Genomic DNA, 112,646 nt, shown 5'->3' with positions numbered 1-112,646 from the left:
CCGCTGCTCGGGCGCGGCGGACGACACCGCCCGCACGACGGCGCCCGACGTGGACCGCCACCAGTCGACGAGCCCGGCGGGGTCCTCGAACGCCGCCGCCGCGCGCACCACGAACGCCGCGTGCGCGGCACCACCGTCGCCTTCTGAGGGCCGCCACGGGTGCCAGTACGTCACCTCGTCCACGTCGGCCGGGGCCGACGTCGGCGAGGCCAGCGCGATCAGCGCGCGCTGGGCGTCGAGCAGCTGGTGGTAGAGCAGCTCCCGCAGGTCCCACGCCGCCGCGCGCGTCGGGCGCCGGAAGCCACTCTCGTCGACGTCCGAGACCGCCGACGTGATCGCGCCGTACACCTCACCGAGCAGTGTCATGGGGCCGATGGTCTCGCGATCAGCAGCTCGCCTGCGGCACGCTCGACCCCAGCGGGATGCACTGGGTGGTCCGGACGGGGGTGCCCCGGGACTTGATCCGCCACGAGTCGACGCGGGTGTCGTAGCCGGGTACGGCGAGGGTCACGGTGAGCGTCCGTCCGGGCTTGAGCTGCTTGGCCGCCGAGCCCAGCAGGGTCATCAGGTCGACCGGCTTGGTCAGGCTGCCGTGCGTGGTCACCGGATCGAAGCAGCCGGCGCCGCCACAGGAGACCGTGACCAGGCCGCGGTAGTCGATGGTCGAGCCGTGCGCGGCGGCGTACTCCGGCAGCGTCTGGAACGGCACCTTGCCCACGGTCAGACCGGTCAGCCGCGGCGCGTGGCCCTTCCGCGGCGTCCAGGTGGGCTTGACCTTGGTCGGGACGGTCGTGGCCTGCTGGTTGAGGCCCCACGGCGGGTTCGCGTTCACGATGCGGCCGTCGGCGCAGTTCACGTGCACGTCGGGCCAGCTGGAGCCGGCCCCGTGCGCCGTCAGCGTGTAGGCGCCCGGCGGCAGCTCGGTCCACGCGACCCCGCCGTCCTTGGACGTCTCGGTCACGGACTTGTCGGGGATCACGTTCTCGTTGAAGTACGTCTGCGTGCCGGCCTGCGGGGAGATCGACGCGGTCACGCCCGCGACCCCGTGCGCTCCCCAGCTGATGAAGTCCTGGTAGCTCACCCCGCGGACCTGCTTTGTGCTCACCGTGCTGACGACCACGCACTGCGCGGGATAGCCCGCGTCGTTCTTGTCGATCCCGAGCACCAGCGCGAGCAGGCCCATCACCTGCAGGGTCGGCGTCTGGAAGTTGACGTTGACCAGGTCCTGGCCGTCGGTGGTGAAGGTCTGCAGGTAGATCGTGCCGTAGCCGTCCTTGGTGATGTACGGCGTCACCTGGGCGCCGTCGGGGACGTCAAGGGTGTAGGTACCGTCGTCGGCGACCGTGGTGGTGAGCGACGGGTCCTCCAGGACGTGCACGACCGCGCCGCCCAACAGGTTCTTCACGGTGTTGAACTCGTACGCCGTGCCGCTGATCGTCACCGTCCCCTCGTCGGCGGTCGCTGTCGAGGTGCCGACGAACGGCATCATGGCCATCCCGAGAGCGAGTGCGGTGAGCGCCGCAGCGCGAGGACGTGACATGGATCGGGACCCTAGTGGCGTGGCGGTGGTGCGTGGCCGGATATCGCAGATTCCCGTCGGAAAACCGCGTGTCCGATGTCGGCGGCCGTCCCTAGGCTGATCCGGTGACGAGCACGACGACACCGACCGCCCCCGCCGCGACCCCGGGGGCCGGCGCGCCCGCGCCCTGGCTACCGGTGACGGCCGTGGCCGTCACGCTGGTCTTCTGGGCCTCGGCGTTCGTCGCGATCCGTCACCTCGGACATGACTTCTCCCCCGGCGCGCTCTCCCTGGGCCGGCTGCTGGTCGGTGCGCTCTGCCTGGGCGTCGTGGCGCTCAGTCGCGGGCTCCCCCGGCCGACCGGCCGGGAGTGGGCCTCGATCGTCGCGATCGGCGTGCTGTGGTTCGGGGTCTACAACGTCGCCCTCAACGAGGGCGAGCACCGCATCGACGCCGGCACGGCCGCGATGCTGATCCAGGTCTCCCCGGTGCTGATCGCGTTCCTGGCCGCGGCGTTCCTCAGCGAGCGGTTCACGCTCTACCTCGGCGTCGGCCTGGCGCTCGCGTTCGGCGGCGTCGGCCTGATCAGCCTCGCGAGCTCCGAGGGCGGCGGCAACGACGTCGTCGGCGTGCTGCTGTGCCTGTTGGCCGCCGTCGTCTACTCCATCAGCCTGATCCTGCAGAAGCCGCTGGTCGCCCGGCTGCCCGCGATCCACGTCACCTGGCTGGCATGCACCGTCGGGGCGATCGCCTGCCTGCCGTTCCTCGGCCAGCTCATCGACGAGGCCGGCGACGCGCCCACCTCCTCGCTGCTGTGGGTGGCCTACCTCGGCGCGTTCCCGACCGCGATCGCGTTCACCACCTACGCGTTCGCCCTGCGCCACATGTCCGCGAGCAGCCTGGGCGTCACGACCTACCTGGTCCCGCCGATCACGATCGTGATGGGCCTGGTGTTCCTCGACGAGACGCCGGCCGCGATGGCGTACGTCGGCGGGGCGCTCGCGCTGGTGGGCGTGGCGGTCGCGCGACGCAAGCCGCGCACGATCGCTGAGGAGGTCTCACCGCCGGCCTGACCGCCGGCCGGGCATCGAGATGCCCCCGATCGGGAACGACCGGCCATGAGCTCCTCCACGCAGGGCCCGGTGGCGCGCTACACGGCGCTGGCGCGGCTGCTGGTCCGGCACCGGCGTACCGACCTCCTGACGGGGCTGGGGTTCGACGGGTTCCCCCGCGACGACGACGCACCCGAGGGCGACGAGGAGCTCGCGGAGCGGTTCGCCGCCGACCTGGAGGAGCTCGGGCCGACGTTCATCAAGCTCGGCCAGCTCCTCTCCACCCGGTTCGACCTCCTGCCCCCGGCGTACACCACGGCGCTGAGCCGGCTCCAGGACGACGCGGAGCCGGTCGACTTCGAGACCGTGCGGGAGGTGGTGGAGGCCGAGCTGGGCGGCGACGTGAAGGACCTGTTCGGCTCCTTCGACCGGGAGCCGGTCGGGGCGGCGTCGCTGGGCCAGGTGCACTTCGCGACGCTGCGCAACGGGCGGGAGGTCGCGGTCAAGGTGCAGCGGCCGGGCATCCGCGACCAGGCGCGTGAGGACATGGAGACGCTCGCCCGGCTGGCCGGGCTCGCGGACCGGCACACCGACGTCGGACGGCACTTCGGGTTCGAGCGGTTGCTGGCGCAGTTCCGGCGCTCGCTCAGCGGCGAGCTGGACTACCGCCGCGAGGCGCGCAACCTGCAGCGCTTCCACGAGCTCACCGCGGAGTACGACCTGCTCCTGGTCCCGGCGCCTGTGCCGGAGCTCTCCACCTCGCGCGTGCTGACGATGGACCGCGTCGACGGCCGCAAGGTGACCGACGTGGGGCCGTTGGGGCTGCTCGACCTCGACGCCCGGCCGATGGTGGAGCAGCTGTTCAACTGCTACCTCGACGCGATGCTGCGGCACGGCTTCCTGCACGCGGACCCTCACCCGGGCAACGTGTTGATCACCGACGACGGACGGCTCGCGCTGCTCGACCTCGGCATGGTGACCTCGATCGCGCCGCGGCTGCGCGACCAGGTCATCAAGCTGCTGGTGGCGCTCGGGGACGGTGACGGCGACGAGGCGGCTGCCGTGCTCGCGGGGCTCGGGCACCCGCTGCCGGACTTCGACGCGGCGGCGTTCCGCTCCGACGTGGGCCACCTGGTCTCCGAGGCGACCAGCGCCGGACCCGACGTACAGGCCGGCTCGACGCTGGTACAGCTGAGCCAGGTCTCGGGCCGGCACGGGCTGCGTCCCCCGGCCGAGATGTCGATGGTCGGCAAGGCGCTGCTGAACCTCGACCACACGACGCTGCACCTCGACCCCGACTTCGACCCCGCGGCCGCGGTGCGCGACAGCCTGGCGACCCTGCTGCGCAGCGGACTCTCGATCAGCGCAGCCGGGGTGATGAGCGCGGCCCTGGAGGCCAAGGAGTTCACCGCGAACCTGCCGCGACGCGGCAACCGCATCCTCGACGCGCTCGCCGAGGGCGAGCTGAGCATCCGGGTGCACGCCATCGACGAGGAGCGGCTGCACACCGTGCTGCACCGGGTCGCGAACCGGCTCACGCTGGGCATCGTGATCGCCGCGACCGTGCTGGGCGCTGCCCTGATGATGCGGGTGCAGACCGACCACCGGGTGCTCGGCTATCCCACGGTCGCGATGGCGTTCTTCGTGTTCGCCGTGCTCGGCGGTGTCGCGCTCGCCGTGTGGGTGCTGCTCACCGACCGGCGGGTGGCCCGGGAGCGACGCCAGGACCCGGGCAGCTGATCCGACCACGTCGAGTCGTGAGTTCTGACGGTTGAGTCGGGACTTCCGACTCGACGTGTCACCGACGATCTCGCCGCCGGCACGAGCCTGCACAACCTGCCATGCTGAGCTGCATGGATGTCGTCGCGACCGTGCTGGTGGCCCTGGTCGCCGCGCTGCACCTGTACTTCCTGGTGCTCGAGATGGTCCTGTGGACCAAGCCCGCGGGTCGCCAGGCGTTCGGCCTGGAGGCCGAGTTCGCCGAGGCGACGAAGACGCTCGCGGCCAACCAGGGGCTCTACAACGGCTTCCTGGTCGCCGGCCTCGGCTGGGCGGCGATCGCGCAGCGACTGGACCTCGGGGTCTTCTTCCTCGCCTGCGTCATCGTCGCAGGAGTGTTCGGAGCGGTGACGGTCAGCATGCGGATCCTGCTGGTGCAGGCCGTTCCCGCGCTCCTCGCCCTGGTCGCGGTCCTGACCGCCTGGTGACGCCTGGCGTCGATCCGGGAGCTCCGTACGTCGAGTCGTGAGGTCTGGAGCTGTCCGCACCCCCGACTCGATCGTCAGAACCACCGACTCAACGATCAGTTGTCACGACTCGACGTGGGTGGGGGGATCGTCGTCGGACTCCAGCCAGCCGCGGAACGCCTCGAGGTTGTGGGTGGGCTCCCCGCGCAGCGTGCGCCACTCCCACTCCTTGCGGATCGAGGAGCCGAACCCGAGCTCGAGGATCGTGTTGAACGACTCGTCGGCGTAGGTGAGCACCGACCCGAGCAGCCGGTCCAGCTCCTCGGCGGTGACCGCGCTCAGCGGGAGCCGGCCGTCGAGGTAGATGTCGCCCAACCGGTCGAGCGCGAAGGAGACGCCGTACATCCGCAGGTTGCGCTGCAGCAGCCAGCGGTAGACGCCCTCGTGGTTCTCGTCGGGGTTGCGGCACACGAACGCGTGCACGCCGAGCGCGTGGGTGCCGACGTCGAGGCGTACGGCGGTCTGCAGCTTCTTCTCCCCGGGCAGCGAGAACGAGAAGACGCCCTCGGAGACCTCCTCGGCCTCGAGGTCGTTGGCCGCGAGGTAGTCGCGGACGGCCTGTCGGGGGTCCAGTCCGTCGCTTGGGCTCACACCGTCTCCCGGATCGCGACGCGGGCCCGCTCGTAGACCTCGAGCGTCTGCTTCGCGGTGTGCTCCCACGAGAACAGCTGGGCCTGCTCGAGGGCCCCCCGCGCCAGGCGGGCACGCAACGCGTCGTCCTCGACGACGCTGCGCAGGGCCCGCGCCCAGGCCCCCGGTTCGTGGCCGTCGACGAGCAGCCCGCTGCGGCCGTCGCGGACCACGGTCGTCAGCCCGCCCACCGCCGCGGCGACGACCGGGGTGCCGGTGGCCTGGGCCTCGGCGGCGACCAGCCCGAAGGACTCGTTGTACGACGGCACCGCCACCAGGGTCGCGGCCGCGCACCACCGCGCCAGCTCCTGCTGGGACACCGGGGGCACGAACCGGACCACGCCGTCGGGCCCGTCGAGCCCGAGCTCCCCGGCCAGCTGGGCCAGAGACTCGGGGTGGTCGAGGCCGCTGCCCGAGGGGCCGCCGACGATCGGGACGACCAGTCGTGACCGCAGGTGCGGGGCCTGGGCGAGCAGCTCGGCGACCGCCCGCAGCAGCACGTCGGGGGCCTTCAGCGGCTGGATCCGTCCGGCGAACAGCAGCACCGACGCGTCCACCGGCAGACCGAGACCGGTCCGCGCCGCGGCCTGGTCCGCGGGCCGGAACAGCTCCAGGTCGACACCGGGGTGGACGACCTCGACCCGGCCCGGGTCGGCGTCGTACAGGTTGATCAGCTGCTTGGCCTCGAGGTCGGTGTTGGCCACCAACATGTCGGCGGCCTCGACGACCTGCTCCTCACCGATGATCCGGGCGGCGGGCTCGGGGGTGTCGCCCTCGGCGAGGGCGTCGTTCTTGACCTTCGCCATCGTGTGCATCGAGTGCACCAGCGGCACGCCCCACCGGTCGCGAGCCAGGGCGCCGACCTGCCCGGAGAGCCAGTAGTGGGAGTGCACGACGTCGTAGTGCCCGACCGGCTGGGCGGCCTCGGCTCGCAGCACCTCGCGGGCGAACACACAGAGCTGACCGGGCAGCTCGGCCTTCGTGAGCCCCTCGAACGGGCCGGCGTGGATGTGCCGCACCGTGACGCCGTCAGAGGCCTCGACCACGGGGGCGAGGGACGAGCTGGTGGCGCGCGTGAAGATGTCGACCGCGATGCCCTGCGCGGCCAGCCGCTTGGACAGCTCGATCACGTAGACGTTCATCCCACCGGCGTCGCCGGTGCCGGGCTGGTCGAGGGGCGAGGTGTGCAGGCTGACCATCGCCACACGCCGGATCGGTTCCACAGCCACCTCTTGCTCGTCGGGTCCAACCGGGGTGAACACTCACCGGCCCGGTTTGATTCCCCTCAGCAGGTGCCCGGAGCGGTCACCGGGCATGCGAGCCGCGGTTGCGCCGCGCCGGAGGGGCCGAGTGGCTCGGCTCGACCGAGTCCGTACGACGGCCGCCACGTGCCAGCGCCACGAGCGACACGACCAGCATCAGCGCCCCGAAGACCGCGTCCACCGCCACCGCGTTGCCGCCGACGCGCACCATCTGGAGCACCGATCCCACGAGGATCGCGAAGCACACCGACACCAGCACTCGAAGCCAGGTCGCGCTGCGGCTCACCAGGCTGGCGCCGGCGCTCAGGACGGCGATCGTCAGCAGCGCCACCCCCGCCCAGGTGAGGGCGTCGACGAGCGCGCCGCCGGCGTCGACCCGGTCGGCGACGTACGCCGCCAGCCAGCACAGGCCCCCGAGCGCCCCGGCTACTGCAGCAGGCACACGCATGCCTGACCCCTTCCGACGACAGGCCAGTGTGCCATCGCGGCGGGATCGTCCACCACAATGGCCCGGTGACCAGTTCTCGCACCGCCGTCGTCACCGGAGCCAGCAGCGGCATCGGTGCCGCCACCGCCCGCCGCCTGGCCGCGGAGGGATTCCACGTGTTCTGCGCCGCCCGTCGACGCGACCGGATCGAGGCCCTCGCCGCCGAGATCGGGGGTACGCCGGTCGAGTGCGACGTGACCTCCCAGGCGTCCGTGGCCGCGCTTGCCGACGTGGTCGGCGAGCGCCTCGACGTACTCGTCAACAACGCCGGCGGCGCGTTCGGATCCGCCCCGGTCGCGGCGGCGGACACCGAGGACTGGCGCCACATGTACGAGGTCAACGTGATCGGCCTGATGCAGGTCACCCGCGCGCTGCTGCCCGCCCTGGTCGCCAGCGGCGCCGGAGCGATCCTCAACGTCGGCTCGACCGCGGGCCGGATCGCCTATGAGGGCGGCGGGGGCTACACCGCGGCCAAGCACGGCACCCAGGTCGTCACCGAGACGCTGCGGCTGGAGCTGTGGGACCAGCCGGTGCGCGTGATGGAGATCGCGCCCGGGATGGTCAAGACCGACGAGTTCGCGCTGGTGCGCTTCGGCGGTGACCAGGCCCGGGCCGACGCGGTGTACGCCGGCGTCGCCGAGCCGCTCAGCGCCGAGGACGTCGCCGACGCCATCGGCTGGATGGTCACCCGCCCGGCGCACGTCAACATCGACGAGCTGGTCATCAAGCCCCGCGCCCAGGCCGCCCAGCACAAGATCCACCGCCAGGGCTGAGCCCGCGTCTGGCGTGTCGCCTTCGACGCGACTCCGCGGTGTCCACAGGCCACAGCTCGGGGCAGTTCGGCTCCCTCTGCTCGATCCAGTCGTGACCTCCGGCATGCCGCCCCGAACCGCCCCGCCCGGTGGCCGCCTCAGCCCCCCACGAGCACCGGCCGCGCGGTCACCACCCGCAACGGCTCCGCCGCACCCGGGATCGTCACCGTTCCGTCCACATGCCGCCACCCACCGGCCCCGACCCGGAAGTCCGCCGCATACGTCGTGTCCACACTCACTGCCACCCGCCCCTTGGACACGTATCGGTGCGTGATCTCCAGATCCGGATACGCCGACCCCGCCGAGCTCGTCTGCTCCGAGGTCCCATCCCCATAACACCACACAAACGACTCCGGCCAGATCCGCAGCTGCACCCGCTGCCCCAACAGGTGCACCACCCGCGTGAACCCACCCTGCTCGGTGTAGAAGTTCGTCTCGAAGTTCACCAGGGTCCGCCCACCCGGCGGCTGCACCACCAACTCCGACGCCGGCAACGGAACCCGCCGAAACGCCGCCAACACCAACCCCGGCGTCACCACCGGCGGAGCCGCCACCGCATCCTCCGGACAGTTGCTGCGGAGGTCGAGCATGTTGCCATCTGGAGTCTGGAACCACGTGTAGACCATCACCGTGCCGTCGTCGCAGGTCGCCGGCTCCGCACAGGTTTCCAGGCCGCCAAGTTCACACTTCACCTGCTGGTGCCAGGAGCCCGGTATCTCCGCTGCCGGAGAGGAATCCGACGCAGATTGCGAACTGCCGTCCAGTGCCTCCTGACCAGAGACGGTGAAGGCCGTATCCGCCGGCGCGACTGGGTCCGCAGAGGCCACCGTTGAAGCGGCTGTCAGGGCAAGCAGAGCCGCGGCCGCAGTGGCCGGGAGCCGGATCACTTCTTGCTCCAATAGGTCATCGTCCAGCCGCCGTGCGCGGACCTGATGACAGCGCGCATGTGACTGCGACCGGCTGGGAAGACGCGATCATCCTTCGTCCCCGGGTAATCGACCACTTGTCGGGTCGTAGAGAGAGCGAACTCGACGATCGCCTCCGTACCGCCATTCTTGATGAACCCAACCTCGACGCCCGAGACCCGTCCCGTTCCGCCGGAGATCACCCCATGAGCCGTGAACACGTTCTTAAGGCCATCGATGCCACCCTGGCAGGCGACGCACTTCGATGACGAGATGTCCCTCAATCCCTCCACGTCCCCCGTCGCCTGGGCGTAGTTGACCATCTCCCAGTAGAACTTCACGAACGCCTCAGCTGAGGCCGCATCGGTGCCTTGCGCAGCGGCCGGCATCGTGGGCTCGACCGGGCCCGACACGGGAGTAGTCGACGGCGAGGTCGGCACCGACGGGGTGGGGTCGGCGAACTTGGGCTGGGGGTCACTGCCGGAGCACGCGCCGAGCGCGAGCACCGACGCGAGCACCGATGTGGTGAGGGCCGTCCGAGACCGGTTCACGGACACGATCATTCCCCGCGGACGACGGATGTGAAACCGGCGTACCGCCATCTGTGGAGAGTCTGACAGGATCGGCCCATGCAGACGATCGGACTCGTCGGCGGCATGAGCTGGGAGAGCAGCGCCGCCTACTACGAGGCACTCAACCAGGGCGTCGAGAAGCGGGTCGGCGGGCTGTCCTCGGCCAAGACCGTGCTGGCGTCGGTGGACTTCGCCGAGGTCACCGCCCTGCAGGAGCAGGAGCGCTGGGACGACGTCGCGGAGATCCTGGCCGGGGCCGCCCGCGGGGTGGAGGCGGCCGGGGCGGACTTCCTGGTGCTGTGCACGACGACGTTCCACCGGGTGGCCGACCAGGTGGCCGACGCCGTCGACATTCCGCTGCTGCACCTCGCCGACGTCGTCGCCGACGCGTGCAAGGCGGAGCGGCTGGACTCGGTCGGGTTCCTCGGGACGACGTTCGCGATGTCCCGGTCCTTCTTCACCGACCGGGTCGCCGCCCACGGGCTGGCCGTCCACGTCCCCGACCCGAAGCACCACGAGATGCTCAACCGGGTCATCTACGACGAGCTGGTGCACGGCAAGGTGCTCGACACCTCGCGGCGTGCGGTCGTCGAGCTCATCGACGAGCTGTGGGACGCCGGCGCGGGCGGGGTGATCCTCGGCTGCACCGAGCTCGAGCTGCTGGTGCACCAGGCCGACGCCGACATCCCGGTGTTCCCCTGCACCACGCTGCACGTGGCCGCCGCGCTCGACCGCGCCCTGGCCTGACGGAGGCGCGTCAGCGGCTCCGTCGTTGGTGGTCGAGCGAGCCGCGCGACTGAGGCACGAAGTCGCGACCGGCGTGTCGAGACCCATCGCCGCAGGGGATCACTGCTCCAGCACCAGCTCCACCAGCCGGGCGAGCTCGGGGGTGAGGTGCTGCTCGGGCACGTCGCCGCAGGAGCCACAGAGGTCGAACGAGTACACATAGCGGTCCGGGTGGGGGTCTCCGGAGCGCACCGCAGCCAGGTCGACCCGGTCGACGAGCGAGGCCACCTCGGGCACCCGTGGGTCGGCGCCGTCGAGATCGAGCTCGCCGGAGGCCCGCAGGCCCGCGAAGCCGCCGGTACGCCGCACCCTCACCCGCCGGGACCCGCCCGTGCCCTCCGCGGATCCCGGGCGACCAGCCGTCCCCGACACACCCACCTGGTCCCAGGCGGACCGCACGGCCTCGGCGTGGGCGCCGGCGGCCGCGACCGTCGCCGCGGCGAACCCCGCGAAGTCGGTGTCCGGCCCGACCGCCCCACCGGTGAGGGCGGCGTACCAGACCCGTCCCGCGCCGTCCCACGTCGAGCCGCCGATCGCCGTGGCGGCGAGCTGGAAGGCCCGGTTGGGGATGCCTGAGTTGAGGTGCACCCCACCGTTGTCGTCGGCGGTGTCGACGTAGTCGCTCATCTGGCCGACCTGCGGGTCGCGGCCCAGCGCGGGGTCGTCGTACGCCGTACCGGGCGCGGCCATGTCGCGCAGCGCCCGCGCGTGCACGCCGGGGACGAAGATCCCCTCCCCGATCAGCCAGTCGGCCTCGGCGGCGGTCTGGCCGAGCAGCCGCTGCTTGAGACAGGCCGCGAACACGTCGGACACCGACTCGTTCAGCGCCCCCGACTGCCCCTGGTAGCGCAGCCCCGCGGTGTGCTCGGTGACCGCGTGCGTGAGCTCGTGCCCGAGCACGTCCACCGGCCGGGTGAACCGCCCGAACACCTTCCCGTCGCCGTCGCCGAACACCAGCTGGGTGCCGTCCCAGAACGCGTTGTCGTAGTCACGGCCGTAGTGCACGGTGAGGCTGACCGGCGCACCCTCACCGTCGTACGACGACCGCCCGTAGACCTCCTCGAACAGCGCGAGCACCCCCGTGATGCCGGTGGCCGCCTCGTCGACCGCCGGGTCACCGGCCTCGGGCGCCCCGGCCGACCGGACCGCGCGGCCGGGCAGGGTCGTGGAGTTGCCCGCGGTGTGCACCGTCCACGGAGGACCGCCGGCCGGGAGGACCGATCGTCGCTCGCCGAGGGGGGTCGTGCGGGCGCTGCGGAGCTGCTCGTCGACGAGCAGGCTCTCGGGCGCGACCAGGCGCAGGAGGTACGGCGGCACGAAGCGGCACGTCATGCCCTCCAGGGTGTCACCCCGCGGTGCGGTCCACCAGCACGCTGTAGCCGAACACCATCGGGCTGGACCCGAACCGCACGAACACCGACGACATCGCCGAGACGCCCGGCGTGGACCGCAACGTCCAGGCGTAGGTGCACGACGGCGTCACCGGCATCGTCACCGAGGTGGTGAAGTCGAGGTCGTTGGAGATCGTCACGGTCGTGACGCCGCTAGGCGCAGCCACGCCGAGGAGCACGCCGGGGTCGGTGACCCGGGTCGCGCCCGCGTTGACCGTCACGCCGATCGCACCGAGGCAGGCACTCGCACCGCCCCCGCCGCCCCCACCGCCGGCGACCGTGACCCCGGGCGAGGCCACGGCGCCCTTGCCGTAGCCGTTGGCGACGACCACGAGGCACCGCAGGCTGGCGCCCGCGTCGGCGGCGACCACGTCGTACGTCGCGCTCGCGGCGCCGGCCACGTCCTTGCCGTTGCGCTGCCACCGGTAGGTCGTCACCAGCTCCGGGATGCCCGACCAGGTGCCGGGGTCGCAGGTGAGGGTCTGGCCGGTGGCCGCCGTGCCGGTCACGACGGGCGCGGTGATGTTGGTGGGCGCATGCCCGGACGGGCCTGCGATGGAGGTCGCGGCCGAGACCGCCTGCGCGCTCCCCTGGGCGTTCGTCGCGACCACCGTGCAGGTCAGCGAGGCACCGACGTCCTCGGAGAGCACGGTGTACGCCGGCCAGGTGGCCAGCGCGATCGCGGTGCCGTTGCGCTTCCACACGTAGGCGTAGCCGAGCCCCGAGCCCGACCAGGCGCCCGGCAGGCAGGTGAGGACCTCGCCGGGGCTGGCCGCCCCGGAGACGATCGGCGCCACGAGGTTGGCCGGCCCGTCGGTGCTCACGCTCACCGGTGCCGAGGCCTGAGCGGCGTTGCCGGCGGCGTTGCTCGCGGTCACCAGGCAGGTCAGTGCGTGACCGGCGTCGGCGGCGACCACGGCGTACGTCGCTCCGACGGCGCCCGCGATCGCGATGCCGTCACGACGCCAGAGGTAGCTGTAGGCGTAGGGACTGCCCGCCCAGCTGCCGACGCCGCAGCCGAGTGTCTGGCCGACCACGGGGCTCCCGGTGATCGTGGGCAGCGACAGGTTCACCGGGCCGGAGCTGGGGGTTCCGGGGATCGAGACGGCCGCGGACGTCTGCTGCGAGCTGCCGGCCGCGTTGGAGGCGGTCACGGTGCACGACAGCGTCCGGCCGGTGTCGGCGGCACTCACGAGGTACGTCGCGCCCGTGGCTCCGGCGATCACGCCGCCGTCGCGCCGCCACTGGTAGGCGTAGCCGAACGGGTTGCCCGACCAGGTGCCCGCGCCACAGGTCAGGGTCTGGCCGACACCGAGCGTGCCGAGGACTGCCGGGGCGGTGAGGTTCACGGGCCCGGCGGCCCCGATGACGACGGCGGCCGAGGCCTGCTGGGCGCTGCCCGCACTGTTGCTCGCGGTCACCACGCAGGTCAGCGCCGACCCGCTGTCGGCAGCCGACACCAGGTACGTCGCGCCCGTGGCGCCGGAGATCAGGCCGCCGTCACGGCGCCACTGGTAGGCGTAGGTGGTGGCGGCGCCGCTGCCGCTGCCGAGCGGGCCTCCGCCGCCGCCGCCCGACCAGCTGCCGGTGCTGCAGGTCAGGGTCTGGCCGACGGCCGGCGTGCCGGAGACCACCGGAGGCGACAGGTTCGTCGGCGCGCCGCCCCCACCGGAACCGGCCACCGTCACCGGGTCGCTGTAGGCCCAGTCGCTCGTCCCCGCGTCGTTCGTGGCACGCACCCGGCAGCCGATCTGGGTGCCGGCGTCCGCCGTGGTCAGGAGGTACGACGAGCCGGTGGCTCCGCCGATGACGCCGCCGTTGCGCAGCCAGGCGCGCTCCCACGTCGACGGCGAGCCCGACCAGGACCCGGTCGAGCAGGTCAGCTGGGCGCCCACTTGGCCGGTCCCGCTGACCACGGGAGGGGAGGTGTTGGAGGGAGCGTCGCCGTCGCCGCCACCGTCGCCGCCACCGTTGCCGCCGGCCCCGGGCCGGACGTCCTTGGCCCAGTAGGTGTAGCCGCTGGTGTTCCACCGCTGCGCCCGGCCGTTGCCGGTGTCGGCGATGAACAGGTCACCGGAGAGCGAGCCGCCGTCCTGGTCGTGCTGGGCGAGCGCGGTCGGGTTGCTGAGCCGCCCGGCCTCACGGCCGGCCCGGGGCGGGTGCCCGAGCGTGCGGTAGAGCGAGAAGTCGTGGTTGGTGTCGGCCAGGTAGACCGCGTTGTTGGCCATGTCGGTCACGACCAGCTGGCCCCACTTGTCGACGGCGATGCCGCCGGGCTCGGGCCGGCTGCCGCCGCCGGGCCGCGGCAGCGTGAACGTCTGCGCCGGCTTGGAGGAGCTCCGCAGCGAGGAGGCCTTGTAGCCGAGGACCTGGCCGCGGTCGGGCACCGCGACGTACAACATCGCCGGCCGGCCGGCCTGCGCGACGCCGTAGGTGATGCCGCGCGGGAAGTCGGCGCCGGGCAGGTCGACGGTCGCCTCGAGGTCGCCGTTGCGGGCATAGACCGAGACGCTGTCGTCACACCGGTTGGCGACGTAGATGCGGCCGCTGTTGACGGTGATGCCGCCGTAGCGTTGCGGGGGCGCGCTCGCGTCGCACTCGCGCACCGGCTGGTGGTCGTAGTGGGCGATCAGCCGCCCGGCCGAGCTGAGCAGCGACATGCCGCTCTCGTAGTCGACCCAGATGTCGTCGCCCGCGGTGACGAAGACGCCGTCGACGGCCTCGTCCTGGTCGAGCGCGATGCCGGGCCTGGCCTTGCCGCTGACCGAGATCCGCTGCAGGACGCCGCCGGTCGCGAACCCGACGTACGACGTGCCGCTGGAGCTCACGCCGATCGCGGTCGGGCTGTCCGCGGTCGCGGCGTACGCCGTCTCGGCGGTCGCCAAGGACGCGGACCCGAGCCCCGCGACGATCATGGCCAGGCCGACGATGCGGCCCAGGGGGGCGTAGCCGCGCACACCCCGACCCTATGCGGGAGCGCGCTCGCGACGGCCCCTCGCCACGAGCGGACTGGACCGGCGGGCTAGTCCTGTCTCAGCCGGCGGGGGCGCGGTCGGGCGGGAACCCGCCGGTGGCGACCGGACCCCACGAGTCGACGCTGATCCGGATCAGCGACTTGCCCTGACGGCGCATGGCCTCGCGGTACTCCTCCCAGTCGGGGTGCTCGCCCGCGATGCAGCGGTAGTACTCGACCAGCCCGTCCTCCGCCTCCGGCGAGGGCATGTCGAGCACCTCCGCGGTGCCGTCGACCTGCACCCAGGCGTCGTCCCACTCATCGGAGAGCACCAGCACGGTGGCGGCCGGGTTGCGGCGCAGGTTCACGGCCTTGGCGCGGTCGGGGTACGTCGAGATCACCACGTGCCCGTCGGCGTCGACGCCCCCGGAGACCGGCGAGAGCTGCGGGCGCCCGTCCGCGCGGGTGGTGACGAGCACCAGGTGGTGGCGGGTGCGGACGAACTCCAGCAGCGCGTCGCGGCTGACGCGGTTGTTCGTGGCGATCTTGGGCATGGGGTCCACGGTAGCCGGGGCGCGAGTTTCGTCGGCCGGCCGACAAAGCTCGTGCTGGGACGACAAAGCTTCGTCGTCCAGGCTCGAGTTTCGTCCGCCGGCTGACGAAACTGGAAGAGGCCTGCCGGACGCCCAGATCGCCGATGTGGGCGGGTACGGCGGCCGCGACTAGACTCGACGAGGCCCTCCGTGGGCCCGCAAGCCTCAGCGCGGCCGCCGCGCTCCCCCATCGAACGGACGCCGTACCTCCATGTCTGACGCCAGCACCCGCACCGCCCGCACCGACCTCCGCAACGTGGCGATCGTCGCCCACGTCGACCACGGCAAGACCACGCTCGTCGACGCGATGCTCCGCCAGGGCGGCGCGTTCACCGCGCACCAGGCCGAGGGCGTGGCCGAGCGCGTGATGGACTCCGGTGACCTCGAGCGCGAGAAGGGCATCACGATCCTCGCGAAGAACACCGCGATCCACTACGCGGGCCCCGCGGGTGGCGGCAAGCCGATGACGATCAACATCATCGACACCCCCGGCCACGCCGACTTCGGTGGCGAGGTCGAGCGCGGGCTGTCGATGGTCGACGGCATCGTGCTGCTGGTCGACGCCTCGGAGGGCCCGCTGCCGCAGACCCGGTTCGTGCTGCGCAAGGCGCTGAACGCCGACATGCCGGTCGTGCTCGTCGTCAACAAGGTCGACCGTGGCGACGCCCGGATCTCCGAGGTGGTCGACGAGACCTACGAGCTGTTCATGGACCTGCTCGACGAGAGCCACGGCCAGGACGCGCTGGACTTCCCGGTCGTCTACGCCTCGGCAAAGGCCGGCCGGGCCTCGCTGACGATGCCGGAGAATGCCGGGCTCCCCGACTCCCCCGACCTCGAGCCGCTGTTCAAGACGATCCTCGAGACGATCCCGGCTCCGACGTACACCGAGGACGCGCCGCTGCAGGCGCACGTCACCAACCTGGACGCCTCGCCGTTCCTCGGCCGCCTCGCGCTCGTGCGGGTGCACGAGGGCACGCTGCGCAAGGGCCAGCAGGTCGCGTGGATGAAGCGCGACGGCACCGTCAAGAACGTCAAGATCACCGAGCTGCTCGTCACCGAGGGCCTCGAGCGCAAGGCCGGCGAGTCCGCCGGCCCGGGCGACATCGTCGCGATCGCGGGCATTCCGGAGATCACGATCGGCGAGACCCTGGCCGACGTCGACAACCCCGTCGCGCTGCCGCTCATCCACGTCGACGAGCCCGCGATCTCGATGACGATCGGCACCAACACCTCCCCGCTGGTCGGCAAGGGCGGCAAGGGCCACAAGGTCACCGCGCGCCTGGTCAAGGACCGCCTCGACGCCGAGCTGGTCGGCAACGTGTCCCTGCGGGTCCTCCCGACCGAGCGCCCCGACGCCTGGGAGGTCCAGGGCCGCGGCGAGCTGGCGCTGGCGATCCTGGTGGAGCAGATGCGCCGCGAGGGCTTCGAGCTCACCGTGGGCAAGCCGCAGGTGGTCACCCGGGAGATCAACGGCAAGGTCCACGAGCCCGTGGAGCGGCTGACGATCGACGCACCCGAGGAGTACCTCGGCACGATCACCGAGCTGCTCGCCTCGCGCAAGGGCCGCATGGAGCAGATGACCAACCACGGCACCGGCTGGGTCCGCATGGAGTTCCTGGTGCCCGCCCGCGGGCTGATCGGGTTCCGCACCGAGTTCCTCACCGACACCCGCGGCACCGGCATCGCCCACCACATCTCCGAGGGCTACGAGCCGTGGGCCGGCGAGATCAAGTCGCGCCAGAACGGCTCGCTGGTCGCGGACCGCCCGGGCGCGGCCACGGCGTACGCGATGACGAACCTGCAGGAGCGCGGCGTGATGTTCGTCGACCCCACCACCGAGGTCTACGAGGGCATGATCGTCGGGGAGAACTCCCGCGCCGACGACATGGACGTCAACATCACCAAGGAGAAGCAGCAGACCAACATCCGGTCCGCCACCTCCGACAACTTCGAGAAGCTGGTGCCGCCGCGCAAGCTCTCCCTCGAGCAGTGCCTGGAGTTCTGCCGCGAGGACGAGTGCGTCGAGGTCACCCCCGAGACCGTCCGCATCCGCAAGGTCGTGCTCGACCAGAACGACCGGGCTAAGACCGCGAGCCGAGCGCGTAAAGCCGCCAAGTGACCCCCCTCGTGGTCACCAGGCGGCCCGGAGCAAGCCTGGGGTCACTTGGCGGCTTTCTGCGAGGCGAGCGGTCGCGCGACGAAGGAGCGCCGACCGCGAGCCGGGCGCGCAAGGCGAGCAAGTAGCCCCAGCGGCCTGCGGGTCTTGTGCCGCAGGCCGGTTCATGCACCGTGCTCAGGCACACGACCCGATGGCGCCGAGCGCGGCGACCGGGCAGTAACATCGGCCCGCGTGACCACCACCCCGTCTTCAGCAGAGCGCACCAGCCACCCCACCTATGACCAGCTCGTCGACCTGCCGGTGTACGCCGAGCAGCCGGTGCCCGTGGCGTTCGAGGACGTCAACGGCCACCTGAACGTCCGCCACTACACCGGCATCGCGAGCGAGGGTCTCGACGAGTCGTTGGTGCCGCTGGGGATCCCGCAGAACTGGCCGGCCCAGGGGCACGCCTGCTTCTCGGCCGAGCACCACCTGACGTACCTCTCCGAGCTGCGCACCGGTGACCGGATGTCGTGCCGGGTGCGGCTGCTGGGGCGCTCCGAGCGGGCCGCGCACGTGCTGGTGTACCTCCTGGACGACACCCACCAGGAGGTCAGCTACGTGATGGAGGAGATCTTCCTCCACATCTCGATGGAGACCCGCCGCACCGCCCCGTGGCCCGAGGACGTGGCCGCCAACCTGGACGAGCGGATCGCCGAGGACGCGAAGCTGCCGTGGGCGCCGTCGGTCTCCGGGTGCCTGGCGCTGCGCTGACCGGACGCTGACCCAGCCCTGGGCCGGTGCTCGCCAGCCGCCGAGCCGGTTCAGCCGCCGACCAGCAGCCGCTCGCGCTGGGCGCTGAGCTCGGCGACCCGGGTGTCGAGGTCGCGCTGCTGGCCGGCCAGGCGGGTGCGGATCTCGTGCACCACCCCGGCGGCCTCGTCGGTGCGCCGGGCGGCCTCGGTGATCCGGTTCTTCACCGACCAGTCGGTGAAGATGTTGTCGAACCACACGTCGAACGCCTGGGTGAGGCCGTCGACCGACAGACCCCGCACCACGGCGGTCATGCCGACGTCGGCCAGCTCGACCGAGAGCCGGCGCAGCGCCTGGTCGGCCCCGTGCAGCAGCCGCTGGGCCTGGTCCATCCGGTCGTACTTGACCATGTCGGTGATCAGACCGCCGCCGAAGAACGTGTCGTACGTCGCCCAACTGCCGGCCGAGCCGAGCACCTCGCGTGCCTGCGCCAGCGCCGCGGCGGCGTGCTCCCCCGCGGCGACCGCCTCCCGCACCTCCTTCGCCTGGGCGGCGGTCGTGGCCAGGTCGCCGGCGATCCGGGCGAGCTCGTCGCCCGCGGTGCCGCCGACCTCGGTCAGCAGCCGCTCCTTCTCGGCCATCGCCCGCTCCCGCCGCGCGTGCACGTCACCCAGGGCGGCCAGCTCGGCCTCGGCCCGGCGTACCTCGTCGTGGGTGCTGACGAGCCACGCGTCCGCGCGGGCCGCGGTGTACTCCGCCGCCTGTCGCTCGGCCTCCTCGCGGTCGAGGTCGGTGTCGCGGCTGCCCTTGAGCGTGGCCCAGATGCGGGTGGGGCTGAACGACTCCAGCGCCCGCACGTCCTTCGTCTCGGTCGCGAGCTGCTCGTGGGCGCGCACCGCGGCCTCGCGAGCCGAGTCCTCCGAGGCCCGGGCCCGCTGCAGCCGGGCACTCACCCGCGCATGCTCGGCCACGGCCTCGAGGGCCGCCTCCAGCTCGTCGTGTACCTGCCTGGCCCGATCCTCGGTGGTCACCCAGCCACCTTAGGGTGGTCGCCGTGACGACCTCCGACGCTGCCCGCCTGCTCGAGCTCGTGCGGCACGCCGCCGAGGGGACGCCGTACGTCGTCCGCGAGACCGACGAGGGCTTCGACGTGGCCCTGAACCTCGACGCGAGGTGGTCCGGCACCCTGCGCAAGGAGGGGGTGCGCACGACCAGCATCCACCACGTGTCGTTCCCCGGGCCGGGGACCTACTCGGTGACCGACGACGTGCGGGAGATCGACTGGCAGGCCGGGATGGCCCGGGTCGCCGCCCGCGGCTCGCGGACGACCGGCCGGGTGCGCGAGAAGGGCTTCGAGAAGACCTACGTGTTCGACCGGCGCACCTTCCGGTTCCGCCAGGTCTCCGGCCAGAGCTTCGACACCGGCCAGGGACGCAGGCTCATCGACACCGCGGCGACCGAGCTGGGCCTGCGCGCGAAGCGCTCCCGCTCGGAGGTGGTGGGCATCGTGGTGGCCTCGGTCGCCGCACTCGGCGCGCTGGTCACGGTGGTCACGCTGCTCATCGGCGCGCTGCTGGGCTGGTTCTCCTAGCACCGGCGCTGCGAGGATCCCCCGCATGCTCCTCGACGTGCAGCTCGACGCCCGCCCCGACCTGGCCGCCGAGCGCGCCCGCGAGCTGGCGGGCACGGGAGTCGCGGGCCTGTTCACGTTCGAGGGCCCCCACGACGTGTTCCTTCCGCTCGCGGTGGCCGCGGGGGCGGTCGAGACCGACCTGATGACGAACGTCGCCATCGCGATCCCGCGCAGCCCGATGCACCTGGCGCACACGGCGTACGACCTGCAGCTGCTCTCGCGCGGGCGGTTCCGGCTCGGCCTGGGGTCGCAGATCCGCCCACACATCGAGCGCCGGTACGGCGCGACCTGGAGCCGGCCGGCGGCGCGGATGCGCGAGACGGTGCTGGCGGTCAAGGCGATCCTCGGCTCCTGGCAGGACGGGACGCCGCTGGACTTCCGCGGCGAGTTCACCCAGCACACGCTGATGCCGCCGACGTTCGTGCCCGGCCCCAACCCGTACGGCGTCCCGCCGGTGCTGCTCGGCGCGCTGGGGCCGGTGATGACCCGCACCGCCGCCGAGGTCGCGGACGGCCTGCTGGTGATGCCGTTCCACAGCCACCGGCACTTCCGCGAGCGGACCCTGCCCGCCGTCGACGCGGGCCTGTCCGCCGCCGGCCGCTCCCGGGAGGACCTGGCGATCCTGCCGCAGGCGATCGTCGCGATGGGCCGCACCGACGCCGAGCTGGCCGCCGCGACCGCCGGCGTGCGGGGGCTGCTGGCGTTCTACGGGTCGACACCGGCGTACCTGCCCGTGCTCGAGGTCGAGGGGTGGGCCGAGGTCCAGCCCGAGCTCAATCGGCTCTCCAAGCAGGGCGATTGGGCGGCGATGGTGGGCCTCGTCACCGACGAGATGCTGGAGACGCTCGCGGTCCGCGGCACTCCCGAGGAGTGCGCGGCCGAGGTCGGGCGCCGGTTCGGCGACGTCGCGGAGCGGGTGTGCTGCTACTTCCCCGGCTACGACGCGCCGCTGGACCAGGTCGCCGACCTCGCCTCCGCACTGGCCGGAGTCAGTGCCTGATCATCCGCACGATGCGGGCGTTGAAGACCACGAAGCGGACCAGCTGCGTCGGCAGCGAGCGCCGGCGGCGCAGGGTGCGCGCGGTCGGCAGCGGCGCCCCGCTGAGGTCCGCGACGGGCTGCGGCTCGGCGGTGGGGCCGATGGGGACGGTGGGCTCGGTCATCGCGGTCACTCCGGGATCAGCTGCCAGCCCGGGCGGGCCTTGGCCTTGTAGAGGAACAGGTGGTGGAGCATCAGCTTCACCCAGTGGCCGCTGAGGCCGATCTCGCCGCGCGTGCCCGACAGGTCGCGGCCGGTGGGGTAGCGGTCGAAGTCGGGGACGACGGGGTTCATCGTCATCGACGCGGCCGAGCCGTCGCGCACTCCGGCGCCGGCCGACGCCACGCAGGCGGCGCCCATCTCGGCCATCGACGCCTCGTGCGGTCGGGCGGTGGGCCCGTGCTTGACGCGGTCCGCGATCGTGAGCGCCACGGTCTTGCCCATCACGCCCGACGGCATGCCGGTACGCGGCGGTGACGGGGTGATCACCGTGCCGTTCGCACTCGTCCGGGGCTGGGAGATCTGGTGCGGCGGCGCGAAGGCGATGCCGACGGCGAAGAGGTTGTCGTAGCCCGGCGCCAGGTAGGTGCGGGGCCAGTCCGCGGCCCGCCACGCGGCGTACGGCTTGGGCGTGTAGTCGGCGTCGACCTTCATGAACCCGCTCGGCGCGAACAGCTCGCTGGTGATGTCGGCGCCGGTGCGGTCGAACGCCTGGAGCTGGACCCCTCCGAACGGGGGCAGCAGCATCGCGAAGTCGAACCCGAGCTGGTGGTGGAGCCCGTCGAGGGTCTCGTAGTGGACCACGCCGTCGGTGACCCGCTCGACGTGCGCGCCGAGGATGGCCTCGACGCCCCGCTCGCGGAACAGCGAGGCGGTCCAGAGCTCGCTGGTGGTCTGGAAGCCCTGCTCCTCGAACGTCATGCCGTCGACCCCGAAGTCGCCGAGCTGGGCCTCGTTGGAGAGGTAGACGAGCCGGGCGAGGTCGCGGACACCGGCCGCGCGCAGCTCGTGGTCGACGTTGAAGACGTACTCGAACGCGGCACCCTCACAGGTGCAGGTGCCGTGGCCCATGCCGACCACCAGGGTCTGGGGCTTCCCGGCGCGCAGCAGCTCGATCACGCCGGCCAGCCGCTCGGCGGCCTCGATCGCGTGGTCGGCCGTGCACACCGAGACCGTGTGGTGCTCGGGCCCGAGGCCCTCGGTCGCCTCGAACCGCAGCCGCGGGCCGGTGGCGTTGATCAGGTAGTCGTAGCGGATCCGCTGCTCTTCACCGGCGCTGCCCGGGGCGGTCGAGACGATGTCGACGGCACCCCGCGGGTCCTGGTCGTCGCCCTGCGGCCGGATGGCCACCGCCTTGGCCTGCCGGAACGCGATGCCCTTGCGCTGGTAGACCGGCGCCAGCGGAAACACGACATCCGCCTTGGCCATCTTGCCGACCCCGACCCAGATGTTGGAGGGGATCCAGTTCCAGTTGGAGTTCGGGGAGACCACCGTGACGGTGTGGGTCTTGCCGAGGTTGCGCCTTCCGAGCAACCGGGAGAGGTGCAGTGCTGCGGTGTGGCCGGAGATTCCGGCCCCCAGGATGACGACGTCCGCCATGGAGTCCCTGCCTTTCAGGCGCTCGTGAGCTGCGCACAAGATACCCTGGGGGGTATGTCTCGCCAAGCAAGCCAAGGCTTGCCGAACCCGGGAGCGACCCCTCAGGTGTGGGAGATCCGGCGCCGGTGCGCCGGCGAGTTCGCCTGGATCGCGATGCCGGCGAAGCCGACCACGAGCAGCAGGACCGTCGCCTTGGCGAGGTACTCGGGCAGGACGCCGGAGACCGCGAACGACAGGGCGTGCAGGATCAGCGCGAACGGGACCCAGCGCGGCGTCGTACCGGCCCGCAGCAGGGCGATGCCGAGCAGCAGCTCGCCCAAGTAGAGCCCGACGATCCAGGTGTAGAGGAACACCGCCAGGCCGGCCTCGTTGGCGATGTCGTCGATGTTCTGGTCGCGGATCGCGTCGGTGATCACCAGCGACCGGAAGAACGCCATCAGCATCGCGAAGCCGGCGGTGCCGATGAACCCGATCTCGAGCACGATCCCGCTGATCATGCCGAGCCTCCAGCCACGGTGCTCGAACATCGTGAGGATCGCCGGCAGCCCCAGGGTGAGGCAGATCGAGGCGATGAAGAGGATCACCGCCACGGTGAGCCACTGGCCACCCTGGTCCTGGACGATGCGCAGCGAGTCGGAGCCGTTGTCGGAGGTCGGGAGCAGGAAACCACCCAGGCCCAGGGCCAACGCCCCGGTCAGCAGCAGCGCGGCCGAGACCGGCACCCAGTCCATCCTCACGGCGACACCGTAGGACCTGGGGCCGCTCCCCACAGGCGAACGCCCGCGCCGGTCGCTTCCGATCAGGTCACGATCGCGGCGACCCGCTCCACCTGGCTGATCTCGGAGCTGGTGGGGATCAGCTGCACCTCGTCGGCGCCCAGGTCGGCGACCTGCTGGAGCACGTCGCGCAGCTGGGCCGGCGTGCCGGCGAAGCCGGCGGTGGGCGCGAGCGCGTCGACGTACGCGGTCGGGATCCAGTTCATGTAGTGGCGCAGGTGACGGTGGACCTGGTCACGCGCCGACCCGCTGCTGCCGGGGCCGTCGTCGAGCGCGAACCAGAACGACGTGGTCAACCGCGGCTCGGGCCGCCCGGCCTCGCGCCAGGCCTCGCGCGTCAACGTGAAGATCCGCTCCATCGCAGCGAGGTCGAGGTCGAGCGACATGCCGGCCAGCCCGTCGGCCCAGTGCGACGCGCTGCGGATCGTGCGGGGGCCGAGGGTGCCGACCAGCAGCTCGGGGCCACCGGTCTGCACCGGCGGCGGCCCGACGGGGCGTACGGCGTCCACGACCCGCTCGCCCGCCCAGACCTGCCGCATCGTCGCCACCCGGTCGGCCATCCCCGCCATCGTGCGGGACGCGAGGTCGGCGTCGGCCGCGCGGTAGTCCTCCTCGCGACCACCGACCCCCAGCCCCACCGTCAGGCGGCCACCACAGAGCCGGTCCCCCGTGGCCAGCGCCTTCGCGAGCGGAACGGTCGCGTGCAGCTGCGGCACCACCACGGTCGTCACCACGCGGGCCCGCGAGGTCCAGGCCGCGACCGCCCCGAGCAGGGTCAGCGCGTCGGGGTTGTCGAAGGCCATCCGCTCCCCGAAGCACACCGAGGAGAACGGGCCCTCGTCGATCGCGCGCGCCCAGGTCTCGAGGGTGCCGGTCTCGGCCCACAGGTCGGGCTCCATGACCGGCAGCGTCATCCCGACGTCCATCGGCCACTGCCTCTCTGCCGGAGGGATAGTCCCCGACGTCTGCGGGGCGGATCGGGTCCGGGGACCCCGCGAACGTCAGGGACTATCCCAGGTGAAGCACTAGCGGATCCGGAACGAGTGGTCGCTGATGTCGAAGAAGTAGTTGCCGACCGCCTCGATCTTCAGCCACGCGTGCCCGGTCTTGGTGCGGGGGAACCGCACCGTGGCCCGGCCGTCGTTGGCGGAGGTCCCGAGCACCTTGTTCCAGGTGCGGCCGTTGTCGGTCGACAGCACGAACCGGACCCGGGAGGCCATCCAGCGGGTGCCGTTGACCTCCCACCGGACGACGTGCTTGGTCCCGCCGTCGACGGCACCGCCCTTGCGGAACGAGGAGACGAGGAACGGTCCGGCGTTGCCGGCGACCCGAAGCGTCACGTCGTCGTGCCCCACGCCTCCGCCGCCCGCGACGCTGTCGCGCGCGGTGAGCCGGAAGTGCATCGCACCCGCGTGCTTGGCGTACGTCGCGGTCGGCAGGAACTCGGAGAAGCAGTTCACGATGCGCAGGGGCACGATCACGTACTTGTCCGGGTCGTTCGGCGGGGCCGCCGGGCACGCACCGGTGCGCGCGTTGGTGTTGCCCGCCAGGATCTGGGTCAGGTCGGGGAACGTCCGGGTCCGGGTGCCGGCCGTGGCGTGGTTCTCCCCAGGGGCCGGGCTCTGGGAGGCGTCCTCGTCCGAGACGTCGGCAGCCGTGCCGAACACCCGGAACAGGGGACCCCACGGCTTGACGTTGTCGACCAGGGCCGTGCCGTCGTGGCCGGCGGCGTCGTCGTTCTGCTCCCACAGGTAGGTCAGGTCGTCGCCGTCGGCGTCGGTCGCACTGCCGGTGAGGGTGAACGGCGTCCGCGCGGGGATCGTCTTGTCCGCGGGCGCCGAGACGACCGGGGCGTGGTTGGTGGTGGTGACCTGCTCGAAGCCCTGGTTGCCGGGGGTGCCGCCCTTGGCGGTCTCGCCGACGTGGGCGGTCGCGCCCACGGCGTCCACCACCAGCGCGTCCATGTCCCGGCGGTCGCTGCCGGTGGTGTACGGGTCGGCGTCGGACGCGAAGATCACCTCGAAGCCACCGTCACCGGCGGGGGTCAGCGCGGCGGGGTAGCCCGCGTCACCGGGATAGACGTAGCCGGCGTACGGGTCGTAGCCCCAGCCCGCGACCGTGACGTCCTCGCCGGTGAGGGTCTCCACGGCGTGCTCGATGTTGGCGGCGTTGTAGGCGGTCGGCCCGACACCTCCACGGATGAGCGTGAACGTCTGCGCCGCGCCGGGGTAGCCGATGGTGATCGAGTCGCTGCCGTCGAAGCCCTCGAGCGAGACGTCCTGCACCTCGACCGGGTCGGCGGCCGGCGTCCCGGTGTACGCCCCGATCTCGGTGATCGAGCGCTGGGAGAAGTACGGGTCGCTGTGCAGCTGCAGGTTGTCCTGGCGGCAGATGCCGGCGTACGCCATCACCGAGGAGCCCGACCCCGGCTCGACCCCGGTGGAGCCGTTGCGGTTGCCGCCCGAGCAGTTGTGCTGGGTGCCGTTGAAGGTGTGGTTGCCGCCGAACTGGTGGCCCATCTCGTGGGCGACGTAGTCGACCGCGTAGTAGTCGCCCACCGGCTGCGGGATGCCGGTGCAGCCCTGGCCCTTCTCGACGCTGCCGACGACACCGAGCCCGGCGATGCCGCCGCCGTCGGTGCCGAGCGCGATGTGGCCGATGTCGTAGTTGCTCGCGCCGATCAGCTGGCCGAGCACCGTCTGCGTGCGGACCAGCGTGCCGCCGTCACAGAAGGCGATCTGGCCCTGGACGTAGCCGTTGTCGACCGTGGAGTCGGGCGCGGGCACCGAGGCGAAGCAGGGGTTGGCGCCACACGGGCCGTTGGGGCCGGTCGCCTTCTCGTTGGTGTCGAAGTTCAGGGAGTCGGTGCCGTCGACGAGGATCATCTTGATCGCGAGGTCGTCGTTGTAGAGCTGGTTGACGCGGTTGAGCAGCGTCACCTTCGCGGCGGTGACGTTCTCGCTGCCGAAGTAGGCGGCGTACGTCGGGTCCGAGACCAGCGCGAGCCGAAAGACCCGCTGGGTGACGGTGCCACCGTCGGCCAGGGCCGCCTGCCGGCGGCTCGCGACGCGGTCGACGCCGGGCGCCTCGCGCTCGACGAACTGCTGCTCGGGCCGCGGCAGGCTGTCGCCGTAGTAGCTCAGGTGGGTCACGGTGCCGCGCCCCGTGGTGGCCGGGTCGACGTACCACGCGCGGCCGGTGCCGGAGCGCACGGAGGCGTGGAAGCCGAGCGGGGTGACGTCCATGACGACGCTCGTGCCGGGGTGGTCGAGCGAGACCCCGGCCCAGGTCGCGATCTCCGGGTGCGCGGCGGCGAGTCCGGGCTCCATCAGCTGGGTGCGCTGGACGGCGAACCGCTCGGTCCCACCCGTCGGGGTCGGCACCGGGAAGACGGTGGAGCCGCTCGATCCGACAGCCGGAGCGCTGCGGAGCGCCTTGCGCACCTGCGTCGTGTCGATGCGCACCGCGGTGTAGTGGTCCGGACGAACGTCGGCCCGCGGACCCGTGGGCGTGAAGTCCGCCAGCGTGCGGTACATCGTGTGGTCGTCAGCAGCCTCGGCCGACGTCCAGGCCAACGGCAGCACGGCGGCGGCCAGAGCCAGGGCGAAGAGCGCGGCGACGAACCGGAACGGTCGCGGCATGGAGTCTCCCTCGTCGAACCCGCGACCCGGAGTCAGGTGCGGTGCTCGCAGCCTAGGGGGCGACTCCGACGGGGCCTAGCACCACCTCGCGGGTCAGGTCAGCCAGCGGGCGAGCAGGGTGCCCTCGGCCTCGAGGAGCAGGTGCAGTCGCAGCGGTACGTCGACGGGTGGGCCCTGGGTGATCCGAGGGTGCTCACCGGCCACCAACCGCGGCACGACGGTCGTGCAGAGCTCGTCGGCGGCCCCGCTCGCGAGCAGGTCGCGCAGCAGGTGCGGCCCGCCCTCGGAGAGGACGTGACCCCAGCCGCGGTCGGCGAGCACCTGCTTGAGGAGCGGCAGGTCGACGCGGTGTGAACCGAGCACCAGCACGTTCTCGGCGCCGAGTCGCTCGCGCACGGGATCGAGGTCCTCGGCCGCGCCGCAGGTGGCGAGCAGGACCGAGCCCCGGGGCGCGTCGCGCAGCGTGTCGGGCACCTGGCCGCGGCGACTGACCACCACCAGTGGCTTGCCGGCCGGCCCGTAGCCCTCCGCCCGGACGGTCCCCGCACCGACGACGATCGCGTCGGCCATCGCGCGGAGCTGGTCGAAGACCTGCTTGTCGGCGGCGTTGTTGATCGACCCACTGGTGCCGCTCTCGCCGGTGGCGGCACCGTCGACCGTGCTGACCATGTTGACCCGCAGCCACGGCGTGCCAGGCACGGCGTAGAGCTCGGCCAGGTCGTCGGTGTCGGGTCCCACGAGGACTCTCATCGCCAGCGCCCCTCCCACCTCATCACCCAGTACTGCACGCCGAACGGGTCGTCGTCGTAGTCCACCCGGCAGGTCGCAGCGTCGAGCTCGACGTCCTCGGCCAGCCGGGCCAGGCTCTCGGTGTCGGCCCAGAGCTCGGCTGCGAGGTCGTGGTCGAGCCCGGACAGGTCGCCGGCGCGGAGCCGCTCCCCCAGCCGCCGGTCGAACTCCTCGGCCCGCGGATCGAGGTGGCCGGGCGCCTTCTCGGTGCGCTTGGCGCTGCCGTTCGCGACGACGAGCATCCCGGCGCGACGATCCAGGTCGAGCTCGACTCCGGCCTCCGCGGCGAGATGGCGGGCGATCCGGAGGCCCTGGAACGACCCATGGACACCGAACCCGTCACCCAGCCAGCGCACCGCCTCGGCGCACGCCGCCCGCAGCTCGGCGACCGGGTCGTCGAGGCCGGCGTACTCCGGCAGCAGCGCGAGCACGCCCGGCACCAGCACGACTCTCACTGCAGCCCCCGGATGGCGCGCTTGGGCGGCCGCCGGCCGGCGATGGTGGCGACCATGTCGACGGTCTGGCGGGTCTCGACGACCTCGTGCACGCGGTAGATGCGCGCCCCGGCGAGCGCGCAGATCGCGGTGGCGGCGAGGGTGCCGGTGAGGCGTTCACCGACGGGTACGTCGAGGGTCTCGCCGACGAAGTCCTTGTTGGACAGCGACACCAGCACCGGGTAGCCGGTGGCGACCATCTCGCCGAGGCGGCGGGTGACCTCGAGGGAGTGGAAGGTGTTCTTGCCGAAGTCGTGGGCTGGGTCGATGACCACTGACGCCGGGTGGACGCCGGCGGCGATCGCCCGCTCGGCGTAGGCGACGGTGTCGTGAATGGCGGCGGCCACCACGTCGTCGTACTCGATGCGGTAGGGGCGGGTGCGGGGAGTGACGCCGCCGGTGTGGGTGCAGATGATCGCGGCGCCTGCCTCGGCGGCCGCGTCCACGAGCTCGGGGTCGGCGCCACCCCAGGCGTCGTTGAGCACGTCGGCGCCCGCGGCGCAGACCGCGCGGCCCACCTCGGCGCGCCAGGTGTCGACCGAGATCACCAGCTCGGGGAACGCCTCGCGCACGCGGGCCACGAAGTCGACGACGCGTGCCTTCTCCTCGGCGGCGCCGATCTCGACCCCGGGCGCGGCCTTGATGCCGCCGATGTCGACGATCTCGGCGCCCTGGGCGGCGACCAGCGCGACCCGCTCGAACGCCTTGTCCTCGGCCCAGGTGGCGCCCTTGTCGTAGAACGAGTCGGGCGTGCGGTTGACGATCGCCATCATCAGCGTGGCCTCGTCGGTGAACGGGTGGCGGCCCAGCTGCAGTGTCATCCGACGCTCACCGCCGGCGGCCGCTCGTGGGTGCCCTCGCCGGTGCCGACCCGCGACAGCGCGGCGGCCAGGATCTGGGTCGACATGCCGGACAGGTCGCGCAGCGACTGGTGCCGGTGGGCGCGGGTGCCGAGGTCGACCTGCGCGATCGCGTCGAGCCCGCGGGTGCGCACGGTGTCGATCAGGGCGGCGAGCTCCACGGCGTACCCGCTCGGGACGTCGAGCTGCTCGAACAGCGTCCGGCGTACGGCCCACTCACCAGCCAGCGGCTGGTGCAGCCCGGCGAGCTCGGGGAACAGCAGCCGGATCAGGGGGCGGGCGACCAGCTCGGTGACTCGGCCGCCCTCGAACGGGACGGCCGCGTCGCCGGAGAGCATCGGTCGCTCGTAGAAGCCCTTGACCAGCGCGACCTCGGGGCGAGTCAGCAACGGGCCCAGCAGTCCGGGCACGAAGTGGGTGTCCCAGTCGAGCAGGTCGGCGTCCATGAACACCAGCACGTCGCCGGTGGTGACGAACAGCGACTTCCACATCGCCTCGCCCTTGCCGGGGACGCTGCCGAGGTCGGGCCGGATCTCGCCCGCGCGGTGCACCACAGCCCCCGCATCGGTGGCCACGTCGTAGGTGTCGTCGGTGGAGTCGGAGTCGATGACCACGATCTCGTCGAGCAGCGCGACGGTGTCCACCAGCGCCTCGCGCACCCGCGTGACGACGTCCCCGACCGTCGCGGCCTCGTTGCGGGCCGGCACCACGAGGCTCACCGTGTGGGCCGCCTTGGCGGCCATCAGGTCCTCGATGGTCCAGTCGTCCCAGTGGTGGGTGTTGCTCTCGCCCCAGGCCGACACGCGGTCGAGCGTAGCGAGCGACCCTGAACGTCGGCGATCCGTCACCATTCGGTCACGATGTGATGTTCAATCAGCCATGTCCACCTCACAGGGGTCACAGGGGGAGCCACGGCGGAGTCGCGGTCGTCCGCGCACGCCCGGGGCTGAGAAGCGCATCATCGACGCCGCCCTGGAGGAGTACGGCGAGCACGGCTGGTCCGGCTTCACCATGGACGGCGTCGCCCGCCGGGCCGGGGTCGGCAAGTCCACCGTCTACCTGCGCTGGCAGGACAAGGACGCGCTGCTGACCGACGCCGTCAGCAGCCACAGCGGCACCCTCGGTGACGTGGACACCGGGACGCTCCACGGTGACCTGCGCGCACTGGCGGTCAACCTGTTCCGCCACTACCGCGAGCCCGCCGGCTGGGCCGCGCTGCGCGTCGTCGTCGACACCGCCGGCGCCCCGCAGCGCCTGGGCGGGTTCGTGGAGGCGGTGACCGACGTCCAGGTCGGCTGGATCGAGCAGATCGCCGGCCGCGCGGCCGAGCGTGGCGAGCTCGCGGCCGGCCAACCCGCGATCACGATCGGGCAGTGCGTCTACGGGTCGGTGATCGTGCAGACCCTCACCCGCCGCCTCGAAGGTCAGTCGCTCACCGACGACGAGATCGACGCCCGCGCCACGGCCCTGGTCTCCCTGGTGCTGCAGGGCGCCGGCTCCTGAACGACCGTCACGCTCGGGGTCCCTCTCCACAGCCGCGCAACGACTCTGCTTCGCGATCGGGGTCTGCGGGCAGACCGACCCCATGGCTTGGACTTACATCATCGAGTGCGCCGACGGCACCTTCTACGTCGGCAGCACGATCGACCTCGATCGCCGCATCAGCCAGCACAACCTCGGGTTGGGTTCGACCTACACGAGACTGAAGCGCCGGCGGCCGGTGCGACTGGTCTGGGCCGCGTTCTATGACCGGGTCGAAGACGCGTACGACTTCGAGAAGCAGATCCAGGGCTGGGGACGCGCGAAACGCATCGCCCTGATCGAGGGCCGGCTCGACGACCTACCCGCCCTCTCCCGCGGCCGCTCCCGCCGGCACCGCGATCACCCTTGACCAAGCACCCCCACCCCGGCCGCCGGTGATCGAGCAGCGAAGGCCCCCGGGCCTGAGCGCCCGTCGAGATCCCCGCAGCCAACCCACCCACCACCACCCGTGCACTCACCGCCCTGCCAACCCCGCGGGGGTCTCGACGACGCTCGCTAGCGCTCGCTGCTCGACCAACCGCGCGGCGCCGTTGATCGAGCAGCGAAGGCCCCCCGGGCCTGAGCGCCCGTCGAGATCCCCGCAGCCAACCCACCCACGACGACCCGTGCACTCACCGCCCTGCCCTCCCCGCGGGGGTCTCGACGACGCTCGCTGGCGCTCGCTGCTCGACCTACGGTGCACCCAGGAAGCGGCGTACGGCGGCGGTGAGGGCCCGGGCATAGGTGGCACGGCCGGCGCGGGTGGTCATCCGGTGGGCGTCGCGGGGGTTGCGCATGTTGCCGAGCTCGACCATCACCGTGGGGATGTCGGAGAGGTTCAAGGTGCCGAGGTCGGAGCGGAAGTCCAGCCCGTCGCCGCCGGCGATGTAGTTGGCGACCGGCACCCCGCGGGCGCGCAGCGCGGCGCGGGTGTCGAGCGCGAGCCGCTTGGAGGAGCGGTAGATGTCGTGGGTCCACGGCCGCCGGTCGGTCGGGGCGATCACGTGGAAGCCGTGGGCGCCGGCGGCGTACGAGCCGTCACCGTGCAGGCTGATCTTGAGGTCGGCCGCGACCTGGTTGCCGGCGCGGCCGCGGTCGTCGACGCAGGGACCCCAGCGGTCCTGCCGGTTGGTGGTGCGGGTGAGGCGTACGTGAGCACCGAGCCGCTCGAGCCGGGCCTGCAGCAGCTGCGTCACCTGCCAGGCGAACGTCGCCTCCGGGTAGCCGCCGTTCGTCGCGGTGCCGGTGGTGTTGCACGGCTTGCGGAACCCACCCGCGGGCACGAGCCGGTTGATCTGGCGCGGGAAGTTGTGGTTGCCGAGCTGGTGTCCGGGGTCGAGCACCACCACGCGGCCCGCGAGCGGCCCGGCGGTCCGGGCGGACGCCTCGGGCATGTCCGCGCGCTCGGCGTACGCCGGCTCGGCGAGCGTCCCGAGCAGGAGCACCGCCACCAGCAGACCGACCAGCCGCATCACTCGTAACCCAGGATCTCCTGGCGCTTCGCACCCCACGCCAGCGCGGAGGCGATCGCGTCGTCGAGCGAGAGCTCGGTGCGCCAGTCGAGCAGCGAGCGGGAGCGGTCGACGTTGGCGAACGCGCCCACGGCGTCACCCGGACGCGGCGGCGCCTCGGTGATCGGCACCTCGGACCCGAAGACCGTCTCGAAGGAGCGGACCAGCTCGCGCACGGTCACCCCCGACCCGGTGCCGACGTTGATGACCACGCTGGACGCGCCGGCCTCCTCGATCACCTGGTCGAAGCGCTCGACGGCGCGCACGTGGGCGCGGGCGAGGTCCCAGACGTGGATGTAGTCGCGGATGCCCGTCCCGTCGCGGGTGGGGTGCTCGGTGCCGGTGATCGTGAAGGAGTCCTTCTGGCCGCGCGCGGCCATCACCAGCTGGCCCAGGACGTGCGAGGGCTCCTTGGCGTAGATGCCGGACTCGAGGTCGGGGTCGGAGCCGATCGGGTTGAAGTAGCGCAGGATGATCGCGCGCAGGTCGGTCGCGGCCGACATGTCCTGGAGGATCTCCTCCATCATCCGCTTGGTCCGGGCGTACGGCGAGGTCGGCTCGAGCCGGTCGCCCTCGGAGACCTCGAAGTCGTCCTTGAGCGCATAGATCGACGCCGAGGACGAGAACAGCACCCGGCCCTTGCCCAGCGCGTTGAGCTCGTCGAACAGGTCGAGCGACTTGGCGACGTTGTCGCGGTAGTACTCGTAGGGCTTCTCGACCGACTCGGGCACCACGATGCGCGCGGCCATGTGGATGGTGGCGTCGATGTCGGGGTGCTCCTCGAACACCCGGCGGAGCAGCGACCGGTCGGCGATGTCGCCCTCGTAGAAGATGCGGTCGCGCACGAACGCCAGCGGCCCGGTGAGCAGCGAGTCCAGGATGACCGGGGTGTGGCCGGCCTCCTCGAGGGCCTTGGCGGTGGTCGAGCCGATGTAGCCGGCGCCGCCGGTGACGAGAACCTTCATGCCTCCCACCCTAGCCAGACCGCACTGGTCTGGACCGGTGCTCCCTCGGGCTCAAGGCGCTGTCATCGAGGCCGATGAACCACGTGTGAGTCTGCCAGCGCCAGAGTCCTGCCGCCCCGTGTCCCTGCCCGGGTCGAGCCTGGTCTCCCCGTTCGAGGCCTGGTGTGACAGCGTCGGCCTGCACCCCGAGGACTGGCGCGCCTGGCCGCTGTACGAGGCGACTCTGACCGAGGCGATCCTGAACGAGGCGAAGCTGAACGAGAACGGCAGCTCGCAAGTCGCCTGACCGCCCCTGCGCCGCAAAGCGGTCTGGACCGGGCGGGCCGAGGCTCAAGCGGGGACGCCTAGCGCCGATACACCCGGTATGACCAGGCCCATGCCGGAGTCGTGGCGGCGCACCGACCACGTCGTACCGGACCCGCTGACCGCGACCGCGTCGTGGTCCGAGGTCATCGAGCTGCACCCCGACGGCTGGCGCGCGAGAGCGCTCGCCGGCGCCTGGATGCCGGACGACCCGGTCGCCTGACGGTCACCTGCTCTGCCCAGCCGCCTGGGGTAGTCCCTGACGTTCGCGGGGCCGGGAGCGGTCCCACACCCCGCAAACGTCAGGGACTATCGAGAAGGATCAGCAGCCCAGGTCGCGCGAGACCCGGCGGTGGGCGTCCCAGATCTCCTGGGGCAGCCCGTGGAACTGGGCGAGGTGGTCGGTGCGGAAGCCCATCTCCTGGCGCCAGCGGTCGACGTCGATGGAGAGGATCCGTGCGGCGTCCTCGGGCGGCAGGTGGACGCCGGAGAGGTGCAGCTCCTCCTCGGTGGGCAGGATGCCGACCGGCGAGGGTACGCCGGTGACGGAGCCCTCGTGGAGGTGCACCAGCCACAGCAGCGCGCGCAGGTTCTCGCGGTAGCCGGGCCACAGGAAGTGGCCGTCCTCGGGGTCGCGCTGGAACCAGTTGACGTGCGCGAAGATCGGCTGCTCGCTCGCGCGGCCGATGACGTCGAGCCAGTGCGCGGCGTACCGCGCTTCGGGGTAGGACATGAACGGCCGCATCGACATCGGGTCGTAGCGCAGCTGCCCATCCACCCCGTCGGCGGCGAACGTCGCCTCCGCGCCGAGCGTGAGCCCGTCATAGACGCCTTCGGCGAGGTCGGTGATCGCGCGGATCAGCGGCTCGCGGTCGCGGGTGCGGCCACCGAAGATGATCGCGTCGATCGGCACGCCGCGCGGCTCCTCGAAGTCCGCGGCGACGTTGGGCACGTTGGCGAGGGTGGTGGTGAAGCGGCTGTTGGGGTGCGCCCAGGGGTCGCCGGCCTGCTCGGGGGTGCGCGCCGCGATCGGCTCGCCCTTCCAGTCCAGCCAGCCCGCGAGGTCCGAGGGCGGCGCCGGCGTGCGGCCCTCCCACCAGACCTCGTGGGTGAGCTCGTTGTAGGCCACGTTGGTGAAGATCGCGCCGGTGCCGGGACGCACGGAGTCGAGCGCGGTCGGGTTCGTCAGCTCGTTGGTGTCCTTGGCGACGCCGAAGACGCCGTACTCCGGGTTCATGCCGTAGAGCCGCCCGTCGTCGGGGTCGATCCACAGCCAGGTGATGTCGTCGCCGTAGAACTCCACGCGGTAGCGGTCGCCCAGCGCCTCGGGCGCCAGCGTCATCGCGAGGTTGGTCTTGCCCGAGGCGCTCGGGAAGCCGCCGGCCACGTGGTAGCGCTTGCCGGTCTCGTTGTCGACGATGCCGAGCAGCATGAACTGCTCGGCCAGGAACTCCCCGGACGCCCAGCCGTCGTACGCCGCCTGCCGCAGGCCGTGGGCGATCTTGCCGAGCAGTGCGTTGCCGCCGTACGACGACCCGAAGTGCAGGATGGTCCGCTCGTCGGCCACGGTCACGAAGTAGCGCTGGTCGGCGGGCGTGCCCTGGCCGAGCGTCTCGAGGTCACCGGTGACGTGGACCGCGCGCACGAAGCTGTCGGGGTCGTGCAGGTCGTTGATGTGGTGCACGCCGACCCGGGACATCCGGATCATGTGCAGCGCGACCGTGCGGCTGTCGGTCAGCTCGACGCCGGCGGCGAACCGCTCCATCGGCGAGCCGGGAGGTGCCATCAGGTACGGCACGACGTACATGGTCTTGCCGGCGGAGGCGCCGCGCATCAGGCCCTCGAGCAGCGGCTTCATCTCCGAGGACGGGCGCCAGTTGTTGTAGGTGCCCCGGTCCTCGGGGTTGCTGGTGGCGACGATCGTGCGCTCCTCGGAGCGGGCGGTGTCCTTGTAGAAGCTGCGTGAGTAGTAGCAGCCCTCGCCGACCGGCAGCAGCTCGCCGGCCTCCAGCGCCTCCTGGATCAGCCGCGCGTCGTCGTCCTCGTCGACGACCTCGACCCGGGCGGCGCCGGTGAGTGCTGCCCAGTGGCGCACGTACTCGCGCACCTGGGAGTTCTTCAGCCCCGCCTCGTCCAGCACGTTCTCCAGCTCGATCGCCTCGTCAGCCACGCCAGCCACCCGATCCTCACCTTGTCCTTGACAATTGCCATGCTCTCGCATCCCGGTTGTTACCGGAAGGTACACGAATTGAAGATGTTCTCAAGTTGTGTAACCTTCATGTGAGACGACTCCAGGGAGGGAGACGACACCCATGGGGGTTCCGCTGTACCAGGCCAAGGCCGAGCTCTTCAAGACCCTCGGCCACCCGGCCCGCATCCGCATCCTCGAGCTGCTGTCCGAGCGCGACCACGCCGTGCACGAGCTGCTCGAGAAGATCGAGATCGAGCCGAGCAACCTCTCCCAGCAGCTCGCGGTGCTGCGCCGTACGTCGATGGTCACCTCCCACCGCGCCGGCAGCGAGGTCGTCTACTCGGTGAGCGTCCCCGAGGTCCGCGACCTCCTGCTGGCCGCCCGCACCATCCTGTCCGGACTGATCGCGGTCCAGGGCGAGCTCGGCACCGAGCTCGCCGGCACTCCCTCGTGAGCGCCACGACGTCCACCCACAGCCGGGTCCGCGAGCTCCTCCCCCACGCCACCGACTGGCGTCCCTTCCACCTGGGCGCCGACCTGACCGCCGGCCTGATGGTCGGGCTGGTCGCGCTGCCGCTCGCGCTCGGCTTCGGTGCGAGCTCGGGCCTGGGCGCCGGCGCCGGCCTCGTCACCGCGATCGTCGCGGGTGCGGTCGCGGCCGTGTTCGGCGGCAGCCGGGTGCAGGTCAGCGGCCCGACCGGCGCGATGACCGTCGTACTCGTCCCCATCGTCGCGAGCCACGGCGCCGACGGCGTGCTGGTCGTCGGCCTGATGGCCGGCGTCGTGCTGCTTGTGCTGGGGTACGTCGGAGCCGGGCGGTTCATCCGCTACGTGCCGGTGCCGGTGGTCGAGGGCTTCACACTCGGCATCGCCGCGATCATCGCGCTGCAGCAGCTGCCGGCCGCGCTCGGCGTGCACGCCGAGGGCGAGGGGGTCCTCGCACAGGCGTTCCACGCGATCACGACCTGGGCCGAGCACCCGGAATGGGGCCCGATCGGCATCGCGGCCGGGGTCGGCGCCGGGGTGCTGCTGATGGTCCGGCTGCGGCCGGGACTGCCGTGGTCGCTGATCGCCGTGGTGGTCGCGACCGTCCTCAACTCGGCCGCCGGCGTGGGCGCGGCCCACATCGGCGACATCCCCTCGGGACTGCCGCTGCCGCACCTGCCGACGGTGCCGGTGGGCGACCTCGGCGGGCTGGTGCTGCCGGCCGTCGCGGTCGCCGCCCTGGCCGCCCTCGAGAGCCTGCTCTCGGCCACCGTCGCCGACGGCATGAGCGTCGGGCGCCGCCACCACCCCGACCGCGAGCTGGTCGGGCAGGGCCTGGCCAACCTCGTGACGCCACTGTTCGGCGGCATCCCCGCCACCGCGGCCATCGCACGTACGGCGGTCAACGTCCGCTCGGGCGCCACCTCGCGACTGGCCGCTCTCGCGCACAGCGTGGTGCTGCTCGTGGTGGTGCTGGCCGCGTCGCGCAGGGTCGGGGAGATCCCGCTGGCCGCGCTGGCCGGAGTGCTGGTCGCCACGGCCGTCCAGATGGTGCGGGTCTCCAGCGTCGCGGCGCTGCTGCGCTCGACGCGTGGCGACGCCGCCGTGCTCGCCGTGACCGCGGTCGCCACCGTCGCCGTCGACCTGGTCACCGCGGTGATCGTCGGGCTGGTGGTCGCGGGGTTCTTCGCGCTGCGCCAGACCGCGCTGGCCGCCCGCATGGACGAGGTGCCGCTGGACGACTCCGAGCACGCCGACGAGGAGCGCAGCCTGCTCGACCAGCACATCGTGGCCTACCGGATGGAGGGGCCGCTGTTCTTCGCGGCCGCCCACGACTTCCTGCTCGAGCTCTCGCAGGTCAGCGACGTGCGGGTGGTGGTGCTGCGGATGTCGCGGGTCTCGACGATCGACGCCACCGGCGCCTCGGTGCTGGCCGACACGATCGCCCGGCTCGAGGGCCGCGGCATCAGCGTGCTGCTCTCCGGGCTGGACCCGCGACACGAGCGGGTGCTGCGCGAGCTCGGCGTGCACGACCAGCTCGCCCACGACGAGCACGCGTTCGCGACCACCCCCGAGGCGATCGCGCACGCCCGGATGCACGTCGCCCGGGCCCAGCACGCGCACCAGGCCCACCCCGCCTGAGGCCCCGGGACGGATGGTCCCTGACGATCGAGGGCCTGCAAGCGATCCCATCCCCCACGAACGTCAGGGACTATCCCCACCGACCATCACCGGTGGTCGAGCAGCCCCAGCAGACAGGTGCCGTAGCCGCTGTTGAGCTGACGCTTGGCGGCCAGCCGGAGGCCCTCGTCGGAGATGAAGCCCATCCGCCAGGCGACCTCCTCGGGTGACCCGACCATCACGCCCTGCCGGCTCTCGACCGCGCGCACGTAGTCGCTGGCGTCGTTGAGGGCGTCGAACGTGCCGGTGTCGAGCCACGCCGCCCCGCGCGGCAGCACCTCGACGATCAGCCGGCCCTCCTCCAGGTAGGTCCGGTTGAGGTCGGTGATCTCGAGCTCGCCGCGCGCCGAGGGTCGCAGCGTCCGCGCCCGCGCCACCACGTCGGAGCTGTAGAAGTACAGCCCGGGGACGGCGTAGGAGCTGCGCGGGTGCGCCGGCTTCTCCTCCAGCGAGAGCGCACGACCGTCCTGGTCGAACTCCACGACGCCGTACGCCGTGGGGTCGGCGACCCGGTAGGCGAAGACGGCCGCGCCGTCTAGGTCGTCGAAGCGCTGCAGTCGGGTGCCGAGGCCCTCCCCGTGGAAGATGTTGTCGCCGAGCACCAGCGCCACCCGGTCGTCGCCGATGTGCTCGGCGCCGATCACGAACGCCTGGGCGAGCCCCTCGGGGGCGGGCTGGACGGCGTAGTCGATCGCGACGCCGAGGTCGCCCCCGTCGCCGAGCAGCCGCTCGAACTGGCCGACCTCGTGCGGGGTGGCGATCAGCAGGATGTCGCGGATGCCGGCGAGCATCAGCGTCGACAGCGGGTAGTAGACCATCGGCTTGTCGTAGACGGGCAGCAGCTGCTTGCTGAGCCCGTGGGTGATCGGGTGCAGGCGGGAGCCGGTGCCACCGGCCAGGATGATTCCCCGCATGGCCCGACCGTAGGCACCGCCGCCGGGGGCGCCCCGGGGGCCGCCGCGGCTTCCCCAAGATCGAGTACCGCCCTCGGATGCGCCCGGCAGCACGGCCCGGCCCGCCTAGCGTCACCGACGTGCGACGCATCCTCGTGACCGGGGGCGCCGGCTTCGTCGGCGCCAACTTCGTGCGCCACGTGGTGATGACCACCGACGCCGAGGTGACCGTGCTGGACAAGCTCACCTATGCGGCCAGCCCGGTCGCGCTGCTGGGCTACCCGACCGGGCGGGTCCGGCTGGTCGTCGGAGACGTCACCAACGAGACGATCGTGCGTCCACTGGTCGCCGGCCACGACACGGTGGTGCACTTCGCCGCCGAGTCGCACAACGACAACTCCCTGCGCGACCCCTCGCCGTTCGTGCGGACCAACCTGCTCGGCACCTTCACGGTCCTCGAGGCGGTCCGCCGCTCGGACGCGCGCCTGCACCACGTCTCGACCGACGAGGTGTACGGCGACCTCGCGATCGACGACCCGCAGCGGTTCACCGAGGCCTCGGCGTACGACCCCTCGAGCCCCTACTCCGCCACCAAGGCCGGCTCGGACCTGCTGGTGCGGGCGTGGGTGCGCAGCTTCGGGGTGCGGGCGACGATCTCGAGCTGCTCGAACAACTACGGCCCGTGGCAGCACGTGGAGAAGTTCATCCCCCGGCAGATCACGAACCTGATCGACGGCGGACGCCCCAAGGTGTACGGCGCGGGCCTCAACGTGCGCGACTGGATCCACACCGACGACCACGCCTCGGCCGTGCTCCGCATCCTCGAGCGTGGCCGGATCGGCGAGACCTACCTGATCGGTGCCGACGGGGAGCACACCAACCTCGAGGTGGTGCGGATGCTGCTGCGGCTGTTCGGCCGGCCCGAGGACGACCTCGACCACGTCGCCGACCGGGCCGGGCACGACGTGCGCTACGCGATCGACTCGACCAAGCTGCGCACCGAGCTCGGCTGGGCCCCGGCGTTCGTGGACTTCGAGGCCGGCCTGGCCGCGACCGTGGAGTGGTACCGAGCCCACGAGGACTGGTGGCGTCCCGGAAAGCGCGTGGTCGAGGCCGTCTACGCCACGACGGGCCAGTGAAGGTCGCCGTCATGGGGCCGTGGGCTGACCGGACGCCGATCCCGGGACTGCTGGTCCTGCGGCTGCCGGTGCACGTCGACGGGCGCGGCTGGTTCGAGGAGAGCTGGCAGCGTGAGCGGATGGTCGCTCTCGGGGTGCCCGACTTCGGGCCGGTGCAGGCCAACGTCGCCTTCAACGCCCGCCGCGGGGTCACCCGGGGCATCCACGCGGAGCCCTGGGACAAGCTGGTCACGGTCGCGGCGGGCGCGGCGTTCGGCGCGTGGGTCGACCTCCGCGCGGGCCCGACGTACGGCGTCACCGTGCACCTCGAGCTCCCTCCCGGGACCGCGGTGTTCGTGCCGCGCGGGGTCGGCAACGCCTACCAGGCGCTCGAGGACGCCACGGTCTACACCTACCTGGTCAACGACCACTGGCGGGCGGGCGTGACCTATCCGGCGGTCGACCTGGGCGACCCGGCGCTCGCGATCCCGTGGCCGGTCCCGCTGGCCGAGGCCGAGATCTCCGCCCGCGACCGGGCCAACCCGCGCCTGGCGCACGTGACGCCCCTGCCGCGTCGGCGGGTGCTGATCACCGGTGCGCGAGGACAGCTGGGTCGCGCTCTCGCCGCGGAGCTCGGCGGCGATCCGGCGGACCTCGTGGACCTGGTCGACGTCGAGCGGTTGGACCTCACCGATGCGGGCGCCGTGGCGGCGTGGCCCTGGGAGGACTACGACACGGTCGTCAACGCGGCCGCCTACACCTCGGTCGACGGAGCGGAGACGCCGCGGGGCCGGCGCACCTGCTGGGCGGTGAACGCCCACGCCCCGGCCGTGCTCGCGAGGCTGGCGGCGGAGCACCGGTTCACGCTGGTGCACTACTCCACCGACTACGTCTTCGACGGGACCGTCGGGGTGCACGACGAGGCCGAGACCCCCTCGCCACTGGGGGTCTACGGGCAGGCGAAGGCCGCCGGCGACCTGGCGGTCTCGGGGGCGCCGGCGCACTACCTGCTGCGCACGTCGTGGCTGGTGGGCGAGGGGCCGAACTTCGTCCGCACCATGCAGCGCCTTGCGTCCCAGGGGGCCAGCCCGGAGGTGGTCGACGACCAGGTCGGGCGGCTGACCTTCGCCCACGAGCTGGCCCGCGCCACCCGGCACCTGCTCGCCTCGCGCGCGGCGTACGGCACCTACAACGTGACCAACGCGGGCCCGGCGATGTCGTGGGCGGAGGTCGCCTGGGAGGTGTTCCGGCACTGCGGGCGCGACCCGATCGACATCCGGCCGATCAGCACCGCGGCCTACGCGGCACGAGCCGGGGGTACGGCGCCCCGGCCGCCCAGCAGCGTGCTGAGCCTCGACAAGCTGCGCGCCAGCGGGTACTCCCCCGCCGACGCCCTGATCGAGCTGCGCCGCTACCTGCGCACCGAGCGCTGGATGGCCCGCGGGCCGGCGACCCTCACCACGCCCGGGCCGCCCACCGCTGGTCGTCGAGCTCACCGGCCGCCCGGCTGAAGGCGCGCAGCGCCGCGAGCGCCCCGGCCGACTCCTCGGGTGACATCCGGGCGAGGACGCGTCGTACGTCGGCGCGACGCGCCCGGGTGACCTCGTCGACCAGGGTCCGGCCCTCCTCGGTGAGCCGCACCCGCACCACCCGGCCGTCGGAGGTCGACCGGCGCCGCGCGAGCAGCCCGAGACGCTCGAGGCGGTCGCAGTGCCGGCTGGCGTTGGACTGGTTGACGCCGAGGTGCTCGGCGATGTCGCCGACGGTCCGCTCCCCCGCGGTCGCCACGAGGACCAGCACCCGGAACTGCGGGACCGTCACCTCGGTCGGCGCCACGCCGACGGAGTGCACGGCCAGGCCGACCAGCGCCCGGCTGGCGGTCACGAACGCGGCGGCGAGCTCGTCGGCGGGATCCATCCCCGCACGATATATGCGCTAGCGCATGAATCGGCGGATGTCGGGGCACTGGTCATTCGTGACCTCTCCCACGAGCGAGACCGACCGCACGCACGACGTCTGGGGCGAGCGCACGCCCCACGGGCGCGGAACGCCCTGGCCCACCCGGGTCGACCTCCATCTCGAGGACGGCCTCAGCGAGGACCAGGTCGACGCCTGGGTGTCCTCGGCCTGCCTGCTGTGCAGCAACGGCTGCGGCTGCGACATCGCGGTCAAGGACGGTCGCATGGTCGGGGTCCGCGGGCGTGCCACCGATCGGGTCAACCACGGCCGGCTGGGGCCCAAGGGCCTCTACGGCAGCACGCCGTGGTCGCACTCCCCCGACCGGCTGACCCGGCCGCTGGTCCGTGAGAACGGCGAGCTGGTCGAGACCGACTGGGAGACCGCGATGGGCCGCATCGTGGCCCGCTCCCAACAGCTGCTCGAGGAGCAGGGGCCGCTCAGCCACGGGTTCTACACCAGCGGCCAGCTGTTCCTCGAGGAGTACTACACCCAGGCGGTGATCGGGAAAGCCGGCCTCGGCACCCCACACATGGACGGCAACACCCGGCTGTGCACCGCGACCGCGGCGGCCGCGCTCAAGGAGTCGTTCGGCGCCGACGGCCAGCCGGGCTCGTACGACGACATCGAGCACTGCGACGCATTGTTCCTCTACGGCCACAACATGGCCGAGACCCAGACCGTGCTGTGGGCGCGGATCCTCGATCGCACCCGCGGCGACGACCCACCTCGAGTGGTCTGCGTCGACCCCCGCCGCACGGCCGTGGCCGCCGAGGCCGAGCGCACCGGCGGGGTCCATCTCGCACCGCGCGTGGGCACCAACCTCGCGCTGATGAACGCGCTGACCCGAGAGCTGCTCGAGCACGACGAGTGGATCGACCACGCGTGGGTGGAGGCGCACACCCTCGGGCTGGACGACCTGCGCGCCGCGGTGGCGCCGTACACCCCCGACGAGGCGGCACGCATCTGCGGCGTCGACCCCGACGACGTACGCCGGGCGGCGCGGATCTTCGGGGAGTCCGAGGCGGTGCTCTCGACAGTGCTGCAGGGGTTCTACCAGTCCCACCAGGCCACGGCGTCGGCCGTCGCGGTCGACAACCTGCACCTCCTGCGCGGCATGCTCGGCCGCCCTGGTGCGGGGATCCTGCAGATGAACGGCCAGCCGACCGCGCAGAACAACCGCGAGACCGGGGCGGACGGCGACCTGACCGGGTTCCGCAACTGGGACAACGCCACCCACGTGCAGGAGCTCGCCGACCTGTGGCGCGTGGACCCGATGACGATCCCGCACTGGGCGCCGCCCACGCACGCGATGCAGATCTTCTCCTACGCCGAGGCCGGCACGATCGGGCTGCTGTGGATCTCCGCGACCAACCCGGCGGTGTCGATGCCCGAGTCGGAGCGGATCAAGCGGATCTTGGCCGGCGACCAGTGCTTCGTGGTCGTGCAGGACCTGTTCCTCACCGAGACCGCGCGGCTCGCCGACGTGGTGCTGCCGGCGGCCGGCTGGGGCGAGAAGACCGGCTGCTTCACCAACGTCGACCGCACCGTCCACCTCTCCGAGAAGGCGGTCGATCCGCCGGGCGAGGCGCGCAGCGACCTCGACATCTTCGTGATGTACGCCGACGCCATGGGTTTCACCGACCAGGACGGTGGTCCGCTGGTCAAGTGGCGCACCCCCGAGGAGGCCTTCGAGGCGTGGGTCGAGGCCAGCAAGGGCCGGCCCTGCGACTACACCGGCATCACCTATGACCTGCTCCGCGGGCCGACGGGGGTCCAGTGGCCGCTGGGCACCGAGCGGCTGTACGCCGACGGGGTGTTCCCCACCGACACCGACCGCTGCGAGACCTACGGCCACGACCTGGTGACCGGCGGGTCGGTCACGGAGCAGGAGCACCGCGCCCAGGCCCCTGCGGGCCGGGCGTTCCTCAAGGGGGCGGCGTACTCACCCCCGCACGAGGAGCCCAGCGAGGAGTACCCGTTCCGGCTCACCACCGGTCGCACGGTCTCGCAGTTCCACACCCGCACCAAGACCGGCCGCTCCCGGCCGCTGGACGCGATGGCGCCGCATGCGTGGGTGGAGCTCGCGGCGGCCGACTCCGCCCGGCTCGGTGTGGCGGACGGCGAGATGGTGCGGCTGGAGTCGCCGCGCGGCGCGATCGAGGTGCCGGTGCGCGTCACCGAGGTGACCGAGGGTGCGGTGTTCGTGCCGTTCCACTACGGCGACCATCCCGCCAACGAGCTGACGATGACCGTGTGGGACCCGGTCTCCAAGCAGCCGACGTTCAAGACCGCCGCGTGCCGGGTCACCCGGCTCGGCACCCGAGAGGAGAGCTGAGATGCCGCACCTGGCGACGTACGTCGGCCTGGCCGACCACAGCGAGCAGACCCTGGCCGACTCGTTCCGGGCGGTCGCCGAGGGTCACGCCCACGTGGCGGACGTGTTCCACCTGTGCCACACGCTGGCCGGCTGGAGCGACGCCCACCGCGAGGCGCTGGCGCCGGTGGTGGAGCGCTACGGCGAGCAGGACCTCGAGGAGCCCGAGCGGCTGCACGCCGCCGGGCTCGCCCAGGCCCGCGAGGGCGAGGTCGGGCTGCTGCGCGACCTGCAGGACCTGCACGTGCTGGCCAGCATGGTGCAGACCACGTGGATGGTGATCGCCCAGGGCGCGCAGGGGTTGCGCGACCGTGAGCTGCTCGACGTCGCTCACTCCTGCAGCGCGGAGACGGCGCGGCAGATCTCCTGGCTCGACACCCGGCTCAAGGTGGCCGCCCCCCAGGCCCTGATCGTGGCGCCGTGAGCGGCGACATGCGGGCACTGACCGTGCGGCCCCTCAAGCGCGGGTCGCTGGCCGTCGAGACGGTTCCCGAGCCCGAGCCGGCCGAGGACGAGCTGCTCGTCGAGGGCATGGCGATCGGGGTGTGCGGCACCGACAAGGAGATCGTGCTCGGCGACTACGGCTGGGCGCCGCCCGACCGCGACCGGCTGGTGCTCGGGCACGAGTCGCTGGGCCGGGTGCTCCGGGCACCGGCCGGCAGCGACTTCGCCGCCGGCGACCTGGTGGCCGGCGTGGTCCGTCGCCCCGACCCGGTGCCGTGCGGGGCGTGCGCCCACGACGAGTGGGACATGTGCCGCAACGGCCGCTACACCGAGCGCGGCATCAAGGAGCTCGACGGTTACGGCAGCGAGCGGTGGACGGTGCCGGAGCGGTACGCCGTGCAGGTCGCCGGCCACCTGGGGCTGGCCGGGGTGCTGATGGAGCCGACCAGCGTGGTCGCCAAGGCCTGGGAGCAGGTGCAGCGGGTCGGCGAGCGGGCGTGGTTCGAGCCCCAGCGGGTGCTGGTCACCGGCGCCGGGCCGATCGGGCTGCTCGCGGCGATGATCGGGGTGCAGCGCGGGCTGGACGTGCACGTGCTCGACCGGGTCACCGACGGCCCCAAGCCAGGGCTGATCCGCGACCTGGGGGCGACGTACCACCACACGAGCGTCGCGGAGGTCGCGAAGTCCGCCCGGCCCGACGTGGTGCTGGAGGCCACCGGGGTCGGGTCGCTGGTCTTCGACGCGATGGAGGCGACCCGGCCCTACGGGATCGTCTGCCTGACCGGCGTGTCCTCGACCGGCCGCAGCCTCTCGGTGGACGCCGGCGGCCTCAACCGCGAGATCGTGCTGGAGAACGACGCGGTGGTGGGGTCGGTCAACGCCAACCTGCGCCACTACCGCGCGGCCGCCGACGCGCTGGCCGCCGCCGACCTGGACTGGCTGGAGCGGCTGATCACCCGCCGGGTGCCGCTGGAGCGGGCCACCGAGGCGTTCGAGGCCGCTGACGAGGATGTGAAGGTCGTCATCACGCTGGGCTGATTGCTGGGCTGATTGCTGGGCTGACCGCGCCGACTGACCCGCACTGGCACAATCCGGGCATGCCCACCGCGCTCATCACCGGGATCACCGGTCAGGACGGCCTCTACCTGGCGGAGTTCCTGCTCACCAAGGGGTACGACGTCCACGGCGTGATCCGCGGGCAGAACAACCCCAAGCGCGACCTGGTGGAGCGGCTGCTGCCCGACGTGCAGCTGCACAACGGCGACCTGACCGACATGTCGAGCCTGATCCGGGCACTGCGTGACTCCCAGCCCGACGAGGTCTACAACCTCGGGGCGGTGTCGTTCGTGGCCTACTCGTGGGAGAACGCCCAGCTGACCACCGACGTGACCGCCAAGGGCGTGCTGAACATGCTCGAGGCGGTGCGGCTGCACACCGGCGACCAGCCGGCGGGCATCCGGTTCTACCAGGCGTCCAGCTCGGAGATGTTCGGCAAGGTGCAGGAGGTCCCGCAGCACGAGCGCACCCTGCTGTGGCCGCGCTCGCCGTACGGCGTGAGCAAGGTGTTCGGGCACTACATGACGATCAACTACCGCGAGTCCTACGGCATGCACGCCTCCTCGGGGATCCTGTTCAACCACGAGTCGCCGCGCCGGGGACCGGAGTTCGTGACCCGCAAGATCAGCGAGGCGGTCGCCCGGATCAAGCTGGGGCTGCAGGAGGAGCTGGTGCTGGGCAACCTGGACGCCGAGCGCGACTGGGGCTTCGCCGGGGACTACGTCGAGGCGATGTGGCTGATGCTGCAGCAGCCGGTGGCCGACGACTACGTGATCGCGACCGGTGAGGCGCACTCGATCCGCGACTTCCTGGACGCGGCGTTCGGGCACGTCGGGGTCGAGGACTGGACGCCGTACGTGCGTCAGGACCCGCGGTTCATGCGGCCCGCGGAGGTCGACCACCTGATCGGCGACGCCAGCAAGGCCCGTGAGGTGCTGGGCTGGAAGCCGAAGGTGTCGTTCCACGAGCTGGTCGCGCTGATGGTCGACGCCGACCTCGCCGCCACCCAGCAGGGTTGGTAGATGACCCGCGCGTTCGTCACCGGGATCAGCGGCCAGGACGGCCGCTATCTCGCCGAGCAGCTGCTGGGCGAGGGCACCGAGGTGCACGCGCTGGCCCACGAGCTGGAGCCGTTGCCGGACCTGCCCGGCGTCGAGCTGCACCGCGGCGACCTGACCGCGGTCGACCGGGTCCGGACGCTGATGCTCGACCTGGCGCCCGACGAGGTCTACAACCTGGCGGCGATGAGCTCGGTGGCGCGGTCCTGGGACGAGCCGGACCTGACCGCCCGGGTCAACGGCCTGGCGGCCGCCGGGCTGCTGGAGTCGGCGCTGCAGGTGCAGGACGAGGCCGGCCGGCCGGTGCGGTTCGTGCAGGCCTCGAGCGCGGAGATCTTCGGCCAGCCCGACCACTCCCCGCAGGACGAGTCGACGCCAGTGCGCCCGGTGAACCCGTACGGCGCGGCCAAGGCCTACGCCCACCTGATGGTCGACGTCTATCGCCGCCGCGAGCTGCATGCGGTGAGCGCGATCCTCTACAACCACGAGTCCCCGCGCCGGCCACCCGAGTTCGTGACCCGCAAGATCACCTCCACCGTCGCCGCGATCGCCCACGGCCGGGCCGACCGGCTGGCGCTGGGCAACCTCGACGCCCGCCGCGACTGGGGCTGGGCGCCCGACTACGTCGACGCGATGGTCCGCGCCGTACGCGCCGACGTCGCGCGCGACTACGTCGTGGCCACAGGGGTCTCCCGCTCGGTGCGCGACTTCGTGGCCGCCGCGTTCGCCCGCGCCGGCATCACCGACTGGGAGCCGCTGGTCACGGTGGACCCGGAGTTCGTCCGCCCCGCCGACCCCACCGAGCTCGTCGGCGACGCCACCCTGGCCCGCACCGAGCTCGGCTGGTCACCCACCGTCGAGTTCGACGAGATCGTCGGCCGGATGGTCGACGCCGACCTCGCGAGCGGTGGTTGAGGAGGAACGCAACGGTCCCCAAGCCACCGTCAAGGCCCGGTGGTTGAGGTGCGACGAGCGCTAGCGAGGAGCCTCGAAACCACCAACAGCGCCCGGTGGTTGAGGTGCGACGAGCGCAAGCGAGGAGCCTCGAAACCACCAACAGCGCCCGGTGGTTGAGGTGCGACGAGCGCAAGCGAGGAGCCTCGAAACCACCAACAGCGCCCCGGTGGTTGAGGAGGTTGCTCTGGCAACCGTCTCGAAACCACCGTGAACGCCCGGTGGTTGAGGTGCGACGAGCGCTAGCGAGGAGCCTCGAAACCACCCCAACGAACGACGCTCAGCTGAGCCGCGACTCCGTGTCGTGGGAGGAAGTGTCCGGCAGATACACCGCACACGCCTCGTGCAGCGCCTTGCGGACGTCATCGGGGTCGCCGTGCCGGGTCAGGTCGTGCACGTCGGCGGCGGCGATCGGCGGCACGGGCACGTGCGAGACCAGCGGGTGCCGGGGACGTACGTCGCGCGGCTCGCCGTCGCCGAAGAGCTCCTCGTGGAGCTTCTCGCCCTCGCGCAGCCCGGTGAACTCGATGCGCACCGGCGTGCCGGACTGCTCGATGAGCTGCTTGGCCATGTCGACGATCCGCACCGGCTCACCCATGTCGAGCACGAGCGCCTCGCCCGGGCCGCCGATCGCGGCAGCCTGGATCACCAGCTGGCAGGCCTCCTCGATCGTCATGAAGAACCGGCTGACCTCCGGGTCGGTCACGGTGATCGGCCCGCCGTTGGCGATCTGCCGGGCGAAGGAGGAGAGCACCGACCCGCGGCTGCCGAGCACGTTGCCGAAGCGCACCGAGAGGTAGGTGCCGTCGGCGTGCTGGGCCTGCGCGGCGGTGATGCACTCGGCGACGCGCTTGCTGTAGCCCAGCACACTGGAGGGGTTGGCGGCCTTGTCGGTGGAGATGTTCACGAACTTGTCGACGCCGACCAGGTCGGCGGCCTCGAGCACGGTGCGGGTGCCGATCACGTTGGTCTTCACGGCCTCGGCGGGGTACTGCTCGAGCATCGGCAGGTGCTTGAGCGCGGCGGCGTGGAACACGACGTCGGGCCGCCGCTTGAGGAACACCGCGCGGACGGCCGCCTCGTCACGGATGTCGCAGAGGATCACGTCGTCGGAGTCGAGCAGCGCCCGGCCGTGGATGGAGAGCTGTACGCCGTGCAGCGCGGACTCGTCGCGGTCGAGCATCATCAGCTCGGCGGGGTTGAAGCGGTGGATCTGCCGGCACAGCTCGGACCCGATCGACCCACCGGCGCCGGTGACGAGCACCTTCCGGCCGGTGAGGTAGTCGGCGATCGCGCCGATGTCGGTGTCGAGCTGGTTGCGGCCCAGCACGTCGGTGATGTTGATGTCGCGCAGGTCGCGGATGCCGACGTTGTCGGTGAGCAGCTGAGTGGTCGAGGGGAGCACCTTGACGGCCACCTGGGCGTCGAGCGCGGCGAGTCGCAGCCGGTTGACGGCCTCGGCGCTGGCACTGGGGATCGCGATCACGACCATGGTCGCGCCGGTGCGCGTGACCTGCTTCTCCAGGTCGGCGGCGGGCCCGAGCACGGGCACGCCACGCAGCCGTCGATGCCGCTTGTAGGGGTCGTCGTCGAGCAGCCCGACGGGCAGGTACTGGTGCAGCGGATCGCGCTGCATCGAGGCGATCAGCTCGCGCCCGGCCTCACCCGCGCCGATGACCAGGGTGCGCTGGGTGTCGTCGCCGACTCCGGTGCGCTCGTCGCGCTCCTGGAGCGTGCGCCACGTGGCTCGCGCCCACGCAGCCAGCACCAAGGTGGCCAGCGTCGCACCCGCCGGGATGCTGCGCGGCACCCACTGGGTGATCAGGTTGACCAGGAAGACGCCGCCCCCGACCCCGCCCATCAGCAGGCCGAGCAGCACCATCTCCTCGAGGCTGGCCGTCCGCGCCCGGCCCTGGTGGAGCCGGAACGGCGTCGCCAGCAGGACGTAGAGGAGGGCCGTGACCGCGCCGACGACCATCACCTCGGTCCACGGGACGCTCGAGGCGTCGCTGTCGAGGCGCAGCCAGGCGAACGCGGCGTAGCTCAGCAGCCACGCGCACACGTCGAACCCGATGGCCAACGGCGCGCGTCGGCGTCTCAGCTGTGCGACCACGTCGCTCACGTCGATCTCCCCCGGAACTGTCGGCAGCGGTCCGCACCGGCGAACAGTTGGGAGGCCCGCGCCAGGATCGGTCCCGACTTGTCCCGATGGCCTAGCCCGGACCTCGCCCTCCCCGGCGAGGTCGTCGCCCACGCTAGCCCCAATCGCGGTGCCGGGGGGACGAATCTCTCGATCCGGGTCACTCCGCCACCGTGCCGGGTATCGGCGCGGCAACCGGCCGACGACCGTTAGTGTTGCGGGCACGGCGTCCGGCATGGGGCTGACGCGCGAACGAGAGTGGACGAGAGTGGAGCTCAAGGACTACTGGTCGGCGATCCGTCACCGGTGGCGGGTCGTCGTCCTGATCGTGTCCCTGTCGCTCGGTGCCGCCGCGCTGCTGACCTGGCAGGCCACCCCGCTGTACTCCTCGACGTCGAGCATCTTCGTCTCCACCAACCCCGGGGACACCGCGGACGCCTACCAGGGCAACCTGTTCGCGACCCAGCGGGTAGCGTCGTACGCAGAGCTCGTCGGCAAGCACAAGCTGGCCGAGCAGGTGGCCAACGATCTCGGCACCGGCATGGACCCCGCGGTGCTGCAGGCGGAGGTCTCGACCTCCGTCAACCCCGACACCGTGATCCTCGAGATCACGGCCACCGACCCCGACCCCGTGGTCGCCCGCGACATCGCCCAGGCCTACGCCAACGCGCTGAGCGACGAGGTGGCCTCGCTCGAGACGCCGGACGGCAAGACCGACGCGCTCGTGCACGCCTCGATCGTCGACAACGCCCGGGTGTCCAGCTCGCCGGTCAGCCCGCAGCCGGTTCGCAACATGGGCCTTGCGCTGGTGCTGGGCCTGCTGCTGGGCGTGGGAGCCGCGGTGCTCCGCGAGCTGCTGGACACCTCGCTGTCGTCGGCCGAGGACATCGCCGAGGTGACCTCGGCTCCCGTCTTGGGCCGCATCAACGCCGACAGCGCGGCCGTGCGCCGGCCCCCGGGCGAGGTGCTCAGCGACGCGACCCCGTGGTCAGAGGCGTTCCGGGTGCTGCGCACCAACATGCAGTACGTCGAGGTCGACCACGACCAGAAGGTCTTCGTGGTCACCAGCTCCCTTCCGGGTGAGGGCAAGACGACGACGGCCACCAACCTGGCAATCACGCTGGCGATGGCCAAGCAGCGGGTCGTGCTGGTCGAGTGCGACCTGCGCCGGCCACTGATCGCCGCGCGGCTGGGCCTCGACGACAGCGTCGGCACGACCAGCGTGCTGATCGGCAAGGTGCACCTGCGTGACGCGATGCAGCAGTACGCCGACACCGGCCTGTGGGTCCTCTCGAGCGGCCCGATCCCGCCGAACCCGTCCGAGCTGCTGCAGTCCAACGCCATGGAGAAGCTGATCGGTGAGCTGCGCGACGACTTCGACATCGTGATCCTGGACGCCCCGCCGCTGCTGCCGGTCACCGACGCGGCCCTGCTGGCGGCTCAGGCCGACGGTGCCTTGGTGGTCCTTCGCCACGGCAAGACCACCCGCGACCAGCTCAGCCACGCGATCGAGCGCATCGAGGCCGTCGGCGGCAAGGCCGTCGGCGTCGTGGTCAACCTCGCGCCCTCGATCAAGAAGGGCCGCGGCTACGGATACGGCTATGGCTACGGGTACGGCTACTACGGCTACGCCAGCCGTCCCGCCCCGATGAACGACCCCTCCGGCATCCGCGGCGCCAACAAGCGCCGCGGCCGCCGCGCCAACAAGCCCTGACGCAGCTACACGGTGGTTGAGGTGCGAGCGAAGCGAGCCTCGAAACCACAAGGCGGTTCGACACGGTGGTTGAGGAGGAGCGCAGCGCAACCTCCCGGTCCAGCGACCGACTTCGCTGCCCTATCGAGGCGTGGGCGAGGAGCGCGGCTGCATCGCGCGAGCGCGCATTCCGTGCCAAATGAGCCGTGGGTGCGTTGCGCCCCTCGGCTCCCTTGTGCGGGCTGGTGCGGCGAGGGCCGCGTCGCTGACAAGCAAGATGCCCTCGATGTCCGTGTCGAGACCCATCCACCCGGCGACCTCGGGATCGTGCGCTGGCGCCGTCACGGTCACCACCTCCGATGGGAGTGTCAGACATGAGGGCCCCTGCGATGCCGCGGGCCACCGAACGTCCCTACAAATGGGGAGTGCGGCTACCCACCGGTGATGCAGAGCAGCGGGACAGTTGGTCGAAGCCGAAGACACTCGGGTCGACCCGCTACCTCCTGCCTGGCACGAGGTGCGATCTCACGCTCGCCCCGCACGTCGGCAACCCGGCTGTCGAGACTGCTCAGAGCCGAGAGTCGACCAGCCGTCCCACGGTCTCGAGGACAACACCGGCACGGCCGTAGTCGTCCTGGAGCCGCACGATGTCGTCCTCGCCGGTGTAGCGCCCACGCTGCACCTCGATGACGACCAGCGGCGTGGGGTGCTCGTTGATGAGCCGGTGGGCAGCGCCCAGCGGCACGTCGACGGTCTCGCCCGGACCAGCCGAACGCTTGATGCCATCGAGGACGTACGTCGCGGTCCCGCTGACAACCACCCAGTGCTCGGAGCGGTAGGCGTGGGTCTGGTACGACAGCCGCTGGCGCGGCTTCACGATGAGCCGCTTGACCTTGTAGCCCTCGCCCTCGTCGAGAATCTCCCAGGATCCCCACGGACGCATGTCCGACATCCCCATGACTACCCCCCAGTCGTCGATCGGTGAGACAACGCTAGGGCGCCGGAGACCCCCGGGGCCCCCGAAGGCCCGAACTTGCGCCAATCTGGAGGTTGAACCCCTCAAGTGGGGATTAGCGCCGCCGGGTCAAGGAAGAAAGTGCCGGGCGGACATCCGCGAGGTACACGAGCGCCGCCACCGTGAACGCCAGGCTGATCAGCCCGAGCGTGCCGCCGAGGACCAGCTGCACAGCCACTCCAAGGCCCAGGATGATCGTCCATGCCGGCTTGGTGAGCTTGTTGGCCGCGTCGTACGCCGCAGCCGAGTACATCAGGCTGTTGACGAACGCGAAGATCTTCACCACCAGGAGCGCGAGCTCAACCAGCAACATGAGGTTGGCCTCGGCCTCGAGCACGTGCAGCACGCCGCCAGCCTACGCGAGGACTAGGTCTGCGACAGGACAAGCGCCACCTGCGCAGAAAGCCCGAGGTGAGGAGGCTCGCGAAGGCAGGGCCGTGACGGGAACGCGACGGTCAACCAAGGGGTGTTGTTCACGCGAACCGCGGCCGACACCCCCCTTCTCGTCGTACCGTGTTGCGGTGCTCCGACGGGTCCTACGAATGATTTGGCTTGCGGCGAAGTACCGCGACCCCGCTTGGGTCAGTCGCGGCGACACCGGTTGGGTGAACCGCTATCGCGGCGGGATTGTCATCACCCCCGAGCTTCGAGGTGCGCCGATCGGGTTACTCGAGGCCAAGATGCGTGAGTACTTTTTCAAGGGCTATGAGCCCCAAGCGGGCGATTGCGTCGTAGAACTCGGCGCCGAGTACGGCACCGAGACGCTCTTCCTCTCGCGGCTGGTTGGCGACTCTGGTCGGGTGATCGCGGTCGAAGCGCATCCAAAGACCTGTGCAGGACTGCGCGAAATGGTGCTTCGGAATGGCCTGCGCAACGTCACCGTTGTACACGCAGCGATCGGCGAGGTATCGGGAACCACCACGATCACCGACGGCGCGGCCGTCTCCAACACGGTCGGTCAGGGCGAGATCCGGATCCCTGCTCTCACGCTAGCCGAACTGATGGAACACGAGAACGTTGGCACGATCGACATGCTCAAGGTCAATATCGAGGGGGCAGAGCGAGCCCTTCTGAGATCTATGACGCCAGAGGATGCCCAGCGGATTCGCCATGCGATCGTCAGTTGCCACGACTTCCGCGCCGATTTGGGTCAAGGTGACTTCTACCGGACCGGCACCGACGTCGACCGCGACCTGAGACGTCTCGGATTCTCGGTTCGTCGCCCCTCAGGAGACATCCCGAACTGGGCACGTGACTACCGGTACGCGGATCATGCGTCGGCGTAGCATCAGGCCCATGTTCATCGAGTTCGAGGACACCGACCGGAGTTGGCCGGGCGGGACGGGGTCCGCAGGTAACGCGGCCCGCGACAGGCCGCCGCCCCGCCGCGCTGCCTCGGCGCCGCTCGAGTGAGCGAGCACGGCGTTCGATCTCTCCGACGTGGGATGTCAGAACTGCTGGCAGGAAACCTTGTCTACACAGCGAGCCAGTTCGGAATGCTCGTCGCAGTCGCTCAGTTCTCGGACGTAGTCGAGGTCGGCCGATACGCGCTTGCCCTCGCGATTGCGGCACCCGTGTTTGTACTCTCGGGCCTCAAGTTGCGCCAAGTCCAGATCACCGACGCGGAAGGGCAGGGTCGGCCCGAGGACTACTTCGGACTTCGGCTCGTCACGTCGATAGCCGCCTTTATTGTGTGCATCGCCATTGCTGCGGCATCTGCCCTATCGACCGAGACACAGGTCGCTGTCGCGGCGGTGGGTGCCTTCAAACTCGTCGAGGCCCAGGTCGACGTTCTGTATGGCGCCCTGCAGCGTCACGAACGCATGGCATTGATTGGGCGATCCCAAGTCGCGCGCGGGTGCGCCGGCTTCATCGTCTTCGCGGTGGTCATGTGGGCAACGGGGAGATCGGCCGCGGCCGCGGCCGCACTTGCCGGCTACACAGCAGTGCCTGTCTTCACCAACATGGCAGCGGTCAGACGCATCGGCCTATCGGCCCGACTCGCATTCAACCCGTTCGCGATGCGACGCCTCGCCTGGATGGCGCTCCCGCTGGGCATTTCGGCTGCTCTGGGATCGCTCAGTACGAACGTCCCTCGCTACATTCTCCAACACGAGGCTGGGGCTAAGGACCTAGGCGTGTTCGCCGCTCTCTCGTACACGCTGGTGGCGACCGGCTTGGTCGCGGGAGCAATGGCCGAGGGGGCGCTCCCGAGGCTCGCGACGTTGTTTGCGCAAGGGAACGCGGAAGCTTTCAGGTACATATTCAAGAGACTGGTGGCGGCGGGAGTCGTGCTTGGCGTCCTCGGGATCCTGGGCGCTGCGTTGGTGGGCCGCCCCCTGCTGTCCCTACTCTTCGGACGAGAGTACGCGAGCGAATGGCGAGTTCTGGTTGTGCTAATGCTCGCCGCGACTATGCAGTACGTAGCCCTCTTCGTCGGTACTTCTGTCAACGCGATGCGACTGTTCTCAGTGCAAGCCCCGATTACGGCCGTCGGCCTAGTGGTAGTTGCACTTTGCGCGTGGATCTTCATCGGCCGCTTCGGCCTGATCGGGGCAGCCTGGGCCGTCGTGGCATCCCAGGCACTGATCGGTCTCTGCTATGCCCTGCTCTATCTGCGCCGAGTCAGGCCGGCGCTGGCCGCCGCGTCCACAGCCGGTCCAGTGCGCTGAAGAGCTGACTCGGACGGAGAGTCGAGCGGCTGGAAGGACTGCGGGGTAGGACGAGGCCCCCGAGGGCTCATGCCTCCCGGGGGCCTCGCGGTCCAGGCGATCAGAACAGCGTCAGCTGCCCGTCGTCAGATGTTCAGTCGCCGACCTTCTTGGCGGCGTCGGTGACGGCCTGGGTCGCGTTCGACGCGGTCGTCTTGGCTGCGGTGGTGGTGGCCTTCGCGCTGCTCCTGGGGGCAGCGGAGGTCTTCCGCGCGGTCGTGGACGCCTTCTTGGCGGTCTTCTTGGCCGTGGTCTTGGTGGCCTTGGTCGCCTGGGTCTTGGTGGTCTTCGCCTTCACCGAGGTGGTCTTGGCCGAGGTCACGGTCTTCTTGGTGGACTGCTGGCGGCGGATCCGCTCGACCAGGGTCTCGCCGCGCTTCGCGAGGTCGGTGTACGCCTCGTTGACGGACTCGAGGTTCTCGTCGAACAGATGCTGGAACCGCGTCGGGATCTCCTTGGCGTCCGCCTGGAGCTCCTCCACCCGGGCCTCGATCGCCGTACGGCGGGCCTTGGCGTCCTTGGTGAGCGCCTCGACGCGGGCGTTGACGAAGGTCACGGTCTGCTTGCGGAGGGCCTTCGGCTCGAAGTCGAGGTCGTTCACGCGGGTCTGGAGGTCCTTCTGGACCTCGGTGAACCGCTTCTGCATGTCGGTGACGTACTCGCGCACACGCTCCACGGCGAGGTCGGTGACACCGACGCCGGCGTAGATCGGGCGGGTCGCCTCGGTCTTGATGTCGAACTTGGCCTTGGCCATGTCCTGCTCCTTTAGTTGAGGGGTCGGCCCGGCGCGGCGCCGGACCTCGAGTTCAGTTGGCCGGAGCGTCGCCGTCGTTCGCACCGTTGAGGGCGAGAAACGACGCATAGACGTCCAGCAGGGTCTGCTTCTGTCGTTCGGTCAGCAGGCCGTCGGCAAGGATCGCCAGCTCGACGGACCCGGCGGCGCCGGCGTGCGGATCGACGATCCCGGCCCGGATGTACAGCTGCTCGGCGGAGATCCGCAGCGCCTTGGCGATCTGCTGGAGGACCTCGGCGGACGGCCGCCGCAAGCCACGCTCGATCTGGCTCAGGTAGGGGTTGGACACCCCTGCCTGCGCGGCCAGCTGTCGCACCGAGAGCTCGGCTGCGACGCGCTGCTCCTTGAGGTACTCACCGAGGCCCTCGACGGTGCGGCCCACCTTGCTGCGTGCCATGCCTCCATAGTGCTTGCTCTTGCTAGCACTTTCAAGGTGCCACACGGTGACCTAGTCCACAAAGCCCTTGATTCAATGGTCAATCGTCTCAGAACGGCGTGCTTCCCCCAGCAAGCGCTGTCCTTGGGGAAGATCTGTGGCAAGGCGCCCTATGATGCGGAATACCTGAGCGTGCGACCGCCTCTCCCAGGACGAACGGACCCATGACGATCTACCGCCTCGCCTGCGCGACGCGCGACTACGCCTGGGGATCGACCAGCCTGATCCCCCGCTTTCTCGGCGTGCAGCCGGACGGCAACCCGCACGCCGAACTCTGGCTCGGCGCCCACCCGGGTCAGCCCTCAATGCTGCCAGGCGGCCGGACGCTGGGCGACCTGGTGGCCGGCGACCCGGGGTCCACGCTCGGGCCACTCGCGCACACGCGCTTCGGTCCACGGCTCCCGTTCTTGATGAAGGCGCTCGCCGCCGCCGAGCCCTTGTCGCTGCAGGTCCACCCGACCAGCGAACGGGCCCGGATCGGGTACGCCAAGGAGGAGGCCGCAGGCATCCCGGCCGGAGCTCCCCACCGCAACTACGGCGACCCGTTCCACAAGCCCGAGCTGATCCTCGCTGTCACCCGGTTCGAGGGGATGGCCGGCTTCCGCGACGTCGACAAGACCGCCACTATCCTGCGCCTGCTCGGCACGCCGTGGGCCGAGGAGACCGCGCGCCGGCTCACCACGGCGCCGGCCTTCCAGGCGCTTCGCGGCGTGGTCACCGACCTCCTCGCGATGGATCCGGCAGCGCTCGCCACGGCCCTGGCCGGCATTGGCCCCGCCGCACAGGCGGCCGAGGAGCGCAGCCACCAGATCCGGCGGCCGACCACCCGGTTGAGCATCGACCGGGCCGCGGTCGAACGCGAGGCGATCCGGGTCTTTGCCCAGACGATCGCGCTCGCGGAACGCTACCCCGAGGATCCGGGTGTGCTGGTCACGCTGCTGCTCAACCACGTCGTGCTCGCCCCCGGCGAGGCGATGTTCCTGGGCGCCGGCGTCGTGCACGCCTACACGTCGGGGTTCGGCATCGAGATCATGGCGTCGTCCGACAACGTCGTGCGCGCCGGCCTGACCCCGAAGCACGTCGATGTGGAGGAGCTCCTGCACATCGCCAGCTTCACCCCGACCCCGCCGCCGCTCTGGTCGCCGACCGAGCTGAGCGAGGGTGGTCTCTGTTTCGATCCGCCGGTCGACGAGTTCGCGCTCATCGTCGGCGACGCCCCGCTCACCAGCGCCGCGATGGACGGGCCGCGGATCGTGCTCGTCCTCGAGGGGGCGGTGACGGTCGAGGCCGGAGGCGCACGCGAGCAGCTCGATCGCGGGTCGGCGGTCTTCGTGCCTCACGACGCCGGGCCGCTGCGCGTCGAGGGCTCCGGGCGCGTGGCGATCGGCGTGGTGCCGGCGTAGGTCAGTCGACCAGGGGCCGCGGGGTGTCGATCCAGTGCCGGCCCTCGTTGGCGACAGCCTCGATGTCGGCGTCGACCATCAGCCGGACCAGCTCGTCGGTCGCGGTCCGAGCCCGCCATCCCAGCCGGTCCGCCGCCTTGCTCGCGTCGCCGACGAGCGCCGCGGTCTCGGTCGGGCGGACGTAGCGCTCGTCACGGCGCACGTGCTTCTCCCAGTCCAGGCCGGCGTGCTCGAAGGCCGCGATCACGAAGTCGCGGACGCTGTACGTCGTGCCGGTGGCGAGCACGTAGTCGTCCGGCTCGTCGGCCTGCAGCATCCGCCACATGCCCTCGACGTACTCGGGTGCGTAGCCCCAGTCACGGGTCGGATCGAGGTTGCCGAGATAGAGGAAGTCCTCGAGGCCCGCCTGGATCCGGGCGACCGCGCGGGTGACCTTCCGGGTCACGAACGTCTCGCCGCGGCGGGGCGACTCGTGGTTGAAGAGGATCCCGCTGACCGCGAACATGCCGTAGCCCTCGCGATAGGTCACCGTCGACCAGTAGGCATGCAGCTTCGCCGCGCCATAGGGCGACAACGGCCGGAACGGTGACTCCTCGTTCTGGGGGCCGGTGCCTGCGCCGTACATCGCCGAGCTCGACGCCTGGTAGAAGCGGCACTCGATGCCGGCGGTCCGGATCGCCTCCAGCAACGTGATCGGGCCGACTCCGGTGGTGATCGCCGTATGCTCGGGCTCCTCGAAGCTGGCACCGACGTGGGACTGACCGGCCAGGTTGTAGACCTCGTCGGGCTGGATCCGGAGCAGCAGCCGGATCAGGTTGGCCCCGTCGGACAGGTCCGCGTAGTGCAGGAACAGCCGTGTGTCGGGGTCGTGCGGATCCTGGTAGAGGTGCTCGATCCGGCCGCTGTTGAACGTCGAGGACCGGCGGCGCAGGCCGTGCACGACGTAGCCCTTGTCCAGCAGGAGCTCAGCAAGGTACGACCCGTCCTGCCCGGTGATGCCGGTGATCAACGCGGTCTTCGCAGCCACCCCCGAATCGTTCCACACGCCCCGCTCGGCCGCCGCGGCGCGTGCGGATGCAGCCATTCCGGCCTCATACGGGCGGTCTAGTCCAAGGCCACCCTATGTGTCTAAAACCACAGCCGGACCGCGGTGCCGCGTTAGCGTCGACGCGCTGACGGTGCCGCGCCTTGCACAGCCGTCCATGGGGAGCGAGTCCGGGAATCGAACCACAGAGGTTTGCGGTGAGCTCACAGGTCACAACGCTCAGGGCACGTGTTCGACGGGTGGCCGTCGCCCTCAGCGGCATCGGAGCAGTCGCCGCGACACTTCTCGTCGCGGCGCCCGCCCACGCCGCCGCGCCGGCGAACGACAACTTCGCCAATCGCCAGGTGCTGACCGGGCTGCCGACGGTGACCGGCTCGACAGTCGAGGCGACCCGCGAGGCGAACGAGCCCGACCACGTCGGGTACGCGACCGGACACTCCCTCTGGTACGAGTGGACGGATCCCACGAGCGGCCCAGACGCAGTCGACCGGCTCCGCCTCGACCTCGCAGGGAGTGACTTCGACACGACAGTCTCGCTCTACACCGGCTCCGGCTCGGACATCGGAGCGCTCACGACCGTCGCCTTCAACGACGACCTCCCTGGCGGCGGCGCGCTCTACAGCCTCCTCGACACACCGGTCACCCGAGGCACGACGTACTACATCGCGGTGGACGGTTGCTGCGACTTCACCGGCTCGTTCCAGATGAAGCTCTCCGAGGCGCCTGAGTACGGCACGATCGACGGGACGGTCCGCGGCCCGGGGAACGCCCCGGTCGACCTCGCGTGCATGACGTTGCTGGACGCGAATGGTGCTCAGGCGGTGCCGCCCACCACGACGGACGCCTCCGGCTACTACTACCTCCTGGTCCCCGTCGGCGACTACCGGGTCAAGTTCAGCAACTGCGGCTCGGCGAACGTCGCCGGCGAGTTCTACAACAACGCGCAGACGTTCGCCGGCGCCTCCATCGCCACGATCACCGCGGGCGGGACCACCACGGTGAACGCCGCTCTCGCCACCGGCGGCACCATCACCGGCACGATCTCACCGGATGGCACGCTCCCCAGCGGCGTCACTCTCGCGGACGTCTGCGTGCGGGCGACGATGGTCGGTGGACCCGACGACGGCTTCGTCCGGCAGACCGGCACCGCCGCCGACGGCAGCTACACGATCGACGGCCTCGACGGAGGTGACTACCGGATCCAGTTCGGCGACGACGGGTCCGGCACCTGCAGCACCGCGAACGCCGCCTTCGCCACCGAGTACTACGACGACGCCACCACCCCGGGAGCCGCGACACTGGTCACCGTGACCGAGGGAGCCACGGTCACCGGCATCGACGCCGGCTTGGCCGGCGCGCCGGGTGCGATCAGCGGCACGGTCCGCTCATGGACGACCGGCGACGGCATCTCCAACATCTGCGTGCGAGCAAGCGCCGGCGCGTTCACGTCGCCATCGGTGAACACCGACTCGTCCGGCTTCTACACGATCCCGAACGTGCCGCCCGGGACGGCGTACGTCGTGCGCTTCAGTGATTGCAACACCCCGAGCGGCGGATACACGACCCAGTTCTTCGACCAGCACATCGCCTCCTCGACCGCCGACCCGATCACGGTCACGGCCGGGCACACCACCGGCCTGGTGGACGCGCGGCTCTACCACGCTGGAACGCTCAGCGGGCAGGCCACGGACGCTAACGGAAACCCCCGTGACAACGTCTGCGTCGACGTGTTCACCGACGGTGACAGCTTCGTACGCCGCGTCAACACCGACGCCAACGGTGACTGGCAGGCCGAGGTGGGCCCAGGCAACTACAAGCTGCACCTCCTCCAATGCGGTGGCGGTCTGACGTTCGACGACCGCTGGTGGCACAACCAGACCGACCAAGCCAACGCCGACCTCGTCTTCGTCGACCAGAACCAGAGCGTCCAGAACCTGGATCAGGTGCTCCCCGGCACTGGCGACGGCCGAATCACCGGCGTCGTCACCGACGACAACCTCGTCCCACTCGAGGGCATCTGTGTGCGAGCGACCTCGAATCAGTTCTTCAACACCGAGACCGACGCCGCCGGCCGCTTCGTCCTGGACGGCCTGGTTCCCAACACCTACGTGGTCGACTTCAGCCAGTGCGACCCGGACGTGCCGCTGCGGAACGTGCTGCCGCAGTACTACAACGACAAGCCCGACGCTGGGAGCGCTGACCCGGTCGTCGTCTCGGCCGGCACGACGACGGCCGGCATCAGCGCCCAACTGCACTCTGGTGGCTCGATCACCGGGACGGTGACCAAGCAGGGCGGCGATCCCCTCCCGAACATCTGCGTCACCGCGACGCAGCTCGACGGGACCTACGTCACCGACACGAGCACCGACCCCAGCGGCAACTTCGAGCTCGTCGGCCTTGCGACCGACAGCTACAACGTCTCCTACGAAGACTGTGACTACATCTACATGCCGCAGTGGTATGACGGCGTCGACGACCCGAGCCTCGCGGCGCCGGTCAGTGTCGTGGAGGGCGTCACCACGCCGGGAATCGACGCCGTCATGAAGCGGTTCGGCACAATCTCGGGCACCGTCACCAACGAGGCCGGCGATCCCCTGGCCGACATCTGCACGCTGGCCTACACCGCAAGTGGCGACTTCGCTTGGACCAGCGGCACCGACGCCAACGGCAACTACACGATCGGCGCTCTCGACACCGGCAACTACAAGGTGTTCTTCTCCGACTGCTTGGCCACCTACGGCGACGAGTTCTACGACAACAAGCTCGACTTCGACACCGCCGATCTCGTCCCGGTGACGCTCGGGCAGGACACTCCCAACATCGACGTGGTCATGCAGGACGCGGCCCCCGTGAACTCCAACCTGCCAGCGATCACCGGAAGCACGGCGGTCGGCGGAACGCTGACAGCCACCCGCGGCCACTGGAGCCGCACACCAAGCGAGTTCGCCTATCAATGGCAGAGGTGTGACGCCACTGGCGACAACTGCATCCCGATCAACGGCGCCGTCAGTGAAACCTACGTCACGACAGGCGACGACACCGGTCATCGGATGCGCGTCGAGGTGACGGCTACCAACTCGATCGGCAGCGCTGCGGCCACGTCGGCAAGCACCGATCTCATTGGAGGAAAGCCGGTCCCCGTCTCTGTGCCGGTGGTCACCGGGGGATCCACAATCGGGTCCATCATGTCCACCACGGACGGAACCTGGACCGGCTCACCCACCTCGTTCAGCTACCAGTGGGCCCGATGCGACGCCAGCGGCCTGGGATGCAACCCCATCCCCGGCGCCACCGCATCGACCTACACCACCACAGGCGCCGACTCCGGAGCACGCCTCCGCGTCGCCGTCACCGCCACCAACACCGCCGGCAGCAACACCAGCTACGCCTGGAGCCGCGTCATCATCGGCGTCCCCGAACCCACCACCACCCCGACGATCACCGGCAGCGCGGCCATCGGCTCGACTCTGTCCACCACGGACGGAACCTGGACCGGCTCACCCACCTCGTTCAGCTACCAGTGGGCCCGATGCGACGCCAGCGGCCTGGGATGCAACCCCATCCCCGGCGCCACCGCATCGACCTACACCACCACAGGCGCCGACTCCGGAGCACGCCTCCGCGTCGCCGTCACCGCCACCAACACCGCCGGCAGCAACACCAGCTACGCCTGGAGCCGCGTCATCATCGGCGTCCCCGAACCCACCACCACCCCGACGATCACCGGCAGCGCGGCCATCGGCTCGACTCTGTCCACCACGGACGGAACCTGGACCGGCTCACCCACCTCGTTCAGCTACCAGTGGGCCCGATGCGACGCCAGCGGCCTGGGATGCAACCCCATCCCCGGCGCCACCGCATCGACCTACACCACCACAGGCGCCGACTCCGGAGCACGCCTCCGCGTCGCCGTCACCGCCACCAACACCGCCGGCAGCAACACCAGCTACGCCTGGACCAGATTCGTCGTGGGAGCCCCTACGTCGATCTCGCCGCCGGCTATCAACGGCGCCGCGGCGATCGGCTCGACTCTGAGCACCACTGACGGCGCTCTGACTGACTCGCCCACGTCGTTCAGCTACCAGTGGGCCCGATGCGACGCCAGCGGCCTGGGATGCAACCCCATCCCCGGCGCCACCGCATCGACCTACACCACCACAGGCGCCGACTCCGGAGCACGCCTCCGCGTCGCCGTCACCGCCACCAACACCGCCGGCAGCAACACCAGCTACGCCTGGAGCCGCGTCATCATCGGCGTCCCCGAACCCACCACCACCCCGACGATCACCGGCAGCGCGGCCATCGGCTCGACTCTGTCCACCACGGACGGAACCTGGACCGGCTCACCCACCTCGTTCAGCTACCAGTGGGCCCGATGCGACGCCAGCGGCCTGGGATGCAACCCCATCCCCGGCGCCACCGCATCGACCTACACCACCACAGGCGCCGACTCCGGAGCACGCCTCCGCGTCGCCGTCACCGCCACCAACACCGCCGGCAGCAACACCAGCTACGCCTGGAGCCGCGTCATCATCGGCGTCCCCGAACCCACCACCACCCCGACGATCACCGGCAGCGCGGCCATCGGCTCGACTCTGTCCACCACGGACGGAACCTGGACCGGCTCACCCACCTCGTTCAGCTACCAGTGGGCCCGATGCGACGCCAGCGGCCTGGGATGCAACCCCATCCCCGGCGCCACCGCATCGACCTACACCACCACAGACGCCGACTCCGGAGCACGCCTCCGCGTCGCCGTCACCGCCACCAACACCGCCGGCAGCAACACCAGCTACGCCTGGACCAAGTTCCTCACCTGAGCCGCCTCGCCGCTGAGATCGACCGGGTCCCAGCGCCAACCACCCCAAGCGCGCGATCAGCATCCAGTCGCCCAAACGAAGAGACTCAGTAGCAGGCCAGAATGTGGCCCACCGTGCGGCCACCACCGAGCAGCGGCGCATCGCCCGTACGGCGCACGACCGCTCCGTCAACACCCGGATCATGGTCGACGCCCGACCGCGTAAGAGCGGCTGCCATCAGTACCGGTCGCACGCGGGCGGCCCCGTCGTCGGTCTTGAGCGCGAAGGCCCGGCCGTCGGGCAATGCCACGACGTAGCAGGACTCCGCGCCTGCCTTGCCGATCGCGCCAGGGATGGCGGTGAGCAGCGTCAGCTCGTCGCGGCGGGTGCCCGAGACCATCTCAGGGTGCTGACGCATCGCCGCGGCGACGAGGGCGGACCGCTCATCGGGTTCTCCGAGAGCGATCCGTCGGAACGCGGTGGCCAGCCCGACAAGCGAGGTGGACAGCAGCGGCGCGCCGCACCCGTCGACCGCCACGAACGCCGCCTCACCCGTCAGCTCCTCGAACGTCGCGCGAATGCCGACCTGGAGCGGGTGGTCGGCCTCGAGGTAGGTGCCGGTGTCCCAGCCGTTGAGCACGCAGGTCGCGAGCATGGCGGCGTGCTTGCCCGAGCAGTTCATCTGCAGCGAGGTCCGCCCGCCGCCGGCGCGGAGCACGGCGTCCCGCTCCTCGTCGTCGAGCGGATAGTCGGGTGGTGTCTGCAGCGCGGATTCGTCCAGGCCGGCGGAGGCCAGGATCCGGTGCACCCCCTCGAGGTGGAACGGCTCCCCCGAGTGCGACGCACAAGCCAGAGCCAGCAGATCCGGCGGCAGATCGAGTCCCGCCCGAACCATCCCGAGCGCCTGGATCGGCTTGTTGCACGAGCGCGGCAGCATCGGCGCATGGACGTCCCCGACACCCCATTCGACCGTTCCGTCGGCGGCGAGCGCGACCAGCGAGCCGTAGTGGTGCCCCTCGACGAACCCGGACCGAACGACCTCAGCGACAACAGGTGAAGACATGCCCGCAGATTAACTTCAGTGGGATGGCACGATTAGCCCCGTGCCGATGCCGCCCGTCCCGCAGTACTGCCCCACGCCGCGAGAGCTCGACGACCTCGAGCTCCTGGTGAGCGGTGCGCTCGTGCCGACCGTGGCCTTCAACGAGCCCGGCAGCCCGGTGACGCTCACGCTCCCCGATGACATCGCGGCCGCCGCGACCGCAGCCGGAGCAGTCGAGCTGGTCGACCCCGAGGGCTTGCCGCTCGCTCACGTGGAGGTGCCCGGGGGCACCATCGAGCCGCTGACCCACACCCAGTACGGCCCGTTCCGCGACCACTACCTCACCCCCACGCAGACGCGGGAGCGGTACGCCGGCCGCACGTTCGTCCCGCTCGTCGAGGCGCTCACCCGACCTCAGCTGACCGTCCTGGAGTCCGTCGGCCCGGTGGTACTGCTGCCGCTGGTCGGCCACGGCACCCCCGAGCTCTCCCCGGTCGCCCTGATCCGCGCCACGCTCTCCGCCGCGTCTCATCTCACTCAGGCCGACGTCGTCGCGATCCCGCTCGCCTCGCACGGCGACGCGGACGTCGACCACGAGCTGGGGCTGCAGGTCGCTGCCAACTACGCCGGCCCCGACCGCTTGGTCGGTGTCTCCGACGACCCGACCGGTGAGTACCCGTCTGAGATCGCCGAGATCGTCGCCTTCGACCGTCCGGCACCCGACGAGCAGGGCCTCGTGCTGTTCTTCACCGGCCTGTCCGGCAGCGGCAAGTCGACGCTCGCGCGGGCGCTCATGGACCGGCTCCTCGAGCACGGCACGCGCACGGTGACGAGCCTCGACGGCGACGTCGTGCGACGCAATCTCTCGGCCGGCCTGACCTTCTCCAAGGAGGACCGCGAGACCAATATCCGCCGCATCGGCTGGGTGGCCGCCGAGATCTCCCGACACGGCGGCGTCGCGGTCTGCAGCCCCATCGCGCCGTTCGACCAGACCCGCCAGCAGGTGCGCCAGATGGTCGACGAGGCCGGCGGCGCCTTCTTTCTCGTCCACGTCGCCACTCCGCTGGAGGAGTGCGAGCGACGCGACCGCAAGGGCCTCTACGCCAAGGCCCGCCGCGGCGAGATCCCCGAGTTCACCGGCATCTCCTCGCCCTACGAGGAGCCCGAGGATGCCGACGTCCGCGTCGACACGACCGGCCGCACCATCGAGGACGCCCTCGACGACGTCCTGCGGGCCCTCCGCGATTCTGGCCACCTCGACCTCACCACCCCGCCGGTGGTCGAGGTGCGAGGAGCGCCCGCGGCAGCCGCTCCGGTGGTTGAGGTGCGAGGAGCGCCAGCGACGAGCCTCGAACCCACCGCGACGACACCGGTGGTTGGGGAGGTTGCGCAGCAACCGTCCGCCCCGGTGGTTGAGGAGGTTGCGCAGCAACCGTCAGCCTCGGTGGTTGAGGAGGTTGCGCAGCAACCGTCTCGAAACCACCCCACCCCGGTTGTCGAGACCCCCGCAGCCGAGAAGTCACCGGAACCCGGGCGCCGTGCCGCCCCCCTCCGCGTGCTCTACATCTGCACGGCGAACATCTGCCGCTCCCCCTTCATGGAGCTGCGATCACGCGACCTCGCCGGGCCGGGCAGCCACGTGACGTTCGCGAGCGCCGGCATCCACGGTTTCGCCGCGCAGGAGATGGACCCCGACATGGCTGCGACCCTCACGGCCCGCGGTGTCGCGGGGGTGGGCAGGTTCCGCAGCCGACCCTTCAGCAGCGACCTGATGCCGCACGCGGACTTGGTGCTCACCGCAGAGGCGTCGCACCGCCAGTTCATCCTCGACGACCACCCGGCCGCCTTCCGCACGGTGTTGACTCTCGGGCAGTTCGCCGAGGCCGTTCGGGCGTCCGAGGACGGCCTCTCAGGCCACGACCTGCTCGCCACGGTCGCCGAGCGCCGCGGCCAGGCGGACCCTGCCCTGGACGTGACCGACCCGTACGGCCGCGGACCCGACGCGGCCAACGCCTGTGCCGACGCGCTCGACGAGCTGCTGCGCGTCGTCGTCCCTGCCCTCACCGGATCCAGGAAGATCGCCCTATGACCCCCGCGCCCCACCGCCCGACCCCGATGACCTGGGGCGGGGTCTCATGAACGACCTGATCACCACCACGTTCTTCTCGATCCTCGCCGCTGGCTTCATCGTCGGCATCATCGTCGGGCTCACCGGCATGGGCGGCGGGGCACTGATGACGCCCGCGCTGATCTTCCTGGGTGTCGGCGACGCCGCCACAGTGGTCACCGCCGACCTGACCGCCGCCGCGGTCTACAAGAGCGGCGGCGCGCTGGTCCACTCACGCGCCGGGTCCCCGAACTTCAAGCTCGCCAAGTGGTTGATCGTCGGGTCCGTGCCGATGGCTCTGCTCGGCCCGTGGCTGATCCACCAGGTGGCCGGGGAGGAGCCCGAGTCGCTCGACACCCTCCTCAAGGAGGCCATCGGCTTCGCGCTGCTGCTCGCGGCCGCGACGTACGCCCTGCGCCTCTACATCAACCTCCGCCGGGTCCGCGGCGGCGCAGCGAACGCCGACCCCGACCCGCACATCCGCCCGCTCGTCACTTTGGCCGTCGGTGCTCTCGGCGGCCTCCTGGTCGGCGTGACCAGCGTCGGCTCCGGGTCGGTCATCATGATCGCCCTGCTGATGCTCTACCCCGGCCTGTCTGCGGTGAAGCTGGTCGGCACCGACCTGGTGCAGGCTGTGCCGCTGGTCCTCTCGGCCGCGATCTCCAACATCATCATCAACGGGCTGGACTGGAAGATCCTGATCCCGCTGGTGCTCGGCTCGGTCCCGGGCACGATCCTCGGCAGCCGGATCGCCCCGCGGGTGCCCCAGTCCGTGATTCGCCGCGGCATCGTGATCGTACTGACGATGTCCGGCGTCGCGCTCCTGGACAAGTCCGGCTGGGCGCCCCTCGGCAAGGACGACACCCACCCGATGCTGATCGCGATCATCGGCCTGGTGCTGCTGGTCACCCTCCCGATCATCTGGGGAGTGCTGCGCAAGGGCCAGGGCCTGCCGATGTTCGGGTCACCGACCGTCGCGGAGCTCGACGACGCAAACTTCCGCCGACCCCGGGAGTGACCCGAGCCACTCGGATTTGTACGGTTTGAGATGGTCCAGCCCGCCACGGCTACGATGTGGGCTGCTGTCCCGACGAGAGGTCCCCTGCCAGTCATGACCGATACCCACGCCGACTACCAGCTGAGTCAGCTCGACCAGCTGGAGGCGGAGTCGATCCACATCTTCCGCGAGGTCGCCTCCGAGTTCGAGAAGCCCGTCTTGATGTTCTCGGGCGGCAAGGACTCCATCGTGATGCTGCGCCTCGCCGAGAAGGCGTTCTACCCCGCGAAGATCCCGTTCCCGGTGCTGCAGGTCGACACCGGCTACGACTTCCCCGAGGTCCTCGCCTGCCGCGACTCGTGGGTCAACCGCCTGGGCGCACGACTGGTCGTCGCCAGCGTCGAGGACGCGATCCGCGACGGCATCGTCGTCGACGACGGCAAGACCAGCCGCAACCGGCTGCAGATCGGCACCCTGCTGAACGCACTCGAGGAGGGCGGCTTCACCGCCGCATTCGGCGGCGGGCGGCGGGACGAGGAGAAGGCCCGCGCCAAGGAGCGCGTCTACTCCCACCGCGACGAGTTCGGCCAGTGGGACCCGAAGATGCAGCGCCCCGAGCTCTGGAGCCTCTACAACGGGCGCATCCACGAGGGCGAGCACATGCGGATCTTCCCGATCTCCAACTGGACCGAGCTGGACATCTGGCACTACATCGGCCGCGAGGGCATCGAGATCCCCTCGATCTACTTCTCCCACCGGCGCCGGGTCTTCGAGCGCGACGGGATGCTGCTGAGCGAGTCCGAGTTCAACCCGCTGCGCTCGGGTGAGACCGTCGAGGAGCGCACCGTCCGGTTCCGCACCGTCGGCGACCTCACGCTGACCGGCTGCGTCGAGTCCGACGCCGACACCATCGACAAGATCATCGACGAGATCGCCATCGCCCGCGTCACCGAGCGCGGCGCCACCCGTGGCGACGACCGCTTCTCCGAGGCAGCCATGGAGGATCGGAAGAAGGAAGGCTACTTCTGATGAGTGACCACACTGCGGGTCTGACCCAGGCGCAGAAGGCCGAGCAGATCCGCACCATGGACCTGCTCCGCTTCGCCACCGCCGGCTCCGTCGACGACGGCAAGTCCACGCTGATCGGCCGGCTGCTGCTGGACTCCAAGTCGATCTTCGAGGACCAGCTGGAGGCCGTCGAGGCGACCAGCCAGTCCAAGGGCTACGACTACACCGACCTCGCGCTGCTCACCGACGGCCTGCGCTCCGAGCGCGAGCAGGGCATCACGATCGACGTGGCGTACCGCTACTTCGCGACCCCGACGCGCAAGTTCATCATCGCCGACACCCCGGGCCACGTGCAGTACACCCGCAACATGGTCACCGGCGCCTCCACCGCCGACCTGGGTCTGGTGCTGGTCGACGCCCGCCAGGGCCTCACCGAGCAGTCCCGCCGGCACGCAGTCATCCTCTCGCTGCTGAGGGTCCCCCACCTGGTGCTGGCCGTGAACAAGATGGACCTCGTGGACTTCTCCCAGGAGGTCTACGAGAAGATCCACGCCGAGTTCACCCAGTTCGCGACCAAGCTCAACATCCCCGACCTCGAGGTCATCCCGATCTCGGCGCTCCAGGGTGACAACGTCGTCAACCGCTCCGAGAACATGAGCTGGTACTCCGGTCCCACGCTCATGCACCACCTCGAGCACGTCCACGTGGCTTCCGACCGTGACCTGGTCGACGTCCGCTTCCCGGTCCAGTACGTCGTGCGGCCCAAGTCCGACGATTACCACGACTACCGGGGCTACGGCGGCATGGTCGCCGGGGGCGTCCTCAAGCCGGGCGACGAGGTCGTCGTGCTGCCGAGCGGCATGACGTCGAAGATCGCCGGCATCGACCTGTTCGACCAGGAAGTCACCGAGGCGTTCCCGCCGATGTCGGTGACCGTGCGCCTCGAGGACGACGTCGACGTCTCCCGCGGCGACATGATCGCCCGGCCCGCCAACGCGCCCAAGCCCTCACAGGACATCGACGCGATGGTGTGCTGGATGACCAACGAGCCCCTCCGGCCCCGCCAGAAGCTGGCGATCAAGCACACGACCCGCTCGGCCCGTGCGCTGGTGAAGGACATCCAGTACCGCCTGGACGTCAACACCCTGCACCGCGACCAGGAGACCAAGGAGCTCGGCCTCAACGAGATCGGCCGCGTCCAGCTACGCACGACTGTGCCGCTGCTGTGCGACGCCTACTCGAAGAACCGGACCACGGGTTCATTCATCCTTATCGACGAGGCCACCGGCGTGACGGTCGGGGCCGGCATGATCAACAGCGCCAGCTGACCAACGCCCAGGCCCGGACGGAGCCGTAGTGCGACTACTCATCACCGGCGGGGCCGGGTTCATCGGATCGAACCTGGCCCGCGCCGCCCTCGCTGACGGCCATGAGGTCGCCGTCCTCGACGACCTGTCGACAGGCGACGAGCGCAACCTGGACGGTCTCGAGGTCGACTTCGTCCGAGGCTCGCTCCTCGATGACGCGAGCGTCGACGCCAGTCTCGAAGGGGCGACGTCGGTGATCCACCTGGGCGCGCTGCCCAGCGTGCCCCGGAGCATCAACGCACCGCTCGCCTCGCACGCGGTCAACGCGACAGGCACGCTTCAACTGCTCGAGCGGGCCCGCGCCCAGGGTGTGAACCACGTCGTGTCGGCGTCGTCGAGCTCGGTCTACGGCATGAACCCGGCGCTCCCGAAGGGCGAGCGTGAGTGGATCCGCCCGATGAGCCCGTATGCCGTGTCGAAGCTCGCCACGGAGCAGTACACGCTTGCCTACCAGCAGTCGTTCGGGCTCAAGAGCCTGGCGTTCAGGTTCTTCAATGTCTACGGCCCCGGTCAGGCAGCAGGACACGCCTACGCCGCGGTCATCCCGACGTTCATCGACGCCATCCTCGCCGGACGCCCGGTTCCTCTCCAGGGCGACGGCACGCAGTCGCGCGACTTCACGTACGTCGGCACCGTGTGCCGCGTGCTCCTGGATGCGGCGGTCCGTCAGGTCACCCACCCGGAGCCGGTCAACCTGGCCTTCGGCACGAACACGACGCTCCTGGAGCTGCTCGACATGCTGCGCGTCGAGCTGGACACCGACTTCGAGGTCGAAAGTGGTCCTGCGCGCCCCGGCGACGTGAAACACTCCCAGGCGTTGAACGACGCGCTCAGGAGCTTGTTCCCAGACGTCGAACCGGTTTCGTTGACACAGGGACTGCAGGAGACGATCGCATGGTTCCGCAGCACGAAGTGAGCACGCTCGTCGTCATCGGTCAGGGGTACGTCGGCCTGCCGATGGCCCTGCGGGCCGCCGAGTCGGGGCTCAAGGTCTATGGACTCGACACGAACGAGCAGGCCGTCCGAGACCTGAACGCGGGGCGGTCCCACATCGACGATGTCAGCGATGCCGAGCTCCAGTCTGCGTTGGCGAGGGGCTTCGAGGCCTCCGCCGACCCGGCGGTGATCGCGAAGGCCGACGTCGTCCTCGTGTGCGTGCCGACCCCACTGGCTGACGATGGCGGACCCGACCTCGAGGCGGTCGAGCTCGCGGCCGCCGCCATCGGACAGCACATCCAGCGCGGCGCGCTGGCCATCCTCGAGTCGACGACGTACCCCGGCACGACCGAGGAGGTCTTCGCGCCCCTCGTCGCCGCGGGAGGCCTCGAGATCGGGACCGACATCTTCGTGGCGTTCTCCCCCGAGCGCATCGACCCCGGCAACGAGGTGTATGGCGTCCGCAACACCCCGAAGGTCGTCGGTGGCCTGACTCCCGAGTGCACGGAGCGCGCGGCGGCGTTCTACGGCCGCTTCGTCGACACCGTGGTGCCGGCCAAGGGCGCGCGCGAGGCCGAGATGTCGAAGCTCATCGAGAACACCTTCCGACACGTCAACATCGCCCTCGTCAACGAGATGCTGCGCTTCTCTCACGAGCTGGACATCGACCTCTGGAACGCGATCGACTGCGCTGAGACGAAGCCCTTCGGCTACATGGCGTTCCGGCCCGGCCCGGGCGTCGGTGGTCACTGCATCCCGGTCGACCCCTCCTACCTCAGCCACCGGGTCAAGGCACGTCTGGGCTACTCATTCCGCATGGTGGAGCTGGCCGAAGAGATCAACACCGCGGCTCCCCTTTACGTCGCGAGCCGCGTCCGAGACGTGCTCAACGACGCGGAGAAGGCGGTGAAGGGCTCTCGGGTGCTGTTGCTCGGAGTGACCTACAAGGCGAACATCTCCGACCGCAGGGAAAGCCCCGCTGACCCCTTGGCACGGCATCTCATGTCCTGGGGCGCCCACGTGGAATACCACGATCCGTTCGTCCCCACCTGGCAGCCTCGCGGGTCCGCAGCAGTGCTCCAGTGCGTCCCGGACCCATACGCCGCGGCCGCGCAGGCCGATGCAACCGTCCTGGTGCAGGCCCACCGTGCATACGACAAGTTGCGGATGTCGGAACAGGCGCTCAGGATCCTTGACACGAGGTCCGCTCTGGCTGACGGGGCGAACGTCATCCGCCTCTAGAGCGAGGCGAGTTCACAAGATTCGCGCTGGAACACCGGCGACGGTCGCGTTAGCAGGAACGTCCTTAGTCACTACCGCGCCAGCACCTACGGTGCACCCACGATGCAAAGTCACGCCCGACGTCACAACTGAACCAGCGCCAAGCCAAACGTCCTCGCCGATATGCACTCTGTCGTTTATGAACTTGCCCTCAGCCAAGCTGTACCGGTGGTCGTGGTCGGCATCCCGAACGACGCACATTTCGGCGAGTTGCGAACCCTCAGAGATAACGACGCTTTCCCGCGCGACAATGACACAATTCGGACCGATGTAGTCAGCCGCGATGTATAGACGCGCACCTGGGCCAGTGGCGAGCATCACGCCCTGCCCGACTGAACAGCCGACGATCTCGACGGAACTTGTCCGCGAGAATTGAAATTGGCAGTTTCTGGCGATTTTCACATTGCCGACAATACGCACATTGGGGAACCTCAGCACCAGCCACCTGACACGAAGCCGGGAGGAGCACTCCCACCTGAAAGCCACTAAAGCCCGCGCGACGAACATACTGGCCCCCTTCGCCAAGAACACCCACTGTCGCTCCGATAGTCTCCTGACGCGAGTCGCTCAAGCATATGACGAGACGTCACTCTCGGTCCGTGCGCGCTCACCATGACCAACTAGATCGACCTCGGACTTCTGCGTAGGCGGCTCGTTACACGCCCCAAGTTCCGCGCGGACAAGATCAGCAGAGCCCCGAGAATCCACTGAAACGGCACCGGCGCGAACGAATTCCGCGCAGAAACCAGGAGGGGAAGCAGAATCACGACTCCGTTGAGCGCACGAGGACCGGCAGGCTGACGATCGGCAACGCGGACCAGCGCGCCGATCACCGCCATCAAGGCAACAACTCCGCAGATGCCACCATTGCGGAGTCCCTCGGCAATCGGCGATCCTCCAATAGCGCCCACGCGTTGCGCAATCTCGACGTTGAACAGTCGCGGGTCGCTTGTGGAGTCCGGCACGGCCTGTCCAGTCAACCTCTCGAACGCCCTAAGAGGAACGGCGATCAACGAAAGCCCGTGTAAGTGGGACTGCCCTGCTGCCAGCCACCGATCGACCACGACTACCGGATAGAGGGAGTACCCCATCTCGGCAAGACCTTGCAGCGGGGAGAAGGTGAAGTTGCCATGAAGGAGTCCTGCCAGGCCGCTAGCCCTTGAACTCCTGAGGAGGTTGACCGCAGCCAATCCGAACAAGACGACTAAGCCAGCAGTCCATCCCTTTACCCGTCTGCGTTTGCCGATGACGAAGGCGACGACCAGTGCCGGGAAGATTACCCCTCCCCTACTGCCAAGAATGAGCAGCGTCAACGCTAGGGCCACGAATGGGGCATAAACGATCCACCGCGCGCGACCAGCTCCAGCTACCATAAAGGCGGTCCCGAAACTGAAGGTGATCATGCTGTATCCGTAGGCAGGATTCTGGGACGCCTCCAGGAAATCTCCATAACCTGATCGGACCCCCAGCCCGCTCGAGAGGAGAATCCAGAGCACTCCGATGCCGCCCACTGTTGCGGCCACGATACCCACCAGTTCCGCAGATGGACTATCCGATAGCGGCGATGGACGGTCGTCTGCACGCGCCTCGGGGAGGATTCCGTCACAACAGAGATACCCGAAAGTGAATGCCACCAGGCCAATCCCGGTTGCCACCGCCGCAAGACGAAGGTCGTCCGCCAGAATCCATGAGTTGTCGCCCTGGCCTACCAACGACTGAGCGCCGATCAGGGAGTAACTCACAACCAAGCCAGCGTGAAACGCGCCGAACACTAGGACGTAAATCGTAGAGCCGCCCAAGACACCGGGCCCGCGATTGTATGTCGCAGTTGCGGCGCCCACGATGATCGTCGCCAACCCAGAAGCTACCGCGTCCACAGACACCGCCCCCTCCTGCGTCAGCCAGAACAGGCCAACTGCGCAGAGGATCAGTCCCGCAAGCCTGGAGAACAAGGTCGCCTTCCCCGGCTGATCGCTGAGGTGCAGGGCCCGAGCCGCCGGTTCACGCCTTCGAAGAGTCGGCACCCCAGCACCTCCTCCACTCAGCCACGCTTGCTTCAAGCGCGAACCTGGACTCGCGGACGCCTCTCGGCAAGACTGCGCGACCCTCAAGAGACAGTCCGGCGGCCTCGTCGACTGCATCGAGCCACCGAGTGACCGGGGCGTCAAGGGGCACCGTCTGTATACCGGGAAGCTCGCGCGCTAGCTCTTCTATACCAGACAAGCGCGATGCGACGACTGGGAGTCCGCTCGCGATAGCCTCCAGAACTACAGTCGGCAGCCCTTCGCGGACCGACGGGAGGACCAGCACCGCAGAACGGCGCATTAGCGACGGGATATCTGCCCGCTCGCCGAGTAGCAACACATTCGGAGGCAGCTCTGGAAGGTCGGCGTCCCCGCCTGGACCGACCAGCCAAAACTGAAGGTCCCGGCATCCCGCTGCCTCGGACGCCATCGATGCGATCAAGCCGCGGTTCTTTTCGGGCGCGGCCCTGCCCACGTGCAGGACCACCGGAGGATCCTCCAACAGGTCTGGGTCACCTGGCCTGAAGATGCTCGTGTCGACGCCGTTCGCTAGCACCGTGAATCGCTGGCGAAAGACCGGCCACTTGCCAAGCTGCCCCATTGCAAACCGTTGACTGGCTTCCGTTACGGACAAGACGTCGGTTGCAAATGTTGCTAACAATGCCCTAGCCACAGCGCGGTACCCCAACCGACCGAGACTGCCGCGGCGACCGTCACCTTGACTATGGATCCGGGCGATGCGCACCCGCACCCCGGCCGTCCAAGCTACAAAGAGAAAGAAGCCGCTCGCTAAAGAAACGTGCGACTCGACAACGTCCGGCCGTCTCTCTCTCAGGAAGCGACGAAAGAGCCATGGCCACATCCATCTGTTGCCCCCTAATTGGAGAACCGTCGCCCCCTGCCGTCGGAAGTCGTCGGCGAGCGCACCCTCGGTCACGCCAAGACAAACGAACGTCTGCTCGACCTCACCAGCAGGAACTGCGGAGCACAGTCCTAGCGAGACGATCTCCGCCCCGCCGCGATTGAGGGAACCGATGACATGGACTACCGCTCTAGCCATGCCGGGACTCCGCCTGAAGGTCCGCGAGCGCCTGGTACATCTGTCGGCGACTCGCCTGCAGGCTCTCTTGGGAGTACTCGAACGAGTGACGCCACCCCTCCGCAGCATTCTTCGTCGCCAGCGCTGGATCCACAAGCAGGCGCATACAAAGCTCGGCCAGGGCATTGGCGTCGCCAGGCGGGCACATGGCCTCTTCGCTCAACAGGTCTGGCGTCCCCCCGACATCGGTGCCCACGCATGCGAGCCCTCGCGCCTGCGCCTCAATCACGGTTCGTGGCAACCCCTCGGTCCGAGAGGAGGACACGAGCAACTCCGACGAGTCGATGACCGATCGAACGTCCCGGGCGGAAGACAACATACCGGTGAAGCGGACGATCTCTGAGAGACCGAGCTTGGCAGCCAGGGTTCGGATCTCCTCCATGCGACGGCCGCCACCCACGATAGCGAGCGAAACTGCGGGAACTGCGACACGAATCTGCTGCATAGCACGAAGAAGCACATCGAAGCCCTTGTAGGACTGGTCCATGCTGCCGATCGCAACGACTCGCTCCAACTGGCGGACATAGATACGCGGCGAATCTGTGAAGGCATCCCCCGGCAACGATGCACTGGAGTAGAAGAAGGTCGGCGTGCCATCGCCAGACGGGTAGCGCTGGGGGAGACGGCTTGCACTTACGTACGCAGCCGACGACGCCTTCGCACAAATGGCGCGCAGATCGCGAGCGGCCTTCCTACGGATCAGGGGCCGCAACGGGTGCTCGACGACCCCCGGACCAAATACATCCCAAGGATCGCCAACGACCTCGACCCCGAATGGACGGTCGTTGGTCAGAACCCGATGCACCACGCGCGAGAGGTTTCCTGGCACTCGAAAGATGACTGCATCCCCCGGCTGTACCGCATGACGAGCGGCGCGGCGCAGACGCGGCAGGGACTGCAGGAACTCGCGAGGACCAACGTAATCCGGCATCTCCCTAACGCAGACCCCCTCTCCGGAGACCGGTAGAAGTCCCTCCGCGGATGAAATTGGGCTCACGCGGGCAACCACGGCGACTTCATCGAAGACATCGAGGTAGCGCGTCCAGAAATCGTAGCCAAAGACAGAGTCTGCATAGTGCGCTCCATTTGGCCCCCTATAAAGGCGATATTCACCAACTACCGCGACCCTCATCGGACCCCAAGAACCACGTCAGCGACTTCACGGCTGCACCTAACGACATCAAACCTAGAGGCCACATGCTCGCGGGCGCACTCTCCCATGCTCCACAGGCTACCCTTTAGCCAGGCCGTCCGCGCCTCAAGGATGGCGGTTGTTAACTCGTCCACACTCGCTGGCGAGACGATCCATCCGGTCATCCGATCGACAACGGTCTCCGGCAGCGCACCGGCCGAGGAGACAATGCTTGGTCTCCCCATCGCACTTGCTTCCAGAGCGGCCCCGTGGTTCTCCGACAGGCTCGGCGACACCGATACGTCTGCGCTTGAGTAATAGGGACGCACATCGTCAACCGACTCGCGCCACGTTATTGACGGATCCGACTCAACACTGAACCTATCAATGAGCGCCGCTTTGTGCTGTCGGCCTGCCTCATCAAACCCCCCGCCAACGAGCAGTAGGTGCGCGTCGCCGTGTATGGCCGCCACCTGCCTCCATGCGTTTAGCAGTGTTTCATGCCCCTTAATCCCCACGCCCGGATAGACGGACGACTTTGGTGCATACACGTAAGCGACCATGATCACAACGAAGCTTCGTCGTGGAATGCCGAGGAGTTCGTCACGTCGATCGACCCCAGCTCGGAATCGATCGATATCGACACCATAAGGAATCGCACGCACTCGGTCGGTCGGCATCCCTATCGCCCGGTATCGTTCGGCCGTATGGTTCGATCCGCCGATGACAATGTCGTCAAGACGGCACAGAAATCGCTCCGCCCACCTGATCGGGGTTGAGTCGAGGTAAAGTGGCCCCGCCACCATGTGGACCCTGCGAATCCCCGTGAAGAGTGTGGCGATTCGCACGGCCAACGCGGACGCGTACAGATGATAGAATGCCACCTCGGCGGCTTGTTCCTTCAACAGTCGACGCAGTTCCGCCAATCCGCGAAGCAGTTTCAACGACGGCCGCATGACAAAATCGAAATCGCACTCGATTACGTCGATGCCAACCCCGTCTAGGCGTCGCCTCAGGCGCCCCTCGCCCCTTGGAATGATGACCGACACAGTTGCACCGCGAGCTCGGAATTCGAGTAGTTGCGGAATGACCCAGAGCCCACCCTCGTTCGTCTTCACAACGCAGACAACGTCCGTCACCGGGCCGGGACGCCCTTCACCGTAGTGTCGGCAGGCACGTCCCTGACGACGCAGGCGGATCCACCCACGGTGGCACCTGGGCCGACCGTCAAACCGTTGAGTATGACGCCCGCGACCCCGATCAGGACGCCCGATTCAATTATGCAATCGCCCGATATGGACGCCAGCGGGTTCGCGCTCACAAAGTCACCGATGACGGTGTCGTGGCCGACGGTGGTGTTCAAGTTCAGGTGAACGTGCGCACCGAGTGAGATATTCGTCGTTAGTCGCACGCCAGCACAGATGACTGATCCAGGACCGACCTCAACGCCGTGGCCCATCGACGCTGTCGGATGAACCAAGGTAGCTGCCAGAAGACCGGCCGAATCGAAGACCTCAGCCACGCGCCGCCTGACCGCAGGCGAACCGATACCAATCACATACCAACCCGCGGGCGTTCCAGCAAGAAGTTGATCAGACGTGCCGAGGTAGGGCACACCACGTGACTCAAGCCGAGCCAAATTGTCCAGAGTCGGATGATCGTCCACGACGCCCACCTCAAAGTCAGCCGTGCCCGCGGCACGCATGGCATCGACGACATCGATCACCTCCCGCCCAAAACCGCCAGCGCCAATAACGATCAGTTGCTCACCCATCGGACCTCCCACCTCTGAACGCTGTCATGGTCACGCCATCCGGCTCTGAGATGCCATCGCGCCGGATAACACTGCGGACCGTACGAGCGATAACGCTCAGGTCAAGTCGAAGGCTGCGGTTCTCCACGTAGGCGACATCCAGTTCAAACCTCTGCTCCCACGAGAGCGCGTTCCTACCGCCCACCTGCGCGAGACCAGTAACCCCTGGCCTGACCTCGTGTCGTCGACGTTGGCGTTCCGTGTACAGCGGCAGGTACTGCACAAGCAGCGGCCGCGGGCCCACCAGGCTCATGTCACCGTTGAGGACGTTCCAAAGAGTCGGGAGTTCATCGAGGCTGGTTGACCGGAGCAACGCACCGAACCTGGTCATCCGCTGCTGGTCGCTGACTCTACCGGCCGCCTCATCGACCGACAGCATCGTGCGGAACTTGACCAACGTGAACACCTGCTCGTCCTTGCCCGGGCGCTCCTGCCGGAACAGAACGGGCGACCCCAACCGAGCGCGCACCAGTCCCGCGATGGCGAGCTGCAGTGGCGCGGTTACGACCAATGCCACAGCCGAGAGGAGGACATCGATCAGCCTCTTCCACGGGTCGTAGGAGCGATGACTCACGTGATGGCCACCAACCGACGGATGACGGAGTCGACTCGGCCGAACTCCTCCTCGGACATTCCTGATCCTGACGGCAACGAGACACCCATCCCGAAGAGTCGCTCGGAGGTCCCGTCCAAGACCCCGGCCAGGCCTGTTGAGACCGGCTGCAGGTGCATCGGCTTCCACACCGGGCGCGTCTCGACACCCGCGCGGTCGAGCTCCTCAGCGAGCTCTGCCGCGGTCCAGGTCGACTGCGCCGGGTCCACCAAGATGGCGGTCAACCAGCAGTTGTCCTCAGCGTCGTCCGTGCCACCGAGAATCGAGACGCCCGGCGAACCTGCGAAGAGCGACCGATAACGCTCGCGCCAGGTCCTGCGGCGCTTCAGCATGTCGTCGAGCCGGCTGAGCTGAGCACGGCCCATGGCCGCCAGGATATTCGAGAGCCGATAGTTGTAGCCGACCTCGGTGTGCTCGTAGTGCGCGACGGGCTCACGTGCCTGCGTCGAGAGCTTGCGAACGTGCGCGGCCAGGGCACCATCGTCGGTCAGCAGCATGCCGCCGCCCGAGGTCGTCATGATCTTGTTGCCGTTGAAGGACAGGACACCGGCGTCTCCCATCGACCCGGCGGGCCGACCGTGGTAGCTGGCACCGAACGACTCGGCGGCGTCGGAGAGCACCCGCGCTCCGAACTCGGCGCAGAGGGCGAGGATCTCGTCGTACGCCGCGCACTTGCCGAGGAGGTCGACCGGGATCACGACGGGAACCTTGCGCGACTGGACGCGCAAGGCCACGAGCGCCTCGCGCAGCAGGCTCGGTGACATGTTCCCGGTCTCGGCGTCGCAGTCGACGAAGTAGGGCTCGGCGCCGACGTAGCGGATCGCGTTGACCGTCGCCGCGAACGTCAACGTGGAGACCGGCACCACATCGCCCGGGCCCACGCCCCAGCTCACCAGTGCGAGGTGCAGGGCGGCGGTGCCGGAGGCGAGGCCCACGGCGTACGGGACGCCGACCCGCTCGGCGACCTCGCGCTCGAACGCGTCGAGGTCAGGACCGGCGGGCGCGACCCAGCCCGAACGCATGGCGTCGAGCACGTACTGCTGCTCGAGGTCACCCACGTCCGGAGGCGACAGGTACACCCGCGACTCTTGCGCGCCCTGCATCACTTCTCCCGTCAAGTGGTTCTCGAGCGAGTCTAGGAAAGCTGGTCAGCAGGCGCTCGCGAACACCGATTCCCGTGCCCCAGTCTGGACGCTCGGGGTGACTCCCAGGCGAACGGCGTCGGTCTGACCGGCCCCGGACTTCATCGTCCAGGTGAGGGCGTCGTCGTCGCGGTTGGAGAGCAGCACGACGACGGTCGCCACCGGGCGGCCGTCGAGGTCTACCACCTGGAGGTCCTCGCCCAGCTGCTTGCCGTTGAGACGGACGTTGTCGATGGTGCCGCCGTACGGTCCGTAGAGCCGCACGAGCACGAGCTGGGAGCCGCGATCGGTGCCGTACTCACCCGTTCCGGTGACCGACAGCGGCAGCGAGGCCGCCTTGCTCGGCGAGATCGCCTGGTTGAGCGTCAACGAGCCGGCGATGGACTGCTGACCGTTCGAGCAACTCGTGGGTTTCAGGTCCGTCCAGTAGCGCAGGTAGTAGGACATCTTCGAGCCGGTCGCGTCGTTGAGACCGATGTCCACGTGCGGTGTGCGTCCGTCGTCGCCAGCGAGAGCACCTTCGACGTTCGTGCCCGCGAGCTCGGTCCGGACATCGGAGTCGAAGGACGCCACGCGGAACCGACCCTCGTGGGCTGCCTGGTCGAGCGCGTCCACGAAGTCCACCGGGGAGTCGAGATGACCGGTGACCGAGTCGAAGAGCACCCGTGCGACCTGGGCGAACAGGGTGTCCTGCTCGGCAGGCTGGAGGTCGATGTAGGTCTGGTTGAGCAACTGCGGGACCAGGTTGTCCGGAGTGAGCGTCAGGTCGCCGACCTGGATGTTGCCAGTGCCCCGGAGCAGGTAGGACATCGCGACCGGGTCGAGCGAGACGACCCCGTCGAGCTTGGTGCCCGGGAACTTCTCCTGCCAGCGCGCCGACCAGAGCTCGGCCGCGCGCGGGAAGTCGGGGGTGAAGTTGGCGTCCTGGAAGTAGGTGCCGAGCTGCTGGTCGTAGACCGCCAGCTCGCCCTTCGACAGCGGCAGGATGGGGTCGGCGCGTTCGCCGAAGTCCGATGCCGTGCCCTGCTGCACCATCTCGATCTTGCCCGCGTCCGCGTGCACCAGGGCCCAGGACCCGGGCATGCCGCCGGTGGCGCGGATCTCTGCATTGTTCTGGAAGACCAGCAGGTAGTTGCGGGGCCCGTCGGCACCGGCCATCGCCGGGAGGACGGCGACGGCCTTGTCTCCCGCCGAGACGCCGCGCGCGGCGTCACCGACGAGGTCGACGTAGTGATCGAAGCGAGACTTCAGCGGCCCGACGTAGCCCGAGCTGTCGAGGCCCGCGACATCGTCGTCCGCGGCGTCGAGGGCCGCGTGGGCCTTGCTGACCGGGCCGGCGAGGCGCTGGACGACATCGAGGTTGATCCGGCCCTTCGTGGTGATGCCGTCGAGCCCGTCGACGGTCGTGACGAGGGCGGGCACGCCGTCGCTTGCGAGCGTGTCGAGGGACGAGCTGATGGCGCGCACACCTTGCACGTCGTCACCGACGAACGGCAGGTGCGTCAGTGCGCCCCAGACCGGGCCGTCGGTGCGGCCCTTGGCGGAGTGGGCGGACTGCTGCAGGTCGGCGATCGCCCGATCGCGATCGGCGGGGTCCGCGTCGGTCAGCGACGCCTTGAGCCGGTCGGCGCTCGCCTCGGCGTGCTGCAGGTCCCTCATCGCGTGCCAGCCCTGCCACCCGAGCCACGCGGCGGTGCCGATGATCACGAGCAGCAGCACGGTGACGACAGGACGCCAGCTGCGGAAGCGCATGGACTAGAACCTAACGGGCGCAGGCCGTTGACGTCGTCAGATGTGCGTCGCGATGAGACCGTGTTGGACTTCAGCGCCCTGCGTTGGCTGCGGGGGTCTCGACAAGCTCGACCACCGGGGACCGCTCGACCACCGGCGACCGCTCGACCACCGGCGACCGCTCCACTGGACCGCCGTGGGTCAGCGGCGGGTGACGCGGAAGGAGAAGCCCTGGCCGCAGTTCTTGTAGACCGACTGCTCCGGCATCGAGTTGAAGAACATGTCGCCGTCGTAGACGCCAGGGTTCAGGCGACCGAGCTTGAGGACGGTCCGGCCGCCGTCGAACCAGCCGGAGTCTCTCGCGGAGTCGCCGCCGCGGCGCTGGTCGACCTTCACGCTGACGCGGCCTCGGGGCTGGCCGTCCCCGGGTGCCGACACCCAGACGGCAACGCTGGTGCCGCCCCTGGTGGTCGACTTCAGCACGTTGACATGGCAGTTCGTCGTCACCGTGCCGGGGTACGGTGCGGCCGTCGCCGTCTCGGTCGAGACACCGACCAGGCTCGCTGCGGTCAGTCCGGTGCCGACAATGCCGGCCAACAGCTTCTTCATGGCGCGCTCCCCATCGCTAACCCATCGGTCCACTCCAGCAAAGCACACCTGTGGTGCGACTCGCCATGGCACAAACGTGCGATTGCCCGAAAGGGCAGGTCGGAGCCGAGGACGAGGCGCTGGGGTCAGCGGCGCGTGACGCGGAAGGAGAAGCCCTCGCCGCAGTTCTTGTAGACCGACTTCTCCGGCATCGAGTTGAAGAACATGTTGCCTTCGTAGACGCCCGGCCGGAGGCTGCCGAGATCGAGCAAGGTGCGGCCGCCGTCGAACCAGCCGGAGTCCCGGCCGGAGTCGCCGCCCTGGCGGCGGTCGACGCTCACGCTGACGCGGCCCCTGGGGTCACCCTCACCGGCCGCCGTCACCCACACCGCCACGGTGGTGCCACCGCGGGTGGTCGAACTCTTGACGTTGACGTGGCAGTTGGTCGCGACCGTGCCGGGGTACGGCGCGGCGTCGGCCGACGTCGTCGTCGCGGCCACCAGTCCGCCCGAGATCAAGGCGGCGGCGCCGAGGCCGGCAAGCATGCTCTTCATGGTGGTTCCCTCACGTCAGTGCGGACGAAATGCGTCCAGACCACCAACCCTAGCGGGAACCGACCCGCTCGGCAGACTTCTCGTGATCGCGATCACCTGCCGAGCAGGAGGCGCGCCTCCGCCGGAGTCATCGGGGCGCGCTGGGCCAGACCAGCCATCACCGCCGCCCGCTCGACCAGCTGGGCGTTGCGCTCGACCGGAACCCCCTTGGCGAGGGTGAGCACGTCCTCCATCCCGACCCGCAGGTGGCCGCCCATCGAGAGCGCCGCGAGCGCGACCGGCAGCGTGCTGCGACCGATGCCGGTGGCCGACCAGCTGGTGACCTCGGGGGGCAGCAGCCCAACGGCGGCGACCAGCGCCGGGGCCGTGCCCGGCATGCCGCCCGGGACGCCCATCACGAAGTCGCAGTGCACCTTGCCGCCGTACGGCAGTCCGAACTTGTGCAGGAGACGCCCCAGCGCGTGGACGTGGCCGAGGTCGAAGAGCTCGAACTCCGGCACCACCTGCCGCTCCTGGCTGAGCTGGTAGAGCTCGCAGATGAACGGCCACGGGTTGGAGAAGACGTCTTCGCCGAAGTTCGTGGTGCCCATCGTCAGGCTGCACGAGTCGGGTTCCGCGTCGAGCACCCGCAGGCGCGCGTCGAGCGGATCGTGGACGGAGCCACCGGTCGAGAGCTGGACGACCAGGTCGGTGCTCTCGCGCAGGGCCTGCACGGTGTCGCGCAGACGGGTGGGGTCGAGGGTCGGACGGTGGTCGGCGTCGCGGATGTGGACGTGGATCATCGCCGCGCCCGCGGCCTCGCACTCACGAGCCGTCTGCACCAGCTCCTCGAGCGTCGTGGGCAGCTGCGGGCAATCGGTCTTGGCGGTCTCCGCACCCGTGGGGGCGACCGTGATCAGGATGGAGTCAGGTGACGTCGTCGGCACGATCGGCATCGTGCCAGAGCGGGCGACTCGCGGTGGCCAGGGGTGGCGTGCGGGTGCGGGGGTCTCGACGGGCGTTCAGGCCCCCAGGGGGCCTTCACTGCTCGACCAGCGGCACACGCGGCCTTCGCTGCTCGACCAGCGGCACACGCGGCCTTCGCTGCTCGACCAGCGGCCCACACGCGGTCTTCGTCGCTCGACCCCGGCGGGGAGGGTCAGCCGGCGAGGTGGAGGGTCATCACGCAGGCACTCTCGCCGTGCTCGACGCAGATGCCGCCGTACGCCGGGGAGCCACTGACGCACGACTCGACGACCGTGCGGCGAGGGGGCAGCGCGACTGCCGTCTGCTCGTCACCAAAGACCTGGTCGAGCTCTCCGATGCGCGCCATGGGTGCCCCTCTCTCGCACTCGTCCGCGGCGCGGGCAACCCACCCCGGGGACTCTCGAAGGAGGTATCGGCCCGCACTCCGCCGACCTGAGACCGGTCTGGACCAGTCAGACTGTGCGGGTGCGAGCGGTGGTGCAGCGGGTGGACGGGGCGCGGGTGGTCGTCGACGGTGCGGAGGTGGGCGGGTTCGAGGGGCCGGGGCTGCTGGTCTACCTCGGCATCACCCACGACGACGGCGCCGACCAGGTCACCTGGATGGCCCGCAAGATCTGGGACCTGCGGCTGCTGCGCGAGGAGCAGTCGGCCTCGGACGTCGGCGCACCGGTGCTCGTCGTCAGCCAGTTCACGCTCTACGGCGACGCCCGCAAGGGCCGGCGACCCACCTGGCAGGCCGCCGCACCCGGGCCGGTCAGCGAGCCGGCGTACGACGCGGTCTGCGCGGAGCTCGAGCGACTCGGAGCGCGCGTCGAGCGCGGGGTCTTCGGGGCGGACATGCGGGTCGAGTCGGTCAACGACGGCCCGGTCACGCTGATCTTGGAGAAGTAAGGACGCAGAACGGCCCGCCACGCTGGAGGACGTGGCGGGCCGTTGTGGTTTCGAGGCTCGCTTCGCTCGCACCTCAACCACCGGAGGCGGCTGCGGGGGTCTCGACGAGCTCGACCACCGAAGGTGGGTCAGATCGCGACGACGACCTCGGCGACGGTGCCGACGGAGGCGTGGACGGCCTTGTCGACCGGGTCGGCCTTCGGGGCGAGGGTGCGCAGGGTCCACTCGCCGTCGCCGGCAAAGAACCGGAAGTGGCCGCTCGCCGAGGTCGGGACCTCGGCGGTGAACTCGCCGCTGCGGTCCAGCAGCCGCACGTAGGCGTTCGGGACCGGCTCACCGTCGCGGAGCACCTGCCCCTGGACGATGGCCTCCTTCTTGACGTCGATGCCGTCGAGGGACAGGCCGCCCTCGGTCGCGCCGCACATCAGGCGCCCTGCCCATCGGCCTGGCCGGGCTCGTCGCCGAGCGCGATCGGGACGCCCACGAGGGAGCCGTACTCGGTCCAGGAGCCGTCGTAGTTCTTCACGTTCTGCAGGCCCAGCAGCTCCTTGAGCACGAACCAGGTCAGCGAGGAGCGCTCGCCGATGCGGCACAGCGCGATCGTGTCCTTGGAGTCGTCGATGCCGACGCCGTCATAGAGCGCCTTGAGTTCCGCGTCGGACTTGAAGGTGCCGTCGTCGTTGCAGTTCTTGCTCCACGGCACGTTCAGCGAGGTCGGCACGTGGCCGGCGCGCTGGGACTGCTCCTGCGGCAGGTGCGCCGGAGCGAGCAGCCGGCCGGCGTACTCGTCGGGGCTGCGCACGTCGATGAGGTTCTGCACGCCGATCGCGGCGACGGTGTCGTCGCGGAACGCGCGGATCGAGCGGTCCTGCTCCTGCGCGACGTACGACGTCTTCTCGCGGGTCGGCAGCACGTCGGTGAGCTCGCGGGAGTCGAGCTCCCACTTCTTGCGGCCGCCGTCCATGAGCTTCACGTCGCCGTGGCCGTAGAGCTTGAAGTACCAGTAGGCGTAGGCCGCGAACCAGTTGTTGTTGCCGCCGTAGAGCACCACCGTGTGGTCGTTGGCGACCCCGCGGTCGGACAGCAGCGCCTCGAACTGCGCCTTGTTGACGAAGTCGCGGCGCACCTGGTCCTGCAGGTCGGTCGTCCAGTCGAGCTTGATGGCTCCCCGGATGTGGCCCTTGTCGTAGGCCGTGGTGTCCTCGTCGACCTCGACGAGCACGATCGACGGGTCGTCCAAGTGCTCCTCCACCCACTGCGTGGTGACGAGGGAAGTCTCGCGGCTCATGGTGTCTACCTTTCTCGTGCAGCTCGCGCTGCGGGGTCTGTGGTCGTGCGTTCGGTGCGGTCAGTGCGTGAGGCGGCGGATCAGCAGGTACATCTCGCAGCCGAGGCAGAAGCGGAACAGCGCGTTGAGCAGGGCCGCGACGAGCGCGAAGCCCGTGGCCACCAGGCCCAGTGCGTCGAGGCCGGTGAGGAAGCCGAGGAGCCCGACGACCGCGAACCCGAGGCCGACGGTCTGCGCGAACCGCGGCGGTGCGGGGTCCTCGAGCTCGGCGGGCGCAGCGAGGCGGGGCCGCACCAGGGTGCGGAACAGCCAGGCGTACGGCGTGTGCTGCACCCCGCGGAACGCCCCGATGGCGAACACCGCGGCCTGGGCGGCCAGCACCACGACCGCGGCCGGGCCGGGGGCGAGCAGCAGCACGGCGATCAGGACGACCGAGGTGAGCGAGGCGGCGAACTGCGGGCCGCGCGGGTCGATGCCGGCGCCGAGCGCCGGTGCGGCGTGCTGCGAGGTGGTGGTCGTGGACATGTCTCTCCTGCGGACGGGTGCGGATGCCTGGGCAGGCGGGTCGCGGCTCGCCGGATGGCGGGACTCCCGGCCTGAGTTTAATGTACTAACTCAGTGGATTAACAGGAGAAGAGGGCGCGACTCGCGGTCAGCGCATTCGACACAGCGACGAGCGCGTGCGGCAGTGATCCACTGCGCGGCGCTTGGTCAGCATGGTCGAGGACATGCGGACCAGAGTAGGGACCGCGGCCGCCGTCCTCCCAGGGCACGTCTCACTCCGCAAGACGTCTGTCCACATCTCGGACATCAGGCGCCGCCGAGAGCGGCGAGCACCTGCTCCTTGCGAGGCGCGCCGGCCGCCCGGGTCACCTCGCGGCCGGCGGCATCCAGCACCAGCGTGGTGGGGGTGCGCAGCACGCCCAGCGCGCGCACCAGCTCGAGGTGGTGCTCCGCGTCGACCTCCAGGTGCTCGACACCCGGGACCACCTCGGCGACCTCGGTCAGGGTCCGCCGGGTCGCGCGGCACGGCGCGCAGAACGCCGAGGAGAACTGCAGCAGCGTGGCCCGCTCCCCCAGCGTCGCCTCCGGGATCGCTGCGGTGACGTGGGTCCAGGTGGTGGCGACGGGATCGTCCGTCGCTGGCGCTCCTCGCACCTCAACCACCGTGGGGTCGCCCGTCGCCGGGTCTCCTCGCACCTCAACCACCGTGGGATCCGCGGAGGCGGCGTCGCGGACGCGGTGGGTGCCGCGGAAGCGACCGTCGGTGAGGGCGCGGTAGGAGCCGAAGGCGACCGCGAGGGCCACCGCGGCGATCGCGATCCAGGCACCAGGGCTCATGACATGCGCAACCAGCGATTCCACGGCGGCATTCCACCCCACCTGAGACGGTTGCCCCGTGCACCCAGCGATCTCGAGACAGGCGATCTCGAGACAGGCGATCTCGAGACAGACGCTCGTCGTCGCGCTCGTCGCGTACTCCGCCGCGCTCGCGTTCATCCTGCTGGTGCCCTCGGGCGCCGTACCGTCCTCGGGCGCGTCGTGGACCGCGGAGCTCGCCGACCGGCTCGGGGCGCCCGCGTGGGCGGTCGACCCCGCCCGCTGGGAGTTCGTGTGCAACGCGCTGATCCTGATGCCGGTCTCGGCGCTGGGCTCGCTGGTGTGGCCGCGCACGACCTGGCGCGACTGGACGGCGTACGCGTTCGTGATCGCCGGGGTCGTCGAGCTCGTGCAGGGGTTGCTGCTGCCCGATCGGTCCGCGACGTTCGTCGACGTGGTCGCCAACACCCTCGGCGGCCTGGGCGGCGCGCTGGTCGTGGACGTCGTACGCCGGCTGCTAGCCCGGCGGACGACGGCGTAGCCGGCCGACCTCGGCCTCGAGCCGCTGCACCCGGTCCTCCAGACGCAGCACGTGGGCGATGCCGGCCAGGTTGAGGCCGTCGGCCAGCAGCTCGCGGATGCGGTGGAGGCGGTCGATGTCGTCGGGGCTGTAGAGCCGCGAGCCGCCCGGAGTGCGGTCGGGGTCGACCAGGCCCCGGCGCTCGTAGACGCGCAGGTTCTGGATCTGCATCGACACCATGTCGGCCGCGACCGAGATCGCGAAGACGCCGCGGGTCTGGTCGGTCATGCGCTCGCCTCTCCGCTGGGGTGGTCTCGAGGCTCGTCGCTGGCGCTCCTCGCACCTCGACCACCGGGCCGGCCTTGATTTTGCCTCGAACTTGGAATATATGAAACCTATAACGCTTGATATAGGTGAGGGCTCACGCAGACCTCGACAGAACCCATCAGAACCAGGAGGACATGTGATGTTGCTGCGCACGACGGACCCGTTCCGTGACTTCGACCGGCTCACCCAGCAGATCTTCGGCACCACCAACCGTCCTGCGGTGATGCCGATGGACGCGTGGCGTGAGGGCGACCGCTTCGTGATCGAGTTCGACCTCCCTGGCGTCAGCAAGGAGAGCATCGACCTCGATGTCGAGCGCAACGTGCTGACCGTCCGCGCCGAGCGGGTGGGCCGCAACGGCGACTGGGAGGCGTTGGCCTCCGAGCGTCCGCGTGGCATGTTCAGCCGTCAGCTGGTGCTCGGCGACAACCTCGACCTCGAGCACATCGAGGCGACGTACGACGACGGCGTGCTGCGCCTGGTCGTCCCGGTCGCCGAGAAGGCCAAGCCGCGCAAGATCGAGGTGCAGGTCGGCTCGACCGACAGCGGGCGGACCGCGATCGAGGCCTGAGCGGGCGGCACGGGGTTTCGAGGCTCGCTCCGCTCGCACCTCAACCGCCGTGGCGATCAGCCGCCGGCGAACGGCGGCAGGAACTCCACCGAGGACCCGGGAGACACGAGGACGTCTCCCGGGTCCTCGGTGTTCACGGGGCGATCGCCGATCAGCGTCGAGCAGATGGCCAGCACGTCGGGCAGGCGCGTGCCGGGGTGGAGGGCGACCGCGCGGCGCAGCACCTCCTCGAGGGTGACCGGACCGTCCACCGCCAGGTCGTCACCGGCGACGCCGGCCGCCGAACGGGCCGCGGCCCAGTAGCGGACGTGGATGGTGCCCGTCTCAATTCGATTGGAAGGATCCAACTCGGCGCCCATGTGACGGTATTGTTCCGCACCAAGGATTCCGGCCGAAGCCCAGCGTTGCGTTTCGGTCCCCGCCCCGTCATCGGGAGGAGACCAGTCATGAGCACGCTCCTGCTTCTCACCAGCGCACTCCAGCCGTCCGCGGAGGTGCTGCCCGCACTGTCGCTGCTGGGCCACCAGGTGAAGATCCTCCCCTCCGAGGGCAGCGCCCTCCTCGAGGCTCCCGACTCCGACCTGCTGCTCGTCGACGGCCGCCAGGACCTCGCCCACGCCCGCGACCTGTGCCGGCTGATCCGCACCACCGGCACCGACGTACCGGTGCTGCTGATCTGCACCGAGGGCGGGCTCGCGGTCGTGCTGCACGACTGGGGCATGGACGACGTGGTGATCCACACCTGCGGACCGGCCGAGCTCGAGGCGCGCATCAAGCTCGCGATCGGGCGCCTCGCCGCCCGCCGCGACGCCGACGACCCCGACTCCCACGTGATCCGCTCGGGCGAGGTGGTCGTCGACGACGCGACGTACACCGCCAAGGTCGGCGGCCGGCCGCTGGACCTGACGTTCAAGGAGTTCGAGCTCCTCAAGTTCCTCGCCCAGCACCCCGGTCGGGTGTTCAGCCGCCAGCAGCTGCTGCAGGAGGTGTGGGGCTACGACTACTTCGGCGGCACCCGCACCGTCGACGTGCACGTACGCCGGCTCCGCGCCAAGCTCGGCCCCGAGAACGAGACGCTGATCGGCACCGTCCGCAACGTCGGGTACCGGTTCGTGCTGCCGGCCAAGGACCAGAAGGCCGTCGCCGCCGACGCCCGCGACACCGCCCGGGTCGACCAGGACGCCTGAGGGGTTCGGCGCGCGCCTCAGGCGGGGACCGACTCGTGGCCGCCGCGGCGGAGGGTGAGCAGCCGGTCGAGATCACGCTCCAACCGCCACCGGTCCTCCTGGTGCCGCCAGCGGCCGATGGCGTCGGAGGGCTCGTCGCCGAGGGCGGCGAGCGCGAGCTTCAGCTCGGCGATCCGCGCGTCGAGGCGACGGCGGCGACCCCACATCATCGTCACGAGCGGGTTATACCCCCGTCGCAACCGATCCACACCAGCGGACACAACGCCACGTTAACGGCGAGCGACAGGTCGCCCGCGGCGCCGCGCCCGGAGGCGGGCGTGACCTCGCCGACGCGGTGAGCAAGCAGACCGCGGACATCACGGCGCCGACCGTGCGGCCGCCGACACCGGGGTCCGCACCTCCTCGCTCCGACCGTCGACGTCGGGGTGGAACCGAGCGCGTGGCCGGACACGCGCGCTCACCCGTGCCCTGGCCAGCGCGGCCTGGCGACTCCCGCCGAGGGGTTGACTGGTCTAGACAACGACGGTAGGCTCGGCGCAAGCGCTTCGTCACCACGCCGACCTTCTCCGAAGGCCTTGCGCGCCAGGTGGGAGCGCCAGCCGCGAGGGTGAGTAATAGCTCGAGCACGGGCCTCCAGGAGCGGCGACCGACCACGACACGTGGGGTCGCCAGCTGCCCTGGAAGGAGGTCCGATGACGCATCCGGTGCTCGACGCCGCACACGCGATCGACGTGGCGCTGAAGTCCGTCGCGGACGTCAACCCGACCTTCATGTCCACCGACGACAAGGCCGCGGCCCTCTGCGAGCTGGCCCGGCTCGACGCGCGGATGTCCGAGCTGAGGATGCGCATCCTGGCCGACGCCGGCGACGTGGCCGAGACCGACGCCGCGCACGACCCGGCCGCATGGCTGGCCGCGCGGGCCCAGGTGCGGTTCGAGGACGCGCGCGCCGAGCTCGCGCTCGGCGTCGCCCTCGACCGGCGCTGGACCGTGCTCGCCCGGGCGCTGCGCGACGGTGCCTGCTCCGTGGCGCAGGCCCAGGTCATCGCGCAGGTGCTCGGCGAGCTGCCGCGCGAAGTCCCGGCCGACGTGCTGGCCCGCGCCGAGGAGGTGCTGGTCGGCCATGCCGCCGACTTCAGCCCGCGCCAGCTGGCCCGGCTCGGTCGCCGCATCCTCGACGTCGTCGCACCCGAGCTCGCCGACGAGGTCGAGGCCCGCCGGCTCGCGGCGCTCGAGGCCGGCGCGCACCGCCAGACCCGACTGGGTCTGCGTCGGTGCGGCGACGGCACCACCCGCATCAGCGGGCTGGTGCCCGACGCGATCGCGACCCGGCTCGCGACGTACCTCGAAGCCTTCACCAACCCCCGCAAGGCCCTCGACGACCGCGACCCGGTGGACCGGCTCCCCTACCCACGCCGGCTGGGTGAGGCGTTCTGCCAGCTGCTGGAGGCGATCGACCCCGGCAGGCTGCCGCTGCACGGCGGTGACGCGACCACGGTGATCGTCACGATCGACCTCGAGGGCCTGCGCCGCGAGCTCGACACCGCGGAGCTGCTCGGAGGGGCCGGCATCCCCGGCGGCGACGCTCCCGAGGTCCGCATCACCGCCGGCGAGGCTCGCCGGCTCGCGTGCACCGCCAAGCTCCTGCCGGCCGTCCTCGGCGGGCGCTCCGAGGTGCTGGACCTCGGCCGGACGCAGCGGCTGTTCAGCGCCGCCCAGCGCAAGGCGCTGCTGCTCCGCGATCGCCACTGCCGCGCCGAGGGCTGCGAGATCCCCGGCACCTGGTGCGAGGCCCACCACTGGCTCCCCTGGTCCTCGGGCGGGCGCACCGATCTCGATGACGGCGTACTTCTCTGCCACCACCACCATCGACGCGTGCACGACGACAGCTACCGCGTCGAGCGGCTCGCCAACGGCGACGTCCGGTTCTCCCGGCGGACGTAGGCCGACCATGCGGCCCTAGAGTCAGAGCCGTGATCGAGGACATCGCGGCTGCCGCGGCTGAGATCGACGGAGCCGAGCCGCTCGACGAAGCGACCTGGCTGACCCTGCGCCACCACCCCGACCGCGCGCGCCGGTGGGAGCGCGGCCGCGGCTTCGCGCTGGTCATCGATCACGACCTGAGCCTGGTCGTGCACCCCGACGCGCGCGGACGCGGTCTCGGCACGTCGCTGCTCGCCTCCGTGCTGGCTGCGCTGCCCGGTCGGCTCAACGCCTGGTCGCACGGCGACCACCCCGCGGCGGCCGCCCTGGCGCGCAAGCACGGGTTCGAGCGGGTGCGCGAGCTGTGGGTGATGCGCCGGGCCATGACCGAGCCGTTGCCCGAGCTCACCGAGCCCGACGGCGTACGCATCCGTGGCTATCGACCCAGCGATGCCGACGAGGTGCTGCGCGTCAACGCCGCGGCGTTCGCCCACCACCCGGAGCAGGGGTCGATGGACGCCGCCAACCTGGCCGAGCGGATGGCCGAGCCGTGGTTCGACCCCGCCGGGCTGCTGCTCGCGACCGAGGGCGCCGGCGAGAGCGAGCGGGTGCTGGGGTTCCACTGGACCAAGCAGCACTCCCCTGCACTCGGCGAGGTGTACGTCGTCGGCATCGATCCGGCCGCGCAGGGCCGCGGCCTCGGCAAGTTGCTCACCCTGGCCGGCCTGCACCACCTGGGCGGCCGCGGCGTGGGCGAGGTGCTGTTGTACGTCGAGTCCGACAACGACCCGGCGGTCGCGGTCTACTCACGACTGGGGTTCACGCACGCCGCGCGGGACACGCACGTGATGTACCGGCGCTGAGATCGACCGGTCAGGCGGAGAGGGACTCACGGCCGTCTCGACGGGCGGCGGCCGGTGCGCTCGGGGCCCGCCGGGCCGGGGTGAACCGGTGTCGCATCGCGAGGGCGGGCAGCTCGACGACCCGGTAGGACAGCTCCACGAGCACCACCAGGACGAGCAGCCGGACGGCGTCCAGCTCGACCTCTCCCCAGGCCGGAAGGCGCGTGGTGCTGAAGAAGTGGAAGACCGGGAAGTGCCACAGGTAGATGCCGTACGCGCGGACGCCGATGGCGCTCAGGGCGGGCGCGGACCAGAAGCGGGAGTACGCCGAGTCCCGGTCGAGCGCCCCCACGATCATCGCGGCGGCGAGCAGGTCCACCCCCAGCAGGTAGCCGCGGCCGGCCCCGTCGGTGAGAAGGTCGACGGTGGCCAGGGCCAGGAACGCTCCGGTCGCCAGCCATGGGACGGCCGCGGGCAGCCGGAGGGGCCGTGGGGCGATCGCCGCGGTCACGGCGATCAGGCACCCGACCAGCAGGCCGAGGCTGCGGGTGTCGGGGGCGTAGACGAGCCGCTCCCGGTCGGCAGCCAGGGTCCCGGCCAGCACCGCGGTCCACGCCACCATCGCCGCGGTGGCGACCAGCAGGAGGCGGCGCAGCTGGACCAGGCTGATCCGCTTCAGCAGTACCGCGAGGAGCGGTGCCCAGAGCAGGTAGAAGTGCTCCTCGACGGACAGCGACCAGGTGTGCAGCAGGGGCGCGTCGTCGTGGAAGCCGTCCCACAGGTGCCAGCCGACCGCGAAGTCGGTCAGGTACACCGCCGCGACGCCGCACGAGACCAGCAGCTTGCCGGTGATCTCGAACTGGTCGCCGTTGTCCACGAGGACGGCGGTCGTGATGAGCGCGGCGAGCAGGACCAGCAGGGCGGGATAGAGCCGCAGCGCCCGGCGTACGTAGAACGAGCCGACCCGGATCGACCCGGTGGCCGCACGCTCGGCGAGCAGCAGCGTGGTGATGAGGTAGCCGCTCAGGACGAGGAAGAGGTCGACGCCGATCTCGCCGCCGGTGAAGGGGCCCAGGTGGCCGTGGAGCGCGACGACGACGCCGATGGCCAGCGCGCGCAGCCCGTCGAGAGCCGGGACCCGGGTGAGGGCCGGGGCCCGCGTCGAGGTCGCCGACGGCCTGGCAGCCAGCTGCAGCGATCCCTGCTCGAGACCCACGCCGACACCCTCCGAGACGTCCGATGCTCTCCGCGGCGCCGGTCGGCGCCACCTGAGCACCGTTCCCCGTTGGGCCCGTTATCAATCCGTGACCTGGGCAACGAAGACGGTCAGAGGCTGCTCATCAACCCGATCGGCTCGGGGCTGAACCCCGGGAACACCGCGGCCGCGGACGCGCTGGTGCGGGTGGTGACGATGTCGGCGAGCACCGACCGGTAGTCGGTGGTGACCGGGACGTCGGCGTCCAGCGTGTTGGCCAGGCCCGGCCAGGTGCCGTAGTAGCGGCCGCCCTTGACCCCGGCGCCGGCCACGAACATCACGTTGCCCCAGCCGTGGTCGAGACCCTTGGTGCCGTTCTCCTGCACCCGCCGCCCGAACTCGCTGATCGTCACCAGCGTGACCTTGTCGGCCACCGGGCCGAGGTCGCCGAAGAACGCCGCGATCGAGCCGGCGAGGTCCTTGGCGTTGTTGACCATCCAGCCCGAGGTCGCGGTGCCGAGGCCGACGTGCATGTCCCAGTTGCCGGAGTCGACCGTCACGACCGAGACGCCGACGTCCCCGCGCAGCGTCCGTGCCACCGAGGACAGCGCCCGGCCGAGACTGGTCGCCGGATAGCTCGCGGTGTTGTCGGCGGCGGCCTTCGCCGGGCCCAGGTCGACGACGGCGTCCATCGCGGCCCGGAAGCCGTCGCCGATCTCGCCGGACGCCTGCGCCCACTGGATGCGCAGCGCCCGCATCCGGGGGTCGTTGGGATCGTTGAGGTTCGACACCCCGCTCAGGCCCGCGGCCTTGATGTTCGACATCGCCATCACCGACTCCGGCCCGACCAGCGCCGTCGGGATCGACCCGCCCAGCGCGACCGCCTCGAGGGTGTTGTGCTCGGACCCGCCGCCGACCAGTCGGTTGAGCCAACCGCTGCGCGTCGAGGAGCCCGGCGCGGCCTCCTCCACCTCCTCCATCGCCGCGAAGTGCGAGCGGTTCGCGACCGGCAGCCCGGTGGCGTTGACGGCCGCCAGCCGGCCAGCGGTCCACAGCGGCAGCAGCGGCTCGAGCGCCGGGTGCAGGCCGAAGTAGTCGTCGCGCCCCAGCAGCGCCTCGCGCGGCACCGCGATCGTCGGGCGGCCCGCGTAGTAGGCCGGGTCACCGTGCGGCACCACCAGCGACAGGCCGTCGGCGGCGCCCCGCAGCGACACGACCACCAGGACCGAGGACGCCGGTGCGGGCGCCGTACGGGATCCGGGTGCGGCCGCGGACGCGCCCGACATCGTCACCATCGTGGAGCCGAACGCCATCGTGGCGCCGCCGGCGGCCAGGCCGCGCAGCAGCCCCCGGCGGGAGGTCAGGGCACGAGCGTGGTCGGCACAGCCGTCGGGGCAGCTGTCGGGAGAGCTGGTGGAGCGCATGGGAGTCGTCCTCGGGTCCATGGGGATCAGCGGGATCAGCGGGATCAGCGGCGGTAGAACTGCGGCGAGTCGAGGAGCGTGCCGAGGAGCCGGCCGCACGTGCTGTCGGAGAACGTCTCGCGGACCACCTGGGCGTCGGGGGTCAGGCCGGTCACCGCGCAGCAGGCCTCGAGCAGGGTGGCGGTCGAGCCGCGCTGCAGCACCCGACGGCTGAGGTGGTCGACCAGGTCGCGGAAGGCCATCGTGGGCTCGGGCACCCAGTCGACGGACGCGGGCCGGACCATGCCGGTCTTGGGCCACCACCGGTTCGCGAGGTTCCAGTGCAGCGACATCGAGGCCATCACCCGCGTCGGCGAGGCCCACGAGGCGTTGTCGAGCGGCTGGCCATCGGGCCGCGGCCACGACAGCAGGCCCAGGCCGAGCGAGCCGACCTGGTCGCTGAGCACGCTGAGGGCCGCGTCGGAGGCGGTGGACTGCTCGACCTGGATCCCGAGGGCGCGGTAGGACGCGATCACGTCGTCGTCGCCGTCGCGCAGCTTGGCGTCGACTGCCCCCTGGAACTCCTTCGAGGCCACCAGCGCCTGCAGCACCGGCTTGATCCGGGTGTCGTGGTCCAGGTAGACCTTCGCCAGCCTCTTGGACAGGGCCGGCTGCGGCACCTCCGACACGAAGGCCAGCACCAGCTTGTCGGCCAGGTGCCGGGCGGTGGCCGGGTGCCGCGCGAGGTAGGACAGGAACCGCTGGGTCGAGGGCACGCCGTACGAGTCGGTGTTCGCGTCCCTGAAACCGAGGATCCGGACCATGCCGCGGGAGTGCAGGTCGGTGCGGAAGAACCGCTCCCACGACTTCCACATGTCGACCCACCAGCCGGTGAGCAGCCGGGCGGTGTCCTTGACGTCGTTCTCGCTGTAGTGGCCGACGCCGACCGTGTGCAGCTCCAGCAGCTCCCGGGCGAGGTTCTCGTTGGGGTGGTCCTTGGTGCTCACCGCGCCGTTGAGGTAGATCAGCATCGCCGGGTGCAGGACCGCGGCGGGCAGGAGGTCCGCGAACCGGCCCAGCGCCCGGCTGCGGATCGTGTCGCCGTAGCCGACCCGCAGCATGTAGACGTTGTCGGCGTTGAGCGGCACGTGGAAGTGGTTCTCCCAGAACTCCGTCATCACCTCGAGCACCTGCTGGGAGGACACCATCCGGCGCATCAGCGTCCGGCGCCGGTAGTCGTCCATCACCAGCCAGCCGCTGCGTACGCCGGTGCGGTTGTTGTCGTAGACCGTCACCGGGTCCCAGTGCAGCGACTCCCACCAGTCGGGGCCGTCGGCGCGGCCGGGGGCGGCCGTGGCGATCTGCCGCGCGAACCACGCCTGTCCGCCACCGAGCTTGCTCACCTGGGCGGCCAGCGCCGGGGTGAGGCCGTAGCTGAAGCGGTTGACCAGGTGCCGTGACTGCGTGGGCAGCAGCAGGGTCTTGGGGTAGCGGCCCGGGGTGAATCCCGTGGCGGCCTGGGCGGCCCCGGCCGGCTCGAGCGCGACACCACCGGCGACCGCCGCCGCCGTGCCGGCGGTGAGCAGCGTCTGGCGGCGGGTGCGCGCGGGCGCGCTGGAGCGAGAAGCAGACAAGGGACGAGCCTTCCGAGACCGAGACATCCACGAGGAGAGTGCGGCGAGTCTACGTATCGGCCGGCCTCTGTGGCACCTGAACGGTCGGGCTCGCGGGCCTCAGCGCAGAGGGCGCACGTGCAGGCCGACCTCGGGGTCGACGAGGACCTCCTGGGCGGCGGGCATGCCGTCGACGGCCAGGGTCGCGTCGAGGGGCACGTTGCGCTTGACCATCGCCAGCGCGATCGGGCCGAGCTCGTGGTGACGCGCCGAGGTGCCGACGAAGCCCACCACCTTGTCGCCCAGCAGGAGGTCGGCGCCGACCGGGGGCAGCCGGTTCTCCGAGCCGTCCAGGTGCAGCAGCGTCAGCCGCCGCGGCGGGCGGCCCAGCGTGTGCACGCGCGCCACGGTCTCCTGGCCGCGGTAGCAGCCCTTGTCGAGGTGGACGGCCGGGCCGATCCAGCCGGCCTCGTTGGGGATCGTGCGGTGGTCGGTGTCCAGCCCCAGGCGCGGCTCGCCGCGCGCGATCCGCAGCGCCTCGAACGCCCACAGCCCGCACGCCGGCCCCGCGGCTTCGGCGTACGTCGTGAGCTGGTCGCGCGGGATGATCTCGTAGCCGGCGTAGGGCCCCTCGGCGGTGGCGGAGGGCCGCCAGGTGGTGGCCAGCTCGGCGGTCACGTCGGCGACCTCGACGCGCATCATGAACCGCATCCGGTCCAGGAACTCCACCAGCGCGGCGCCCGCCCCGGGCTCGGTGTGCGCGGTGAACGCTCCCTCGTCGCCGAGGCCGTCGTCGTACCCGAAGAACGCGTGCTCGACGTGGCCCTGGGGGCTGAGGATCAGCACACCCGTCCACACCTTCGCCGGCAGAGCCTCCAGGTGCTGGGTGGTCAGCGAGTGCAGCCAGGTCAGCCGGTCGGGACCGGAGACGCGGACGACGTCACGGTGGGAGAGGTCGACGAAGCCCTGACCCGACTCGAGCGTGCGCTGCTCGCCGTTGAACGAGCCGTAGTGGGCGGCCACGTCACGGTCGATCCCGTCTCCGGCGACCGCGCCGGGCAGGTCGAGCAGCGGGCTTCGCATCGTCATCTCTCCTCGTGGGGTGGTTTCGAGGCTCGTCGCTGGCGCTCCTCGCGCCTCAACCACCGAGCTCGTCGCAATCTGTGCAGCGGCCGAAGACCGCCAGGTGGCCGACGTCGATCACGAACCCCTGTTCGTGCTCCAGCCGCTCGGCCAGCGGCGCGACCACCTCCGGGTCAACCGAGACGACCCGGTGGCAATTCCGGCAGACCAGGTGGAAGTGCTCGTGGTCGCTCACCGAGTGGTACGTCGGCGCGCGGTCGGACAGGTGAGCGTGGCGCACCAGGCCGAGCTCCTCGAGGACCTCCAGCGTGCGGTAGATCGTGGAGACGTTGACCGCGCTGGACTGCGCGTGGACCTCGGCGAGCACCTCGTCGGGGGTGGCGTGGCCCAGCTTCTCGACCGCTCGCAGCACCAGCTGACGCTGCGGGGTGAGCCGGTAGCCCTGCTCCCGCAGCTTGGCTGCGAGCTCGTCGCTCACTGGACCGGGCTCATTGCCTGACCAGCCTCGCCCACAGGTGCGGCTGGAGGGCCTCGCCCATCGCGGCCATGTCGTAGGCGTAGAGCAGGTCGCCCTCGACGTTGCCGTAGAGCCGCTTGCCCGCGGTGTACTCCTTGGCGGACTCGGTGCGCACCACGGCGTCGGTCGCCAGGTCGAGCTTGCCGTCGGCGGCCTCGCCGTGCCAGACCTCGACGTACCCGATGTTGTGCGAGAGCAGGAGCTCGACCTTGCCCTCGGGACGGCACCGCAGGAAGCCGGACTCCTGCGCGGCCTCGCGCACCTTCTCGCCGTTCTCGTCGACGATCCAGGAGCGCGAGAAGTAGTGGAAGAACGGGCGCCCGTCGTGGGTGAAGACCAGCTCCTGCCCGAACTCGAACTTGTCGATCGTCGGGTAGTCGCCGTGTCCGCGACCGCCCCAGCGGCCCAGCATCCAGGCCACGGGGCCGCAGTCGGGGTGGAGGTTGTCGGGGAGCTCGAACGGCATGGTCACACTCTAGGGTGGGCGACATGCCACGCCCACTGGTCGTCAAGGTCACCTGCGGCGCGGACGACCCCGAGCGGGCGAACCAGGGGCTCACGGTCGCGGCCACGGCGCTGAGCGCGGGGGCCGAGGTGAGCCTGTGGCTGACCGGTGAAGCGGCGTGGCTGGGAGCCGGACGAGGTGGGTTCGCGCTGCCGCAGGCCAGCCCCGCGACCGACCTGGTGGCGGCGGTCGTCGCGGGCGGCCGGGTGACGGTGTGCACCCAGTGCGCGGCCCGGCGCGAGCTCACCCAGGACGACCTGCTGGAGGGGGTGCGGATCGCCGGGGCGGCGGCGTACGTCGAGGAAGTGCTCGCGCCCGAGGTGCAGGCGCTGGTCTACTGAGCATTCGGCACCACATCTGCCTCAGCAACCCCGCGTGGCCATCGGCCGAGGTCCGCCGAGGGTGGCCGTCGTCCAGGTGCGTGCAGCGCAAGGCGGCGGCGCGCTGGCAGACCGGGGTCTCCCGAGCGCTGTCAACGCAGCGATGTGCGTGCCTGGGCGGCGGGAACCCCGGCGAACCGACGTCGATGGCCACTAGGCTCCCGGGTGATGGACGCGAACGATCCCAGCCCCACACGGTGGTGGCAGCGCAAGCAGGACCAGGCCTACGGCGAGACCCCGCCGGACGAGCAGGGCGCGAGCGCGCCCGGCCCCGCTCCGGCGCGCACCCCCGCCGAGCTGGAGGCCGCGATCGAGCGCACCGCCGAGCTGCGCCGCCGGGCCGAGCAGGCCGCCGCCGAGCAGGCCGCTGAGCGCCTGGTCGCCGAGGAGGCCGCCCGCGACGCCGCTCTGGCGCGCGCCGAGGCCGACCAGCGGGCCGCCGAGCACGCCGCCGCCGCGCAGGAGGCCCACGCCGCCCGCCGCGCCGCCGAGGAGGAGGGTGCCGCCCACGCGGCCGAGCGCACCCGCCTCGAGGAGGCAGCGACCGCCGCCGTCGCCGGCCGGCAGGCGGCCGAGGAGGGCACCCGCAAGCTGATGGAGGCGGCCAAGGTCGTCACCGCCCTGCGGCTGGCCGCCGAGCAGGCAGCCGTCCAGCAGACCGTCGACCGCACCGCCGCCGAGGAGGCCGCCCGGGCCGCCGAGGCCCGCGCCGAGGCCGCCGGCGCCGCCCGCGAGGAGGCCGAAGAGGCACTGCGCGTCCAGGTCGAGGCGGTCGCCGCCGCGACCGAGGCCCGACTGGCGGCCGAACGAGCCGCCACCGAGGCCGCCGAGGGGGCCCGTGCGGCCCACGAGGAGCGCACCGCCGCCGAGGCGACCGCCCAGACCCTGGCCGACAGGATCGGCGAGGTCATCGAGCAGCGGCGCAACGCCGAGCACGGCGCGATCGAGCGCGCCGAGGCCCAGGCGACGGCGTACGAGCAGCGCCTCACGGAGCTCGCTCGCCAGCACGAGGAGCGGCTCGCGGCCGGTGCTCAGGCCCGCGCGGCTGCCGAGGAGCGCGCCGCCGCCGCGGCCGACGCTCGGGCCGCCGCGGAGACGACCGCGGCCGAGCAGGCCACCGCACGCGCCGAGGCCGAGGAGGCCGCCGCCGAGCAGGTCCGGCTCGCCGAGGCCGCGCACACCGCGCGTCTGGAGGCCGAGGACGTCGCGCGCGTGCAGGCGGAGGCCGCCACGGCCGCCGCAGCCGCCCGCCAGGCCGCCGACCGCGCCGCCCAGGAGGCCGCCGAAGCCGCTCGCCAGGCACACGCCGACCGCCAGGCCGCCGACGCGCGCGCCGAGGAGCTCGCGGCCGAGCTGGCTACGGCGACCGAGGCACTGACCGCGGCCGAGCAGCAGGCAGCCGAGCAGGCGACTGCTCGCGCCGCCGCGGAGTCGACCGCGGCCGAGCAGGCCACCGCGCGCGCCGCGGCCGAGGAGGCCGCCGCCGAACAGGTCCGGCTCGCCGAGGCCGCTCACACCGCGCGTCTGGAGGCCGAGGACGTCGCGCGCGTGCAGGCGGAGGCCGCCACGGCCGCCGCAGCCGCCCGCGAGGCCGCCGATCGCGCTGCCCAGGAGGCTGCCGAGACCGCCCGGCAGGCACACGCCGACCGGCAGGCCGCCGAGGCCGCGGCCGCCGAGGTCGGCCACCAGCTGGCCGCGGCGACCCAGGCGCACGAGGAGTTCGTGCGGACCTCCACCGAGGCCCGGACCGCCGCCGAGCAGGCTGCCGCCGAGCAGGCCGCCGCTCGCGCCACCGCGGAGGCCACCGCACAGCAGCAGGCCGAGGCGCGGGCCGCCGCGGACGCGTCCGCCGCCGAGCACGCTCGGTTGGCCGACGAGGCGCACGCCGCCCGGCTCTCCGCCGAGCAGGCCGCCCAGAGCCGTGCTTCGGAGGCCGAGTCCGCCCAGGCGGCCCGGCTCGCTGCCGAGGACGCCGCCCGCGAGCAGGCTGCGGCAGCCGCCCAGGCCGCCGCCGCCGAGGAGGCCGCGCACCACACCGCCGCCGAGCTGGCCGAGGCCCTGCGCACCGCCCACGAGGCGCGGATCGCCGCCGACGAGAACGCCCGCATCCACGCCGACCGGGCCCGCGAGGCGCACGAGGCCCGACTGGCCGCGGAGACCGCCGCTGCCGAGGCCGCCGCCGCACGCGAGGCCGCCGAGGAGGCCTCCCGGGCACAGGCCGCTGCCGCCCACGCCGCCCACGCCGAGCGCGAGACCGCGGAGCAGGCCGCCCGCGACGCCGAGACCCGAGCCGAGTCGGCCCAGGCCGCCCGTGCCGACGCCGAGATGCGCGCCCAGGAGCAGGCCGAGGCGGCCGCGCGCGCCGCCACCGACCAGACCGGTGCCCACCAGCGCGCGGAGCAGCAGGCGGCCCAGGCTCAGGAGGCCCACGAGGCCCGGGCCGCCGCCGACGCCGCTGCGCGCGAGCACGCCGAGGCCCGCGCCGCCGCCGAGCGGGCCGCCGCCGAGGCCGCCGAGCAGCGGGCCGCGGCCGAGGAGCAGGCCCGTGCGTACGCCGAGTCCGCCGCCCGGTCCGACGCCCAGCGGCAGCTGGCCGACGAGCGGCTGCAGGAGGCGCTGGTCGAGCTCCGCGAAGCGCTCGAGGCGCGCACCGCGGCCGAGCAGGCCGCCGCCGAGCAGGCCCGCCTGCGGGCCGAGGCCGAGACCGCTGCCGAGCAGCGGGCCCTGGACCGCAGCGCCGTGGAGGCCGCCGTACGCCGGCAGGCCGAGATCGCCGAGGACGCCATGCGCGAGCGGGCCGAGGCCGAGGAGAAGGCCCGCTCCCTGGCGGTGGAGCTCGACCACGTGCGCGCCGAGCTGTTGGAGCTGCAGAGCCACAAGCGCGGGCTGTTCCGCGGGCGCTGACCGGTCGCGGACCGTACCGGGCGGTGAACAATCGACGGATACGGACCCGCCGGGGGTCGAGAGCGCGCACCATGGGTCCATGAACTCCTCGGGGGAGGGTTCTGCGTGCGTGCGGTGTGGGCACACACGGAGGACTCCGGTCGGGACGGCACATCGGATGTTGCGGCGCGTGCGGGGCAAACCCGTGCGGGCGACCTGCGGCGAGCCCACCGAGCACGGCTGGGCGTGCCAGTGCCGCAGCCGCTTCCACGCCTCCTGAGCCCGTCTCCGCAGGGCCCGTCCTCCTCGGTCGCGCGGGTCCGGTGATCGACCCACCATGGTCCGATGGACGAGCTGGCGCGGCTGCTGCAGGAGCAGGACGGCGTGATCCGCCGCGCTCGCCGACGTGGCCGCACGGGCTGCCTGCTTGATCCGATCCACCGCACTGTCCGTGGCCACCGTGGATCGAGCAGCGAAGGCCCCCCGGGCCTGAGCGCCCGTCGAGATCCCCGCAGCCAACCCACCCACGACCACCCGTGCACCCACCGCCCTGCCCTCCCCGCGGAGGTCTCGACGACGCTCGCTGGCGCTCGCTGCTCGACCAACGACGGTCACGCACGGGGGGCGTCAGGTCAGCGCGGCCTTGAGCTTGACCGCGATCTCGGCGTTGGCGGCGCGGCTGGAGCGGCCGGCACCGACGATGTTGAAGAACCCGTGGATCTGGTCGGTGAAGCGGCGCAGCTCCACGTGCACGCCCGCGTCGGCCAGGTGGCGGGCGTAGGCCTCGCCCTCGTCGCGCAGGGGGTCGAAGCCCGCGGTGGCGACGTACGCCGGGGCCAGCCCGGGCGGGAGGTCGGCGTACAACGGCGAGACCCGGGGGTCGCGGGGGTCGCCGGCGCCGATGTAGCACTCGTTGGCGAGGTCCATGAACGCCTTGGTGAGGTAGAACCCGTCGGCGAACAGCTCCGCGCTCTCGGTCTCGCGGACCGCGTCGGTGGCCGGGTAGACGAGCAGCTGGAACGCCAGCGGCAGGCCGGCGCGGGCCGCCTCGATCGCGACGACCGCGGCCAGGTTGCCGCCCGCGGAGTCGCCGCCGACCGCCAGGCGGGCCGGGTCGGCGCCCACCTCGGCCGCGTGGTCGACCAGCCAGCGGTGCGCGGCCAGCGCGTCGTCGTACGCCGCGGGGAACGGCTCCTCGGGGCCCATCCGGTAGTCCACGGCCAGCACCCGCACCCCCGACCGCTCGGCCAGGAACCGGCAGGAGGCGTCGTGGGAGTCCAGGTCGCCGTACATGAACCCGCCGCCGTGGAAGAACAGCAGCAGCGGGCCGGGCACGCTCGCTGTGGTGGGCGTGTAGAGGCGGGCGGGCCGGCCGGCGACCACCAGATCGCGCGCGACGCCGATCGTCTGGCGGCCGGCGGTCATCCCGGCGTGGCGCAGGATCGCGGCCCGGCCCTCGGGGATCGGCAGCGTCTCGGCGCCCGGCTCGCGCACCAGCCGCTGCATCCGCAGCATCAGCTGGGTGTCGACGGCCAGGGTCTGGCCGTCGCGGACCACGGCGCGACCGGCCAACAGGCGCTGCACCCCCTCGGGCAGCCCCAGCGCCAGGCGCAGGCCCAGCCCTTTGACGAAGGTCTCGAGACGCTCGCGGAAGGTCACGAGCGCAACCTACCGTTCACCCCGGGATGCGAGACTGGCCGACATGAGTCTGGAGAGCCTGCCGCCGAACACTCTGGACAACCGGGCCTCCAGTCACGGGGAGGACGTCCCGGAGGAGTCCTTCGAGGTGGAGCCGCCGTACCAACCCGACCACGACGAGATCGCCGCGGTGGAGAAGTACGAGGACCGCTTCCTCGACCGTGAGCTCTCCTGGCTCCGGTTCAACCAGCGGGTGCTCGAGCTGGCCGAGGACCGCAGCCTGCCGCTGCTCGAGCGCGCACGGTTCCTGGCGATCTTCACCAGCAACCTCGACGAGTTCTTCATGGTCCGCGTCGCCGGTCTCAAGCGGCGGATCGCCGCCGGGGTGGCCGTGCCGGCCGCGTCCGGCCTGATGCCGGGCCAGGTGCTCGAGCTGATCCTCACCACGACGCGCGGGCTCGTCGAGCGGCAGGCCCGGGTGTTCCGTGACGAGGTGGTCCCCGCGCTGGCCGAGGTCGGCATCGAGCTGGTCCGCTGGGACGACCTGGACCGCGAGGAGCAGAAGACCTGCAAGCGGCTGTTCCGCGACCGGGTCTTCCCGGTGCTCACGCCGCTGGCCGTCGACCCGGCCCACCCGTTCCCCTACATCTCCGGGCTCTCGCTCAACCTCGCGGTGCTGATCCGCAACCCGCGCACGGGCAAGGAGCACTTCGCCCGGGTCAAGGTGCCGCCGATCTTCTCCCGCTTCGTGCCGGTCGGCAACCAGCGCTTCGTGCCGCTCGAGGACGTGATCCGCGAGCACCTCAAGCGGCTGTTCCCGGGCATGGAGGTGCTGGAGGTCCACACGTTCCGGGTCACCCGCAACGAGGACCTCGAGGTCGAGGAGGACGACGCCGAGAACATCCTCGCCGCGCTCGAGAAGGAGCTGCTGCGCCGACGGTTCGGCCCGCCCGTGCGGCTCGAGGTCGAGGAGTCCATCGCGCCCCAGGTGCTCGACCTGCTGGTCTCCGAGCTGGGGGTCACCCAGGACGAGGTGTTCCGGCTGACCGGCCCGCTGGACCTGCGCGGGCTGCACGACATCGCCGACCTGCCGCGCCAGGAGCTGAAGTACCCGGCGTTCCTGCCCACCACCCACCTGCGGCTCGCCGAGGTCGAGTCGGCCGCCCCCGTCGACGTCTTCAAGGCCACCCGCCGCCGCGACGTGCTGCTGCACCACCCCTACGACTCGTTCGCCACCTCGGTGCAGCGCTTCCTCGAGCAGGCGGCCGCCGACCCGCACGTGCTGGCGATCAAGCAGACGCTCTACCGCACCTCCGGCGACTCGCCCATCATCGACGCCCTGGTCGACGCCGCCGAGGCCGGCAAGCAGGTCCTGGTGATCGTCGAGATCAAGGCCCGCTTCGACGAGGAGGCCAACATCCGGTGGGCCCGCAAGCTCGAGCAGGCCGGCTGCCACGTCGTCTACGGCCTGGTCGGCCTCAAGACCCACTGCAAGCTCTCGATGGTGGTGCGCGACGAGCCCGACGGCATCCGCCGCTACACCCACATCGGCACCGGCAACTACAACCCCAAGACGTCCCGCATGTACGAGGACCTCGGGCTGATCACCACCAACGAGCGGATCGGCGAGGACGTCGCCCACCTGTTCAACAACCTCTCCGGGTGGTCGCGCAACGCGACGTACGAGGAGCTGCTGGTCGCACCCGACTCGATCCGCACCGGGCTGATCGACCAGATCCACGCCGAGGTTGCCCACCACCAGGCCGGGCGGCCGGCGCGGATCCGGCTCAAGGCCAACTCCGTGGTCGACGAGGCCGTCATCGACGCGCTCTACCTCGCCTCGCAGGCCGGTGTGCCGATCGAGCTGCTGGTGCGCGGCATCTGCGCGCTGCGCCCGGGCGTGCCGGGGCTCTCCGAGACGATCACCGTGCGCTCGATCCTGGGCCGGTTCCTCGAGCACAGCCGGATCTTCTGGTTCGAGAACGGCGGGGAGCCCACCGCGTGGATCGGGTCCGCCGACATGATGCACCGCAACCTGGACCGCCGGGTCGAGGTGCTGGTGCGGCTGCCCGGCGACAGCGTCGGCCAGGTGGCCCGGCTGCTCGACCTGGCGTTCGCGGCCGGCACCAGTGCGTGGGAGCTCGACAGCACCGGGGAGTGGCACCACAACGCCGGCACCACCCACCTCCAGGAGGCCCTGATCGAGGCCCAGCGGCGACGCCGTACGGTGGTGTGAAACGGTCCGGAATTCCTCCCGAGCCCCACGTAATCGCGGTCGCCGGCGTCGCGTGACCCTCGCTTGCGCGAAACGGCTCGGCACCCCCTAGTCTGTTGCGCGTTCTCTTCCTCCTCAGCAGGAGTTATCCGTGGGTTTGAGATTCCGGCCCGTCGACACGTCGTTCTACGACCTGTTCACCGAGTCAGCACAACACCTCGTCGGTGGCGCAGCACTGCTTGCCGAGATGCTCGGCGAGGGCGCTGACCACGAGGACGTGGCCCGGCGTATGCGCGAGGCCGAGCACAACGCCGACGAGACCACGCACGCGCTGATCCGCAAGGTCAACTCGACCTTCGTGACGCCGTTCGACCGCGAGGACATCTACGCCCTGGGGTCGGGTCTCGACGACGTCATGGACATGATGGACGAGGTCGTCGACCTGATCCTGCTCTACGAGGTGAAGGTGCTGCCCCCGGAGCTCTCGACCCAGGTCGAGGTGCTGCAGCGCTGCGCCGAGCTGACCGCCGCCGCGATGCCGAACCTGCAGTCGATGCAGTCGCTCGAGGAGTACTGGATCGAGGTCAACCGGCTCGAGAACACCGGCGACCGCAACCACCGCCGGACGCTCGCGAAGCTGTTCAGCGGTGAGTTCAAGACCATCGAGGTGCTCAAGCTCAAGGACATCGTCGAGTCTCTCGAGGAGGCGATCGACGCGTTCGAGAAGGTCGCCAACATCGTGGAGCAGATCGCCGTCAAGGAGTCCTGACCTCCATGGACCTCGCGATCGTCATCGCGGTCGTCGTCGTCGCCCTGTCGTTCGACTACACCAACGGCTTCCACGACGCGGCCAACGCCATCGCCACCTCGGTATCGACGCGCGCACTCACGCCGCGCATCGCGCTGCTGCTGGCCGCGGTCATGAACTTCCTCGGCGCGCTGCTCGGCCAGGAGGTCGCGCACACCGTCAGCGACACGATCGCGCCACCCGACGGCAACCACGGACTGGTGATCGTGCTCGCGGGGCTGCTCGGCGCGATCACCTGGAACCTGATCACGTGGTACTTCGGGCTGCCCTCGTCGTCCTCGCACGCGCTCATCGGCGGCCTGGTCGGCGCGGCCCTGGCCGCCGGCGCCGCGGTGCACTGGCAGACGATCCTCGACAAGGTCGTCATCCCGATGGTGCTCTCGCCGATCGTCGGCCTGGTGGCGGCGTTCCTGGTCATGCTCGCGATCCTGTGGATCTTCCGGAGGCGCAACCCACACCGGGTGTTCCGCGGCTTCCGGCTCGCCCAGACCGTCTCGGCCGCCGGGCTCGCACTGGGCCACGGCCTGCAGGACGCCCAGAAGACCATGGGCGTGATCTTCCTGTCGCTCACCACCGCCGGCTACTACACCAACGCCGCGGGCGAGCCGGTGGGCAACCTCCCGCTGTGGGTCGTCATCTGCTCCGCCGGCGCGATCTCGCTGGGCACCTACTCCGGCGGCTGGCGGATCATGCGGACCCTGGGGCGCCGGATCATCCACCTCGACCCGGCCCGCGGCTTCGCCGCAGAGTCGGTGGGCGCGGCGGTCCTCTACACGACCGCGTTCGCGTTCCAGGCCCCGATCTCGACCACCCACACGATCACCTCCGCGATCATGGGCGCCGGCGCCACCAAGCGCTTCTCGGCCGTCCGCTGGGGCGTGGCCCGCTCGATCGTCGCCGCGTGGGTGCTGACCTTCCCGGCCGCCGGCCTCGTCGCCGCCGGGTGCTACTACGTGCTGCACCTGGTCATCGGCCAGTAGGCCGCCGTCTCGGCGGCGTACGCCCTGACATCCGGGCCCTGGGGACGTTCGCGGGGGCCCGATCGCCCGGGACGACCGCTGCGCGACGCCACCTTGCATTTCTCTTGCAGGAACCCTTCACCTCGGCACCGAAGTGCCTTGTCCCGGGTGTCGCAGGCTGGTGCACGTCAAGGATGCACCGGCCGGGACCTGAGTCCCGGTCACCCAGGGAAGGGACCGGACATGCGCTCCGCACGCAAGCACCTCACCAAGATCGCCGCCACCGTCGCACTCGTGGCGGGAGCCGCGGGCGTCGCCGGCGTCGGGACGTTCGGTGCCTACACCGACACCACCGCCGCCGAGGCGAAGGTCGACTCCGGCCGGGTCAGCGTGCTCATGAACGGCTACGACAAGGGCATCTCGATCACCAAGGCCAACATGGCCGCCGGCGACGTGGCCTACGCGCCGATCACCATCGAGCGCGCGGCCGGCTCGCTGACGCTCAGCGGCCTCAGCGTGAGCAGCACGGTCGGCGGCGAGCTCGCGAAGACCCTCAACCTCACCGTCGAGACCTGCACGGCGCAGGTCCCCGCCAACGGCGCGACCTGCGCCGGCGCGGTCCGCCTCTACTCCGGGCCGCTCAGCGCGACCGGCCCGGTGACCAACTACGCGCTCCCGGCCGCGTGGGTCAGCGCGCTCAACGCCGACTCCAAGGTCTACCTGCGCGCCACGTTCACGCTGCCCGCCAACGCCGACAACACCACGCAGGGCCAGTCCGCCACCGTCAGCTGGTCCGTCACCGGCACCCAGCGCACCGCCGAGACCACCGCGGTCACCCCGGTGCAGCTGCCCTGACCCAGCCACCACACCGACCCCCGACCCGCCCGACGAGAGGAGCAGCCGTGACCGTCGACGTCATCGCGTTCCCGCGGGGCGGCCGGGCGAGCACCACTCCTCGCCACCGTGCCGACATGGGGTCGGCACGGACGGCGGTACGCCGCTCCCGGCTCGACCGCGTCGTGAGCGCGGTGCTGAGCGTGCTGCTGGTCGGCGGGCTGGTCGCGTTCGCGGCGCTGGCCCTCGGCCCCCGCGTGCTCGGCTACCGCACCGCCACGATGCTCACCGGCAGCATGACCGGCACCATCGACCCCGGCGACGTGGTCGTCACCGTGCCCAAGCCGACGGCCGACATCGAGGTCGGGGACATCTTGACCTTCCACGCCCCCGTGGCCGACCAGCACCTCGAGACGCACCGGGTGATCGGCGTACGCCACACGGCCGACGGCCGCACCGTCATCCGCACCCAGGGCGACGCGAACGCCGCCCCGGACCCGTGGCGCGCCACCGTCCAGGGCGACACCGTCTGGGAGGTCGCGCACGTCGTGCCCGGCGTCGGCAACGTCGTCCGCGCGCTGCGCGCCCCGGTCGTGCGGCACGGCCTGTTCTGGCTCTCGCTCGGCGCCCTGGTGGTCCTCGGCTGCAGCCTGATCTGGGGCCGGGGCGAGACCGAGACCAACCCGACCGCCGACGCCGCCGACGCCGCGCTCGACGAGGCACTGGACAACGCCGCGCTGGACCGGCTCGCCGCCGACGTCGAGGACCCGGCGTACCCCGCCTCGTTCGCCGCCCGCTTCCAGGAGCTGCTGCCCCAGCGACTGGTCCGGATCAACGACGCGCTCGAGTCGCAGGACCACCCGGACCTCGACGCCGCTCTCGACGCCGCGCTCAGCCTGAAGGTCTCCTCCACCACCGTCGGCGCCCGCGAGCTCGAGCAGCTCGCGACCGTCATCGAGCTCAGCGTTCGGCGCCGTGACGTCGCGGCGGCCCGGGGCGTCGCCGACGAGCTCACCCACGCGGGAGAGCGCGCCGAGCGGGCGCTCGCGACGTACCTGGCCGAGGCCCGCGCCGTCTAGATCCTTGGTCGCTAGGCCTCAGCCCGCGGCGAGCATCCGGTAGCCGACGCCGCGCACGTTCTCCACGAAGCGCGTCTGCCCGCGGCGGTCGCCGAGCTTGCGGCGCAGGTTGCCCATGTGGACCTCGACCAGGTGGGTCTCGTCCCACCCGCCGCCCCAGACCTCCTCGAGCAGGAGCGCGCGGGTCCAGACCCGCGTCGGGGCCCGCATCAGGGTCGCCAGCAGGGCGAACTCGGTGGGCGTCAGGTCGACCAGGTCACCGTCGCGCCAGACCCGGTGGCCGTCGACGTCGAGCACGAGGTCACCGTGCCGGAGCACCTGGTGGTCGTCGGGTGGAGCGGGCGTCTCGGGCACCACGTGCAGCCGCGGCGGACCCTCCATCGCCAGAGCCGGCGGCACGGCCATCCGGCGCGGGCGGCGGAACAGCACGTTGACCCGGGCCTTGAGCTCGCGCACGCTGATCGGTTTGGTCAGGTAGTCGTCGGCGCCGGTCTCGAGCCCGATCAGGCGGTCGATCTCCTCGCCGTACGCCGTGACCATGATCAGGTAGGCATCGGTCGTGGGGCGGATCCGCCGGCACACCTCGAGACCGTCGATGCCCGGCAGGCCGACGTCGAGGGTGACCAGGTCCGGGTCGAGGGCGGCGACCCGTTCGATCCCGGAGGCGCCGTCGGGCGCGATCGTCACCTCGAAACCCTGCGAGGTCAGCGCGACCTCGAGCAACGACGCGATGTCCGCGTCGTCCTCGATCACGACCGCGCGACGTCCCGTCGGCTCAATCGCCCCCATAGGACGCACATCGACCCGTGGGCCGCGGACCTGAGCGGTCGACAGCGCGCCAACGACGATCGGGTCGTGTGCCTGAGGACGCCCCAGGGCACGTCCTCAGGCACACGACCCGATCAGCGAAGAGACAGCTCAGCCGAAACGACCCGAGATGTAGGCCTCGGTGGACTCCTCGTCGGGGTTGGTGAACATCTTGTTGGTGGGGTTGAACTCCACCAGGCGACCGGGCTCGCCGGCGGCCTTGAGGTTGAAGAACCCGGTGTCGTCGGAGACGCGGGCCGCCTGCTGCATGTTGTGGGTGACGATCACGATCGTGTAGTCGGACTTCAGCTCGTGGATGAGGTCCTCGATCGCGGCCGTCGAGATCGGGTCGAGCGCGGAGCAGGGCTCGTCCATGAGGAGCACCTCCGGGGAGACCGCGATCGCCCGGGCGATGCACAGCCGCTGCTGCTGGCCACCGGAGAGGCCCATGCCCGGCTTGCCGAGCCGGTCCTTGACCTCGTTCCAGAGGTTGGCGCCGCGCAGGGACTTCTCCACGATCGCGTCCGCGTCGGACTTCGACAGCCTCTTGGAGTTCAGCCGCATGCCCGCGAGCACGTTGTCGTAGATCGACATCGTCGGGAACGGGTTCGGGCGCTGGAAGACCATGCCGATCTGGCGGCGTACGGCGACCGGGTCGACCGAGGGGTCGTAGAGCGACTGTCCCGAGACCGTCACCTTGCCCTCGACCCGGGCGCCGGGGATCACCTCGTGCATCCGGTTCAGCGCCCGCAGGAACGTCGACTTGCCGCAGCCGGAGGGACCGATGAACGCGGTCACGGTCCGGGCGCGGATCGTCATGGTGACGCCTTCGACGGCCTTGAAGTCGCCGTAGTAGATGTCGAGGTCGGAGACGTCGATGCTCTTGGCCATGGTGTGTGTTCCTTCTCCAGCGCCGCTCAGCGGCGCCGTTCTGACGGTGGGGCGAAGACCTTGCCGATGATGCGGGCGATCAGGTTGAGGACCATGACGATGGCGATGAGCAGCAGCGCCCCGGCCCAGGCGAGCTGGTAGTCCTCGGGAGTCGACTTCTTGTACTCGGTCAGGATGTAGACCGGCAGCGTCTGCATCCGCCCACTGAACAGGTTGGCGTTCATCAGGTCCAGGCTGCCGACCGCCACCAGCAACGGCGCGGTCTCCCCGATCACCCGGCTGATCGCCAGCATCACGCCGGTGATGATGCCGCCGAACGCCGTGGGCATCACGACCCGCAGGATCGTGCGCCACTTCGGCACCCCGAGGGCGTACGACGCCTCCCGCAGGTCGTGCGGCACGAGCCGCATCATCTCCTCGCCCGAGCGGACCACCGTGGGGATCATCAGCAGCGACAGCGCGATCGAGCCCATCAGCCCGAAGCGGGTGCCGGTCCCGAAGATCAACGAGAACAGCGCGAGCGCGAACAGACCAGCCACGATCGAGGGGATGCCCGTCATCACGTCGACGAGCAGCGTGGTCCAGCGGGCGACCCGCTTGCCGCGGCCGTACTCGACCAGGTAGATCGCGGTCATCAGGCCGATCGGCACCGAGATGATCGTCGCGCCGAGCGTGACCAGCAGCGTGCCGACGAGCGCGTGGGCGACACCGGCACCCGGCAGCACCTTGAACGTCTCGGGGTCCAGCCGCTGCTCCATGTCGTTGGTCAGCCAGGAGCCGGAGATCGAGGGGGCGCCCTTGACGACGACCTCGGTCAGCACCCACACCAGCGGGACCAGCGCGACGAGCAGCGAGCCCCAGACCAGGCACGTCATCAGCCGGTCGACCGCGGCACGGCGGTTCTCGACCTTCGCCGACCAGGCCGGCAGGGCGATGACCGTGAAGATCCCGCCGAGGATCGGGCAGGCGATCCAGCTCCAGCCGGCGAGCAGCACGATCAGCGCGGCGAGCGCCAGCGAGACGACGCCGACGAGGGCGGGCGCCGAGCGGGGCAGGCGGGCGCGCGAGAGGGAGCCGTTGGCGAACAGCAGGTCGTCGACCTTCTCGACCGTGCTCATGCGAGCCTCCTC

The 112,646-nt window shown here is 70.7% G+C and carries 107 protein-coding genes and 2 pseudogenes (2 of these 109 only partly in view); 46 read left to right on the top strand and 63 right to left on the bottom strand.

Features of this window, described 5'->3' with window-relative positions:
• Both AC3ANS_RS02390 and AC3ANS_RS02385 read right to left on the bottom strand, forming a co-directional pair.
• Positions 1-366: the 5' portion of a maleylpyruvate isomerase N-terminal domain-containing protein gene (locus AC3ANS_RS02390; protein WP_488294572.1), read on the bottom strand. 255 nt of this gene lie to the left of the window's left edge; 366 of the gene's 621 nt are visible here — the first part of the coding sequence; the start codon lies at positions 364-366; its stop codon lies off the left edge, out of view.
• Positions 367-385: 19 nt separating this feature from the next.
• Positions 386-1,540 (bottom strand): hypothetical protein, encoded by a 1,155-nt coding sequence (locus AC3ANS_RS02385; protein ID WP_488294571.1) that lies wholly within the window; start codon positions 1,538-1,540, stop codon positions 386-388.
• A gap of 104 nt (positions 1,541-1,644) precedes the next feature.
• Between AC3ANS_RS02385 and AC3ANS_RS02380 the strand changes: the two genes are divergently transcribed.
• From AC3ANS_RS02380 to AC3ANS_RS02370, 3 genes are all read left to right on the top strand, one after another.
• On the top strand, positions 1,645-2,592 hold the full coding sequence (locus AC3ANS_RS02380) for a DMT family transporter (protein ID WP_488294570.1): 948 nt from the start codon (positions 1,645-1,647) through the stop codon (positions 2,590-2,592).
• Positions 2,593-2,637: 45 nt separating this feature from the next.
• Positions 2,638-4,311, top strand: a complete 1,674-nt coding sequence (locus tag AC3ANS_RS02375; protein ID WP_488294569.1) for an ABC1 kinase family protein — start codon at positions 2,638-2,640, stop codon at positions 4,309-4,311.
• 113 nt (positions 4,312-4,424) lie between these two features.
• Positions 4,425-4,778, top strand: coding sequence for a DUF1304 domain-containing protein (locus AC3ANS_RS02370; RefSeq protein WP_488294568.1), 354 nt, complete (start codon positions 4,425-4,427; stop codon positions 4,776-4,778).
• Positions 4,779-4,880: 102 nt separating this feature from the next.
• Here the strand turns inward: AC3ANS_RS02370 and AC3ANS_RS02365 are convergent, their stop codons facing one another.
• The 3 genes and pseudogenes from AC3ANS_RS02365 to AC3ANS_RS02355 all read right to left on the bottom strand — a co-directional run bounded on the left by AC3ANS_RS02365 (position 4,881) and on the right by AC3ANS_RS02355 (position 7,157).
• Positions 4,881-5,408, bottom strand: a complete 528-nt coding sequence (locus AC3ANS_RS02365) for a type III secretion system chaperone family protein (protein WP_488294567.1) — start codon at positions 5,406-5,408, stop codon at positions 4,881-4,883.
• Positions 5,409-5,431: 23 nt separating this feature from the next.
• A pseudogene (gene mshA / locus AC3ANS_RS02360) lies at positions 5,432-6,646 on the bottom strand (D-inositol-3-phosphate glycosyltransferase); the annotation flags it as partial.
• Positions 6,647-6,752: 106 nt separating this feature from the next.
• Positions 6,753-7,157, bottom strand: coding sequence for a hypothetical protein (locus AC3ANS_RS02355; RefSeq protein ID WP_488294566.1), 405 nt, complete (start codon positions 7,155-7,157; stop codon positions 6,753-6,755).
• A gap of 65 nt (positions 7,158-7,222) precedes the next feature.
• Here AC3ANS_RS02355 and AC3ANS_RS02350 point away from each other — a divergent pair, with 65 nt between their 5' ends.
• Positions 7,223-7,969, top strand: a complete 747-nt coding sequence (locus tag AC3ANS_RS02350) for an SDR family NAD(P)-dependent oxidoreductase (protein WP_488294565.1) — start codon at positions 7,223-7,225, stop codon at positions 7,967-7,969.
• Between the two features lie 137 nt (positions 7,970-8,106).
• Here the strand turns inward: AC3ANS_RS02350 and AC3ANS_RS02345 are convergent, their stop codons facing one another.
• Together AC3ANS_RS02345 and AC3ANS_RS02340 are read right to left on the bottom strand one after the other, a co-directional pair.
• The gene (locus AC3ANS_RS02345; protein WP_488294564.1) at positions 8,107-8,907 is read right to left on the bottom strand and encodes a hypothetical protein; all 801 of its coding nucleotides are present in this window, start codon (positions 8,905-8,907) and stop codon (positions 8,107-8,109) included.
• Entirely contained in the window at positions 8,892-9,515 is a 624-nt protein-coding gene (locus AC3ANS_RS02340) for a DUF6318 family protein (protein ID WP_488294563.1), read from the bottom strand. Before AC3ANS_RS02340 ends, AC3ANS_RS02345 begins: the two co-directional genes overlap by 16 nt.
• A gap of 27 nt (positions 9,516-9,542) precedes the next feature.
• Here AC3ANS_RS02340 and AC3ANS_RS02335 point away from each other — a divergent pair, with 27 nt between their 5' ends.
• A complete protein-coding gene (locus tag AC3ANS_RS02335; protein WP_488294562.1) occupies positions 9,543-10,232 on the top strand; it encodes an aspartate/glutamate racemase family protein in 690 nt (229 codons plus the stop codon).
• A gap of 99 nt (positions 10,233-10,331) precedes the next feature.
• On the opposite strand, the gene AC3ANS_RS02330 is transcribed toward AC3ANS_RS02335, so the two are convergent.
• The 3 genes from AC3ANS_RS02330 to AC3ANS_RS02320 form a co-directional block, all read right to left on the bottom strand.
• Positions 10,332-11,603, bottom strand: a complete 1,272-nt coding sequence (locus tag AC3ANS_RS02330; protein WP_488294561.1) for a protealysin inhibitor emfourin — start codon at positions 11,601-11,603, stop codon at positions 10,332-10,334.
• Positions 11,604-11,616: 13 nt separating this feature from the next.
• The gene (locus AC3ANS_RS02325) at positions 11,617-14,619 is read right to left on the bottom strand and encodes a hypothetical protein (RefSeq protein ID WP_488294560.1); all 3,003 of its coding nucleotides are present in this window, start codon (positions 14,617-14,619) and stop codon (positions 11,617-11,619) included.
• Positions 14,620-14,695: 76 nt separating this feature from the next.
• Positions 14,696-15,169 (bottom strand): PPOX class F420-dependent oxidoreductase, encoded by a 474-nt coding sequence (locus AC3ANS_RS02320; protein ID WP_488294559.1) that lies wholly within the window; start codon positions 15,167-15,169, stop codon positions 14,696-14,698.
• 250 nt (positions 15,170-15,419) lie between these two features.
• Here AC3ANS_RS02320 and typA point away from each other — a divergent pair, with 250 nt between their 5' ends.
• Entirely contained in the window at positions 15,420-17,327 is a 1,908-nt protein-coding gene (typA, locus tag AC3ANS_RS02315; protein ID WP_488294558.1) for a translational GTPase TypA, read from the top strand.
• Between the two features lie 231 nt (positions 17,328-17,558).
• On the top strand, positions 17,559-18,080 hold the full coding sequence (locus AC3ANS_RS02310; protein ID WP_488294557.1) for a thioesterase family protein: 522 nt from the start codon (positions 17,559-17,561) through the stop codon (positions 18,078-18,080).
• A gap of 50 nt (positions 18,081-18,130) precedes the next feature.
• On the opposite strand, the gene AC3ANS_RS02305 is transcribed toward AC3ANS_RS02310, so the two are convergent.
• Positions 18,131-19,090: a hypothetical protein gene (locus tag AC3ANS_RS02305; RefSeq protein ID WP_488294556.1), complete on the bottom strand. Its 960-nt coding sequence runs from the start codon at positions 19,088-19,090 to the stop codon at positions 18,131-18,133.
• A 23-nt stretch (positions 19,091-19,113) separates the two neighbouring features.
• On the opposite strand from AC3ANS_RS02305, the gene AC3ANS_RS02300 reads away from it, so the two are divergent.
• Positions 19,114-19,650, top strand: coding sequence for a hypothetical protein (locus AC3ANS_RS02300; RefSeq protein WP_488294555.1), 537 nt, complete (start codon positions 19,114-19,116; stop codon positions 19,648-19,650).
• A 25-nt stretch (positions 19,651-19,675) separates the two neighbouring features.
• Entirely contained in the window at positions 19,676-20,692 is a 1,017-nt protein-coding gene (locus tag AC3ANS_RS02295; protein ID WP_488294554.1) for a TIGR03617 family F420-dependent LLM class oxidoreductase, read from the top strand.
• Here the strand turns inward: AC3ANS_RS02295 and AC3ANS_RS02290 are convergent.
• From AC3ANS_RS02290 to AC3ANS_RS02250, 9 genes are all read right to left on the bottom strand, one after another.
• A complete protein-coding gene (locus tag AC3ANS_RS02290) occupies positions 20,682-20,855 on the bottom strand; it encodes a hypothetical protein (protein ID WP_488294553.1) in 174 nt (57 codons plus the stop codon). The genes AC3ANS_RS02295 and AC3ANS_RS02290 overlap by 11 nt on opposite strands.
• A gap of 5 nt (positions 20,856-20,860) precedes the next feature.
• Positions 20,861-22,330 carry an NAD(P)/FAD-dependent oxidoreductase gene (locus AC3ANS_RS02285; RefSeq protein WP_488294552.1) on the bottom strand — a complete coding sequence of 490 codons (1,470 nt, stop codon included), beginning with the start codon at positions 22,328-22,330 and terminating at the stop codon, positions 20,861-20,863.
• Positions 22,331-22,431: 101 nt separating this feature from the next.
• The gene (locus tag AC3ANS_RS02280; protein WP_488294551.1) at positions 22,432-23,067 is read right to left on the bottom strand and encodes a hypothetical protein; all 636 of its coding nucleotides are present in this window, start codon (positions 23,065-23,067) and stop codon (positions 22,432-22,434) included.
• 62 nt (positions 23,068-23,129) lie between these two features.
• Positions 23,130-24,020, bottom strand: coding sequence for an LLM class flavin-dependent oxidoreductase (locus AC3ANS_RS02275; RefSeq protein WP_488296584.1), 891 nt, complete (start codon positions 24,018-24,020; stop codon positions 23,130-23,132).
• Between the two features lie 111 nt (positions 24,021-24,131).
• Complete coding sequence (locus AC3ANS_RS02270) at positions 24,132-26,747, bottom strand: reprolysin-like metallopeptidase (protein ID WP_488294550.1); 2,616 nt, start codon at positions 26,745-26,747, stop codon at positions 24,132-24,134.
• Positions 26,748-26,840: 93 nt separating this feature from the next.
• Positions 26,841-27,497 (bottom strand): dihydrofolate reductase family protein, encoded by a 657-nt coding sequence (locus tag AC3ANS_RS02265; RefSeq protein ID WP_488294549.1) that lies wholly within the window; start codon positions 27,495-27,497, stop codon positions 26,841-26,843.
• On the bottom strand, positions 27,494-27,991 hold the full coding sequence (locus tag AC3ANS_RS02260) for a class III extradiol ring-cleavage dioxygenase family protein (RefSeq protein ID WP_488294548.1): 498 nt from the start codon (positions 27,989-27,991) through the stop codon (positions 27,494-27,496). The genes AC3ANS_RS02265 and AC3ANS_RS02260 overlap by 4 nt, the downstream gene beginning before the upstream one ends.
• The gene (gene folP, locus AC3ANS_RS02255) at positions 27,988-28,851 is read right to left on the bottom strand and encodes a dihydropteroate synthase (RefSeq protein ID WP_488294547.1); all 864 of its coding nucleotides are present in this window, start codon (positions 28,849-28,851) and stop codon (positions 27,988-27,990) included. The genes AC3ANS_RS02260 and folP overlap by 4 nt, the downstream gene beginning before the upstream one ends.
• The gene (locus AC3ANS_RS02250; protein WP_488294546.1) at positions 28,848-29,693 is read right to left on the bottom strand and encodes a glucosyl-3-phosphoglycerate synthase; all 846 of its coding nucleotides are present in this window, start codon (positions 29,691-29,693) and stop codon (positions 28,848-28,850) included. Before AC3ANS_RS02250 ends, folP begins: the two co-directional genes overlap by 4 nt.
• Before the next feature lie 76 nt (positions 29,694-29,769).
• Between AC3ANS_RS02250 and AC3ANS_RS02245 the strand changes: the two genes are divergently transcribed.
• Positions 29,770-30,393, top strand: a complete 624-nt coding sequence (locus AC3ANS_RS02245; protein ID WP_488294545.1) for a TetR/AcrR family transcriptional regulator — start codon at positions 29,770-29,772, stop codon at positions 30,391-30,393.
• A gap of 82 nt (positions 30,394-30,475) precedes the next feature.
• Entirely contained in the window at positions 30,476-30,781 is a 306-nt protein-coding gene (locus AC3ANS_RS02240; protein WP_488294544.1) for a GIY-YIG nuclease family protein, read from the top strand.
• Between the two features lie 322 nt (positions 30,782-31,103).
• Here the strand turns inward: AC3ANS_RS02240 and AC3ANS_RS02235 are convergent, their stop codons facing one another.
• Both AC3ANS_RS02235 and galE read right to left on the bottom strand, forming a co-directional pair.
• The gene (locus AC3ANS_RS02235; RefSeq protein ID WP_488294543.1) at positions 31,104-31,883 is read right to left on the bottom strand and encodes an N-acetylmuramoyl-L-alanine amidase family protein; all 780 of its coding nucleotides are present in this window, start codon (positions 31,881-31,883) and stop codon (positions 31,104-31,106) included.
• The gene (gene galE / locus AC3ANS_RS02230; RefSeq protein ID WP_488294542.1) at positions 31,883-32,887 is read right to left on the bottom strand and encodes a UDP-glucose 4-epimerase GalE; all 1,005 of its coding nucleotides are present in this window, start codon (positions 32,885-32,887) and stop codon (positions 31,883-31,885) included. Before galE ends, AC3ANS_RS02235 begins: the two co-directional genes overlap by 1 nt.
• 118 nt (positions 32,888-33,005) lie before the next feature.
• Between galE and AC3ANS_RS02225 the strand changes: the two genes are divergently transcribed.
• Both AC3ANS_RS02225 and AC3ANS_RS02220 read left to right on the top strand, forming a co-directional pair.
• A complete protein-coding gene (locus AC3ANS_RS02225; RefSeq protein ID WP_488294541.1) occupies positions 33,006-33,173 on the top strand; it encodes a hypothetical protein in 168 nt (55 codons plus the stop codon).
• Between the two features lie 78 nt (positions 33,174-33,251).
• Positions 33,252-33,413 carry a hypothetical protein gene (locus tag AC3ANS_RS02220; protein ID WP_488294540.1) on the top strand — a complete coding sequence of 54 codons (162 nt, stop codon included), beginning with the start codon at positions 33,252-33,254 and terminating at the stop codon, positions 33,411-33,413.
• A gap of 99 nt (positions 33,414-33,512) precedes the next feature.
• Here AC3ANS_RS02220 and AC3ANS_RS02215 read toward each other — a convergent pair whose 3' ends face one another.
• The gene (locus AC3ANS_RS02215; RefSeq protein ID WP_488294539.1) at positions 33,513-35,360 is read right to left on the bottom strand and encodes a phosphoenolpyruvate carboxykinase (GTP); all 1,848 of its coding nucleotides are present in this window, start codon (positions 35,358-35,360) and stop codon (positions 33,513-33,515) included.
• A 142-nt stretch (positions 35,361-35,502) separates the two neighbouring features.
• Between AC3ANS_RS02215 and AC3ANS_RS02210 the strand changes: the two genes are divergently transcribed.
• Both AC3ANS_RS02210 and AC3ANS_RS02205 read left to right on the top strand, forming a co-directional pair.
• Positions 35,503-35,835: an ArsR/SmtB family transcription factor gene (locus AC3ANS_RS02210; RefSeq protein WP_488294538.1), complete on the top strand. Its 333-nt coding sequence runs from the start codon at positions 35,503-35,505 to the stop codon at positions 35,833-35,835.
• Positions 35,832-37,508, top strand: a complete 1,677-nt coding sequence (locus AC3ANS_RS02205; protein WP_488294537.1) for a SulP family inorganic anion transporter — start codon at positions 35,832-35,834, stop codon at positions 37,506-37,508. Before AC3ANS_RS02210 ends, AC3ANS_RS02205 begins: the two co-directional genes overlap by 4 nt.
• A gap of 86 nt (positions 37,509-37,594) precedes the next feature.
• Here AC3ANS_RS02205 and rfbA read toward each other — a convergent pair whose 3' ends face one another.
• Positions 37,595-38,461 carry a glucose-1-phosphate thymidylyltransferase RfbA gene (gene rfbA, locus AC3ANS_RS02200; protein ID WP_488294536.1) on the bottom strand — a complete coding sequence of 289 codons (867 nt, stop codon included), beginning with the start codon at positions 38,459-38,461 and terminating at the stop codon, positions 37,595-37,597.
• 119 nt (positions 38,462-38,580) lie between these two features.
• Here rfbA and rfbB point away from each other — a divergent pair, with 119 nt between their 5' ends.
• Together rfbB and AC3ANS_RS02190 are read left to right on the top strand one after the other, a co-directional pair.
• The gene (gene rfbB / locus AC3ANS_RS02195; RefSeq protein ID WP_488294535.1) at positions 38,581-39,579 is read left to right on the top strand and encodes a dTDP-glucose 4,6-dehydratase; all 999 of its coding nucleotides are present in this window, start codon (positions 38,581-38,583) and stop codon (positions 39,577-39,579) included.
• A gap of 11 nt (positions 39,580-39,590) precedes the next feature.
• Entirely contained in the window at positions 39,591-41,069 is a 1,479-nt protein-coding gene (locus tag AC3ANS_RS02190; RefSeq protein ID WP_488294534.1) for a sugar nucleotide-binding protein, read from the top strand.
• On the opposite strand, the gene AC3ANS_RS02185 is transcribed toward AC3ANS_RS02190, so the two are convergent.
• Positions 41,014-41,475 (bottom strand): MarR family winged helix-turn-helix transcriptional regulator, encoded by a 462-nt coding sequence (locus tag AC3ANS_RS02185; RefSeq protein WP_488294533.1) that lies wholly within the window; start codon positions 41,473-41,475, stop codon positions 41,014-41,016. The genes AC3ANS_RS02190 and AC3ANS_RS02185 overlap by 56 nt on opposite strands.
• A gap of 58 nt (positions 41,476-41,533) precedes the next feature.
• Between AC3ANS_RS02185 and AC3ANS_RS02180 the strand changes: the two genes are divergently transcribed.
• Genes AC3ANS_RS02180 through AC3ANS_RS02160 form a run of 5 tightly spaced genes read left to right on the top strand, consistent with a single transcriptional unit; the run spans position 41,534 to position 47,364 of the window.
• Entirely contained in the window at positions 41,534-43,852 is a 2,319-nt protein-coding gene (locus tag AC3ANS_RS02180; RefSeq protein WP_488294532.1) for a molybdopterin oxidoreductase family protein, read from the top strand.
• A gap of 1 nt (position 43,853) precedes the next feature.
• The gene (locus AC3ANS_RS02175; protein ID WP_488294531.1) at positions 43,854-44,315 is read left to right on the top strand and encodes a hypothetical protein; all 462 of its coding nucleotides are present in this window, start codon (positions 43,854-43,856) and stop codon (positions 44,313-44,315) included.
• Entirely contained in the window at positions 44,312-45,373 is a 1,062-nt protein-coding gene (locus AC3ANS_RS02170) for a glucose 1-dehydrogenase (protein ID WP_488294530.1), read from the top strand. The genes AC3ANS_RS02175 and AC3ANS_RS02170 overlap by 4 nt, the downstream gene beginning before the upstream one ends.
• A gap of 59 nt (positions 45,374-45,432) precedes the next feature.
• Positions 45,433-46,413 carry a GDP-mannose 4,6-dehydratase gene (gene gmd, locus AC3ANS_RS02165; RefSeq protein WP_488294529.1) on the top strand — a complete coding sequence of 327 codons (981 nt, stop codon included), beginning with the start codon at positions 45,433-45,435 and terminating at the stop codon, positions 46,411-46,413.
• Complete coding sequence (locus AC3ANS_RS02160) at positions 46,414-47,364, top strand: GDP-mannose 4,6-dehydratase (RefSeq protein ID WP_488294528.1); 951 nt, start codon at positions 46,414-46,416, stop codon at positions 47,362-47,364.
• A 319-nt stretch (positions 47,365-47,683) separates the two neighbouring features.
• Here AC3ANS_RS02160 and AC3ANS_RS02155 read toward each other — a convergent pair whose 3' ends face one another.
• On the bottom strand, positions 47,684-49,525 hold the full coding sequence (locus AC3ANS_RS02155; protein WP_488294527.1) for a polysaccharide biosynthesis protein: 1,842 nt from the start codon (positions 49,523-49,525) through the stop codon (positions 47,684-47,686).
• Between the two features lie 286 nt (positions 49,526-49,811).
• On the opposite strand from AC3ANS_RS02155, the gene AC3ANS_RS02150 reads away from it, so the two are divergent.
• Positions 49,812-51,257: a tyrosine-protein kinase domain-containing protein gene (locus AC3ANS_RS02150; RefSeq protein WP_488294526.1), complete on the top strand. Its 1,446-nt coding sequence runs from the start codon at positions 49,812-49,814 to the stop codon at positions 51,255-51,257.
• Between the two features lie 547 nt (positions 51,258-51,804).
• Here AC3ANS_RS02150 and AC3ANS_RS02145 read toward each other — a convergent pair.
• Together AC3ANS_RS02145 and AC3ANS_RS02140 are read right to left on the bottom strand one after the other, a co-directional pair.
• Positions 51,805-52,179 (bottom strand): phosphomannose isomerase type II C-terminal cupin domain, encoded by a 375-nt coding sequence (locus AC3ANS_RS02145; protein ID WP_488294525.1) that lies wholly within the window; start codon positions 52,177-52,179, stop codon positions 51,805-51,807.
• 127 nt (positions 52,180-52,306) lie between these two features.
• Positions 52,307-52,597, bottom strand: a complete 291-nt coding sequence (locus AC3ANS_RS02140; RefSeq protein WP_488294524.1) for a DUF2516 family protein — start codon at positions 52,595-52,597, stop codon at positions 52,307-52,309.
• Between the two features lie 175 nt (positions 52,598-52,772).
• Here AC3ANS_RS02140 and AC3ANS_RS02135 point away from each other — a divergent pair, with 175 nt between their 5' ends.
• Positions 52,773-53,537, top strand: a complete 765-nt coding sequence (locus tag AC3ANS_RS02135) for an FkbM family methyltransferase (RefSeq protein WP_488294523.1) — start codon at positions 52,773-52,775, stop codon at positions 53,535-53,537.
• 123 nt (positions 53,538-53,660) lie between these two features.
• Positions 53,661-54,923, top strand: coding sequence for a lipopolysaccharide biosynthesis protein (locus AC3ANS_RS02130; protein ID WP_488294522.1), 1,263 nt, complete (start codon positions 53,661-53,663; stop codon positions 54,921-54,923).
• Between the two features lie 133 nt (positions 54,924-55,056).
• Here AC3ANS_RS02130 and AC3ANS_RS02125 read toward each other — a convergent pair whose 3' ends face one another.
• Together AC3ANS_RS02125 and AC3ANS_RS02120 are read right to left on the bottom strand one after the other, a co-directional pair.
• Positions 55,057-55,716 (bottom strand): hypothetical protein, encoded by a 660-nt coding sequence (locus AC3ANS_RS02125; RefSeq protein WP_488294521.1) that lies wholly within the window; start codon positions 55,714-55,716, stop codon positions 55,057-55,059.
• Positions 55,717-55,768: 52 nt separating this feature from the next.
• The gene (locus AC3ANS_RS02120) at positions 55,769-56,152 is read right to left on the bottom strand and encodes a helix-turn-helix domain-containing protein (protein ID WP_488294520.1); all 384 of its coding nucleotides are present in this window, start codon (positions 56,150-56,152) and stop codon (positions 55,769-55,771) included.
• 203 nt (positions 56,153-56,355) lie between these two features.
• Between AC3ANS_RS02120 and manA the strand changes: the two genes are divergently transcribed.
• Positions 56,356-57,594 carry a mannose-6-phosphate isomerase, class I gene (manA, locus tag AC3ANS_RS02115; protein WP_488294519.1) on the top strand — a complete coding sequence of 413 codons (1,239 nt, stop codon included), beginning with the start codon at positions 56,356-56,358 and terminating at the stop codon, positions 57,592-57,594.
• Between the two features lies 1 nt (position 57,595).
• Here manA and gmd (AC3ANS_RS02110) read toward each other — a convergent pair whose 3' ends face one another.
• Entirely contained in the window at positions 57,596-58,621 is a 1,026-nt protein-coding gene (gene gmd, locus AC3ANS_RS02110) for a GDP-mannose 4,6-dehydratase (RefSeq protein WP_488294518.1), read from the bottom strand.
• Between the two features lie 257 nt (positions 58,622-58,878).
• Here gmd (AC3ANS_RS02110) and AC3ANS_RS02105 point away from each other — a divergent pair, with 257 nt between their 5' ends.
• Positions 58,879-63,459 (top strand): carboxypeptidase regulatory-like domain-containing protein, encoded by a 4,581-nt coding sequence (locus tag AC3ANS_RS02105; protein ID WP_488294517.1) that lies wholly within the window; start codon positions 58,879-58,881, stop codon positions 63,457-63,459.
• Between the two features lie 85 nt (positions 63,460-63,544).
• On the opposite strand, the gene AC3ANS_RS02100 is transcribed toward AC3ANS_RS02105, so the two are convergent.
• The gene (locus AC3ANS_RS02100) at positions 63,545-64,501 is read right to left on the bottom strand and encodes an asparaginase (protein WP_488294516.1); all 957 of its coding nucleotides are present in this window, start codon (positions 64,499-64,501) and stop codon (positions 63,545-63,547) included.
• A 46-nt stretch (positions 64,502-64,547) separates the two neighbouring features.
• Here AC3ANS_RS02100 and cysC point away from each other — a divergent pair, with 46 nt between their 5' ends.
• The 6 genes and pseudogenes from cysC to AC3ANS_RS02070 all read left to right on the top strand — a co-directional run bounded on the left by cysC (position 64,548) and on the right by AC3ANS_RS02070 (position 72,137).
• Positions 64,548-66,569: an adenylyl-sulfate kinase gene (gene cysC, locus AC3ANS_RS02095; RefSeq protein ID WP_488296583.1), complete on the top strand. Its 2,022-nt coding sequence runs from the start codon at positions 64,548-64,550 to the stop codon at positions 66,567-66,569.
• Positions 66,570-66,615: 46 nt separating this feature from the next.
• Positions 66,616-67,605, top strand: a complete 990-nt coding sequence (locus AC3ANS_RS02090; protein ID WP_488294515.1) for a sulfite exporter TauE/SafE family protein — start codon at positions 66,616-66,618, stop codon at positions 67,603-67,605.
• 54 nt (positions 67,606-67,659) lie between these two features.
• The gene (gene cysD, locus AC3ANS_RS02085) at positions 67,660-68,613 is read left to right on the top strand and encodes a sulfate adenylyltransferase subunit CysD (RefSeq protein WP_488296582.1); all 954 of its coding nucleotides are present in this window, start codon (positions 67,660-67,662) and stop codon (positions 68,611-68,613) included.
• A pseudogene (cysN, locus tag AC3ANS_RS02080) lies at positions 68,613-69,905 on the top strand (sulfate adenylyltransferase subunit CysN); the annotation flags it as partial. The gene cysD and the pseudogene cysN, both read left to right, overlap by 1 nt.
• Positions 69,906-69,948: 43 nt before the next feature.
• Positions 69,949-70,875, top strand: a complete 927-nt coding sequence (locus AC3ANS_RS02075; protein ID WP_488294514.1) for an NAD-dependent epimerase/dehydratase family protein — start codon at positions 69,949-69,951, stop codon at positions 70,873-70,875.
• A complete protein-coding gene (locus tag AC3ANS_RS02070; RefSeq protein ID WP_488294513.1) occupies positions 70,854-72,137 on the top strand; it encodes a nucleotide sugar dehydrogenase in 1,284 nt (427 codons plus the stop codon). The genes AC3ANS_RS02075 and AC3ANS_RS02070 overlap by 22 nt, the downstream gene beginning before the upstream one ends.
• Before the next feature lie 12 nt (positions 72,138-72,149).
• On the opposite strand, the gene AC3ANS_RS02065 is transcribed toward AC3ANS_RS02070, so the two are convergent.
• The 13 genes from AC3ANS_RS02065 to AC3ANS_RS02005 form a co-directional block, all read right to left on the bottom strand.
• Positions 72,150-72,377, bottom strand: a complete 228-nt coding sequence (locus tag AC3ANS_RS02065) for a DapH/DapD/GlmU-related protein (RefSeq protein ID WP_488296581.1) — start codon at positions 72,375-72,377, stop codon at positions 72,150-72,152.
• Between the two features lie 419 nt (positions 72,378-72,796).
• Positions 72,797-74,059 (bottom strand): hypothetical protein, encoded by a 1,263-nt coding sequence (locus AC3ANS_RS02060; protein WP_488294512.1) that lies wholly within the window; start codon positions 74,057-74,059, stop codon positions 72,797-72,799.
• 118 nt (positions 74,060-74,177) lie between these two features.
• Complete coding sequence (locus tag AC3ANS_RS02055) at positions 74,178-75,260, bottom strand: glycosyltransferase family 4 protein (protein ID WP_488294511.1); 1,083 nt, start codon at positions 75,258-75,260, stop codon at positions 74,178-74,180.
• A complete protein-coding gene (locus AC3ANS_RS02050) occupies positions 75,253-76,230 on the bottom strand; it encodes a glycosyltransferase family 4 protein (RefSeq protein ID WP_488294510.1) in 978 nt (325 codons plus the stop codon). Before AC3ANS_RS02050 ends, AC3ANS_RS02055 begins: the two co-directional genes overlap by 8 nt.
• A gap of 197 nt (positions 76,231-76,427) precedes the next feature.
• Positions 76,428-77,549, bottom strand: a complete 1,122-nt coding sequence (locus tag AC3ANS_RS02045; RefSeq protein WP_488294509.1) for a glycosyltransferase — start codon at positions 77,547-77,549, stop codon at positions 76,428-76,430.
• Between the two features lie 17 nt (positions 77,550-77,566).
• On the bottom strand, positions 77,567-78,205 hold the full coding sequence (locus tag AC3ANS_RS02040) for a NeuD/PglB/VioB family sugar acetyltransferase (RefSeq protein ID WP_488294508.1): 639 nt from the start codon (positions 78,203-78,205) through the stop codon (positions 77,567-77,569).
• The gene (locus AC3ANS_RS02035) at positions 78,198-78,818 is read right to left on the bottom strand and encodes a sugar transferase (RefSeq protein WP_488294507.1); all 621 of its coding nucleotides are present in this window, start codon (positions 78,816-78,818) and stop codon (positions 78,198-78,200) included. Before AC3ANS_RS02035 ends, AC3ANS_RS02040 begins: the two co-directional genes overlap by 8 nt.
• Positions 78,815-79,915 (bottom strand): DegT/DnrJ/EryC1/StrS family aminotransferase, encoded by a 1,101-nt coding sequence (locus tag AC3ANS_RS02030; RefSeq protein WP_488294506.1) that lies wholly within the window; start codon positions 79,913-79,915, stop codon positions 78,815-78,817. The genes AC3ANS_RS02035 and AC3ANS_RS02030 overlap by 4 nt, the downstream gene beginning before the upstream one ends.
• 90 nt (positions 79,916-80,005) lie before the next feature.
• Entirely contained in the window at positions 80,006-81,751 is a 1,746-nt protein-coding gene (locus AC3ANS_RS02025; RefSeq protein ID WP_488294505.1) for a DUF4012 domain-containing protein, read from the bottom strand.
• 180 nt (positions 81,752-81,931) lie between these two features.
• Positions 81,932-82,339, bottom strand: coding sequence for a hypothetical protein (locus tag AC3ANS_RS02020; protein ID WP_488294504.1), 408 nt, complete (start codon positions 82,337-82,339; stop codon positions 81,932-81,934).
• Between the two features lie 125 nt (positions 82,340-82,464).
• Positions 82,465-82,872: a hypothetical protein gene (locus tag AC3ANS_RS02015; RefSeq protein WP_488294503.1), complete on the bottom strand. Its 408-nt coding sequence runs from the start codon at positions 82,870-82,872 to the stop codon at positions 82,465-82,467.
• A gap of 92 nt (positions 82,873-82,964) precedes the next feature.
• Positions 82,965-83,798 (bottom strand): beta-keto acid cleavage family enzyme, encoded by an 834-nt coding sequence (locus tag AC3ANS_RS02010; RefSeq protein ID WP_488294502.1) that lies wholly within the window; start codon positions 83,796-83,798, stop codon positions 82,965-82,967.
• A gap of 212 nt (positions 83,799-84,010) precedes the next feature.
• Positions 84,011-84,184 carry a hypothetical protein gene (locus AC3ANS_RS02005; RefSeq protein ID WP_488294501.1) on the bottom strand — a complete coding sequence of 58 codons (174 nt, stop codon included), beginning with the start codon at positions 84,182-84,184 and terminating at the stop codon, positions 84,011-84,013.
• 119 nt (positions 84,185-84,303) lie between these two features.
• Here AC3ANS_RS02005 and dtd point away from each other — a divergent pair, with 119 nt between their 5' ends.
• Entirely contained in the window at positions 84,304-84,729 is a 426-nt protein-coding gene (gene dtd, locus AC3ANS_RS02000; protein WP_488294500.1) for a D-aminoacyl-tRNA deacylase, read from the top strand.
• A 128-nt stretch (positions 84,730-84,857) separates the two neighbouring features.
• Here dtd and AC3ANS_RS01995 read toward each other — a convergent pair whose 3' ends face one another.
• The 4 genes from AC3ANS_RS01995 to AC3ANS_RS01980 form a co-directional block, all read right to left on the bottom strand.
• On the bottom strand, positions 84,858-85,154 hold the full coding sequence (locus AC3ANS_RS01995; protein WP_488294499.1) for a DUF1416 domain-containing protein: 297 nt from the start codon (positions 85,152-85,154) through the stop codon (positions 84,858-84,860).
• The gene (locus AC3ANS_RS01990) at positions 85,154-86,017 is read right to left on the bottom strand and encodes a sulfurtransferase (RefSeq protein ID WP_488294498.1); all 864 of its coding nucleotides are present in this window, start codon (positions 86,015-86,017) and stop codon (positions 85,154-85,156) included. Before AC3ANS_RS01990 ends, AC3ANS_RS01995 begins: the two co-directional genes overlap by 1 nt.
• A 60-nt stretch (positions 86,018-86,077) precedes the next feature.
• On the bottom strand, positions 86,078-86,542 hold the full coding sequence (locus AC3ANS_RS01985) for a DUF4395 domain-containing protein (protein WP_488294497.1): 465 nt from the start codon (positions 86,540-86,542) through the stop codon (positions 86,078-86,080).
• 285 nt (positions 86,543-86,827) lie between these two features.
• Positions 86,828-87,358 (bottom strand): thioredoxin family protein, encoded by a 531-nt coding sequence (locus AC3ANS_RS01980; RefSeq protein WP_488294496.1) that lies wholly within the window; start codon positions 87,356-87,358, stop codon positions 86,828-86,830.
• A 58-nt stretch (positions 87,359-87,416) separates the two neighbouring features.
• Between AC3ANS_RS01980 and AC3ANS_RS01975 the strand changes: the two genes are divergently transcribed.
• Complete coding sequence (locus AC3ANS_RS01975; RefSeq protein WP_488294495.1) at positions 87,417-87,878, top strand: VanZ family protein; 462 nt, start codon at positions 87,417-87,419, stop codon at positions 87,876-87,878.
• Here the strand turns inward: AC3ANS_RS01975 and AC3ANS_RS01970 are convergent.
• Complete coding sequence (locus AC3ANS_RS01970; RefSeq protein WP_488294494.1) at positions 87,855-88,145, bottom strand: MerR family transcriptional regulator; 291 nt, start codon at positions 88,143-88,145, stop codon at positions 87,855-87,857. The genes AC3ANS_RS01975 and AC3ANS_RS01970 overlap by 24 nt on opposite strands.
• Positions 88,146-88,323: 178 nt before the next feature.
• On the opposite strand from AC3ANS_RS01970, the gene AC3ANS_RS01965 reads away from it, so the two are divergent.
• Entirely contained in the window at positions 88,324-88,755 is a 432-nt protein-coding gene (locus AC3ANS_RS01965; RefSeq protein WP_488294493.1) for an Hsp20/alpha crystallin family protein, read from the top strand.
• A gap of 56 nt (positions 88,756-88,811) precedes the next feature.
• On the opposite strand, the gene AC3ANS_RS01960 is transcribed toward AC3ANS_RS01965, so the two are convergent.
• Complete coding sequence (locus AC3ANS_RS01960) at positions 88,812-89,114, bottom strand: MoaD/ThiS family protein (RefSeq protein WP_488294492.1); 303 nt, start codon at positions 89,112-89,114, stop codon at positions 88,812-88,814.
• 87 nt (positions 89,115-89,201) lie between these two features.
• On the opposite strand from AC3ANS_RS01960, the gene AC3ANS_RS01955 reads away from it, so the two are divergent.
• Complete coding sequence (locus AC3ANS_RS01955; RefSeq protein ID WP_488294491.1) at positions 89,202-89,942, top strand: response regulator transcription factor; 741 nt, start codon at positions 89,202-89,204, stop codon at positions 89,940-89,942.
• Positions 89,943-89,959: 17 nt separating this feature from the next.
• On the opposite strand, the gene AC3ANS_RS01950 is transcribed toward AC3ANS_RS01955, so the two are convergent.
• Complete coding sequence (locus AC3ANS_RS01950) at positions 89,960-90,157, bottom strand: hypothetical protein (protein WP_488294490.1); 198 nt, start codon at positions 90,155-90,157, stop codon at positions 89,960-89,962.
• A 477-nt stretch (positions 90,158-90,634) separates the two neighbouring features.
• Between AC3ANS_RS01950 and AC3ANS_RS01945 the strand changes: the two genes are divergently transcribed.
• Together AC3ANS_RS01945 and mshD are read left to right on the top strand one after the other, a co-directional pair.
• Positions 90,635-91,885, top strand: a complete 1,251-nt coding sequence (locus AC3ANS_RS01945; protein WP_488294489.1) for an HNH endonuclease signature motif containing protein — start codon at positions 90,635-90,637, stop codon at positions 91,883-91,885.
• Between the two features lie 29 nt (positions 91,886-91,914).
• The gene (gene mshD / locus AC3ANS_RS01940) at positions 91,915-92,727 is read left to right on the top strand and encodes a mycothiol synthase (protein WP_488294488.1); all 813 of its coding nucleotides are present in this window, start codon (positions 91,915-91,917) and stop codon (positions 92,725-92,727) included.
• A 10-nt stretch (positions 92,728-92,737) separates the two neighbouring features.
• Here mshD and AC3ANS_RS01935 read toward each other — a convergent pair whose 3' ends face one another.
• The 6 genes from AC3ANS_RS01935 to AC3ANS_RS01910 form a co-directional block, all read right to left on the bottom strand.
• Positions 92,738-93,922, bottom strand: a complete 1,185-nt coding sequence (locus AC3ANS_RS01935; RefSeq protein WP_488294487.1) for an acyltransferase family protein — start codon at positions 93,920-93,922, stop codon at positions 92,738-92,740.
• Between the two features lie 110 nt (positions 93,923-94,032).
• On the bottom strand, positions 94,033-95,325 hold the full coding sequence (locus AC3ANS_RS01930) for a DUF1501 domain-containing protein (protein ID WP_488294486.1): 1,293 nt from the start codon (positions 95,323-95,325) through the stop codon (positions 94,033-94,035).
• Positions 95,326-95,369: 44 nt separating this feature from the next.
• Positions 95,370-96,938 carry a DUF1800 domain-containing protein gene (locus AC3ANS_RS01925; RefSeq protein ID WP_488294485.1) on the bottom strand — a complete coding sequence of 523 codons (1,569 nt, stop codon included), beginning with the start codon at positions 96,936-96,938 and terminating at the stop codon, positions 95,370-95,372.
• 99 nt (positions 96,939-97,037) lie between these two features.
• Positions 97,038-98,006, bottom strand: a complete 969-nt coding sequence (gene ygfZ, locus AC3ANS_RS01920; RefSeq protein ID WP_488294484.1) for a CAF17-like 4Fe-4S cluster assembly/insertion protein YgfZ — start codon at positions 98,004-98,006, stop codon at positions 97,038-97,040.
• Positions 98,007-98,055: 49 nt separating this feature from the next.
• Positions 98,056-98,478 (bottom strand): Fur family transcriptional regulator, encoded by a 423-nt coding sequence (locus tag AC3ANS_RS01915; RefSeq protein WP_488294483.1) that lies wholly within the window; start codon positions 98,476-98,478, stop codon positions 98,056-98,058.
• 10 nt (positions 98,479-98,488) lie between these two features.
• On the bottom strand, positions 98,489-98,983 hold the full coding sequence (locus AC3ANS_RS01910) for a heme-binding beta-barrel domain-containing protein (RefSeq protein ID WP_488294482.1): 495 nt from the start codon (positions 98,981-98,983) through the stop codon (positions 98,489-98,491).
• A 23-nt stretch (positions 98,984-99,006) separates the two neighbouring features.
• Here AC3ANS_RS01910 and AC3ANS_RS01905 point away from each other — a divergent pair, with 23 nt between their 5' ends.
• Both AC3ANS_RS01905 and AC3ANS_RS01900 read left to right on the top strand, forming a co-directional pair.
• Entirely contained in the window at positions 99,007-99,363 is a 357-nt protein-coding gene (locus AC3ANS_RS01905; RefSeq protein ID WP_488294481.1) for a DsrE family protein, read from the top strand.
• Between the two features lie 207 nt (positions 99,364-99,570).
• Positions 99,571-102,306 carry a hypothetical protein gene (locus AC3ANS_RS01900; RefSeq protein ID WP_488294480.1) on the top strand — a complete coding sequence of 912 codons (2,736 nt, stop codon included), beginning with the start codon at positions 99,571-99,573 and terminating at the stop codon, positions 102,304-102,306.
• 606 nt (positions 102,307-102,912) lie between these two features.
• On the opposite strand, the gene AC3ANS_RS01895 is transcribed toward AC3ANS_RS01900, so the two are convergent.
• Positions 102,913-103,944 carry an alpha/beta hydrolase gene (locus AC3ANS_RS01895; RefSeq protein WP_488294479.1) on the bottom strand — a complete coding sequence of 344 codons (1,032 nt, stop codon included), beginning with the start codon at positions 103,942-103,944 and terminating at the stop codon, positions 102,913-102,915.
• 160 nt (positions 103,945-104,104) lie between these two features.
• Here AC3ANS_RS01895 and AC3ANS_RS01890 point away from each other — a divergent pair, with 160 nt between their 5' ends.
• The 5 genes from AC3ANS_RS01890 (at position 104,105) to AC3ANS_RS01870 (ending at position 109,818) form a co-directional block, all read left to right on the top strand.
• On the top strand, positions 104,105-106,159 hold the full coding sequence (locus AC3ANS_RS01890; RefSeq protein WP_488296580.1) for an RNA degradosome polyphosphate kinase: 2,055 nt from the start codon (positions 104,105-104,107) through the stop codon (positions 106,157-106,159).
• A 130-nt stretch (positions 106,160-106,289) separates the two neighbouring features.
• Positions 106,290-106,907, top strand: a complete 618-nt coding sequence (locus AC3ANS_RS01885; protein WP_488294478.1) for a DUF47 domain-containing protein — start codon at positions 106,290-106,292, stop codon at positions 106,905-106,907.
• A gap of 5 nt (positions 106,908-106,912) precedes the next feature.
• A complete protein-coding gene (locus AC3ANS_RS01880) occupies positions 106,913-107,926 on the top strand; it encodes an inorganic phosphate transporter (RefSeq protein WP_488294477.1) in 1,014 nt (337 codons plus the stop codon).
• A gap of 222 nt (positions 107,927-108,148) precedes the next feature.
• The gene (locus AC3ANS_RS01875) at positions 108,149-108,760 is read left to right on the top strand and encodes a hypothetical protein (protein ID WP_488294476.1); all 612 of its coding nucleotides are present in this window, start codon (positions 108,149-108,151) and stop codon (positions 108,758-108,760) included.
• Between the two features lie 47 nt (positions 108,761-108,807).
• A complete protein-coding gene (locus tag AC3ANS_RS01870; protein WP_488294475.1) occupies positions 108,808-109,818 on the top strand; it encodes a signal peptidase I in 1,011 nt (336 codons plus the stop codon).
• A gap of 18 nt (positions 109,819-109,836) precedes the next feature.
• On the opposite strand, the gene AC3ANS_RS01865 is transcribed toward AC3ANS_RS01870, so the two are convergent.
• The 4 genes from AC3ANS_RS01865 to pstC form a co-directional block, all read right to left on the bottom strand.
• Entirely contained in the window at positions 109,837-110,607 is a 771-nt protein-coding gene (locus AC3ANS_RS01865) for a response regulator transcription factor (protein WP_488294474.1), read from the bottom strand.
• Positions 110,608-110,736: 129 nt separating this feature from the next.
• On the bottom strand, positions 110,737-111,516 hold the full coding sequence (gene pstB, locus AC3ANS_RS01860) for a phosphate ABC transporter ATP-binding protein PstB (RefSeq protein WP_488294473.1): 780 nt from the start codon (positions 111,514-111,516) through the stop codon (positions 110,737-110,739).
• A gap of 26 nt (positions 111,517-111,542) precedes the next feature.
• Positions 111,543-112,634 (bottom strand): phosphate ABC transporter permease PstA, encoded by a 1,092-nt coding sequence (pstA, locus tag AC3ANS_RS01855; protein WP_488294472.1) that lies wholly within the window; start codon positions 112,632-112,634, stop codon positions 111,543-111,545.
• Positions 112,631-112,646 carry the end of a phosphate ABC transporter permease subunit PstC gene (pstC, locus tag AC3ANS_RS01850; RefSeq protein ID WP_488294471.1) on the bottom strand. It continues 956 nt past the right edge of the window, so the window shows 16 of its 972 coding nt (coding positions 957-972); the start codon falls outside the window, past its right edge; it ends in the stop codon at positions 112,631-112,633. Before pstC ends, pstA begins: the two co-directional genes overlap by 4 nt.

This window comes from Nocardia sp. 149-1B, from assembly GCF_057747975.1.
The sequence above is the reverse complement of the archived record's forward strand: the minus strand, read 5'-3'. Positions and strand labels throughout refer to the sequence as shown.

What these genes read in the sequence shown, in the direction of transcription:
- AC3ANS_RS02385 (WP_488294571.1), bottom strand. Translation starts at nt 1,540, where the DNA reads ATGTCACGTCCTCGCGCTGCGGCGCTCACCGCACTCGCTCTCGGGATG.
- AC3ANS_RS02375 (WP_488294569.1), top strand. Translation starts at nt 2,638, where the DNA reads ATGAGCTCCTCCACGCAGGGCCCGGTGGCGCGCTACACGGCGCTGGCG.
- AC3ANS_RS02370 (WP_488294568.1), top strand. Translation starts at nt 4,425, where the DNA reads ATGGATGTCGTCGCGACCGTGCTGGTGGCCCTGGTCGCCGCGCTGCAC.
- AC3ANS_RS02355 (WP_488294566.1), bottom strand. Translation starts at nt 7,157, where the DNA reads ATGCGTGTGCCTGCTGCAGTAGCCGGGGCGCTCGGGGGCCTGTGCTGG.
- AC3ANS_RS02340 (WP_488294563.1), bottom strand. Translation starts at nt 9,515, where the DNA reads ATGGCGGTACGCCGGTTTCACATCCGTCGTCCGCGGGGAATGATCGTG.
- AC3ANS_RS02335 (WP_488294562.1), top strand. Translation starts at nt 9,543, where the DNA reads ATGCAGACGATCGGACTCGTCGGCGGCATGAGCTGGGAGAGCAGCGCC.
- AC3ANS_RS02330 (WP_488294561.1), bottom strand. Translation starts at nt 11,603, where the DNA reads ATGACGTGCCGCTTCGTGCCGCCGTACCTCCTGCGCCTGGTCGCGCCC.
- AC3ANS_RS02320 (WP_488294559.1), bottom strand. Translation starts at nt 15,169, where the DNA reads ATGCCCAAGATCGCCACGAACAACCGCGTCAGCCGCGACGCGCTGCTG.
- typA (WP_488294558.1), top strand. Translation starts at nt 15,420, where the DNA reads ATGTCTGACGCCAGCACCCGCACCGCCCGCACCGACCTCCGCAACGTG.
- AC3ANS_RS02295 (WP_488294554.1), top strand. Translation starts at nt 19,676, where the DNA reads ATGCTCCTCGACGTGCAGCTCGACGCCCGCCCCGACCTGGCCGCCGAG.
- AC3ANS_RS02290 (WP_488294553.1), bottom strand. Translation starts at nt 20,855, where the DNA reads ATGACCGAGCCCACCGTCCCCATCGGCCCCACCGCCGAGCCGCAGCCC.
- AC3ANS_RS02285 (WP_488294552.1), bottom strand. Translation starts at nt 22,330, where the DNA reads ATGGCGGACGTCGTCATCCTGGGGGCCGGAATCTCCGGCCACACCGCA.
- AC3ANS_RS02275 (WP_488296584.1), bottom strand. Translation starts at nt 24,020, where the DNA reads ATGACGCTGCCGGTCATGGAGCCCGACCTGTGGGCCGAGACCGGCACC.
- AC3ANS_RS02270 (WP_488294550.1), bottom strand. Translation starts at nt 26,747, where the DNA reads ATGCCGCGACCGTTCCGGTTCGTCGCCGCGCTCTTCGCCCTGGCTCTG.
- AC3ANS_RS02265 (WP_488294549.1), bottom strand. Translation starts at nt 27,497, where the DNA reads ATGAGAGTCCTCGTGGGACCCGACACCGACGACCTGGCCGAGCTCTAC.
- folP (WP_488294547.1), bottom strand. Translation starts at nt 28,851, where the DNA reads ATGACACTGCAGCTGGGCCGCCACCCGTTCACCGACGAGGCCACGCTG.
- AC3ANS_RS02245 (WP_488294545.1), top strand. Translation starts at nt 29,770, where the DNA reads ATGTCCACCTCACAGGGGTCACAGGGGGAGCCACGGCGGAGTCGCGGT.
- AC3ANS_RS02240 (WP_488294544.1), top strand. Translation starts at nt 30,476, where the DNA reads ATGGCTTGGACTTACATCATCGAGTGCGCCGACGGCACCTTCTACGTC.
- AC3ANS_RS02235 (WP_488294543.1), bottom strand. Translation starts at nt 31,883, where the DNA reads ATGCGGCTGGTCGGTCTGCTGGTGGCGGTGCTCCTGCTCGGGACGCTC.
- galE (WP_488294542.1), bottom strand. Translation starts at nt 32,887, where the DNA reads ATGAAGGTTCTCGTCACCGGCGGCGCCGGCTACATCGGCTCGACCACC.
- AC3ANS_RS02220 (WP_488294540.1), top strand. Translation starts at nt 33,252, where the DNA reads ATGACCAGGCCCATGCCGGAGTCGTGGCGGCGCACCGACCACGTCGTA.
- AC3ANS_RS02210 (WP_488294538.1), top strand. Translation starts at nt 35,503, where the DNA reads ATGGGGGTTCCGCTGTACCAGGCCAAGGCCGAGCTCTTCAAGACCCTC.
- rfbA (WP_488294536.1), bottom strand. Translation starts at nt 38,461, where the DNA reads ATGCGGGGAATCATCCTGGCCGGTGGCACCGGCTCCCGCCTGCACCCG.
- AC3ANS_RS02190 (WP_488294534.1), top strand. Translation starts at nt 39,591, where the DNA reads ATGGGGCCGTGGGCTGACCGGACGCCGATCCCGGGACTGCTGGTCCTG.
- AC3ANS_RS02185 (WP_488294533.1), bottom strand. Translation starts at nt 41,475, where the DNA reads ATGGATCCCGCCGACGAGCTCGCCGCCGCGTTCGTGACCGCCAGCCGG.
- AC3ANS_RS02175 (WP_488294531.1), top strand. Translation starts at nt 43,854, where the DNA reads ATGCCGCACCTGGCGACGTACGTCGGCCTGGCCGACCACAGCGAGCAG.
- gmd (WP_488294529.1), top strand. Translation starts at nt 45,433, where the DNA reads ATGCCCACCGCGCTCATCACCGGGATCACCGGTCAGGACGGCCTCTAC.
- AC3ANS_RS02160 (WP_488294528.1), top strand. Translation starts at nt 46,414, where the DNA reads ATGACCCGCGCGTTCGTCACCGGGATCAGCGGCCAGGACGGCCGCTAT.
- AC3ANS_RS02145 (WP_488294525.1), bottom strand. Translation starts at nt 52,179, where the DNA reads ATGCGTCCGTGGGGATCCTGGGAGATTCTCGACGAGGGCGAGGGCTAC.
- AC3ANS_RS02125 (WP_488294521.1), bottom strand. Translation starts at nt 55,716, where the DNA reads ATGGCCAAGGCCAAGTTCGACATCAAGACCGAGGCGACCCGCCCGATC.
- AC3ANS_RS02120 (WP_488294520.1), bottom strand. Translation starts at nt 56,152, where the DNA reads ATGGCACGCAGCAAGGTGGGCCGCACCGTCGAGGGCCTCGGTGAGTAC.
- manA (WP_488294519.1), top strand. Translation starts at nt 56,356, where the DNA reads ATGACGATCTACCGCCTCGCCTGCGCGACGCGCGACTACGCCTGGGGA.
- AC3ANS_RS02100 (WP_488294516.1), bottom strand. Translation starts at nt 64,501, where the DNA reads ATGTCTTCACCTGTTGTCGCTGAGGTCGTTCGGTCCGGGTTCGTCGAG.
- cysC (WP_488296583.1), top strand. Translation starts at nt 64,548, where the DNA reads ATGCCGCCCGTCCCGCAGTACTGCCCCACGCCGCGAGAGCTCGACGAC.
- AC3ANS_RS02090 (WP_488294515.1), top strand. Translation starts at nt 66,616, where the DNA reads ATGAACGACCTGATCACCACCACGTTCTTCTCGATCCTCGCCGCTGGC.
- cysD (WP_488296582.1), top strand. Translation starts at nt 67,660, where the DNA reads ATGTGGGCTGCTGTCCCGACGAGAGGTCCCCTGCCAGTCATGACCGAT.
- AC3ANS_RS02070 (WP_488294513.1), top strand. Translation starts at nt 70,854, where the DNA reads ATGGTTCCGCAGCACGAAGTGAGCACGCTCGTCGTCATCGGTCAGGGG.
- AC3ANS_RS02065 (WP_488296581.1), bottom strand. Translation starts at nt 72,377, where the DNA reads ATGTGCGTCGTTCGGGATGCCGACCACGACCACCGGTACAGCTTGGCT.
- AC3ANS_RS02055 (WP_488294511.1), bottom strand. Translation starts at nt 75,260, where the DNA reads ATGGCTAGAGCGGTAGTCCATGTCATCGGTTCCCTCAATCGCGGCGGG.
- AC3ANS_RS02050 (WP_488294510.1), bottom strand. Translation starts at nt 76,230, where the DNA reads ATGCCGGATTACGTTGGTCCTCGCGAGTTCCTGCAGTCCCTGCCGCGT.
- AC3ANS_RS02040 (WP_488294508.1), bottom strand. Translation starts at nt 78,205, where the DNA reads ATGGGTGAGCAACTGATCGTTATTGGCGCTGGCGGTTTTGGGCGGGAG.
- AC3ANS_RS02025 (WP_488294505.1), bottom strand. Translation starts at nt 81,751, where the DNA reads ATGCGCTTCCGCAGCTGGCGTCCTGTCGTCACCGTGCTGCTGCTCGTG.
- AC3ANS_RS02020 (WP_488294504.1), bottom strand. Translation starts at nt 82,339, where the DNA reads ATGAAGAAGCTGTTGGCCGGCATTGTCGGCACCGGACTGACCGCAGCG.
- AC3ANS_RS02015 (WP_488294503.1), bottom strand. Translation starts at nt 82,872, where the DNA reads ATGAAGAGCATGCTTGCCGGCCTCGGCGCCGCCGCCTTGATCTCGGGC.
- AC3ANS_RS02005 (WP_488294501.1), bottom strand. Translation starts at nt 84,184, where the DNA reads ATGGCGCGCATCGGAGAGCTCGACCAGGTCTTTGGTGACGAGCAGACG.
- AC3ANS_RS01995 (WP_488294499.1), bottom strand. Translation starts at nt 85,154, where the DNA reads ATGTGCGGCGCGACCGAGGGCGGCCTGTCCCTCGACGGCATCGACGTC.
- AC3ANS_RS01990 (WP_488294498.1), bottom strand. Translation starts at nt 86,017, where the DNA reads ATGAGCCGCGAGACTTCCCTCGTCACCACGCAGTGGGTGGAGGAGCAC.
- AC3ANS_RS01985 (WP_488294497.1), bottom strand. Translation starts at nt 86,542, where the DNA reads ATGTCCACGACCACCACCTCGCAGCACGCCGCACCGGCGCTCGGCGCC.
- AC3ANS_RS01980 (WP_488294496.1), bottom strand. Translation starts at nt 87,358, where the DNA reads ATGAGCCCTGGTGCCTGGATCGCGATCGCCGCGGTGGCCCTCGCGGTC.
- AC3ANS_RS01970 (WP_488294494.1), bottom strand. Translation starts at nt 88,145, where the DNA reads ATGACCGACCAGACCCGCGGCGTCTTCGCGATCTCGGTCGCGGCCGAC.
- AC3ANS_RS01965 (WP_488294493.1), top strand. Translation starts at nt 88,324, where the DNA reads ATGTTGCTGCGCACGACGGACCCGTTCCGTGACTTCGACCGGCTCACC.
- AC3ANS_RS01960 (WP_488294492.1), bottom strand. Translation starts at nt 89,114, where the DNA reads ATGGGCGCCGAGTTGGATCCTTCCAATCGAATTGAGACGGGCACCATC.
- AC3ANS_RS01955 (WP_488294491.1), top strand. Translation starts at nt 89,202, where the DNA reads ATGAGCACGCTCCTGCTTCTCACCAGCGCACTCCAGCCGTCCGCGGAG.
- AC3ANS_RS01945 (WP_488294489.1), top strand. Translation starts at nt 90,635, where the DNA reads ATGACGCATCCGGTGCTCGACGCCGCACACGCGATCGACGTGGCGCTG.
- AC3ANS_RS01930 (WP_488294486.1), bottom strand. Translation starts at nt 95,325, where the DNA reads ATGCGCTCCACCAGCTCTCCCGACAGCTGCCCCGACGGCTGTGCCGAC.
- ygfZ (WP_488294484.1), bottom strand. Translation starts at nt 98,006, where the DNA reads ATGACGATGCGAAGCCCGCTGCTCGACCTGCCCGGCGCGGTCGCCGGA.
- AC3ANS_RS01910 (WP_488294482.1), bottom strand. Translation starts at nt 98,983, where the DNA reads ATGCCGTTCGAGCTCCCCGACAACCTCCACCCCGACTGCGGCCCCGTG.
- AC3ANS_RS01905 (WP_488294481.1), top strand. Translation starts at nt 99,007, where the DNA reads ATGCCACGCCCACTGGTCGTCAAGGTCACCTGCGGCGCGGACGACCCC.
- AC3ANS_RS01900 (WP_488294480.1), top strand. Translation starts at nt 99,571, where the DNA reads ATGGACGCGAACGATCCCAGCCCCACACGGTGGTGGCAGCGCAAGCAG.
- AC3ANS_RS01880 (WP_488294477.1), top strand. Translation starts at nt 106,913, where the DNA reads ATGGACCTCGCGATCGTCATCGCGGTCGTCGTCGTCGCCCTGTCGTTC.
- AC3ANS_RS01875 (WP_488294476.1), top strand. Translation starts at nt 108,149, where the DNA reads ATGCGCTCCGCACGCAAGCACCTCACCAAGATCGCCGCCACCGTCGCA.
- AC3ANS_RS01865 (WP_488294474.1), bottom strand. Translation starts at nt 110,607, where the DNA reads ATGGGGGCGATTGAGCCGACGGGACGTCGCGCGGTCGTGATCGAGGAC.
- pstB (WP_488294473.1), bottom strand. Translation starts at nt 111,516, where the DNA reads ATGGCCAAGAGCATCGACGTCTCCGACCTCGACATCTACTACGGCGAC.
- pstA (WP_488294472.1), bottom strand. Translation starts at nt 112,634, where the DNA reads ATGAGCACGGTCGAGAAGGTCGACGACCTGCTGTTCGCCAACGGCTCC.